At 62.0% G+C, this 112259-nt stretch carries 108 protein-coding genes (2 of these 108 running past the window's edge); 58 read left to right on the plus strand and 50 right to left on the minus strand.

Annotated elements, in window-relative coordinates:
- Positions 1-177, plus strand: the 3' end of a protein-coding gene (locus GSQ73_RS07620; protein ID WP_158882680.1) for an outer membrane protein transport protein. Its footprint begins 1260 nt before the window's first position; the window shows 177 of its 1437 coding nt (coding positions 1261-1437); its start codon lies off the left edge, out of view; the stop codon is at positions 175-177.
- 71 nt (positions 178-248) lie between these two features.
- Here GSQ73_RS07620 and GSQ73_RS07625 read toward each other — a convergent pair whose 3' ends face one another.
- The 6 genes from GSQ73_RS07625 to putA all read right to left on the minus strand — a co-directional run bounded on the left by GSQ73_RS07625 (position 249) and on the right by putA (position 11134).
- Positions 249-1658 carry a coniferyl aldehyde dehydrogenase gene (locus tag GSQ73_RS07625; RefSeq protein ID WP_158882682.1) on the minus strand — a complete coding sequence of 470 codons (1410 nt, stop codon included), beginning with the start codon at positions 1656-1658 and terminating at the stop codon, positions 249-251.
- Between the two features lie 4 nt (positions 1659-1662).
- Complete coding sequence (locus GSQ73_RS07630; RefSeq protein WP_158882684.1) at positions 1663-4140, minus strand: TonB-dependent receptor; 2478 nt, start codon at positions 4138-4140, stop codon at positions 1663-1665.
- 65 nt (positions 4141-4205) lie between these two features.
- Positions 4206-5360 carry an SO2930 family diheme c-type cytochrome gene (locus GSQ73_RS07635; protein ID WP_254063324.1) on the minus strand — a complete coding sequence of 385 codons (1155 nt, stop codon included), beginning with the start codon at positions 5358-5360 and terminating at the stop codon, positions 4206-4208.
- A 2-nt stretch (positions 5361-5362) separates the two neighbouring features.
- A complete protein-coding gene (locus GSQ73_RS07640) occupies positions 5363-6598 on the minus strand; it encodes a parallel beta-helix domain-containing protein (protein WP_158882686.1) in 1236 nt (411 codons plus the stop codon).
- 131 nt (positions 6599-6729) lie between these two features.
- Positions 6730-7809 carry an AraC family transcriptional regulator gene (locus tag GSQ73_RS07645; protein WP_158882688.1) on the minus strand — a complete coding sequence of 360 codons (1080 nt, stop codon included), beginning with the start codon at positions 7807-7809 and terminating at the stop codon, positions 6730-6732.
- Positions 7810-7945: 136 nt separating this feature from the next.
- Positions 7946-11134, minus strand: a complete 3189-nt coding sequence (gene putA / locus GSQ73_RS07650) for a bifunctional proline dehydrogenase/L-glutamate gamma-semialdehyde dehydrogenase PutA (RefSeq protein WP_158882690.1) — start codon at positions 11132-11134, stop codon at positions 7946-7948.
- A 256-nt stretch (positions 11135-11390) separates the two neighbouring features.
- On the opposite strand from putA, the gene GSQ73_RS07655 reads away from it, so the two are divergent.
- The 5 genes from GSQ73_RS07655 (at position 11391) to GSQ73_RS07675 (ending at position 15668) form a co-directional block, all read left to right on the plus strand.
- Complete coding sequence (locus GSQ73_RS07655) at positions 11391-11828, plus strand: DUF2244 domain-containing protein (RefSeq protein ID WP_158882930.1); 438 nt, start codon at positions 11391-11393, stop codon at positions 11826-11828.
- 20 nt (positions 11829-11848) lie between these two features.
- Entirely contained in the window at positions 11849-12802 is a 954-nt protein-coding gene (gene coxB / locus GSQ73_RS07660; RefSeq protein ID WP_158882692.1) for a cytochrome c oxidase subunit II, read from the plus strand.
- 56 nt (positions 12803-12858) lie between these two features.
- A complete protein-coding gene (gene ctaD, locus GSQ73_RS07665) occupies positions 12859-14475 on the plus strand; it encodes a cytochrome c oxidase subunit I (protein WP_158882694.1) in 1617 nt (538 codons plus the stop codon).
- Between the two features lie 19 nt (positions 14476-14494).
- The gene (locus tag GSQ73_RS07670) at positions 14495-14641 is read left to right on the plus strand and encodes a hypothetical protein (RefSeq protein ID WP_158882696.1); all 147 of its coding nucleotides are present in this window, start codon (positions 14495-14497) and stop codon (positions 14639-14641) included.
- A gap of 139 nt (positions 14642-14780) precedes the next feature.
- Positions 14781-15668 carry a cytochrome c oxidase subunit 3 gene (locus GSQ73_RS07675; protein ID WP_158882698.1) on the plus strand — a complete coding sequence of 296 codons (888 nt, stop codon included), beginning with the start codon at positions 14781-14783 and terminating at the stop codon, positions 15666-15668.
- Between the two features lie 149 nt (positions 15669-15817).
- Here GSQ73_RS07675 and GSQ73_RS07680 read toward each other — a convergent pair whose 3' ends face one another.
- Positions 15818-16033: a twin transmembrane helix small protein gene (locus tag GSQ73_RS07680; protein WP_158882932.1), complete on the minus strand. Its 216-nt coding sequence runs from the start codon at positions 16031-16033 to the stop codon at positions 15818-15820.
- A 59-nt stretch (positions 16034-16092) separates the two neighbouring features.
- Between GSQ73_RS07680 and GSQ73_RS07685 the strand changes: the two genes are divergently transcribed.
- Genes GSQ73_RS07685 through cyoE form a run of 4 tightly spaced genes read left to right on the plus strand, consistent with a single transcriptional unit; the run spans position 16093 to position 19495 of the window.
- On the plus strand, positions 16093-16860 hold the full coding sequence (locus tag GSQ73_RS07685; RefSeq protein WP_158882700.1) for an SURF1 family protein: 768 nt from the start codon (positions 16093-16095) through the stop codon (positions 16858-16860).
- Positions 16847-17419, plus strand: a complete 573-nt coding sequence (locus GSQ73_RS07690; RefSeq protein WP_158882702.1) for a hypothetical protein — start codon at positions 16847-16849, stop codon at positions 17417-17419. Before GSQ73_RS07685 ends, GSQ73_RS07690 begins: the two co-directional genes overlap by 14 nt.
- Entirely contained in the window at positions 17419-18591 is a 1173-nt protein-coding gene (locus tag GSQ73_RS07695; protein WP_158882704.1) for a COX15/CtaA family protein, read from the plus strand. The genes GSQ73_RS07690 and GSQ73_RS07695 overlap by 1 nt, the downstream gene beginning before the upstream one ends.
- Before the next feature lies 1 nt (position 18592).
- The gene (cyoE, locus tag GSQ73_RS07700; protein WP_254063325.1) at positions 18593-19495 is read left to right on the plus strand and encodes a heme o synthase; all 903 of its coding nucleotides are present in this window, start codon (positions 18593-18595) and stop codon (positions 19493-19495) included.
- Between the two features lie 7 nt (positions 19496-19502).
- Here cyoE and GSQ73_RS07705 read toward each other — a convergent pair whose 3' ends face one another.
- The gene (locus tag GSQ73_RS07705; protein ID WP_158882708.1) at positions 19503-21080 is read right to left on the minus strand and encodes a sulfotransferase; all 1578 of its coding nucleotides are present in this window, start codon (positions 21078-21080) and stop codon (positions 19503-19505) included.
- A gap of 621 nt (positions 21081-21701) precedes the next feature.
- Between GSQ73_RS07705 and GSQ73_RS07710 the strand changes: the two genes are divergently transcribed.
- A complete protein-coding gene (locus GSQ73_RS07710; RefSeq protein WP_158882710.1) occupies positions 21702-21923 on the plus strand; it encodes a hypothetical protein in 222 nt (73 codons plus the stop codon).
- Positions 21924-22091: 168 nt separating this feature from the next.
- On the plus strand, positions 22092-24728 hold the full coding sequence (mgtA, locus tag GSQ73_RS07715) for a magnesium-translocating P-type ATPase (protein WP_158882712.1): 2637 nt from the start codon (positions 22092-22094) through the stop codon (positions 24726-24728).
- Positions 24729-24740: 12 nt separating this feature from the next.
- On the opposite strand, the gene GSQ73_RS07720 is transcribed toward mgtA, so the two are convergent.
- From GSQ73_RS07720 to GSQ73_RS07730, 3 genes are all read right to left on the minus strand, one after another.
- Complete coding sequence (locus GSQ73_RS07720; protein ID WP_158882714.1) at positions 24741-25367, minus strand: DedA family protein; 627 nt, start codon at positions 25365-25367, stop codon at positions 24741-24743.
- Between the two features lie 100 nt (positions 25368-25467).
- On the minus strand, positions 25468-27204 hold the full coding sequence (gene dnaG / locus GSQ73_RS07725) for a DNA primase (protein ID WP_158882716.1): 1737 nt from the start codon (positions 27202-27204) through the stop codon (positions 25468-25470).
- Positions 27205-27299: 95 nt separating this feature from the next.
- Positions 27300-27470, minus strand: a complete 171-nt coding sequence (locus tag GSQ73_RS07730; RefSeq protein WP_158882718.1) for a DUF1328 domain-containing protein — start codon at positions 27468-27470, stop codon at positions 27300-27302.
- 157 nt (positions 27471-27627) lie between these two features.
- Here GSQ73_RS07730 and GSQ73_RS07735 point away from each other — a divergent pair, with 157 nt between their 5' ends.
- On the plus strand, positions 27628-27927 hold the full coding sequence (locus tag GSQ73_RS07735) for a hypothetical protein (protein WP_158882720.1): 300 nt from the start codon (positions 27628-27630) through the stop codon (positions 27925-27927).
- A 16-nt stretch (positions 27928-27943) separates the two neighbouring features.
- Here the strand turns inward: GSQ73_RS07735 and GSQ73_RS07740 are convergent, their stop codons facing one another.
- Complete coding sequence (locus tag GSQ73_RS07740; protein ID WP_158882722.1) at positions 27944-28390, minus strand: GatB/YqeY domain-containing protein; 447 nt, start codon at positions 28388-28390, stop codon at positions 27944-27946.
- Positions 28391-28586: 196 nt separating this feature from the next.
- Positions 28587-28802: a 30S ribosomal protein S21 gene (rpsU, locus tag GSQ73_RS07745; protein ID WP_007081639.1), complete on the minus strand. Its 216-nt coding sequence runs from the start codon at positions 28800-28802 to the stop codon at positions 28587-28589.
- 68 nt (positions 28803-28870) lie between these two features.
- Between rpsU and tsaD the strand changes: the two genes are divergently transcribed.
- The gene (gene tsaD / locus GSQ73_RS07750; RefSeq protein ID WP_254063326.1) at positions 28871-29920 is read left to right on the plus strand and encodes a tRNA (adenosine(37)-N6)-threonylcarbamoyltransferase complex transferase subunit TsaD; all 1050 of its coding nucleotides are present in this window, start codon (positions 28871-28873) and stop codon (positions 29918-29920) included.
- Between the two features lie 18 nt (positions 29921-29938).
- On the opposite strand, the gene GSQ73_RS07755 is transcribed toward tsaD, so the two are convergent.
- The 3 genes from GSQ73_RS07755 to GSQ73_RS07765 form a co-directional block, all read right to left on the minus strand.
- The gene (locus GSQ73_RS07755; protein WP_158882724.1) at positions 29939-30658 is read right to left on the minus strand and encodes a pseudouridine synthase; all 720 of its coding nucleotides are present in this window, start codon (positions 30656-30658) and stop codon (positions 29939-29941) included.
- A gap of 95 nt (positions 30659-30753) precedes the next feature.
- Positions 30754-31533: an ABC transporter permease gene (locus GSQ73_RS07760; protein WP_158882726.1), complete on the minus strand. Its 780-nt coding sequence runs from the start codon at positions 31531-31533 to the stop codon at positions 30754-30756.
- Entirely contained in the window at positions 31530-32486 is a 957-nt protein-coding gene (locus GSQ73_RS07765) for an ABC transporter ATP-binding protein (protein ID WP_158882728.1), read from the minus strand. Before GSQ73_RS07765 ends, GSQ73_RS07760 begins: the two co-directional genes overlap by 4 nt.
- 193 nt (positions 32487-32679) lie before the next feature.
- Here GSQ73_RS07765 and GSQ73_RS07770 point away from each other — a divergent pair, with 193 nt between their 5' ends.
- A complete protein-coding gene (locus tag GSQ73_RS07770) occupies positions 32680-33426 on the plus strand; it encodes an FAD-binding oxidoreductase (protein ID WP_158882730.1) in 747 nt (248 codons plus the stop codon).
- Between the two features lie 292 nt (positions 33427-33718).
- On the opposite strand, the gene GSQ73_RS07775 is transcribed toward GSQ73_RS07770, so the two are convergent.
- Positions 33719-33931 carry a hypothetical protein gene (locus GSQ73_RS07775; RefSeq protein ID WP_158882732.1) on the minus strand — a complete coding sequence of 71 codons (213 nt, stop codon included), beginning with the start codon at positions 33929-33931 and terminating at the stop codon, positions 33719-33721.
- Here GSQ73_RS07775 and GSQ73_RS07780 point away from each other — a divergent pair.
- The 14 genes from GSQ73_RS07780 to GSQ73_RS07845 all read left to right on the plus strand — a co-directional run bounded on the left by GSQ73_RS07780 (position 33930) and on the right by GSQ73_RS07845 (position 46070).
- Positions 33930-34427, plus strand: a complete 498-nt coding sequence (locus GSQ73_RS07780) for a spore coat protein U domain-containing protein (RefSeq protein ID WP_158882734.1) — start codon at positions 33930-33932, stop codon at positions 34425-34427. The genes GSQ73_RS07775 and GSQ73_RS07780 overlap by 2 nt on opposite strands.
- Positions 34428-34447: 20 nt before the next feature.
- Positions 34448-35185, plus strand: coding sequence for a fimbria/pilus periplasmic chaperone (locus tag GSQ73_RS07785; RefSeq protein WP_158882736.1), 738 nt, complete (start codon positions 34448-34450; stop codon positions 35183-35185).
- Positions 35169-37604, plus strand: coding sequence for a fimbria/pilus outer membrane usher protein (locus GSQ73_RS07790; RefSeq protein ID WP_158882738.1), 2436 nt, complete (start codon positions 35169-35171; stop codon positions 37602-37604). The genes GSQ73_RS07785 and GSQ73_RS07790 overlap by 17 nt, the downstream gene beginning before the upstream one ends.
- Positions 37595-37969: a hypothetical protein gene (locus tag GSQ73_RS07795; protein ID WP_158882740.1), complete on the plus strand. Its 375-nt coding sequence runs from the start codon at positions 37595-37597 to the stop codon at positions 37967-37969. The genes GSQ73_RS07790 and GSQ73_RS07795 overlap by 10 nt, the downstream gene beginning before the upstream one ends.
- Before the next feature lie 104 nt (positions 37970-38073).
- Positions 38074-39036 carry a spore coat protein U domain-containing protein gene (locus GSQ73_RS07800; RefSeq protein ID WP_216844744.1) on the plus strand — a complete coding sequence of 321 codons (963 nt, stop codon included), beginning with the start codon at positions 38074-38076 and terminating at the stop codon, positions 39034-39036.
- A gap of 10 nt (positions 39037-39046) precedes the next feature.
- Positions 39047-39772, plus strand: coding sequence for a spore coat U domain-containing protein (locus GSQ73_RS07805; RefSeq protein WP_158882744.1), 726 nt, complete (start codon positions 39047-39049; stop codon positions 39770-39772).
- Between the two features lie 49 nt (positions 39773-39821).
- Positions 39822-40430 carry a spore coat protein U domain-containing protein gene (locus tag GSQ73_RS07810; RefSeq protein WP_158882747.1) on the plus strand — a complete coding sequence of 203 codons (609 nt, stop codon included), beginning with the start codon at positions 39822-39824 and terminating at the stop codon, positions 40428-40430.
- A gap of 149 nt (positions 40431-40579) precedes the next feature.
- Entirely contained in the window at positions 40580-41479 is a 900-nt protein-coding gene (locus GSQ73_RS07815; protein ID WP_158882749.1) for an alpha/beta hydrolase, read from the plus strand.
- Positions 41480-41489: 10 nt separating this feature from the next.
- Entirely contained in the window at positions 41490-42110 is a 621-nt protein-coding gene (locus GSQ73_RS07820; protein ID WP_158882751.1) for a hypothetical protein, read from the plus strand.
- Between the two features lie 63 nt (positions 42111-42173).
- On the plus strand, positions 42174-42371 hold the full coding sequence (locus GSQ73_RS07825; RefSeq protein ID WP_158882753.1) for a helix-turn-helix transcriptional regulator: 198 nt from the start codon (positions 42174-42176) through the stop codon (positions 42369-42371).
- Positions 42372-42377: 6 nt separating this feature from the next.
- A complete protein-coding gene (locus tag GSQ73_RS07830) occupies positions 42378-43967 on the plus strand; it encodes an alpha/beta hydrolase (RefSeq protein ID WP_158882755.1) in 1590 nt (529 codons plus the stop codon).
- Entirely contained in the window at positions 43964-44137 is a 174-nt protein-coding gene (locus GSQ73_RS07835) for a hypothetical protein (protein WP_158882757.1), read from the plus strand. Before GSQ73_RS07830 ends, GSQ73_RS07835 begins: the two co-directional genes overlap by 4 nt.
- Complete coding sequence (locus GSQ73_RS07840; RefSeq protein ID WP_158882759.1) at positions 44134-44868, plus strand: ATP-binding cassette domain-containing protein; 735 nt, start codon at positions 44134-44136, stop codon at positions 44866-44868. The genes GSQ73_RS07835 and GSQ73_RS07840 overlap by 4 nt, the downstream gene beginning before the upstream one ends.
- Positions 44865-46070, plus strand: a complete 1206-nt coding sequence (locus GSQ73_RS07845; RefSeq protein WP_158882761.1) for an ABC transporter permease — start codon at positions 44865-44867, stop codon at positions 46068-46070. Before GSQ73_RS07840 ends, GSQ73_RS07845 begins: the two co-directional genes overlap by 4 nt.
- A 59-nt stretch (positions 46071-46129) precedes the next feature.
- On the opposite strand, the gene GSQ73_RS07850 is transcribed toward GSQ73_RS07845, so the two are convergent.
- The 9 genes from GSQ73_RS07850 to GSQ73_RS07890 form a co-directional block, all read right to left on the minus strand.
- Positions 46130-46462, minus strand: coding sequence for an EF-hand domain-containing protein (locus GSQ73_RS07850; protein ID WP_158882763.1), 333 nt, complete (start codon positions 46460-46462; stop codon positions 46130-46132).
- A gap of 2 nt (positions 46463-46464) precedes the next feature.
- Entirely contained in the window at positions 46465-47067 is a 603-nt protein-coding gene (folE, locus tag GSQ73_RS07855) for a GTP cyclohydrolase I FolE (RefSeq protein ID WP_158882765.1), read from the minus strand.
- 47 nt (positions 47068-47114) lie between these two features.
- A complete protein-coding gene (locus tag GSQ73_RS07860) occupies positions 47115-47963 on the minus strand; it encodes a hypothetical protein (protein WP_158882767.1) in 849 nt (282 codons plus the stop codon).
- Positions 47964-48249: 286 nt separating this feature from the next.
- Positions 48250-49695: a DNA recombination protein RmuC gene (rmuC, locus tag GSQ73_RS07865; protein WP_158882769.1), complete on the minus strand. Its 1446-nt coding sequence runs from the start codon at positions 49693-49695 to the stop codon at positions 48250-48252.
- Between the two features lie 77 nt (positions 49696-49772).
- On the minus strand, positions 49773-50843 hold the full coding sequence (locus GSQ73_RS07870) for a DNA topoisomerase IB (protein ID WP_158882771.1): 1071 nt from the start codon (positions 50841-50843) through the stop codon (positions 49773-49775).
- 58 nt (positions 50844-50901) lie between these two features.
- A complete protein-coding gene (locus GSQ73_RS07875) occupies positions 50902-52077 on the minus strand; it encodes a class I SAM-dependent rRNA methyltransferase (protein ID WP_158882773.1) in 1176 nt (391 codons plus the stop codon).
- 253 nt (positions 52078-52330) lie between these two features.
- Complete coding sequence (locus tag GSQ73_RS07880; protein WP_158882775.1) at positions 52331-52768, minus strand: hypothetical protein; 438 nt, start codon at positions 52766-52768, stop codon at positions 52331-52333.
- A 174-nt stretch (positions 52769-52942) separates the two neighbouring features.
- Complete coding sequence (locus tag GSQ73_RS07885; protein ID WP_158882936.1) at positions 52943-53887, minus strand: serine/threonine protein kinase; 945 nt, start codon at positions 53885-53887, stop codon at positions 52943-52945.
- Entirely contained in the window at positions 53884-54324 is a 441-nt protein-coding gene (locus tag GSQ73_RS07890) for a hotdog fold thioesterase (protein ID WP_158882777.1), read from the minus strand. Before GSQ73_RS07890 ends, GSQ73_RS07885 begins: the two co-directional genes overlap by 4 nt.
- Positions 54325-54387: 63 nt before the next feature.
- Between GSQ73_RS07890 and GSQ73_RS07895 the strand changes: the two genes are divergently transcribed.
- From GSQ73_RS07895 to GSQ73_RS07925, 7 genes are all read left to right on the plus strand, one after another.
- On the plus strand, positions 54388-55443 hold the full coding sequence (locus GSQ73_RS07895) for a 2Fe-2S iron-sulfur cluster-binding protein (RefSeq protein ID WP_254063327.1): 1056 nt from the start codon (positions 54388-54390) through the stop codon (positions 55441-55443).
- A gap of 341 nt (positions 55444-55784) precedes the next feature.
- Positions 55785-56330 carry a sigma-70 family RNA polymerase sigma factor gene (locus GSQ73_RS07900; RefSeq protein WP_158882779.1) on the plus strand — a complete coding sequence of 182 codons (546 nt, stop codon included), beginning with the start codon at positions 55785-55787 and terminating at the stop codon, positions 56328-56330.
- A complete protein-coding gene (locus GSQ73_RS07905) occupies positions 56327-56686 on the plus strand; it encodes a hypothetical protein (protein ID WP_158882781.1) in 360 nt (119 codons plus the stop codon). Before GSQ73_RS07900 ends, GSQ73_RS07905 begins: the two co-directional genes overlap by 4 nt.
- 21 nt (positions 56687-56707) lie before the next feature.
- Positions 56708-57274: a hypothetical protein gene (locus GSQ73_RS07910; protein ID WP_158882783.1), complete on the plus strand. Its 567-nt coding sequence runs from the start codon at positions 56708-56710 to the stop codon at positions 57272-57274.
- 135 nt (positions 57275-57409) lie between these two features.
- The gene (locus GSQ73_RS07915; RefSeq protein ID WP_158882784.1) at positions 57410-58024 is read left to right on the plus strand and encodes a TraB/GumN family protein; all 615 of its coding nucleotides are present in this window, start codon (positions 57410-57412) and stop codon (positions 58022-58024) included.
- Positions 58025-58037: 13 nt separating this feature from the next.
- Complete coding sequence (locus GSQ73_RS07920) at positions 58038-58484, plus strand: TraB/GumN family protein (protein WP_158882785.1); 447 nt, start codon at positions 58038-58040, stop codon at positions 58482-58484.
- 149 nt (positions 58485-58633) lie between these two features.
- Entirely contained in the window at positions 58634-59533 is a 900-nt protein-coding gene (locus tag GSQ73_RS07925; RefSeq protein WP_158882786.1) for a type II CAAX endopeptidase family protein, read from the plus strand.
- A gap of 36 nt (positions 59534-59569) precedes the next feature.
- On the opposite strand, the gene GSQ73_RS07930 is transcribed toward GSQ73_RS07925, so the two are convergent.
- The 3 genes from GSQ73_RS07930 to GSQ73_RS07940 form a co-directional block, all read right to left on the minus strand.
- Positions 59570-60016 (minus strand): rhodanese-like domain-containing protein, encoded by a 447-nt coding sequence (locus GSQ73_RS07930; RefSeq protein ID WP_158882787.1) that lies wholly within the window; start codon positions 60014-60016, stop codon positions 59570-59572.
- A gap of 92 nt (positions 60017-60108) precedes the next feature.
- Complete coding sequence (locus tag GSQ73_RS07935) at positions 60109-60522, minus strand: hypothetical protein (RefSeq protein ID WP_158882788.1); 414 nt, start codon at positions 60520-60522, stop codon at positions 60109-60111.
- Positions 60523-60579: 57 nt separating this feature from the next.
- The gene (locus GSQ73_RS07940; RefSeq protein WP_158882789.1) at positions 60580-61050 is read right to left on the minus strand and encodes a YiiD C-terminal domain-containing protein; all 471 of its coding nucleotides are present in this window, start codon (positions 61048-61050) and stop codon (positions 60580-60582) included.
- Positions 61051-61107: 57 nt separating this feature from the next.
- Here GSQ73_RS07940 and GSQ73_RS07945 point away from each other — a divergent pair, with 57 nt between their 5' ends.
- Genes GSQ73_RS07945 through GSQ73_RS07955 form a run of 3 tightly spaced genes read left to right on the plus strand, consistent with a single transcriptional unit; the run spans position 61108 to position 64325 of the window.
- The gene (locus tag GSQ73_RS07945) at positions 61108-61869 is read left to right on the plus strand and encodes a uroporphyrinogen-III synthase (RefSeq protein WP_158882940.1); all 762 of its coding nucleotides are present in this window, start codon (positions 61108-61110) and stop codon (positions 61867-61869) included.
- Positions 61870-61926: 57 nt separating this feature from the next.
- Entirely contained in the window at positions 61927-63072 is a 1146-nt protein-coding gene (locus tag GSQ73_RS07950) for a uroporphyrinogen-III C-methyltransferase (RefSeq protein ID WP_158882790.1), read from the plus strand.
- Positions 63069-64325, plus strand: a complete 1257-nt coding sequence (locus GSQ73_RS07955) for a heme biosynthesis HemY N-terminal domain-containing protein (protein WP_158882791.1) — start codon at positions 63069-63071, stop codon at positions 64323-64325. The genes GSQ73_RS07950 and GSQ73_RS07955 overlap by 4 nt, the downstream gene beginning before the upstream one ends.
- 140 nt (positions 64326-64465) lie before the next feature.
- On the opposite strand, the gene GSQ73_RS07960 is transcribed toward GSQ73_RS07955, so the two are convergent.
- Positions 64466-65065 (minus strand): TetR/AcrR family transcriptional regulator, encoded by a 600-nt coding sequence (locus GSQ73_RS07960; protein ID WP_158882792.1) that lies wholly within the window; start codon positions 65063-65065, stop codon positions 64466-64468.
- A gap of 79 nt (positions 65066-65144) precedes the next feature.
- Between GSQ73_RS07960 and GSQ73_RS07965 the strand changes: the two genes are divergently transcribed.
- Both GSQ73_RS07965 and GSQ73_RS07970 read left to right on the plus strand, forming a co-directional pair.
- Complete coding sequence (locus tag GSQ73_RS07965; protein WP_216844745.1) at positions 65145-66017, plus strand: SDR family NAD(P)-dependent oxidoreductase; 873 nt, start codon at positions 65145-65147, stop codon at positions 66015-66017.
- Between the two features lie 103 nt (positions 66018-66120).
- Positions 66121-66753, plus strand: coding sequence for an NAD-dependent dehydratase (locus GSQ73_RS07970; protein WP_158882793.1), 633 nt, complete (start codon positions 66121-66123; stop codon positions 66751-66753).
- Positions 66754-66827: 74 nt separating this feature from the next.
- Here GSQ73_RS07970 and GSQ73_RS07975 read toward each other — a convergent pair whose 3' ends face one another.
- Positions 66828-67412, minus strand: coding sequence for a YceI family protein (locus tag GSQ73_RS07975; protein ID WP_158882794.1), 585 nt, complete (start codon positions 67410-67412; stop codon positions 66828-66830).
- A 159-nt stretch (positions 67413-67571) separates the two neighbouring features.
- Here GSQ73_RS07975 and GSQ73_RS07980 point away from each other — a divergent pair, with 159 nt between their 5' ends.
- Positions 67572-68510 (plus strand): LysR family transcriptional regulator, encoded by a 939-nt coding sequence (locus GSQ73_RS07980; RefSeq protein WP_216844746.1) that lies wholly within the window; start codon positions 67572-67574, stop codon positions 68508-68510.
- Positions 68511-68614: 104 nt separating this feature from the next.
- Positions 68615-69091: a hypothetical protein gene (locus tag GSQ73_RS07985; RefSeq protein WP_158882796.1), complete on the plus strand. Its 477-nt coding sequence runs from the start codon at positions 68615-68617 to the stop codon at positions 69089-69091.
- 221 nt (positions 69092-69312) lie between these two features.
- On the opposite strand, the gene uvrD is transcribed toward GSQ73_RS07985, so the two are convergent.
- From uvrD to polA, 3 genes are all read right to left on the minus strand, one after another.
- A complete protein-coding gene (gene uvrD / locus GSQ73_RS07990) occupies positions 69313-71520 on the minus strand; it encodes a DNA helicase II (RefSeq protein ID WP_158882798.1) in 2208 nt (735 codons plus the stop codon).
- 70 nt (positions 71521-71590) lie between these two features.
- A complete protein-coding gene (locus tag GSQ73_RS07995; protein ID WP_158882800.1) occupies positions 71591-71812 on the minus strand; it encodes a hypothetical protein in 222 nt (73 codons plus the stop codon).
- Positions 71813-72150: 338 nt separating this feature from the next.
- Positions 72151-74901, minus strand: coding sequence for a DNA polymerase I (gene polA / locus GSQ73_RS08000; protein ID WP_158882802.1), 2751 nt, complete (start codon positions 74899-74901; stop codon positions 72151-72153).
- Positions 74902-74994: 93 nt separating this feature from the next.
- On the opposite strand from polA, the gene GSQ73_RS08005 reads away from it, so the two are divergent.
- Entirely contained in the window at positions 74995-75504 is a 510-nt protein-coding gene (locus GSQ73_RS08005; protein WP_158882804.1) for a DUF2782 domain-containing protein, read from the plus strand.
- A 51-nt stretch (positions 75505-75555) separates the two neighbouring features.
- Positions 75556-75987: an EamA family transporter gene (locus GSQ73_RS08010; protein ID WP_158882806.1), complete on the plus strand. Its 432-nt coding sequence runs from the start codon at positions 75556-75558 to the stop codon at positions 75985-75987.
- A gap of 18 nt (positions 75988-76005) precedes the next feature.
- Here GSQ73_RS08010 and GSQ73_RS08015 read toward each other — a convergent pair whose 3' ends face one another.
- The 10 genes from GSQ73_RS08015 to GSQ73_RS08060 form a co-directional block, all read right to left on the minus strand.
- A complete protein-coding gene (locus GSQ73_RS08015) occupies positions 76006-76713 on the minus strand; it encodes a glutathione S-transferase (protein WP_158882808.1) in 708 nt (235 codons plus the stop codon).
- Positions 76714-76852: 139 nt separating this feature from the next.
- The gene (gene purH, locus GSQ73_RS08020) at positions 76853-78463 is read right to left on the minus strand and encodes a bifunctional phosphoribosylaminoimidazolecarboxamide formyltransferase/IMP cyclohydrolase (RefSeq protein ID WP_158882810.1); all 1611 of its coding nucleotides are present in this window, start codon (positions 78461-78463) and stop codon (positions 76853-76855) included.
- A 78-nt stretch (positions 78464-78541) separates the two neighbouring features.
- Complete coding sequence (locus GSQ73_RS08025) at positions 78542-78859, minus strand: helix-turn-helix domain-containing protein (protein WP_254063329.1); 318 nt, start codon at positions 78857-78859, stop codon at positions 78542-78544.
- 143 nt (positions 78860-79002) lie between these two features.
- Positions 79003-79845: a zinc-ribbon and DUF3426 domain-containing protein gene (locus GSQ73_RS08030; protein WP_158882812.1), complete on the minus strand. Its 843-nt coding sequence runs from the start codon at positions 79843-79845 to the stop codon at positions 79003-79005.
- A gap of 112 nt (positions 79846-79957) precedes the next feature.
- The gene (gene prmA / locus GSQ73_RS08035) at positions 79958-80860 is read right to left on the minus strand and encodes a 50S ribosomal protein L11 methyltransferase (protein ID WP_158882814.1); all 903 of its coding nucleotides are present in this window, start codon (positions 80858-80860) and stop codon (positions 79958-79960) included.
- A gap of 79 nt (positions 80861-80939) precedes the next feature.
- A complete protein-coding gene (accC, locus tag GSQ73_RS08040; protein ID WP_158882815.1) occupies positions 80940-82307 on the minus strand; it encodes an acetyl-CoA carboxylase biotin carboxylase subunit in 1368 nt (455 codons plus the stop codon).
- A 121-nt stretch (positions 82308-82428) separates the two neighbouring features.
- A complete protein-coding gene (gene accB, locus GSQ73_RS08045) occupies positions 82429-82890 on the minus strand; it encodes an acetyl-CoA carboxylase biotin carboxyl carrier protein (RefSeq protein WP_158882816.1) in 462 nt (153 codons plus the stop codon).
- Between the two features lie 74 nt (positions 82891-82964).
- Entirely contained in the window at positions 82965-83429 is a 465-nt protein-coding gene (aroQ, locus tag GSQ73_RS08050; RefSeq protein WP_158882817.1) for a type II 3-dehydroquinate dehydratase, read from the minus strand.
- Between the two features lie 140 nt (positions 83430-83569).
- Entirely contained in the window at positions 83570-84118 is a 549-nt protein-coding gene (locus GSQ73_RS08055; protein ID WP_158882818.1) for a TlpA disulfide reductase family protein, read from the minus strand.
- Positions 84118-86304, minus strand: coding sequence for a protein-disulfide reductase DsbD (locus GSQ73_RS08060; protein ID WP_158882819.1), 2187 nt, complete (start codon positions 86302-86304; stop codon positions 84118-84120). Before GSQ73_RS08060 ends, GSQ73_RS08055 begins: the two co-directional genes overlap by 1 nt.
- Positions 86305-86552: 248 nt before the next feature.
- Here GSQ73_RS08060 and GSQ73_RS08065 point away from each other — a divergent pair, with 248 nt between their 5' ends.
- On the plus strand, positions 86553-86846 hold the full coding sequence (locus tag GSQ73_RS08065; RefSeq protein WP_158882820.1) for a co-chaperone GroES: 294 nt from the start codon (positions 86553-86555) through the stop codon (positions 86844-86846).
- Positions 86847-86981: 135 nt separating this feature from the next.
- Positions 86982-88631: a chaperonin GroEL gene (groL, locus tag GSQ73_RS08070; RefSeq protein WP_158882821.1), complete on the plus strand. Its 1650-nt coding sequence runs from the start codon at positions 86982-86984 to the stop codon at positions 88629-88631.
- Between the two features lie 75 nt (positions 88632-88706).
- Here the strand turns inward: groL and GSQ73_RS08075 are convergent, their stop codons facing one another.
- Positions 88707-90599, minus strand: coding sequence for an LTA synthase family protein (locus GSQ73_RS08075; RefSeq protein WP_158882823.1), 1893 nt, complete (start codon positions 90597-90599; stop codon positions 88707-88709).
- 193 nt (positions 90600-90792) lie between these two features.
- Here GSQ73_RS08075 and glnE point away from each other — a divergent pair, with 193 nt between their 5' ends.
- Entirely contained in the window at positions 90793-93636 is a 2844-nt protein-coding gene (gene glnE / locus GSQ73_RS08080; protein WP_158882825.1) for a bifunctional [glutamate--ammonia ligase]-adenylyl-L-tyrosine phosphorylase/[glutamate--ammonia-ligase] adenylyltransferase, read from the plus strand.
- A gap of 60 nt (positions 93637-93696) precedes the next feature.
- Here glnE and GSQ73_RS08085 read toward each other — a convergent pair whose 3' ends face one another.
- Positions 93697-94698, minus strand: a complete 1002-nt coding sequence (locus tag GSQ73_RS08085) for a mitochondrial fission ELM1 family protein (RefSeq protein ID WP_158882827.1) — start codon at positions 94696-94698, stop codon at positions 93697-93699.
- A 133-nt stretch (positions 94699-94831) separates the two neighbouring features.
- Here GSQ73_RS08085 and GSQ73_RS08090 point away from each other — a divergent pair, with 133 nt between their 5' ends.
- On the plus strand, positions 94832-95425 hold the full coding sequence (locus GSQ73_RS08090) for a malonic semialdehyde reductase (protein ID WP_158882829.1): 594 nt from the start codon (positions 94832-94834) through the stop codon (positions 95423-95425).
- 59 nt (positions 95426-95484) lie between these two features.
- The gene (locus GSQ73_RS08095) at positions 95485-96078 is read left to right on the plus strand and encodes a YceI family protein (protein ID WP_158882831.1); all 594 of its coding nucleotides are present in this window, start codon (positions 95485-95487) and stop codon (positions 96076-96078) included.
- A gap of 75 nt (positions 96079-96153) precedes the next feature.
- Here GSQ73_RS08095 and GSQ73_RS08100 read toward each other — a convergent pair whose 3' ends face one another.
- Entirely contained in the window at positions 96154-97377 is a 1224-nt protein-coding gene (locus tag GSQ73_RS08100; RefSeq protein WP_254063330.1) for a Yip1 family protein, read from the minus strand.
- Positions 97378-97608: 231 nt separating this feature from the next.
- Between GSQ73_RS08100 and GSQ73_RS08105 the strand changes: the two genes are divergently transcribed.
- From GSQ73_RS08105 to GSQ73_RS08135, 7 genes are all read left to right on the plus strand, one after another.
- A complete protein-coding gene (locus GSQ73_RS08105) occupies positions 97609-97818 on the plus strand; it encodes a zinc-finger domain-containing protein (RefSeq protein ID WP_158882835.1) in 210 nt (69 codons plus the stop codon).
- A gap of 78 nt (positions 97819-97896) precedes the next feature.
- A complete protein-coding gene (locus tag GSQ73_RS08110) occupies positions 97897-99024 on the plus strand; it encodes a glycosyltransferase (RefSeq protein ID WP_158882837.1) in 1128 nt (375 codons plus the stop codon).
- A gap of 68 nt (positions 99025-99092) precedes the next feature.
- Positions 99093-100391, plus strand: a complete 1299-nt coding sequence (locus tag GSQ73_RS08115) for an O-antigen ligase family protein (RefSeq protein WP_158882839.1) — start codon at positions 99093-99095, stop codon at positions 100389-100391.
- Entirely contained in the window at positions 100381-101163 is a 783-nt protein-coding gene (locus GSQ73_RS08120) for a glycosyltransferase family 2 protein (RefSeq protein ID WP_158882841.1), read from the plus strand. Before GSQ73_RS08115 ends, GSQ73_RS08120 begins: the two co-directional genes overlap by 11 nt.
- Before the next feature lie 481 nt (positions 101164-101644).
- A complete protein-coding gene (locus GSQ73_RS08125; RefSeq protein WP_158882843.1) occupies positions 101645-103999 on the plus strand; it encodes a protease pro-enzyme activation domain-containing protein in 2355 nt (784 codons plus the stop codon).
- Between the two features lie 529 nt (positions 104000-104528).
- The gene (locus GSQ73_RS08130; protein WP_158882845.1) at positions 104529-106889 is read left to right on the plus strand and encodes a S53 family peptidase; all 2361 of its coding nucleotides are present in this window, start codon (positions 104529-104531) and stop codon (positions 106887-106889) included.
- A gap of 369 nt (positions 106890-107258) precedes the next feature.
- Complete coding sequence (locus GSQ73_RS08135) at positions 107259-107993, plus strand: hypothetical protein (protein ID WP_158882847.1); 735 nt, start codon at positions 107259-107261, stop codon at positions 107991-107993.
- On the opposite strand, the gene lpxL is transcribed toward GSQ73_RS08135, so the two are convergent.
- Positions 107990-108937 (minus strand): LpxL/LpxP family Kdo(2)-lipid IV(A) lauroyl/palmitoleoyl acyltransferase, encoded by a 948-nt coding sequence (gene lpxL, locus GSQ73_RS08140; RefSeq protein ID WP_158882849.1) that lies wholly within the window; start codon positions 108935-108937, stop codon positions 107990-107992. The genes GSQ73_RS08135 and lpxL overlap by 4 nt on opposite strands.
- Positions 108938-109017: 80 nt before the next feature.
- Here lpxL and waaA point away from each other — a divergent pair, with 80 nt between their 5' ends.
- Positions 109018-110307 (plus strand): lipid IV(A) 3-deoxy-D-manno-octulosonic acid transferase, encoded by a 1290-nt coding sequence (waaA, locus tag GSQ73_RS08145; RefSeq protein ID WP_174236076.1) that lies wholly within the window; start codon positions 109018-109020, stop codon positions 110305-110307.
- A gap of 47 nt (positions 110308-110354) precedes the next feature.
- Here the strand turns inward: waaA and GSQ73_RS08150 are convergent, their stop codons facing one another.
- Positions 110355-111779, minus strand: a complete 1425-nt coding sequence (locus tag GSQ73_RS08150; protein WP_158882851.1) for a TolC family outer membrane protein — start codon at positions 111777-111779, stop codon at positions 110355-110357.
- 34 nt (positions 111780-111813) lie between these two features.
- A protein-coding gene (locus GSQ73_RS08155; RefSeq protein ID WP_158882853.1) for a protein-L-isoaspartate O-methyltransferase crosses the window boundary here: on the minus strand, positions 111814-112259 show its 3' portion. Its footprint extends 214 nt past the window's final position; the window shows 446 of its 660 coding nt (coding positions 215-660); its start codon lies beyond the right edge, outside the window; it ends in the stop codon at positions 111814-111816.

Consider the following 112259-nt stretch of genomic DNA (forward strand, 5'->3'; position numbering starts at 1 on the left):
ACCATTGGTATCGGCTACAAAGCGAACGATCATTTCGAGATCAACGCTTCATATGCGCACATCTTCGTCAACAAGGCGCACATCGATGGCGCAGTGAGCCCGACCGGCGACGTGCTGACCGGTTCCTCGGACGACTACGGCAACCTGCTGAGCCTGTCGGCGCAGTACAAGTTCTAGTATGCTGCGGTACAAATAGACGTCCAAATGAAAGCCTCCCGCAAGGGAGGCTTTCTTGTATCTGCCATCGATCAGCCGCGTTTGAGCATCAGTTCCAGCATGCGCCGAAAGCGTGCGCCATAAGGCGGGTTCAACAAGCCCACACCGTTGAAACGCGCCTGGCGAAATACCGGTTTCATGTGCGAGAACGTGCGGAACCCGGCCTCGCCGTGATAGCCGCCCATGCCCGACGCACCGACGCCACCAAACGGCAGGCCATGCTGGGCGATGTGATACAGCGTGTCGTTGACGCTGACGCCGCCGGCCACGGTGCGCGACAACACGTCGTCGATGAGCGCGCGGTCTTCCTCGAACAGATACAGCGCCAGCGGATGCGCATGTGCCGCGACATAGGCGACCGCTTCGTCCAGCGTGTCATACGGCACCAGCGGCAGCAGCGGGCCGAAGATTTCCTCGCGCATCACGTTCATGCCGTCGTTGACGTTGCTGAGCAGCTGCGGGGCGAGCAGGCGGCGCGATGGGTCGTCGCCCGCATCGCCGAGCCGGTGCACCTGCGCACCATCGGCCAATGCGGTATCGCGCAGCGCAGCGAGTCGCTGGTACTGGCGATCGGAAACGATGCTGGCGTACTGCGCGCCCGGTGCCATTTGCGGATACAAACGCGACACCACGCGTCCGGCAACATCGATGAATTCGTCGATGCGCGCGCGCGGCAGCAATACGTAATCCGGTGCAATGCAGGTCTGTCCGGCGTTGACGAGCTTGCCGAACACGATGCGTTCCACGGCATGTTCGAAGCGTGCGCCGGGACCGATGATCGCCGGCGATTTGCCGCCCAGTTCCAGCGTCACCGGCGTGAGGTTGGCCGAGGCCGCGCGCATCACGTGATGGCCTATCGCGGTGGATCCGGTAAACAGCAGGTGATCGAACGGAAGTGACGAAAACGCCTGCGCCACGTCAGTGTCGCCGTTGACCACGACGATCTCGTCGGCTTCAAAATGCTTGTCCACGAGTTCGGCGAACAACGCGGAGAAGCGCGGCGTGAATTCGCTCATCTTGACCATCGCGCGATTGCCCGCGACCAGCGCATCGACCAGCGGTCCGACGGCCAGATAGAGCGGATAGTTCCACGGCACGATGATGCCCACGACACCGAGCGGCTGCGGTCGTAGTTCATTTCGGCCGGGCAGAAACAGCAGGCCAGCCAGCGATCGGCGCGGCTTCATCCAGCCTTTGCCTTTGCTCAGCGCGTGACGTATCGCCGAAAGGCTCGGATAGATTTCCAGCAATTCGGTTTCTTCGCGCGGGCGACAACCGAAGTCTGCGTTGATCGCCTCGACGATCGCATCGCGATGATCCCGCAACACTGCTTCCATCGCGCGCAGGCGTTTCGCACGCACCGTCCACGCAGGCGACGGATCGTGTCCGTGCGCGGCACGCAGGCGTTGCAGTGACGAAACAAGTGGGGCGTTGTCGTTCATGGCGTCAGAGCTTGACACGCAATTCCATGCCCCACATGCGCGGCGGCGTGATGTTCGCGTACGGCGTGCCGAAAACGCTTTCGGTGATGTTGTTCACACCCGTCACGTAGCGGCGGTCGGCGAGGTTGGTGACATAAGCCGCCACGCCCCAGCGATCGCCCGGGGCGCGCCAGTCCAGCCGCGCGTCCGCGCGGTTCTGCGACGAGCCGACACTGAAGTTGGGGCTGATCTCGCAGGTGCCCTGCAGCTGAGAATCAAGATTGCAGCGCGACTTGCCGCGATACGCGTAGCTGAGGTCGAACTCGAGTTCGCCGTTCGCCACGTTCTGCCATGTGTAGGCCATCGTGGTGGCGAACGACAGCTTCGGCTCCCCGGTGGGCTGGCCATTCAGGCTCACACCCGACGGCGCAATCGCATCGCGGTAGGTGGCATCGATGTACGCGCCTGTGAGGCCCAGGCGCAGTGCGCTTACCGGCTGCCACTGCATCTCGAGCTCCGCACCACTGGCTTGCTGGTTGCTGCTGCTGACCAGATAGCGCGGCACGCCGGAACCTGCGCTGTTCGGATCGAGCGTCAGCGCCTGACGATTGTCGTAGCGGTAGTAATAGGTCGATGCGTTGAACAGCAGGTTCTGGTCGGGGAATACCGTCTTGATGCCGGCTTCGTAATTCCACACTTTTTCCGGCGCGAAGTGCGAGCCGATCTGCACGCTGTTGTAGCCGCCGGCCTTGTAGCCCTTGGTCACCGACACGTAGCCCATCGTGTCCGGTGTGAACTTGTAGTCGAGTACGGCGCGCGGGCTCAGGTCGTTCCAGCTGTCCTTGCTCTTGACCAGCACGCCGACCGGCGCGCCACTGGCGCCGTTGAAGATCAGGTTCTGGCTGAATGCGTCCAGCGCACCTTGCGCTTCCGGCGGCAGCAGGTCATAGATCGGCACGCCGTCTACCGCATTGCTCTTGAGCGCGGCGATGGTCTGGTCGAACGCGTCCGCCTGACGCGGTGGATTGAACCAGGTGAACTCTTTCTGATCGCGGGTGAAGCGCACGCCAGTGGTCAGGTTGAGGCGGTCGTTCAAATGCCAGATCACGTCGCCGAATGCGGCGAACGCCTTGAAGTGGCCGGTGTTGTTGATCTGTTCGCGCCACGGATCGCCAAGTAGATTGAATGGAAGTCCAAACGACTGCAGTGCCTGGGTGATGTCGGCCAGCGGCGTGCCGGCGCCGAGCACGTTTTGCGCCAGCGTGTCGACGCTGTCGGTGAACACGTTGGTCTGGCTGGTCTGGCGCGCCTGCTCCTGGTAGTAGCTGGTGCCGGCGACCCAGTCGATCAGGTCCGTATTGCCGCTGAGTTTGAATTCCTGATACCAGCTGTTGTTGTGCTCGATGTTGGTGGTGTCGAGGTAGTCGACGATGTGATTGGTGCCGTCGTAATCGCCACGGTTGAACGTGTCGAAGTTGCGCCATGCGGTGGTGGAGGTGAGGCTGCCCCAGCTGAAGGAATGATCGATCGACAGCGTCGAGCCATCGAAGCGCCGCGTTTCGGCCGCGCCCACCGCATCGTTGTAGAGCGGCGCATGCAGCGGGTTGAGATAGGTCGACGGGTCGGCCGGGAACGGCGCGCGTTGCTGCGGATCGTTTGACAGCGGCACCAGACCGAACGCCGGTTGCGGCGGCTGATTGAGTTTTTCGTGATCCCATGACAGCAGAACACGTGTGTCGGGCGTGACGTTCCAGCGGTATGCGACCCGCGTGCCCCAATCGTTGTCCTTGCCGTAGGCCTTGCCGGTGGCGGCGTCTTTCACCCAGCCGTCGCTCTGGTTGTCGAGCACGCTCACGCGCAGTGCCATGTCCTTGTTGATCGGCAGGTTGAGCAGCGCGTCTCCGTACTCGCGGCCGTAGTTGCCGAAACGCACGCGTGCTTTCGCCTCGAACTGGTCGCTCGGTTCGTTGGTGATGATCGAGATCGCGCCCGCCGCGGCGTTGCGGCCGAACAGCGTGCCTTGCGGACCCTTCAGCACTTCGATCCGCTTGATGTCGTTGAAAGCCAGCAGCGCACCGCCGGAGCGAGCGGCGTAGACGCCATCGATGTACACGCCGACGGCCGACTCGGTGCCGACGCCGAAATCATCGGTGCTGATGCCGCGCAATTCGTATCTCGGCTGGGTCGGCTGATCTGCGCTGGCCACAAGGCCCGGCACGAACAGACTCATCTTGCTGAGGTCGGTGGCCGCCAACGTATCGATCTGTTTCGCGGTGACGATTTGCAGCGGAATCGGCACCGACTGCATTTCCTGGCTGCGGCTTTGCGCAGTCACCGTGATGTTGCCCAGCTGGGTGGTTTTTTTCGGTGCGGCATCGGCCGGTTTGGACGCATCCGGCGTCGTCGCGTTCTGCGCCGACAATGGGCTGCAGGACAGCAGTGCGCCGCCACCGATCAGCAGTGCGCGCAGCGCGATGGAAAGTGGACGTTGACGCATGCTCATGCCGTGCTCCCCGTGCATGGAGTGACCGCGATGCCTGATGACATCGCGGCGTTCTTGAATTGCTTTCAGTGAATGGCCACGCAGTCCCCCGACTGCGCCGCGATCCACGCCCTGATCAGTGCCACGCCTTCGCGGTGCACGGTGCTGCGGCCGATCTCGGGCATCATCACGCCCGGTTCCTTCGACGACAGCCGATACGGCAGGATCGAATCGTCGGGCTGGCCCGGCACGATGTCGAAGAAGTGATCGCCGGTGCCGCGACCCGCCGCGGTCGGCGGCTTGCACAGGCCAAGGTGGCGGTCCTCCGGCGTGCCGATGTCCAGTGTCAGGCCGGTGGTATTCGCAGCGCCGTTGCCGTTGTGGCAATGGCCGCAATTGATGTCGAGATAGGCGCGCGCGCGGGCATCCAGTGGCGCGTGCGGATCGGCCCAGTTGGCGTTGCGTGGCGCGCTGGTGGATGCCGGTGCACCGCTGAGATAACCGACTTTCATCAGATGCTCGAGCTGATTTTCGCCGCCTTCGGCGTACGCATAGTTCTTGTTGAGGTGTCGTGCCTTGAGGCCGATCGGATGGATCTTGCGGCTGATCCAGTCCTGCGCGTGACAACTCGCGCACTGGCTTTCGTCCGGCACCACGTAGTTGAAGTTTTCGCGCGTGTCGGCCACATCGACCAGGGTCAACGGAAGCACGGCGCCGGTGCGTGCGAGCGTGGCGTCGGTCTGTTCGTCGTTCCAGACGTAGGGCAATGCAGCCCAGCCATCCTTGCGACGAACCAGGATGCGCGTTTCGACCAGATGCACTTTCGACAGGTCGAGATTCTGACCGACGAAATCATGCGAGTAGTCGTCGGTGCGCGCGACATCGCCGGCGGCGTCCGTCTTCGCTTTCGGGTAATAAAAGGTCTTGCTGATGATGGTGCCGACCGGGAAGTCGAACGTATCGATCGCGTTGTAGGTGGCCGATGTGCCCGCCGGCATCCAGATCGTGCGCAACTTGTGTGCGTAGTCGGTGAACAGCGGCGTGTTGAGATCGTACGGCACCACGTCGGCATTGAGCTGCAACGCGCCGTCGCGCGCTTCGACCACATGCCAGTCGCTGAGCTTCGGCGGCCGACCATCGGCATGGAAATTCACCGCCGGCATCTCGCGATGGCAGGCGGTCAGCAACAGCACGAGCAAGGGCAGCGCGAACCGGATGGAACGAACGAACACTGGGGACACGATCAGACCTTCGGTTCCGGTGCGAGCACGACCGCAGGCAGATTGGGCAGCGTGCACTCGTACGGTTTGGTGTCGGTGGTCGGGCTCTTGTAATCGTGCGGACCGTCGGCGTTCAACACGCCGCTGACGTCCTTGATGCAGATGCGGTCGGCTGCCGGCGGCAATCCATTGACCAGCGCCTTCGGATCGCTGTAGCCGTCCCAGAGCACGTCAGGGAAATGGCCGTTGAATCCGTACACTGCTGTTTTCAGCGTCTTCAGCTTGATGCCGTCGGGCGAATCGCCGCCGCCCTTGAGCCGGTTGCCGTAGATGGAGATGCCTTTCGGATACGGGTTGTAGTCGGCCGCGACGCCGCGCTTGTTGTAGTAGTTGGTAGAGAAATAGCTGGAGACGATGATGTTCGCGGTCTGGTTGTCGGCGATGTCGTTGTCGAAGATCTCCACCTTGTCGTTGGAGTTCACCACCACGCCGGAGCCGGCCGGCACGCTCGCCACGGCCGCACCCTTGGCGGCGAAATTGCCGGTGTTGTTGGCGATCACCTTGTTCTTGAACACGCGGCTGGCGTGCCCGGCCTGCGACAGGTTGGGCATGTTGAAGATCAGGATGCCGCCGGTGTTGTTGGTGGCGGCGTTGTCGTGCACATCGGCGTTGACCGAGTTCTCGATTTCGATGCCGGCCACGTTGCGCTCGGCGCGATTGCGGCGCACGACGATGTTGTTCGACTGGCCGACATAGATGCCGGCGTCGGATGCGCCGATCACCACCGAATCCTCGATCAGCACGTTCTGTGTCTTCACCGGATACAGGCCGTAGGCGCCGTTGGTGGTCTTGGGGCCGTCGGTCCATTCCACGCGCACGCCGTGGATGGTGATGTTCTTGCCCTGGTTGATCTTCAGCGCGTCGCCCTTGGTGTCTTCGAGCGCCAGATTTTCGATGGTGAAGTCGTTGGCGTTGACCAGCAGGCCTTCCGGTCCGCTGATCTGGTCCTTGAACGACAGCACGGTCTTGTCCATGCCGGCGCCGCGGATGGTGACGCCATCGGTGCGCAGGCTGAGTCCGCGCGCGAGGTGATAGTGGCCGGCGGGAATGTCGATCACGCTGCCGGCCTTGGCGTCGAGCAATTGTTCCTGCAGCTTCGATTCGAAGCTGGCATCCCCGGAACTCTGCGGTGCGGCGTCATGCTTGCCGCAGCCGGCGAGAGCCACGCCGATGGCACAGGTGATGAGCAGTTTGCGCATGTTGTCGATCCCCATTCGGCGTGCTGTCGCAGTGCCTTGCACTGTCACCCAAAGCGCCGGATGGGGGGAGGGCAAAACGGCCAGCACATGGGGGGCAAATCGGCCACGCGCGATATCGCGCGACGGATGGCTCAGGCCGCGCTGAGGCGTGCTTCCTGGGGTGCCATGCCGGTCCAGCGTTTGAACGCGCGGCGGAATTCGCGTGGGTCGTTGAAACCCACTTCACCGCCGACCTGCGCCACGCTCAACGAGCCGGCCTGCAACAGTTCCAGCGCGAGCTCGGTGCGCACGCGATCGTGGATTTCGCGGAACACACGCCCGCTGTCGGCAAGGCGGCGGCGCAGCGAACGTTCGCTGAGATTGAGCGTGCGGGCGATCTCGGCCACCGTCGGCGGCTGGCGCAGGCGACTGCGCAACAACCGCTCCACCGCCACCACGATTTCCTGCCGCGCGCCCTCGCCATGATCCTGCTGCACGCACAGCGCGAGAGCCTGTCGTGCGGTCAGCGGATTGTGTCCGGCCAGTTCCTGCTGCAACCAGCGGCTGTCGACGCGCACGCGATTGCATTGCGCACCGAAGCGGATCGGGCACTGGAACACGTTTTCGTAAGCTCGCGCGTACGTTGGCGCCGGGTAGGTCAGGTCGAGGCCGGTCGGCCGGAATGTCGGCCCGAGTAGTTGGCGCGCCATCACCAGCGAACTGGCGAACAGCTCCTCGCAGAGAAACGGCAGCAAGGCGGTTTCGTTGAAGCGCGGCCACACCATCAACGCGACTTCGTGCTCATCGATCGCTTCGAACGTCACATCAAGCAGTGCGCCGCAAACTTTGTGGTGCTCGATACCCACGCGCATCGCATCACCGAAAGTGCGCGCGGTGGTCATCGCCAGGCCAAGCAGGCCAAAGCTCCCGGGGGTTTCGCTGCCGCCGATCTGCAGACCGATGTCGGGTTCGACAAAACTGCGCAGCGCGCGACTTATCACCATGCTGGCCTGGCGATAGGACACGCGCAACGAAGGATCGCTGAGCTGGCCGCGCTGCAGCCCCAATCCGGCAAACCAGCCATCGCACGGCAATCCGCGTCGTACGGCCTGCTGGCTCAGGTAGAGCAGCACGTTCGGTGGAATGTCGGCCACGGTGTAGCGTGCATCGGTTGCGGCCGGATGCTGCACAACGTGCGATGGATTGCCGGGCAATTCGGCAGGACGCGCCATGATCCAGTCCTCCCCAGACTGACCGGCGACAACTAGCCGGCTAGGCGCTTTCTATAGCATGCGGCCGTCGCCCGGCATGGCGCGGCGCACAACGCGAACCCGCTGCTTGCGGGTTCGCATCAAGCAACCGATTCGCTCATTCGCCGATGGTCAGCAGCGAGGCATTGCCGCCCGCAGCCGTGGTGTTGATGGTGAGCGTGCGTTCGTTGGCGAAGCGCAGCAGGTAGTGCGGGCCGCCGGCCTTGGGGCCGGTGCCGGAAAGATTCTCGCCGCCGAACGGCTGCACGCCGACCACCGCGCCGATCTGGTTGCGGTTGACGTAGCAGTTGCCGACGCGTGCGTGGCTGGCAATGTAATCGACGGTGTCGTTGATGCGGCTGTGGATGCCGAGCGTGAGGCCGTAGCCGGTGGCATTGATCTGTTCGACCACCTTGTCCAGCTCGCTGCCTTTCCAGCGGATCACGTGCAGCACCGGGCCGAACACTTCGCGGGTCAATGTGGAGAGGGACGGAATTTCGTAGGCGCGCGGCGCAAAGAAGGTGCCGTGATCGGTGAGCGCAGCATCGAGCGGAACTTCGGCGATTTTTTTCGCTTCCTTGTCCATGCGCGCGGCGTGGTCGACCAGGATTTTTTTCGCGTCCTCGTCGATCACCGGGCCGACGTCGGTGGAGAGCTGGCCCGGATCGCCCACCTTCAATTCAGCCATCGCGCCGGCGAGCATTGCGCAGACCTTGTCGGCGATGTCTTCCTGCACGAACAGCACGCGCGCGGCGGAGCAGCGTTGACCGGCGGACTGGAACGCCGAAGCGATCACGTCCTTGACGATCTGCTCGGGCAGTGCGGAGGAGTCGGCGATCATTGCGTTCTGGCCGCCGGTCTCTGCGATCAGCGCGGCGATCGGCGCGTTACGCGCGGCCAATGCGCGGTTGATCGCCCAGGCCGTGTCGGTGGAACCGGTGAAGGCCACGCCGGAGACGCGCGGATCTTTCGTCAATGCAACACCGACCACGGCGCCGTCGCCGGGCAGATATTGCAGCACGTCCGTCGGCACGCCGGCATCGTGCAGCAGCTTGATCGCGGCGTGTCCGATCAGCGACGTCTGCTCGGCCGGCTTGGCGATCACCGCATTGCCGGCGGCAAGCGCCGCGCTGACCTGGCCCAAGAAAATCGCCAGCGGGAAATTCCATGGGCTGATGCACACGAATACGCCGCGGCCGTTGAGGAACAACTGGTTGCTCTCGCCGGTCGGGCCGGGCAGGTTTTCCGGCTGGCCGAACAGACGCCGGGCCATCGTCGCGTAATAACGCAGGAAGTCCGCGGCCTCGCGGATTTCCGCGATCGCGTCGGGCAGGCCTTTGCCCGCTTCGCGCACGCATAGCGCGATGAATTCACCGCGGCGGGCTTCCAGTTGATCGGCGGCGTGTTCGAGAATCGCGGCGCGGCTGGCGGCCGGCAGACGATCCCAGCCGAACTGCGCGGCAACGGCATTGGCCAGCGCCTTGTCGACCGTCGCGGCGTCGGCGCTGACATAGCTGCCCACCACCTGGCGACGATCGGCGGGATTGGTCACCTGCACAGTCGGGCCGTTGGCGGTTGCGCCCGGCACCAGCGGCGCGGTATTCCACGGGCCAGCATTCGCGTTGACGACTTCGGCCATCGCTTTCAGTTCGTTGTCATTGGAGAAATTGACGCCCATGGAATTCTTCCTGGATACCGGATTTGAATGCAGCGCGGACGCAGCATTGTCAGCGTAGAGATTCACCGGCAACGGAATGCGCGGATGAGGGATCGAAGCGAACGAGCGCACGGTTTCGCACGGGTCGGCCACCAGTTCGCGCACCGGCACGCTCTCGTCGACGACGCGATTGACGAAGCTGGTATTGGCGCCGTTCTCCAGCAGGCGGCGCACGAGATACGGCAGCAGATCTTCATGCGTGCCGACCGGTGCGTAGACGCGGCACGGCACGTTGAGGTTCTGCGGACCGATCACTTCGGCGTACAGATCCGTGCCCATGCCGTGCAGGCGCTGGTATTCGTACGGACGGCCCTGCGCGAGGTGATGCACCGCCGCGATGGTATGTGCGTTGTGCGTGGCGAACTGCGGATAGATCAACTCGTTGCCGGCACTGAACAAACGACGCGCGCAGGCGAGGTAGGACACGTCGGTGTTCGGCTTGCGTGTGTAGACCGGATATCCGCTCAGGCCGGTTTCCTGCGCGCGCTTGATTTCGGCATCCCAGTACGCGCCCTTCACCAGCCGCACGTACCAGCGACGATTCGCCGCACGCGCGGTTTCGATCAGCCAGTCGATCACGAACGGCGTGCGCTTGGCATAGGCCTGCACCACGATCCCCAGGCCGTTCCAGCCTTGCAGCGACGGATGGGCGAACACGTCGCCGATGATGTCCAGCGACAGCTCAAGTCGATCGGCTTCCTCCGCATCGACCGACAGCGCGATGCCGTACTTCATCGCCAGCTGCGAAAGCTCCAGCAGTTTCTCGGTGAGCTCGCGGCGAGCGCGTTCGCGCTTGGCGACTTCGTAGCGCGGATGCAGCGCAGACAATTTCACCGAAATCGACGGCGCGTCGGTGTGGTTGGCGAACGGGCCGCGCGCGCCGATGGCGGCGATCGCATTGCGGTAATCCTGCTGGTAGCGCTCGGCGGTTTCGCTGGTGAGCGCGGACTCGCCGAGCATGTCGTAGGAATAGCGGTACACCGCGTATTCCTTTTTCGCGCAACGGTCCAGCGCCTCGCCAATGGTGCGGCCCATCACGAACTGATGGCCCATGATGCGCATCGCCTGACGCACCGCCAGGCGGATCGCCGGCTCGCCTGCGCGGCCCACCAATCGACGCAGCGCGCCGCTGAAATCGTGACGGGTTTCTTCTGCCAGATTCACCAGATGACCAGTGAGCATCAGGCCCCAGGTAGAGGCGTTGACGAACACGGATTCGCTCTGGCCCAGATGGCGCTTCCAGTCCGCTTCGCCGAGCTTGTCGCGGATCAGCTTGTCGGCGGTGGCCTTGTCCGGGATGCGCAGCAAGGCTTCGGCCACGCACATCAGCAGCACGCCTTCCTCGGAGGAGAGGTCGTATTGGCGCATGAAGGATTCGACCGCGCTCTGGTCCTTGGCGCGGCTGCGCACGCGGCTGACCAGCCCGGCGGCGAGATCGATCACTTGCTCGCGCTCGACCGCGGGCAGCGTGGCCTGAGCGAGCAGGTCGTTGACCGCTTCGGTTTCATCACGCAGCCACGCGGCAGTAATGCGAGCGCGCGCCGGGGTGCTGTCGTGGGGCAGTTCGGGACTGAGGATCGGTTGGGTCACGGCTTTCGTCTGCGTCTCCGCGGGCGCGGAGGAAAGCGTGGAATTGTACGCGGCCGTGCGTATTGCGAGGAGGGCTGGCCGTCGCGATGCGGTCGTGGTGCGGTTTGCGCAAGGACTTGTGCGTGCGAATCGTGCGCGCTTGCCCGCATCATTCTTGCCCGCCGACGCGCCGCGGCCTATCATTCCGCTGTTCCAGGCACGCCGGATCCCCATGATCGTGCTTCGACCCGCTGCCGCCGGCCTGCCGTGCGTGACGATGTGGCTCAAGCCCAATCGCACGCTCAGCCGACGCGGCTTGCGTCGATTGATCATGGTTCTGGTGGCGCTGGCGCTGATAACGGCTGGACTGGGTGCGTGGCAGGGCAACGTGTTTGCGCCGCTGTTTGCACTGGTCGAATCCGCCGCCATGACCATCGCGTTGAGCGTGGCATGGCGGGCCGGCGATCGCAGTGAGCGCATCACCCTCGACGGTTCGTCGCTGGAGGTGCGAGCCCTGCCAGGCCGGCGCTGCACGCGCTTCCAGTCGTACTGGGTGCGCGTGAAGCTGGAGTCGGGTGGCGGACACGATCGTCTGTTGCTGTCGTCGCATGGGCGCAAGCTGGAAATCGGTGCATTCCTGGCGGATCAGGAACGCGTCGAGTTGTCGAAGAAACTCATGGTGCTGCTGGCCGATCTCAACCAGCCGCGCAAGTAGGTTCAACAAAGGTGCAAGACATGACATCTGGCGTCATCAGGCGATCATTCACGGCAGCGGCGATGCTTGCTTCTGCATTGTTCGGCGGCGCGGCCCGGGCCAACCCGACCCCGTACCAGCTGAACATGGAGCGCGGCGCCAGCACCTGGTCGCAGGTGCCCTACCACCTCAACAACATCTCGCTCGGCGTGTGCGTGGTGATCGGCATTCTGGTGTTCGGGGCCATGTTCATCGCCATGTTCCGCTTCCGCAAATCGCGCGGCGCGGTGGCCGAGAAGTGGTCGCACAACACCTTGCTGGAAGTGATCTGGACCACCATCCCGGTGATCATTCTGGTCGTGCTCGCCTATCTCGCCACCGGCGGCCTGACCTCGTGGGCGGACACCACCGGTTCGCAAATGACCGTCAAGGTCACCGGCTACCAGTGGAAGTGGCGCTACGACTACGAGGAATACCTGGGCAAGCCGATCAGCAAGGTCGGTTTCATGTCCAAGCTCGATTCGCAGAGCGACCAGACCCGCCAGCTCGATTCGGGCCTGGATCCGTTCAAGGTCAAGGTCGGCGACGAGAACACCTATCTGCTAAATGTCGACAAGCCGCTCGTCGTGCCGGTCGACACCAAGATCCGCTTCATCATCACCGGCGCCGACGTGATCCATTCGTGGTGGGTGCCGGCGCTGGGCTGGAAGCTCGACGCGATCCCGGGCATCGTCAACGCGGCGTGGACCAACATCCAGACGCCGGGCACGTATCGCGGCCAGTGCGCCGAGTTGTGTGGCCAGGATCACGGCTTCATGCCGATCGTGGTGGTGGCGTTGTCCAAGCCGGACTTCGCCAAGTGGCTGGCCGAACAGCAGGCGAAATCCGCGCCACCGCCGGCAGCTCCGGCTGCTGCGCCTGCCGCCGCTTCCACGGCCGCTGCACCCAAGACAGCTCAGGTCTCCGCCGCGCCGGTCGCCGACGCGCAGGGCTGATCTTCGCTGCTCATCGTTTTTGTTGTTGCATTCACACAGGTTAGAGGTGCAAGGCCATGTCCCACGCAGCCACCCATGATCACCATGATGATCACCACGGCGCGCCGAAGAATTTCTTCCAGCGCTGGTGCATGTCCACCAACCACAAGGACATCGGTACGTTGTACCTGGTCTTCGCGCTGCTGATGTTCTTCATCGGCGGCAGCTTCGCGATGCTGATCCGCGCCGAGTTGTTCAAGCCCGGCCTGCAGTTGATGCAGCCGTACTTTTTCAACCAGCTCACCACCATGCATGCACTGGTGATGATCTTCGGCGCGATCATGCCGGCCTTCGTCGGTCTCGGTAACTGGATGATCCCGTTGATGGTCGGTGCGCCGGACATGGCGTTGCCGCGCATGAACAACCTGTCGTTCTGGATTCTGCCTTTCGCCTTCACGCTGTTGCTGTCGACCCTGTTTTCCGCGGGCGGCGGCCCGGCCGGCGGCTGGACGATGTATCCGCCGCTGTCGCTGCAGAGCGACTCGCTCGCCTACGTGGTGTTCTCGGTCCACTTGATGGGCATCAGCTCGATCATGGGCGCGATCAACATCATCGCGACCATCCTCAACATGCGCGCGCCGGGCATGGAACTGCTGAAGATGCCGGTGTTCGTATGGAGCTGGTTGATTACCGCGTTCCTGCTGATCGCGGTGATGCCGGTGCTCGCCGGCGCGGTGACGATGCTGCTCACCGACAAGTATTTCGGCACCAACTTCTTCAACCCGGGCGGCGGCGGCGATCCCGTTCTGTACCAGCACATCTTCTGGTTCTTCGGGCATCCCGAGGTCTACATCATGATCCTGCCCGCGTTCGGGATCATCTCTGAAATCATCCCGACGTTCTCGCGCAAGCCGATCTTCGGCTACAAGGCGATGGTGTTCGCGATCGCCTCGATCGCGTTCCTTTCGTTCATCGTGTGGGCGCATCACATGTTCGCGGTGGGCCTGCCGCTGGGCGCCGAGATCTTCTTCATGTACGCGACCATGTTGATCGCGGTGCCGACCGGCGTGAAGGTGTTCAACTGGGTGAGCACGATGTGGGGCGGCTCGATGACGTTCGAGACGCCGATGCTGTTTGCCATCGCGTTCGTCATCCTGTTCACCATCGGCGGTTTCTCCGGCCTGATGCTGGCGCTGGTGCCGGCGGATTTTCAGTATCACGACACCTACTTCGTGGTGGCGCATTTCCACTACGTGCTGGTGACCGGTGCGCTATTCGCGATCATCGCTGCCACGTATTACTGGCTGCCGAAGTGGTCCGGCCGGATGTACAGCGAGTTCTGGGGCAAGATGCATTTCTGGAACAGCGTGATCTGGGTCAACGTGCTGTTTTTCCCGCAGCACTTCCTTGGCCTGGCCGGCATGCCGCGCCGCATCCCCGATTACAACGTGGCGTTCGCCAACTTCAACATGGTCAGCTCGATTGGCGGCTTCCTGTTCGGTGCCTCGCAGCTGATCTTCCTGGGCGTGCTGGTTCACGGCGTGTTCTTCTCCAAGAAGAAAGCCACCGACCGCGTGTGGGAAGGCGCCAAGGGCCTGGAGTGGACTGTGCCGTCGCCGGCGCCGTTCCACACGTTCGACGTCCCGCCGGTGATTCACGACGACGAGCTCGCCCACGGCCATGTCAACGATTGATCCATCGAAGCCGATTCGCATGACACAGCAGAACACCAGCTCCGCAACGGTCGATCCGGTCAGCGACAACCGTCGCAAAGGCGTGCGTCGCACGGTGACGATCACCGCCGCGATCGCGTTGGCGTTTTTCCTGGTGTCGTTCGTGCAGATCGTGCTGATGAAATAGCGGCATCGCGTACTGGTTTGCTGCACCGTTCTTGTTTCATTGATTCATTGTTCAACCGATTGGCGACAACGATCGGCATGCAGTTCCCCGGGCGCCACGACGGGGTAAAGTCATCAAGAGAAATCCACGGGGTCTCACCATGGGTCAGCAGCACGACGCTTACTTCGTTCCAACCAAGAGCTACTGGCCGTTCGTGGCCGCGGTGGTCATGTTCACCACGGTGGTCGGTGCCGCGCACTGGTTGAACGCCGAGCCGGGCGATGGCGGCTTCGGCAAAACCGTGCTCACCGTCGGTGTGATCGGCGTGCTGGCCATGTTCTTCGGCTGGTTCCGCTCGGTCATCCACGAGTCGATGGCCGGCAGCTACAACCACCAAGTCGATGTGTCGTTCCGCATGGGCATGATGTGGTTCATCTTTTCCGAGGTGATGTTCTTCGGCGCATTCTTCGGCGCGCTGTTCTATATCCGCATGTTCTCGGTGCCGTGGCTCGGTGGACAGGGTCATGGCGTGCTCACGCATGAATTCCTGTGGAGCGATTACGCCGCTTCGTGGGGCATGAACGGCGGCAATGGTCCGCAGCACGTCGGTGGCAATTTCAGCACGGTGCCGGCGTGGGGTTTGCCGCTGCTCAACACGCTGATCCTGCTGAGCTCCAGCGTCACGGTAACGATCGCGCACCATGCGTTGCGCGCTGGCCATCGCGGCAAGATCCTGGTGTTCCTCGGCATCACGGTGCTGCTCGGCGCGCTGTTCCTGAATTTCCAGGCGCACGAATACATCGAGGCATACAAGGAACTCAACCTGACGATGCACAGCGGCGTCTACGGCTCGACGTTCTTCATGCTTACCGGCTTCCACGGACTGCATGTCACGCTGGGCACGATCATGCTGGCGGTGATCTGGCTGCGCGTGCTGAAGGGTCACTTCAACAAGGAACACCACTTCGGTTTCGAGGCGGTGGCTTGGTACTGGCATTTCGTCGACGTGGTCTGGCTCGGCCTTTTCATGTTCGTCTACATTCTCTAGGGTCGGCTGCGCCGGCTCGGAAAACAAAGGCCCGCCATTGGCGGGCCTTTGCTTTGAAAGGATCAAGAACGAATTCAAAGGAGCTTGCGATCATCCGCTGCGCGATTTGTCGCGCTTTCAGCGCGGTGGCGGGGTGGCAGCTACAATGCTCAACCGCCGATGTCGTGCGGATGCAGCCAGCCCATCCAGTAGCCGAACGCGACCATGGCGATCAGCACCAGCGACAGGCTGATCCGGCGAGTCAATGCCCACACCATCCGCTTGTCGTCGTCCTTGTCGGTCATCATGAAATACAGCGCCTGGCCGAGGCTGAAAACGACGATCAGCAGCATCACCACCAGCGCACATTTGTAGATGGTTTCCACGTGATTGATCCATACCATGACGACCTCCGCAGTATAACGGCCGACGACAGGATCGCCGCGTGAGAGGTTTTCGCCGGCCACCGTGGTGGGCGCTGCTGCTGACAGTGGCCGGAGCCTTGCTGTTCATGCGTTTGGGCGTGTGGCAGCTGCATCGCGCGGACTTCAAGGAAGCACTTCTGCGGCGGTATGCCGCATCGTCGTTCGCGCCCGTGCAGGACTTTTCCCGCGTCGCCATGTCGCCACCGGCAGACGGCTTTCCGCGCGTGCAGGTGCATGGGCGCTACCTCGCCGATCGCGTGTACTTGCTCGACAACCCGCAGCACGACGAGCGCGGCGGCGTGGAAGTTTTCGTGCCGCTGTTTCTGCACGACAGTTCGCGATTGCTGCTGGTCGATCTCGGTTTCCTGCCGGGCGACGGCAGCGGCAAGGCACCGCAGCTGCCTGCGCTGTCGACCGACGACGTCACGTTGCAAGGCCTGTACGTGCCGCCACCTTCCACCGGATTCGAAATGGGCGGCGATGCGCTGACCGCGCAAAAAAGCTGGCCAAAGAAAGCGATCTTCCTCGACCCCGCGCAGGTCGCGCGCGATCTCGGGTACGTGTTGTATCCACGCGTGCTTGCGCTGGATGCGGATCCGGCAGCGATCTACGTGCGCGTGCACACGCTGGATTTTTCCTCGATGCCGCCGGCGCGCCATCGTGCCTACGCGTTCCAGTGGTTCTCGTTCGCGATCGCCGCGGTGGTGATCCTGCTGGTGCTGAATCGCAAACGCGCTCGACGCACATCTTCCACTTCGACAATCGATGATTCCGATGAACAACGTTGATCCATCCAAAGTCCGCCGAAACCGGATTTATCTTCTGCTGATCGCGTTGGTGTTCGCCGCGCCGATGATCGTCGCGGCGCTGCTCACTTCCACGGGCTGGCAGCCGGGCGTCAAAGGCAACGGCCTGCCGATCACGCCGCAACGCAATTTCGCCGATGAACATCTGCAGGTAAAACTTGAGAACGACCAGTCGTGGCCGTGGAAAGATTCCGAGCCGCGACTCACGCTGATCGCGATAGCCGGCCCTGATTGCGCCACACGTTGCTTCGACGCGCTGACCGGATTGGCCAAGGCGCGCGTGATGCTCAACAACAATCAATCGCGCCTGCGCCTGCTCTATCTTGGCGCGCCGCCTGCGGACGCCACGCGGCTCACCGCGATGAAAACATTCTGGGCGCTGGGCAACGATGTCGACAACAAACTCGTCGACTATCGCCCGACCGCACCCGATAGCGTCAGCGTGATCCTGGTGGAATCCGACGGCATTGCGCTGGCGCGTTATCCCGCAGGCTTCGATGGCCCGGGCTTGTTGCGCGACCTGCGGCAGGTGATCAAGTGATGTCTGCGCGCTATCGACGCATCCTGCGCTGGCTCACGTTGCTGGCTGCGGTGTTCGCGTTCGGCTTGGTGATGTTCGGCGCGTTCGTGCGTCTGTCCAATGCAGGGCTGTCGTGCCCTGATTGGCCGACCTGTTACGGCCAAGTGACCTGGCCGCAACACGCGCAGGCCGTGGCGCATGCCGATGCGACGTTTCCCGATCGCCCGTACGAAGCGCACAAGGCATGGCGCGAGCAGGTACACCGGTTTCTCGCCGGCACGCTCGGCGTGCTGGTGCTCGCACTGGCGCTGCTCGCAAGTGCGCGCCGACGCGGCGCAACGCTGGCCGTGATTACCGGTGCGATCTTTGCCGCAATCGGCGTGGGGCTGTATATCCACGGGGAGCGCGAGTGGTCGTCGCTGCTGGCGGCGTTCGCGATCGGCTTGCCGCTGGTTGTGGCGATCACCTTGAAGAGGCCGGCAGCGTGCAAGATCAGCGTGCTCGCGTTGGCGGTGATCATCTTCCAGGCGATGCTCGGCATGTGGACTGTCACCTTGCTGCTGAAGCCCGTCGTGGTGATGGGCCATCTGCTCGGTGGCATCGCGACCTTTGCGCTGCTCGCCTATGCCGCGTTGCGTTTTGCCGGCGTCGGTGCAACGGACGATCGCATGGCCGACCTGCGCAAGTTTGTGGCATTCGGCATCGTGCTGCTGATTTGCCAGATCGCGCTCGGCGGCTGGACATCGTCCAACTACGCGGCGCTTGCCTGCGGTTATGGGCCGGGTTCGTTTCCGCAGTGCCTCGGCCAGTGGACGCCACCGACCGATTTCCACGAAGGCTTCGTGTTGTGGCGTGGCATCGGCGTGAACTACGAAGGCGGCGTGCTGGACATGGCCGCGCGCAGCGCCATCCAGATCGCGCATCGTCTCGGCGCGCTGGTGGTGTTCTGTTACCTCGGCTGGCTTTCGCACAAAATGGCAAAGCGAAGCCTGCGCCGCTACGGCATTGCCATCGGCATCGTGCTTGTATGCCAAGTGCTGTTGGGCGTCAGCAACGTCTATTTCGGCTTGCCGCTGCCGGTCGCGACCGCCCACAATGGTGTGGCTGCGTTGTTGCTGTTCACGCTGCTCGCCACGCTGGCACGCGCGCAACCGCACGATGCGTGGATCTCTTCGCGAACGGAACGACTCTGACATGGCTGTGATTGGCGAATACCTGCAACTGACCAAGCCGCGCGTGGTAGCGCTGCTGGTGTTCTGCGCGGTGATCGGCATGTTCCTGGCGGTGCCGGGCATTCCGCCGTGGCGCGCGCTGGTGTTCGGCACGCTGGGCATCTGGATGGCATCGGGCTCGGCGGCGGCTTTCAATCATCTGATCGACGAACGCATCGACAAGTTGATGGCGCGCACCTCGCGCCGCCCGCTGGCTACCGGAAAACTTTCGCCGCGCCAGGTGCTGGTGTTTGCGGTGTTGCTCGGCATCGCCTCGATGCTGGTGCTGGCGCTGCTGGTCAATCCATTGACCGCATTGCTGACCTTCGGCGGGTTGATCGGTTACGCGCTGGTGTACACCGCGTACCTGAAACGCGCGACGCCGCAGAACATCGTGATCGGCGGACTCGCCGGCGCGATTCCGCCGGTGCTCGGATGGACGTCCGTTACCGATGCGCTGCATCCGTTCGCGCTGCAGTTGTGCCTGATCATCTTCGTGTGGACGCCGCCGCATTTCTGGGCGCTGGCGATCTTTCGTCGCGACGATTACGCACGCGCGCAGGTGCCGATGCTGCCAGTGACGCATGGCGTGGTGTACACGCGCTGGCACGTGCTGTTCTACACCGTGCTGCTGGTGCTTGTGACGCTGCTGCCTGCACTCACCGGCATGAGCGGACTGATCTATCTGGGCGGTGCCGTCGTGCTCGGTGCGGGCTTCATGTATTACGCAGTGCGTCTGCTTAATCCGCCGGATGACATGTTTCCGATGAAGGTATTCAGTTACTCCATCGTATATCTGATGGCACTGTTTGCTTTCCTGCTTGCGGACCACTGGCTGACCGCGCCAGCGTTGCAACAAGGCATGGTGCTCCAGCGCGCGATCTGACCGAGCTTCAATCCTTCAGCGGGATGCCTGCGTCGATCAGCAACTGGCGCAGGCCCACGAGTTGCGATTCGTACTGTTTCCACCGCTGCATGGCGCCGCGGTACATCGGCTCGCGCACCTGCACCGCGCTCGCGGTGGTGGCGGGCGCCTGGTTTTCCTCGAAGCGCAGGCATGCGTCATCCCACGGCAGTTCGCAGAATTCGATCAGCGCTCGCGAGCTGGCTTCCTGCGATTCCACGATGGTCTCGTAGTCGATTTCCAGGATGCGCCCGGGAAACGTCTTCTTCCAGTGCGCCATCATGCGATCGAACAGCACGTAGTAACGCCCGGTTTCGAGCAGGTCATACGAATAGTCGTGGTTCGGCGAATCGAGCGCGAACAGCTGGCGGAAGTTGCTCAGGCACGAGTCCATCGGATCGCGTCGCAGGCAGATGATCTTCGCGTTGGGCAGCGCGTTGGCGATGGCGCCGACATAGAGAAAATTGTGCGGCAGCTTGTCTATGAAATGCGCCGTGTGGCCGGTATCCGGTCGCGTGCTGGCCAGGTAATCCTCGCCGAGTTTCAGCCAGTCCAGTTGCTGCGTGCGTTCGGCTGTTTCCAGGTCGAGCAGGTTTGGCGTGCGGCTGCCGGTGGCGCGCTTGAACGCCAGTGCGAAGTTGGTCAGCTCGCCGGCGGAATGGACGTCTGGATGGCTGGAGATGATGCGTTCGACCAGCGTCGTTCCGGTGCGCGGCATGCCGAGAATGAAAATGGGTTCGCGCGTCTGGCAAGCTTCCGTCCATGCGCGCATGTCCGGCAATATCCGGCTCATAAGATCGAACAACTTCTCGTCGTGCTGCGGCGAATATTTGCGCATGGATCCACCAGCGGCCTTGCCGGCAACGAGATGTTCGAAGGACGTGGCGTACTCGGACATGTCCTCGTATTCCTTGGCCAGCGCGAGATGCAGGTTCATCTGCGCCGCCGGATTTTGTGCGCTCTTCGGCAATAACGACAGCAGACGCGATACGTGATTTTTCGCCGATGTCTGCCTGCGCAGCTGCGACAGCGTCAAGTGCGCCCCCCAGGTTCCCGGGGACAGCGCGAGGCAGGCTTCGAGTTCGCGTTCGGCGTCGTCCATCCGGCCGAGAAACACCAGCGACTTGGCGTAGTTGTAACGATAGTTGGGATGCGTCGGCGCGGCTGCAACAGCCCGCTCGTACAGCGTGGTTGCGCGCTCATGCGCGTTGGCGCGGGTGAAGATCACGCCGAGCGTATCGAGCGTTTGCGCATCCAGCGACGAAAGCGTCAGCGCGTGATCGGCGACGATCATCGCATCGGCCGAGAGGTTGACCATCGACAACGCCTTGGCGAATTGCGTCGCATAGTCGGCGCGCGTCGGATACAGATTCACCGCGCGCTGCAGGAATTCCAGCGCCGGCCCCATCTGCTGCAACTCCAGCGCGGCCAGACCCGCAAGATAATTCAGCTCCGCGTGGTTCGGTGCCTGCGGCAACGCCTGCACCGAATATTCCAGTGCCCGCCGCCAGTCGCGCTGGTTATAGGCCTTGGTCGCCTGGGCGAAGAGCGTATTGATGTCGGACATGGATTGGATACCGCATGAAGGTGGCGAAAAACGCCTGCGATGCAGGGTTTTGCTTCGAGTATCGAGGCATTGTATACGGCCGCGCTGTGGGCTCGATGATCGCGCATAGCGCGTGGTGCCAAGCTTGTTGTCGAGCGAATCAGTCGCCACAGTCCGGTCGCTGCGGGGCGCACATATTTCGCGGTGAATTCGGGCAACGCTCGCATGGCGTCCAGCGGATCGCTTCAGGAACTCTGCGAATGCCTCGCGCACGCACCAGCGTGTGCCGGGGCCTCAGGCAGATGCTGCGACGACGTCGATGAGTCCGGCGATGCCAGCTTCTTCGCGATGCGATTCCCGAAGAAATTTGAACGCCGAGGATTGACACTTCCGCATCGCAGCACGACAATGCGCGCGCCCTCCGGCGCGTCTTGCCGGTGGGCTCCCAGTCCTGACAAACCAAGGCATATGGACGTTTACCCTAGTCGCAACGTCGACACCTGCTCGCTTCAGGTGCCGGCGCCGCAAAACAACCAGTACGCCCCCGGCGACCGCCTGCGGTCGGCTGGTGCTTTCCTCGACTAGGAAAGTCCCGGCCCACCCCTGACGACGCCGCAGGCGTCGTTACGAGGAGATGGGCCCATGAAGCTCCTTCGCGATTTCATCCGTCTGCGCGCCGCCGGCCGCCGACTGCTGTCTGCCCGCCACGATTCGCGTGGTGCGCGCTATGCCGTGACCGTGCCGCAGCCGCTGCATCGTCCGGCTACCGACGTGACCCAAGGTCACGCGTCGATGATCGCTGTGGAACGTGCGGCAATAAAGTCGTCGCCGTCGCACACGCTTTGTCTTGTTTCCAGCCGATGATGGCCTTGCGCGACTTCCGCAAGGGTTGGCCTCCGCCAGCGTGGCGCAGGCAACCAAGGTCGTGTGCGTCGTATAGACGTATAGACCGCCACACGACGCAGTAGCGAACGCGCAGCACGCCGCCACGCTGCCGCGGCCTGGACTTCACAGCATCACCGGTAGCGACTCATGAAAAAGAATTCCAATCCGATGGCAGGCAAGGCACCGGCGGCATCCGCTCGCGTGGCAGCGGCCGAAGAGGCGTTCCGCGCCAACGACGAATTGCTGGCGGCGCTGGAAACCACGACCAACGGCCTCGACGAAGAGCAGATAGACGACCGCCTGCATCGCGACGGTCTCAACGAGGTCACTCACGAGAAACCGCCGCACTGGACGTTGCAGCTGCTGCTGGCCTTCAAGAATCCCTTCATCGTCGTGTTGCTGGTACTGGCAGGCGTGGAGCTGGGTACCGATCGCAGCGATCTCACCGGTCCGATCATCATCGGCGCGATGGTGGCGATCAGTGTGGGGCTGAATTTCTTTCAGGAATTCCGTTCGTCGCAGGCAGCTGAGAAGCTCAAGGCCATGGTGCGCAATACCGCCACCGTGACTCGGAAAGCGTCGGATGGTCACAGCGAGCAGATCGAAGTACCGGTGGTCGAATTGGTGACGGGTGACATCGTGCATCTCGCTGCCGGCGACATGGTGCCCGCGGATCTGCGTCTCCTCAGTGCCAAGGATCTTTTCATCAGCCAGGCGATTCTCACCGGCGAATCACTGCCGGTTGAAAAGGCGGCGCCCACACGCGTGGAGAGCGCCGGCAACCTCGGCAACCCGCTGGATCTGCCGACCGTTTGCTACATGGGTACCAACACGATCAGCGGTACCGCATCCGCTGTAGTGGTGGCGACCGGCAAGCGCACTTATCTTGGCTCGCTGGCGCACAGCATGTCCGGTCAGCGCGTGCAGACGAGCTTCGACCGCGGCGTCAACAGTGTCAGCTGGCTGCTGATCCGCTTCATGCTGGTGATGGTGCCGGTGGTTTTTCTGATCAATGGTTTCGACAAACACAACTGGACCGAGGCGTTTCTGTTCGCCCTGTCAGTTGCGGTGGGCCTCACGCCGGAAATGCTGCCGCTGATCGTCACCGCCAATCTGTCCAAGGGCGCGCTGGCGATGTCCAAGCGCAAAGTGGTGGTGAAGCGGCTCAACGCCATCCAGAACTTCGGCGCGATGGATGTGCTGTGCACCGACAAGACCGGCACGCTGACGCTCGACAAGATCGTGCTCGAGCGTCATCTCGATCTGGATGGCGAGGAGTCGGACGAAGCGCTCGAGTTCGGTTACATCAACAGCCGTTTTCAGACCGGTCTGAAAAATTTGATGGACAAGGCGGTACTGGAACATCGCGACCTCGAAGCGGCCGCGATGCGCTATCGCGTGGTCGACGAAATTCCGTTCGACTTCCAGCGTCGCCGCATGTCGGTGGTGGTCAGCGATGGCCGCGGCGAGCATCTGCTGATCTGCAAGGGCGCGGTCGAGGAAATGCTGTCGATCTGCGCGTACACGAAAGTGGGCGACGTCATCGAACCGCTGACCGACGAGCGCCGCAGCGAGATCAAGGCGATGACGCGCCGGCTCAATGAAGACGGCCTGCGTGTACTCGTGGTCGCCATCCAGCGGCAGCCGCAGCATGACCGTCCGTACAGCGTGGCCGACGAAAACGGGCTGATCGCGGTCGGCTGCCTTGCGTTCCTGGATCCGCCGAAGGATTCCGCCGCCACCGCGATTCGCGCGCTGCATCAGCACGGCGTCGCGGTAAAGGTGATCACCGGCGACAACGAGGCAGTGACGCGCAAGATTTGCCGCGAAGTCGGGCTGGATGTCACGCATTCTGTGCAGGGGCGCGACATCGAACCGCTCGACGACGCGGCACTGGATGCGCTGGTTTCGCGCGTGGTGGTGTTCGCCAAGATGTCGCCGCTGCAGAAGGCGCGCGTGGTGCGTTCGCTACAGCGTCTCGGTCACACAGTCGGGTTTCTCGGTGACGGCATCAACGATGCGCCGGCGCTGCACGATGCCGACGTGGGCATCTCGGTGGACACCGCGACCGACATCGCGAAAGAGTCAGCCGACATCATCCTGCTGGAAAAAAACCTGATGGTGCTGGAGGAGGGCGTACTCGAAGGGCGCGTCACTTTCGGCAACATCATGAAGTACATCAAGATGACCGCGAGCTCCAACTTCGGCAACGTGTTCAGTGTGCTCGTGGCCAGTGCGTTCCTGCCGTTTCTGCCGATGCTGCCGCTGCAGATCCTGGTACAGAATCTGTTGTACGACATCTCGCAGCTGTCGATTCCGTTCGACCGCATGGACGAGGAATACCTGCGCAAGCCGCGCAAATGGGACGCCGGCGACATCGGTCGTTTCATGTTCTGGATCGGTCCGGTCAGCTCGATCTTCGACATCACCACGTTCTGGCTGATGTGGCATTACTTCGGCGCCAACTCGAAAGCGCATCAGTCGCTGTTTCAGTCGGGCTGGTTCATCGAAGGACTGTTGTCGCAGACGCTGATCGTGCACATGATCCGCACGCGTCGCGTGCCGTTCGTGCAGAGCGTGGCGGCCGCACCGGTGCTCGGCTTGACGATCGCCATCATCGTGGCCGGCATGCTGATTCCGTTCAGTGCATTGGGCGCGAAGATCGGCATGGTGCCGCTGCCGCCGATGTACTTCGCTTGGCTGGCGGTGACCCTCGTGAGCTATTGCGTGCTGACGCAACTGATGAAAGTGATCTACATCCGCCGCTACGGAAAGTGGCTGTAACGCAGCGCGGAGTCAGTCGCCGCAGGCCGTATCGTCGGCTTGGCGGCGATGCTTGATCCAGAGCACTAGCAAGGCGATGGCAAGGATGCCGACGAGTATCCAGAGGCTACCCTGGCCGCGGCGAACCCACTTCACCAGCCACTCGTGGTTGTCCGCGCCGAAGTAGCCCAGGTAAACCCAGAACGGCACGCTGATCAACGCAGCCAGCGTGTCGATCACCAGAAAGCGCAGCCACGACACGCGATGTGTCATGCCGGCGGTGAGATAGATCGTCGTGCGCATGCCCGGCAGGAATCGCGCGGTGAAAAGCATGCGGTTGCCGTAGCGGTGAAATTTTTCCTGCACCTTGGCGTAGCGTTCGGGCGTCAGGATGCGCGCCACGAATCGCCACTTCAGGATGCGTGAACCGTAGTGATGGCCGAGCAGGAAAATCGCCGAGTCACCCAGCAGCACGCCGAACATCGCCAGTGCGAACATGGCGTGCACATTGGCGTAGCCGAGGCCCGCAATCACGCCGCCGGCGACGAGGGTGATGTCTTCGGGCAGCGGCAAGCCGGCGCCGCAGATCATCAGCGCGATGAAGACGGCGGTGTAGCCGTTCTCCGTAAAGATGCCGATCAGTCGTTCAAGCAGGTCCATCGAAATCCTCGTGCGTCATGCGCTAAAGCAGCATGGTCAGCGGGGGATGATCCCACAGCCGATGGAGCGGTTTCGGCAAGCGCCGTCGCGTGTGCAGAAGTCACGCCGGCGCGACCGGTGGTCGACCGCGTGCAGCCAGCAGTTCGCGCAGCTCGGCCTTCTCCGCACTGTCCAGCGGACCCGCGCTCATTTTCGCGTGCAGCGCTTCACGGCGCAGCGTGATCGCCTGCTCTTCCATCCGCGCCAGTGCTTCAAAGAATTCCACGCGCTGAATCTCAGGCTCGCCAACAGCAATCGCGGCCATCAGTTTTTGCAATGGCGCGTACTCCGGACGTTCGGCGAAGTGTTCCACCAACATCGCCGGATTGATGCCGGGTCGGGAGCGCGCCAGATCGAGCAGCTCCGCAAGAAGTTCGACACCGGGTTTGTCCAGGCGCAGAAAGCGGTACGGCCGCTCCACTTCATCGGCAATGCCGGGCTGCGCCAGCAGCAACGAGATGGCGCTGCGTACAAGGCTGCGCTGCACCGCGACCGGCCGTTGCACGGCGCGATGCATAGCGGTTTCGACAGGCAGGTTCGCGCGCGCCCCGCTGCGTCGTTCGAGGTCCTGCGCCATCAGGTCGCGGAATGCGCCGTCGGGCAATTTGGCGATCAACGGGCGCGCGCGTTCGGCCAGTCGTGCGCGTCCGTCGAGGCTGCCCATCTCGACATCATGCGAAAGCTCGTTGAAGAAATAGTCCGATAGCGGCATCGCTTCCCTGATGCGTTTTTCGAAGCCCTCCTTTCCTTCCTTGCGCACCAGCGAATCGGGATCCTCGCCATCGGGCAGGAAGAGGAAATACGCCTGCCGCCCGTCGCGCAATCGAGGCAATGCGGATTCCAGCGCTTTCCACGCAGCGGCACGGCCCGCGCGATCGCCGTCGAAACAGAACACCACATCCGGCGCGGCGCGAAACAACACTTCGGTATGTTCCGGCGTGGTCGCGGTACCCAGCGTGGCTACCGCGATCGGCAAACCCGTCTGATGCAGAGCGATCACATCCATATAGCCCTCGACCACCACGATGCGCTGCAGGTTCGCGTTGGCCTGTTTCACCTGCCACATGGCGAACAGTTCGCGGCCCTTGTGGAACAGCGGTGTTTCTGGCGAGTTGAGGTACTTGGGGGATTGCTCCGAACTCAACACGCGACCGCCGAACGCGATCACGCGACCGCGTCGATCAAGGATCGGAAACATCAGCCGTTCGCGGAAACGATCGTACTTGCTGCCGCGTTCGCTGCTGGCGACCATGCCCGCCTCGTTGAGCAATTCCATGCGTCGCGGTGAGTTGCCGAGCGACTTGATCACGCCGTCGTAACCGGCCGGCGCCCAGCCCAGACGAAAGCGCGCGATGGTGTCCGCATCGAGGCCGCGTTTCTTGCAGTACGCCTGTGCGTCGGCGTTGCGCGGAAGCTCGCCCTCGTACCAGCTCGCTGCGGCATCAAGCAGGGCGTAGAGATCGGTCTTGTCTTCGCGCGGCGCCGCTTCGCGGCCACCTTCGCGCGGTACCTTGAGGCCGACCGTCTGCGCCAGTTCCTCGACGGCGTCGGGAAACTCCAGCCGTTCGTAATCCATCAGGAACTTCACCGCGCTGCCGTGCGCGCCGCAGCCGAAGCAATGAAAGAACTGCTTGGCCGGGCTGACGTAGAACGACGGTGTGCGCTCGTTGTGGAACGGACAGCACGCCGTCCATTCGCGTCCGGCTTTCTTCAACGGCACGCGCCGCTCGATCACGTCGACGATGTCGACGCGAGCTAGCAATTCATCGATGAAGCTGTCGGGAATCAGGCCGCGCATGGACTGGCTAGTCTAGCCGCTGACCGTCGCGAAGTCGGCAGCGCGGCGGGTTCGCAGGCCGTTCTTCAGACGCGGGCAAGCAGCGCCCTGCGCGATCAGAACAAATGCAGGATGCCGATGAACGTCAGCAGTGCCAGCAGGAACAGGATAACGAAGCAGGCGAACAGGACCTTGGCGATGGTGGCGGTGGCGCCCGACAGGCCGCCGAAACCCATCCAGCCGGTGATCAGGGAGACGATGGCGAAAATGATGGCCCACTTGAGCATGGCTTTCTCCTGCAGTACTGACGAGTCGCTCGCGTCGGCGGCGCCGTCGAGTCGTGACGCTTTGTACCGATGCCCGCGTGAAAGCCATGCATGGTTTCGCTTGCCGTTGGCGGCGCTGGACGCCAAGCTCACGAGCCGCAAGGTTAGGAACGCGACCATGGTGATCACATCGGCGATCGTGCTGAAACAGAAGCGCATCGCGCAGGCTTTCGAGCGTGCTGCCGCCACCACGCCGGGCACGGCGCAGACGCCGCAGCAGCTGGGTATCAAGCAGGGGCTGGCCTGGGGTCAGTTGGTACGCCATGCCGTGCTGCGTTGTCCCGGCGAAGGACGCTACTTCGTAGACATCTCCAACTGGCAGCGACTGCGCCGGCTGCGTCGGCGCATTGCGATATCGATCATCAGCGCGTTGCTGATCGTGCTGGCCGTGGTGCTGCTGGTAACGCGGCTGCATTGATGCGAATTGGCGGAATTCAGCCCGCCAATCGTGCCTTGATCTGGCCCGAAACCACGGCCATATCCGCGCGGCCGGCAGCTTTTTCCTTCACCGCGGCGACGACCTTTCCCATGTCGCGGGCCGAGCTGGCGCCGGTGTCGCGAATCGCGGCATCGACCAGAACCTCGATTTCCGATTCGCTCAACTTGCTTGGCAGGTAGGTTTCGATTACTACCATTTCGGCGCGTTCGATCGCTGAAAGATCTTCGCGGTTCGCGGCGTCGAACTGGCTGACCGAGTCGCGACGCTGCTTGAGCATTTTTTCCAGCGTGGCGAGTACCTGCACGTCGTCGAGTTCGACGCGCTCATCGACTTCACGCTGCTTGATCGCCGCCAGCATCAACCGGACCACGCCCAGCTTGTGCTTGTCGCCGCCGCGCATGGCGGTTTTCATGTCTTCGGTGAGCTGCTGCTTGAGGGTCATGGCGAAACCTCTGAGGTTGAAACGGCGAATTCGATTCTACGGAAACGACAAAGCCGGCGTTGTCCTCAGGGACAACACCGGCCGGATCGATCCAGACTGCTTGCGGTGGCTGCGAGATCCCGCGCCGACCGTGCTCCCTGAAACGCAGCGCCTGGCGCTGCAGATCCACCGACGAATCGGCGGATCGAAGCAGAACTCAGTACAGGCGGACTTTGCGCGAAACGTCGCGCGACAGACGGCGCAGGTGACGCTTTACGGCGGCGGCGCGCTTGCGCTTGCGCTCCTGGGTCGGCTTTTCGTAGAACTCACGCTTGCGCGTTTCAGCGAGAACACCGGCCTTTTCGCAGGTACGCTTGAAACGACGCAGAGCAATCTCGAACGGCTCGTTCTCGCGAACTTTTACGTTGGGCATGGAAACTCCGAGTGGTAGTCTTCCCGCGGATACGGGACTGATGAATTGGGCGAGCCGCGAAGTATAACGTGGATAACAAAGAATTTTCAAAGCCCGTGCTGGGTATCGAGACCTCCTGCGACGAGACCGGCGTGGCTTTGCTGCGCTGGGAGCCGGATGCGCCGGGCCGCGGCCTGCTGGCGCACACCTTGTACAGCCAGATCAAACTGCACGCGGATTACGGCGGTGTGGTGCCGGAACTGGCCAGTCGCGACCACGTTCGCAAGCTGCTTCCGCTGATCCGCGAGGCTTTGGCCGAAGCGGGCATGACCGTGCAGGACCTTGGTGGCGTCGCGTACACGGCCGGTCCGGGGTTGGTCGGCGCGCTGCTGGTGGGTGCGGCGGCAGGACGCGCGATGGCTTGGGCGCTGGGCGTTCCGGCCATCGGCGTGCATCACATGGAAGGCCACTTACTGGCGCCCCTGCTGGAGGAAAACCCGCCCGAGCCGCCGTTCGTGGCGTTGCTGGTTTCAGGCGGGCATTCGATGCTGGTCGAGGTCAAGGCGATCGGCCAGTACACGATTTTGGGCGACACGTTGGACGACGCGGCAGGCGAGGCCTTCGACAAGACGGCCAAGTTGATGGGACTGCCGTATCCCGGCGGCCCCGCGCTGGCGAAGCTTGCCGAGCAGGGGCGCGCCGGTGCGTTTCGTTTTTCCCGACCGATGACCGATCGGCCCGGACTCGATTTCAGTTTCTCCGGCCTCAAAACCCAGGTGCTGCTGGCGTGGCAGAAATCCGACCAGAGCGAGCAGACCCGCGCGGACGTGGCGCGTGCGTTCGAGGAAGCGATCGTCGATACGTTGATCATCAAATGCCGGCGCGCGCTTCAGGCCAGCGGTGCGCAACGGCTGGTGATTGCCGGCGGTGTCGGCGCCAACCGGAGATTGCGCAGCGAACTCGCAGCGGCCGGCGCCAAGGATGGTTTCCAGGTGTACTTCCCGCGGCTGGATTTCTGCACCGACAACGGCGCGATGATCGCGCTGGCCGGCGCGATCCGTCTGGCCAGCGGCCAGCATCAGGATGCATCGGTGCAGGTCCATCCGCGCTGGGATCTGCAAAGCCTGCCAGCCGCATAGAGGCTCAGGAGTTGCGCGTCACCATTGCGTGCGATCCGGAAGCAGGCCTTTCAACTCGGCTTCTGTGAGGTTGCGCCACTGCCCAACCTTCAGGTGCGCAAGGCGAACGTTGTCGATACGCACGCGACGCAGTTGTGTGACGCGATATCCGAAAGCCGCGGCCATCAGGCGAATCTGCCGATTGAGCCCCTGCGTCAGCACGATCGAGAAACCGAACTTCGCAATACGGCGTGTACGACACGGTTGGGTCATCTGTCCGTGGATGCGCACGCCATTCGCCATGCCGGAAAGGAATTCGTCGGTGACCGACTTGTTCACGCCGACGAGATATTCCTTTTCGTGATGGTTCTCCGACCGCAGGATCTCGTTGACGATGTCGCCGTTGCTCGTCAGCAGGATCAGCCCTTCGGAATCCTTGTCCAGGCGCCCGATCGGAAAGATGCGTTGAGGGTGATCGACGAAGTCGATGATGTTGCCGTCGACGTTTTTTTCGGTGGTGCAGGTGACGCCGACGGGTTTGTTCAAAGCGATGTACACGGCCTTTTTTGCTGAAGGTGTGGCGGCCAGCGCGCGCGGGCGCACGACTTCGCCATCGACACCCACTTCATCACCATCCAGCGCCTTGGCGCCCGTCGTCACTACCTCGCCGTTGATGGTGACGCGGCCGGCGAGCAGCAGGTCATCCGCCTCGCGTCGCGAGCACAGGCCGGATTCGCTGATGTACTTGTTGACGCGCATGTTCGAATCTCGATGTAGGAGCACACCCTGTCTGCGATGGCTCTTGCATGACGTGAGGAAGAGCATCGCGCACAGGGTGCGCTCCTACCATGTTGTCAGGAACGCAGACCGACGCCGCGCTTCAGCAACTGCAGCGCCACGATCGTCAGTCCCGCCACGAAGCCCAGCATCACGATGAAAGCCACGCCTACGTGCACGTCGCTGATGCCGAGCACGCCGAAACGGAACGCGTTGACCATGTACAGGATCGGGTTGATCCGCGAAATTGCCTGCCACGGTTCGCCCAGCATGTTGACCGAATAGAACACGCCGCCCAAGTAGGTCAGCGGAGTCAGGATGAAGGTCGGCACCAGCGCGATGTCATCGAACTTTTTCGCGTAGACCGCATTGACGAAGCCGGCCAGCGAAAAGATCGTCGCGCCGAGCAACACGGATAGGAACGTGATCAGCGGATGCACCACGTGCAGCGAGGTGAAGAACAGCGCGATCACCAGCACCAGCACGCCGACCACCATGCCGCGCGCCACCGCGCCGGTGACGTAACCCAGCAGGATCACCCAGTTCGGCATCGGCGATACCAGCATCTCTTCCACTGCGCGGCTGAACTTGGCGCCGAAGAACGAACTGGAAATGTTGGCGTAGCAGTTGTTGATCACACTCATCATGACCAAGCCGGGCACGATGTACTGCATGTAGCTGAAGCCGCCCTGGATCGTGCCGATGCGACTGCCGATCAGCTTGCCGAAGATCACGAAATACAACGTCATGGTGATCGCGGGCGGAATCAGCGTCTGCGTCCAGATGCGCATGATGCGCGCGATTTCCCGGCGTACGAGTGTGTTGAGAGCAACGAGGTTGGCGGCGGTGTTGCTCATGCGGCCTGCTCCTCGCTGCGGCCCGGTTCCTGCCGGCCATGCTCGACCAGGCGCACGAAAAGCTCTTCGAGCCGGTTGGTCTTGTTGCGCATTGAGGTCACCATGATGCCGTTGGCAGAAAGCTGCGCGAACAGTGAGTTAAGGTCGTGCGAGCGGGCCATCTCCGCTTCCAGCATGTGGTCGTCGCGACGGCGCAGCGTGACGCCGGGAATGCTTGGCAACTCGTCCGGCATCGCGGTGACGTCGAGCACAAAGGTCTCCACGTCCAGCGTCGCCAGCAGGCGTTTCATGCTGGTGTTCTCGACGATGACGCCGTGGTCGATGATCGCGATGTTGCGGCAGAGTGATTCGGCCTCCTCCAGATAATGCGTGGTCAGAATCACTGTGGTGCCGGCTGCATTGATGGCGCTGACGAACTGCCACATCGAACGACGAATCTCGATGTCGACGCCTGCGGTGGGCTCGTCGAGGATCAGCAGCTTCGGCTCGTTCATCATGGCTCGGGCGATCATCAGGCGGCGCTTCATGCCGCCGGACAGGGTGCGCGCCTGCATGTGCGCCTTGTCCCACAGGCGCAGTTCCTTCAGGTATTTCTCCGCGCGCTCCGCGGCGATCTTGCGCGGAATGCCGTAGAAGCCCGCTTCGTTGACGCAGATGTCGAACGGCTTTTCGAACTGGTTGAAGTTGAGTTCCTGCGGCACCAGGCCGATCAACCGCATCGCATCGCTGCGCTGCTTGTTCACCGATACGCCGAACACCTGCGCGTCGCCGCTGGTGGAATTCACCAGCGAAGAAAGGATGCCGATCAAGGTGGATTTGCCAGCGCCGTTGGGGCCAAGCAGGGCGAAGAAATCGCCGGGTTGCACGGTCAGGCTGATGCCTTTGAGAGCTTCGACGCCATTGCTGTAAGTCTTGCGCAGGTTATCGACAACGAGAGCTGGAGGAGTGGTCATGGGTGCGCCGGGTGAGGGAATGCGGCTGCGCGAAATCGGTTGCATCGGCGTGCCACGGGCCGGAAAGCCCGGCGAAGACACGCGTTGCCGTTTGGCTGGCAGCTCGCAGCCACCTATTATAGCGGGCTTGACGCGATCAACCCGGCCTCGCCGGAGCACCCACTGTTTTCGTACGGACGTTGCAGAGAAATCCATGGCCGACCACTTCCAGCTACGCCTCGTCGACAGCCGCATGCTGGTGAGCACGGTGCGCCATCTCGTGTTCGAGCGGGTGGATGGACAGCCGCTGGCGTTCCAGCCCGGCCAGTTTTTGCAGGTGCATTTTCATTACGACGACGGCACCGCGACCAAGCGCAGCTATTCGGTAGCTACGGTGGGCGATGGCGCGTCGCCGGTGCAGCGCATCGAAATTGCCGTGAGTTATGTCGAAGGCGGCGCTGCCACCAAACTGCTGGGCGACTTACCGCACGGCGGCGTCATTGATGCCAGCGGACCGTATGGTCGTTTCTGCCTGCAGGAGGGCGACTCGCATCCGCGCTATCTGCTGCTCGCCACCGGCACCGGTGTCACGCCGTACCGCGCCATGCTGCCGCAGATCGAGAAGCTCCTTGCCGATAACGATCGCAAAGTGGTTTTGCTGTATGGCGCACGCACCGAAAGCGAACTGCTCTACGGCGAAGAATTCGAAGCCTTTGCGCAACGACATCCCGGTTTTCTGTTCCATGGTTGCCTCAGCCGCGAGCCACGAGCCAATCCACGCTCCACCGATCGCAGCGGCCACGTGCAGAACGTGCTCGCCGAACTCGGTCCGCATGCCGACCACGATATCGCCTACCTCTGCGGCAACCCCAACATGGTCGATGCTGCCTTCAGTGCGCTGAAGGAATTCGGCTTGCCTGTGCCGCAGATTCGCCGCGAGAAATACATTTCTTCGAAGTAAGCGGCGTTAGATCGACCGCGTCATTGTCGTGCTTGGCGCGCATGTCTCCGCAACAGGGCTCGAACGTGAATACCGCGTGCCGTGAGGTTTTCCGGCATTCGAGAACGTCGCGAAGCCAGCGCAACACCAGGTCGCGCAAATTGGTTGCCGCAGCAACCATAAACCCTGCAAATTCAAGCTGTTTGCTCACTGAACGTGGCGCCGCGCCGAAGCGAATAACGCCTGCGATAGGAAAATTGTGAATTTTCCGTCAAAGTGTGACGCGTTCCGCAAAACCAGCTGACGAATATGGTCATGCGGTCTGCTGTTCCAGTGGATGATGGGGCTGGGGAATGCCTTCAGACGGTTCAAACGATCGTTTTTCGTGTGGCACGGGAATTGCGATGAGCCATTCAAGATTCTCAAATTCTTCACGTCTGAATATGGCTCTCAGCGGGATCTCCATCGAAACGCGACGTCCTCGCAGCTTTTTGGCATCGTGCGCCGTGGCATGCCTGATCTGCATGGCCGGCCTTTCCGGTTATGTGCATGCGGCCGACAGCGTGACCGGCACTCTCGAAGTGCGGCTACGGCTGCAGTCAAGTTGCGATTTCGCCACGGGAAGCATGGGTAATGCCTTGCTGGATTTCGGCCGCGTGGCTGGAAGTGGCCCGCATGACGCTGTCGATTCCGCCGATTCGGCAAAAAGCTTCGCGCTCATCGAGGTCACCTGCTCGAGTTCCGGAACGGGCGCAAATGCTCCGGTCCTTACTATCGACTACGGCCTTCATGCCAAAGGCGCACAGCGCTATCTGATGAACGCGCACGGCGAACGAATTGCCTACGACCTCTACGCCGATCCGGCACATCACGTTCCGCTGAGTCTCACCCAACCCCTTCCACTGGTCGCGTCGGTTCCGGGCGTGACAACCGCAATACCTGTTTATGGCGGCGTTGCCCACATCGGAGACCCGTATGCCGGGCTCTACACCGATGTCGTGTGGCTGACCCTGTCCTACTGACCGAGACGGAAATACCGATCATGAAAACCTTGCCGCTACTGGTATTCGCCCTGGGACTGGCCTTGGGCCTCACGCAGCCTTCCGAGGCGGCATCGCTGCGAATTTCGCCGATCGGCATCGACATGTCTGCTGCCGAGCGCGCGGCCTCGATGACACTGGTCAATACGGGCGCCGATCCAGTCAATCTGCAACTGCGCGTGTTCAAGTGGACACAGGTTCACGGCGAGGAAGTTCTGGAGCCGGCCACGGACATGCTGATCAGTCCGCCTGCGGCAACGATTCCGGCCGGCGCGTCCTACACGGTGCGCGTTGCCCGCCAGTCTGTCGCTTCCGTACAGAGTGAATTGAGCTACCGCGTTTTCATCGACGAGCTGCCCAAGCCGATTGATCCGCATACGCTGGGTCAGGGCGTTGCCATGGTGCTGCGTACCTCCTTGCCGGTTTTCGTGGTCGATCCCAATGCCTACGCCAAGCTCAGCTGGAAGGTGTGGCAGGACGCCAGCGGCGTGCATGCAGAGGCCATCAACAGCGGGTTGCGCCACGCCAAGATCATCGGCCTGACCGTGCAACCTGAAGGCGGTGCGTCCATGGTCTTCGGAGCCGGACTGAATGGCTACGTGTTGGCCGGCGCGCAGAAGCGCTTTGACCTGCAGCTGGATCCCAAGGCAAAGCCGCTGGTTGCCGGAACAGCCTTGAAACTCACCGCGCATGACGGCGGCGAAATGATCCAGGAAAGTGTGCATGTCGAGAGCCGTTGACCGGCGCACACGCCGATTCCTTTGCGCTGTCGTCACGCTCAACTTCAGCGTCGTCGCGTTTGCCGCGACGGGGAATTCCGCACTCATCCAGTCGACTCCACCGGAGCCGCCGTCGGTCGCCAGCAATCCTGGCGCCGGCCAGGTGATGGTGCTCGAAGTCGTGCTCAACAACACCGACACGCATGAAATCCTTAATGTGGAACGCGCAGCCGATGGCAATTTCAGCGCCAGGGCCGGGGATCTGCGTCACCTGCGTTTGAGGATCGATCTGGCTATCGCGCCGGATGCGATGGTGCGCTTGCGCGACTTGGCCGGCATGGTGGTTCGCTATGACGAAGCTGCCCAGTCGCTGACATTGCAGGCACCGACATCGTTGCTTGAAAGCTATCAAGTCAATCTGGGCGGCGAGTCCCAGCCGACGGATCTCAAGTCCATGCGTCCGTTGTCGTCGGCGATCCTCAACTATGGCCTGTACGACACGTGGCAGAGCGGGCGGAACTATGTGTCCGGCAATTTCGAAGGACTGCTGACCAATCGCGCCGGCGTCTTTTCGACAACAGCGCTGTACAACCAGAACGCCACGCCCGGCTACAGCAAAAGCGTGCGTCTGGACAGCAGTTGGCGTTACATCGACCCGGAGAAAATTCGCTCCTATACCGTCGGTGACTTTGTCAGCAACGCGCTGTCGTGGAACAACAGTGTGCGGCTTGCCGGTTTCCAGATCGCCAGCGCGTTCGACCAGCGCCCCGATGTCGTGACGGCTGCGCTACCGAAGTTCACCGGCTCGGCCGCCCTGCCGTCGACGCTGGATCTTTATGTGAATCAGCAGCAGGTTTTTTCCGGCAACGTGCCATCCGGTCCTTATCAACTCAAGTCGTTGCCCTCCATATCGGGTGGCAACGTGACACTTGTTGCTACGGATGCGACCGGCCGTCAGATCACCACGACACAGGCGTACTACTACAACGGACAACAGTTGAAACAGGGCTTGCTGGAGTACTCGCTGGACGTTGGCGTGCCGCGATTGAACTACGGTGCGAAATCCGCCGACTACGACAACACATTGTTTGCCGCGGGCTCGTTGCGCTACGGCCTCACCAACAGCACGACTTTCGAAGGTCACGCTGAGTCTTCCGCCGATGGTTTAGCCAACCTGGGCGCCGGCATCGTGCAAAGTCTGGGTGGTTACGGCAGCGTCACCACGTCGCTGGCCGGCAGCCACTACAAAAACTGGTCCGGTGGACAAGCCGCGCTTCAGGTCGAAGGTATGGTTGGCGGGGTCCATTTGTATGCCGGCACCCAGCGCATCATAAGCGACTATTACGATCTGGCGCGCGTATCCAGTTACCGCTACCAGCGCCACAATCCGTTGCTCGATTCGGAGGGCGTTTACGACCCTCTCACTACCGCTCAGGCCAGCGCGATTGATCGTGCCGGTTTGAGTTTTCAACCCTGGTTCGACGCGACCACGGTGGACATCAGTTACAACCGGATCAAGTACTCCGGCAGCATGTTGCGCACGGTCAACCTAGCGCTTTCCCGCTCGCTTTCCCGACGGGTCAGCCTGTTTGCCAACGCTTTCACTGACGTGGACAACCACGATGACCGCGGCGCTTACCTTTCGGTAAACATCACGCTTGATCGCAACATCACCGCCCAGGCCACCGTCACGAGTGACGACGGCCACATGGGTCTCAGCCAGCAGGTCAATGGTCTTTCGGGACAACGACAGGGTGATGTCGGCTGGGGAGTTGCCAACGCCACGTATGCCGATGCGCCGGACCAGAGCAGCGCCTATGTCAACTGGCGCACGCCGCAGGCGCAACTGCGCGCGCAGGTTTATCAGTACGGCAACAGCACCAGCAGCAACTTGTCAGTTGAAGGTTCGCTGGTAGCGGCCGGCGGCGGTTTGTTTGCTGCGGACCAGATCGGCAATGCCTACGCGATCGTCACCAACGCCGGGCCAGGCGCGGAGGTGATGCAGGGCGGTGTCCTCATCGGGCAGGCGAACAGTAACGGCCGTGCCCTGCTGCCGAACATCACGCCCTATTACGAGCAGCACGTTTACCTCGACCCTTCGACCATGGCCGATGGCTGGGTGCCTGCGGTCACCGAGCGTGTTGCCGTCGCCGGCTTCCGTCAGGGCACGATCGTCGACTTCGGCGCCAAGCTGGTTCATGCCGCCGTGCTGGTGCTGCGCGGAAAAGACGGCAAGCTGCTCGGCCCTGGCTACACCGCTCATCTGGAAGGCGGCGACAACTTCGTGGTCGGTTATGACGGCGAGGTCTATGTCAGCGGGTTGACCGCCCACAACCGTGTCACCGTCGACTTCGGTTCCGCGGGAAGTTGTGCAGCGAACTTCGACTACGACATGAAGAGTCCGGCACAAGCGAAGATAGGACCACTGACATGCCATTGAAGACGTCCATTCCGATGGCTGTCAGCCTGGCTCTGCTGATACAGGCAGTGCCCGCGTCCGCGCAAAACCTGATACCCGCAAACAACGCCAATCTGTATCCGCTAGGACCGAAGGGACTCGCAACTACCGGTCAGCCGCGCGCGTTTGGACGTCTATTTGTTCAGTTGGAAGTGATGCCTGCCTGCACTGTCGATGCGGGTGGCTCGGTGTCGATTCGCTGCACACGCGGCGTGGTTTATCGCGCGTGGGTCCTCAACGATACCGACGCAGGGTTTGGCCGGTTTCAGGTCGGCGATTCGCGACCCGCTTCCGGTTCCGGTGAACTCGTACGCATCGAAGCGCAACGTCTGGACGTGGAGTTCTGATGATGACGACGTATTTCCCATCACTGTTGCGCCGCTGTTGGAAAGGGATGATGACCCTGCTTGCCTGTGGCGGCATCGTGGGCAACTTGCTGGTGGCAAGCCTGGTGGGCACGCCGTTGATGCTGGTTTCCACACCGGCCATGGCGACATGCAACATGACGGGTCCGACATCGCAGACCTACTCCTACACCGCGGCCAACATCAGCCAAGCAGCGCCTGCGCAGTTTGCCAATACCTGGTCCTGTTATTCGACCAACATTTTCGGCACGAAGACGTTCGGCAACAGCAACAACATTTGCTATCGATCAACGTTCGATGGCACGGCGGTCAACGGCGCCAACTCGATGACTTATACGGTGGGGGTCAACGACAGCCGGAACACCGTCACGAACATGGTCAGCAACACGGTTTACGGCCTCTACACCACGCCAGTGAGTGGTACGACGCCGCTGGCGACCACGTTCACGGTGACAGTTCCGGCCGGGCAGGCGACCGGCAAGGCCGTCGGCACCTATTCCGATACGGCCGTCCAATTCGCATTCGATGAACAGGGAAATGGCGGTGCGTGCGAAGGCAACTTCGTATCCAGCTCGGACAACTGGGATGCCATCAATCCGGTGGCTTACACCGTCAACTACGTTGTCCCTTCCGTGTGCACGCTGGTTTCAACTTCGAAAGTCGACTTCGGCAATCTCGCGAGTGGGGCAACCATTGCGACTGCGGGAGTGGCGACGACCGGGTCAGTGGTCGTGAACTGCAATGCGAACGCGCCATATACCGTTTATCTGAGCGATGGCGGGCAGCGGATTGCTGGCGGATCTCGCCAGATGGCAAACGGAAGTGCCCGACTTCCTTACCAACTCTATAAAAGCACCAGCTATGTGACGAGCCAAATCTGGGATGCCACGGGCGGTACCGGCAGCCTCGGCGGGGCAGGCGGCCAAGGAGGGACGGGCAATGGGCTCAATCAAAGCCTGACGGTATATGCGCTGATTCCCGGCGGCACGATCGTGCCCGCCACCACCGGCGCCTATAACGACACAGTTCTCGTGACCGTGACTTATTGAGGTGATTGCCATGCCGACCATGGATCAGATATCCGAGCTGCCGCATCGCCAGGTCACTTCGACTGGACCGCCTTCCATCGACCGCCTCTCTCGTCCGGATGGGGCCACCGGACGACACCATCTGTGCCCCGACTACCTGCATTCTGCGCAGGCAATTCAAGCTTTACCTGACGCTTCATCACTCATCCAATCAAAGGACATCATCATGCGTAAGACAACTCTCAGCCTGGGCCTCGGCTTGCTCGCCAGCGCGCTCGTCATCCCGGCTTTCGCGGCCACCACCATCAACGGCAACCTGACAGTTCAGGCAACGGTCGTATCCACTTGCACCCTCAATACGGCTGCCGCTGCGGGTGCCGGTAACGGCCTCCTCAACTTCGGTCAGGTGACCTCGACCATTGGTGCTGTCAATGCCGACACCACGACGGCTGGCAACTATGGCCTGTCGGTTGTCTGCAGCAACCTCACGCCTTATACCGTGTTTGCAAACAGCGGTGCGAACGCCTCCGGCGGTCAGAACAACATGAAGGGGCCGGGTGCGGCATTGCTGCCTTACAACCTGTACACATCGTCGGCAAGGACAACCGCGTTCCCGATTACCTCCGGGGCGGCTCTGAGCTTCACGGGTAACGGTACTTCGCAGACCATTCCGTTCTATGGACAGATTCCGGCAGGCACAACATTGCCGGCGGCGGGTGCTTACATCGATACCGTTGTGTTGTCGATCACCTACTAATAGGTCAGGCCGCATGGCTCAAAATCAGTCTGCCTGCGTGGCGTCCGCAATGAACGTCATGCAGGCGGCTGCTGCAGCCACGAAAAACCGTGTCTTGTATCGGAATTGCGTCATGATGCGAACCGCAAATTTGGTTATGTTTGCAAGCGTCCTGAGTATTCAGGGCGCTTTGCTTGAGGGCGTCCATGCCGGCGAGGCGCGCAGCACACTCAGCGTTGCGGCGAACGTGACCAGTTATTGCGATATCGGCGGAAGTTTCTCGATGAAACTTCCAACGGGTCTGCTCGATTTCGGCAGCCATCGCATCGTCGATGCCCTGTCGGGCTTGAACGATCAGGATCTCACCCAGCCGGTCAAGGGCATCATGCCGTTGCTGTGCAGCGACAGCCATGCCACGCCACAGGTTTCCTTCGGTTTCGGGCTGCATGCCCGAGGCAGGCAACGCAATCTGCTGGGGCCAGGAGGTTCTCTTGTCCCTTATGAACTTCTACGCGGAAACAGCCCCAGTCACGGACTGTGGGATGAAAATACTTACCCGGTACCTTCCGTGGCAGGCAAGCCCGGCGACATTCCGGTCTACGGATACATTCCGGCGTTGCCCACGAATGCGAGAGACGGGTCGTACACCGATACCGTGACGGTCAAGATCGATTTCTGAATTTCCGTCGAGATGATTCAACGTGTCTCGACTTCGATGATGTAAAGCACGCTTGACACGAGCGCGCGCCGCTCGTACGCTGGGTATGTCAAGGTTGCTTGACATATCGGGAGGTGATCAGCGTGCGCAAAGTTGAGCGGTTTCGCCAAATGGTTTTTCCGTTGCTGTCCTTGTCGCTGATGCTGGCCGGCAGCCATGCCGTGCTCGCAGATCAGGTGGGCACGACGGTCGTCGGCACGCTGAAAGTGGAGTGCCATGGCGATCATGGTCGCGCAGTCATCCTGATTCCCGGTCTGCAAGGTGGCCCATGGGTCTGGCAACAGACGATCGAGCACCTGGAAAAAGACCACGTCGTCTATGCGGTCACCCTGGCCGGCTTCGACGGCGTGCCGGTGCCCAAGGACGGCGGCAACCTGTTCGATCGCGCGGACGCGTCGCTTCTGCAACTGATTCGGCAACAGAAGATCGACAAACCCGTATTGGTCGGCCACAGCCTCGGCGGCACGCTCTCGCTGCGTTTCGCCGGCGAGCATGCAGCGCTCATTTCCGGCGTGGTCGCGGTAGACGGCTTGCCGCTTTTCCCCGGCATGGATCGGGTCAGCGAGCAACAGCGCCTCGCGATGGCCGCGAACATGCGCGAAAAAATGTCGCAATCATCCGCGGAAGAATTCAAGGCGCAGTCGACGGGCTACATGCAGCACATAGGCGTGATCGATCCACAACTTGCCGCGCGCTACGCACCGATGAATGCACGCAGCGACATCAAGGCCACGGCGGAATACATGTCGGAAGACCTCGCCGCCGATCTGCGTCCCGGCCTGAACAACGCCAACGTGCCGATCCTCGAAATTTCGCCTTACAACGCACCGGATTTCAGCAGGCCGCCGATGGCGATGAGCGAAGCGCAGAAAACCGCCTACTACCAAAGCCTGTTGGCGAATGCGCCACAAGCGAAGGTGGTTTCCATTTCGTCATCACGGCATTTCGTGATGCTCGATCAGCCATCCAAATTCCAGCACACGCTGGACGACTTTCTGAAGTCGCTCTGAGGGTATCGACATGGCGCGTCTGAAAGAAAAGCGTTACGAGCAACACCTGATGGTGGCGATGTCGATCTACGTCGCGGTCATGTTGCTGGTCTGGCCGCTGGTGGCCAAGGTCGGCAGTGTGCCGCTGAAGTGGCTTCTTGCGCTCGCGCCGACGCTGCCCATGCTCTACGTGATCTGGCTGATGGCCCAGCGCATTCGCGACAGCGATGAGCTTGAACAACGCATGCATCTCGTGGCACTTGGCGTTGCCACGGCGGTGGTCGGTGTTCTCAGCCTCATGGGTGGGTTTCTGGCGGCATCGGGTGTGCTCGCGATCGACGGCAGAATCCTGATTTGGGTTTTCCCGGTGATGATGGCTTCGTACGGCATCACCCGCTGGCGCGTCGCGCGTGCATACAACAGCGACATGTCATGCGATGGCGACAGCGGCATTCCGATGCACTGGCGACTGGCATTCGTCGCCGCGGCGTTGGGCGCGGTGGGCATCTTCGCGCTGCTGCGCCGCGATGCATTCGACGCCGGCATGTTTGCCGGCATGGCGGGAGCGTTCATCGCGCTCGCGCTGGCGAAGCTCGTCGCATTTCTTCGTCGTCGCCGTGACGCGGAATCCGGGCGCGGCGATGCGCGTTGAGCGCGCCACCGCGGCGATGTTGCATCAGCGCATGCCGTCGCTTTCGCGCGCCTGGTGCCGCCGATGAAAAACCATGTCCGTGAATTGCGCGCGGAACAAGGCTGGTCGCAGGCGGATCTCGGCGAGCAGCTCGACGTATCGCGGCAGACCGTCAACGCGATCGAAACCGGAAAGTACGATCCCAGCCTGCCGCTGGCGTTCAAGATCGCGACATTGTTTGGTCATTCCATCGAATCGATTTTTGTACCGGGTGAGGAGTAACAACACATGGCACTGAGTGGACGAAACGTCTTTCGAATCTGCCTGGTCGTGGCGGCGGGCGGTTATCTGGCGTGGCACGAATGGCGCCCGGCGCCATCGGCCGCAACAACCAAAGAACCCGAGGCCGCCGTCGTTTCGACAGCGAAACCGCAATTGCCAGCAAAACCGCAAACGTGGTTGCTTGGTTCGTTGGCGCTCACCGCATGCGAACTCGGTCAGCCGAACAGCGGCCTCAGCACGGCTGCGTGGTGCGCCGCGTTTCCGGTGCCGGAAAATCGCGACGATCCGCACAGCCGCAAGATCACTCTCAAGATGGCGCTGCTGCGTTCGAGCGCGCAGATACCCAGCAAGGACATGCTGGTATTTCTCGCCGGCGGCCCGGGGCAGGCGGCCACCGATTCGGCCAGCGCCATCGCGTCGATGCTCGAACCGCTGCGCTCGCATCGCGATGTGTTGCTGATCGATCAACGCGGCACCGGCGGTTCCAATGCGTTGCGTTGCAAGGAACCGGAGGACGAATCAAAGCCGGGTGACGATGAGGATGAAAGCGACAGCCTCGATCTCGTCAAGGTGCGCGCTGCGGCGACGGATTGCCTCAAGCAGATCGGCAATCGCGCCGACCCGCGCTACTACACCACCACCATCGCTGCGCAGGATCTGGAAGACGTGCGCGAGGCGATCGGTTCGCCACAGTTCGATCTGATCGGCGTGTCGTACGGCACGCGGATGGCGCAGCAATACCTGATGCGATATCCCGATGCCGTGCGCAGCGTGGTGCTCGACAGCGTGGTGCCGAATTCGAATGCGCTTGGCGAAGATTTCGCGCGCAACCTCGACGACGCGTTGAAGGCGCAGTTCGCGCGCTGCACGACAGAGCCCGCGTGCAAGCAGCATTTTGGCGACCCGGATCAGACGCTGTACCAACTGCGTGACGCGTTGCGCGCCAATCCGCACGAGGTCAGCTTCCGCGATCCGGAAAGCTACCAGACGGTCAAGCGCACGCTCGACGAAAACTCGCTGGCCAGCGTGGTCCGCATGTTCGCGTACACGCCGGCGACGGCCGCGTTGCTGCCGCTGTCGATCGACGCGGCCGCGCATGGCGACGTTGGACCGTTGCTCGGCCAGGCGAAGATTCTTTCCGGCGATCTCTCCGACCTGCTCGGCAGCGGCATGCAGTATTCGGTGATCTGCAGCGAGGACGCCGACCTGCTCACGCCGCGCCCGCAGGATGCCGGCACCATCCTCGGCACGCACATGATCGATGCGTTGAGTGCCGTGTGCTCCGTATGGCCAAAAGGAACGCGCCCGGCGGATTTCCACGCGCCGCTCAAGTCCGACAAGCCGGTGTTGATCCTGTCCGGCCAATACGACCCGGTCACGCCGCCGCGCTACGCCGACGAAGTGGTGAAAGGCCTTTCCAACGGGCGCGTGCTGGTTTTCAAAGGCCAGGGACATAGCGTGATGTCGACCGGCTGTGCGCCGCAGATCGTGCAGCACTTCGTCGAGCAACTTGAACCGAAGAAGCTCGACGCAAGCTGTCTTGATCGCTTGCAACCCACACCGATATTCATCGACTTCAATGGAGCCACGCCATGAAAAACCACGACGTATGGGCGAATGCCATGCTGTGGGCTGCGGCCATTCTCGCCGCCGCGTTACTCAAGGCGCCGCATTTCCTCACCCTCGTCCTGCTCCCCTTGCTTGCCACGATGTCGTTGCTCGCGCTCGCTCGTCACGCCCACACCAACCGGAGTGATATCTCGTGATCGAAGTCAGGAATTTGCACAAGGCTTTCGGCACGGTGAAAGCCGTCGATGGCGTCAGCTTCAAGGCACGCGATGGCGAGATCACCGGTCTGCTCGGCCCCAACGGCGCCGGCAAGACCACCACGCTGCGCATGCTCTACACGCTGATGTCGCCGGATAGCGGACAGGTGCTGGTCGATGGCATCGATGCAGCGGTCGATCCGCTCGGCGTGCGTCGCGAGCTTGGCGTGCTGCCGGATGCGCGCGGCCTTTACAAGCGCCTCAGCGCGCGCGAGAACATCGATTATTTTGGACGTCTGCACGGCTTGCCTGAAGACGTGCTGGCGACGCGCCGCGAGGCCCTGATCAAGGCGCTGGAGATGGAAGACATCGCCGCGCGCCGTACCGAAGGTTTCTCGCAAGGCCAGCGCGTGAAAACGGCGATCGCGCGTGCGCTCGTGCACGATCCGCGCAACGTGATCCTCGATGAACCAACCAATGGCCTCGACGTGATGGCCACGCGCGCACTGCGCCAGTTCATGACCAGGTTGAAAGCCGAAGGTCGCTGCGTGCTTTTTTCCAGCCACATCATGCAAGAGGTTGCGGCGCTGTGCGATCGCATCGTGGTCATCGCGCATGGCCGCGTGGTCGCCGACGAATCGCCCGATGCGCTGCGCGCACAGACCGGCGAGAGCAACCTGGAAGATGCATTTGTGAAAATCATAGGCACCGATGAAGGACTGGCCGCATGAACAAGGTCGCCACCAGGATCCACCGCAGTCGTGCGGTGCTTACCGTGTACCTGAAAGAGGTGCGCGAAAATCTGCGCGATCGCCGCACGCTGGTCAGTGCATTTCTCACTGGTCCACTGCTCGGGCCGATCATGCTGGTGATGTTGCTCAACATCACGCTCAATCGCGAGCTGGACAAGGCCGAGAAACCGTTGCCGGTGCCGGTGATCGGCGCGCAATACGCACCAAATCTGCTCGATGCGCTGAAGGCCGGCGGCGTGGTTCCGGGCCCTGCGGTGGCGAGTCCGCAGGACAGCGTGCGCAAGCAGGATGCGGATGTCGTGCTGCGCATCGCGCCGGGCTATGGCACCGCGTGGCGCAAGGGCGAGCCGGTGCAGGTGGAGTTGTTCTACGACTCCTCGCAGCGTGATGCGAGCACGTCGGTCGATCGCGTCACCAACCTGCTCGAAGGTTTTGGACGCCAGCAGGGCGCGATGCGCCTCGTTGCGCGCGGCCTGTCGCCGAATGCGGCATGGCCGCTGCTGGTGGCCCGCCGCGATCAGGCCACGCCGCAATCACGCGCTGTGCTGATGTTCGCGATGCTGCCGTACTTTTTCGTCATCACCATTTTCATGGGCGGCATGTATCTGGCGATCGACCTCACCGCTGGTGAACGCGAACGGCAATCGCTGGAACCTTTGTTCGCCAATCCGGTCCCGCGCTGGAAAATCCTCATCGGCAAGCTCGCGGCGATCTGCACGTTTTCAACGGCGAGCCTGCTCACCACCTTGCTCGCGTTTGCCGTGGTCGGCCGCTTCATTCCCGCCGACAAGATCGGCATGGAGCTCGACCTCGGCGTGCACTTCGCCGCGTTTGTGCTGCTGCTGATGCTGCCTCTGGTGCTGTTGATGGCCGTACTTCAATCGATGGTGGCCGCCTTCGCCAAAAGCTACCGCGAAGCCCAGACCTATCTCTCGCTGCTGATGCTGGTGCCGCTGATTCCCAGCGCGCTGCTGTCGTTCTTGCCGGTCAAGGCGCAGGCGTGGATGTACGCCGTGCCGTTGCTCAGCCAGAACCTCGGCATCATGCAACTGCTGCGCGGCGACGTCGTCACGGCACAACAAATCGGACTCAGTTTCGCCGGTACTTTGGCGGCCGCACTGATCGCGATGCTGGCGACCATGCAGCTGTATCGCTCCGAGCGATTGGCGATTTCAGTCTGAGCTTGTCCTGACGAACGTGCAGTGCTCCCTTACTTGCGATCGAGAAAGGGAGCACGCGATCAGCGCGGCGGTGCAGTCAATTCCCGCGCGCTCAGATAACCGTCGCGGTTGCGATCGAGTTTGTGGAATTGCGCGCGCAGGTTGTCCTGATACGCCTGCAGCGTGATCGGCCGGCCACGACCGCCGGGCAATTCGTCAGTTTCGAGAATGCCGTCGCCGTTGCTGTCCATCGCCTGGAAACTGTGGCTCATGTACGCGAGGTATTCGGCTTCGCTGACGCGGCCGTCACCGTTGCTGTCGAACAGCCGCAGGTATTCCGTTCGCGAATCCTGCGCGCGTGCCGCGAGTGGCGAAGCGAGCGCCATCGCGACAAGCACGCAAGCCAGCCGCATGTTCAGCGGTTGCTGCCGTGGATGCCGATGAACTGCAGGAACTCCATGCGCGTGCGCGGATCGTCGCGGAATGCGCCGAGCATCTGGCTGGTGATCATCGACACGCCCCGCTTGTGGACGCCGCGCGTGGTCATGCATTCGTGGCTGGCGTCGATCACCACGGCCACGCCGGCGGGCTTGAGCGTTTCCTCGATGCAGTGCGCGATTTGCGCGGTGAGTTTTTCCTGCACCTGGAACCGCTTGGCGAAACCGTCTACCACGCGCGCCAGCTTGCTGATGCCGACCACGCGATTGGTCGGCAGGTAACCGACGTGCGCGCGGCCGATGATCGGCGCCATGTGATGTTCACAATGGCTTTCGAACTCGATGTCACGCAGCACCACCATCTCGTCATAGCCGTCCACTTCCTTGAAAGTACGGCGCAGGTAATCACCCGGGTCGGACGCATAGCCGCCGAACCAGTCGCGATACGCCTTCACCACGCGCTTGGGCGTATCGATCAAGCCCTCACGCGACGGATCATCGCCGGCCCAACGCAACAGGACTCGAACGGCCTCTTCGGCCTGGTCCTGGGTGACTTCGTTTTCGGAGCGCAGCTCGCTCATGCGAGTTCCTTGGGGAGAAGGCGGAGTTGGCCAGTTTACCGCCCGGCTTAGCGGCTGTCCCCGGATGGCGGATCGGGCACGAAACGGCCGGGAAACGCCTCAGGCTGACGCGGCCAGGTCGACGCTTGCGGCAGAACGCCGCGTGCGATCAGGTGCGCGCGCGTGTCGTAGTACAGCGTGATCACTTCATCGGGTTCGCTCGATGCGCGCTCGAAATCCACGTCGTGCACCTCGTCGCGTTCGCGTTGGCCGAAGCCGGTGCCGAGCGGCGCATCGGTTTTCGCGGCGCGCGCATCCTTGAGGGATCGATCGGCCAGCGCAGGCGCTGCCGACGCGATTTCGGCCAGAGACGGCGCCATCGTCGGCGCAGCCGGTTTGCCGCCTGTCTCGGGATCGGCGTTCGCCACGTCATCGGATTCGATCACCGGCATCACTCTGGAACGGAATACCGCCACGCCGATCACGCCGACATTGTCCGGGCGTCCGGTGCGCGACGCGTAGCTGTCACCCGAATCGGCAAACACGAAACCGGCCACCTGCGCCTGGCTTTTGCGCCAGCCTTTCACTGCATAACTGCTGCCGCCGTCGAGCACGTAGCCATCGTCCTGCGACCAGTTGGCCGTCTGTCCGGAAATCGCATTCACGCCATCCACCGACACGATGCCGAGCACATCGCCAGCGCTGCGATTCTGCAGATTCAACTCATAACGGTGGCCGGGCACGCCGGCGACGTAATAGCGGCCATCATGCCGATACACCGGCAATTGCTGGTGGCTGTCGCGGTCATACACGGACATCTGCAACAGCGAACCACCGACCTGCATGCCGTAGCGTTCCGCATGGATGGCAGGACTGGTAGCCGCCGCTAGCAGCAGGATCATCAACGAAAGTTTCATGGCGCACTCCTCATGCATCGCGATTGATGCGTAAAGAGATAAACGCAGGCGCGCGGCAAAAGGGGTTGATTGGCGACAGCGTGTGGATGAACGGAATAGTGAAGGTTCCGCTTACGTTCCTGCTTGATTGCGTATTTGATCGAGCGAACGGGCATTGACTCGCCAACGAAGTTAGGCCCCCAGCCTTCGCTGGGGTGGCGAACAAAAACCGTGAGGAAATGTCCTTGACGCTGGACTTCAGCGCCAGCTGGACTCGGCAGCCAGTGGCGTTGCGCGCGCGCCCGACTCAGCCGTCGGTTTCGTCTTCCGATTCGTCCGGCAGTTCCAGCACGTCGCCTAGCAAGTCCTGCGCGACATCGCCGGACAGCGACTCCACGCCGCGCAGCTTGCGCTCGATGGTCTTGGTTTTCTTGCCGGCATCGCTGATGCTTTTGCTGACCGTGTTGAGCTGGCGCTCGGCCTTTTCCAGCACCAGCCCGAATTTGCCAAACTCGCTCTTCACCGCGCCGAGAAGCTTCCACACCTCGCTGCTGCGCTTGGCGATCGCCAGTGTGCGAAAGCCCATCTGCAAACTGTTGAGGAGCGCGCTGAGCGTGGTCGGCCCGGCCACCATCACGCGGTGATCGCGCTGAAGGCTTTCGAACAATCCGGGGCGGCGAAGCACTTCGGCGTACAGGCCTTCGGTCGGCAAAAACAGCACAGCGAAATCCGTGGTGTGCGGCGCGGCCACGTATTTCGTCTTGATCCGCTTGGCTTCCTCGCGCACGCGTACTTCGAGTGCGCGCCCGGCTGCCGCAGCCGCATCGACGTCGGCGGCATCCTGCGCTTCCAGCAGGCGTTGGTAGTCCTCGACCGGAAATTTCGAATCGATCGGCAGGTAGACGTTCTCGCCGTCTTCCTGTCCCGGCATGCGGATCGCGTACTCGACGCGCTCGCTGCTGCCGGGCACGGTGGCCACGTTGGATGCGTACTGCTCGCGCGTCAGCAAATCCTCGAGCAACCCGCCCAGCTGCACTTCGCCGAGAATACCGCGACGCTTCACGTTGCTGAGCACGCGCTTGAGATCGCCCACGCCGATCGCGAGGTTCTGCATTTCGCCGAGCCCGCGCTGTACCGCTTCGAGCCGGTCAGATACCAGCTGGAACGACTGGCCCAGCCGCGTCTCCAGCGTGCTTTGCAGTTTCTCGTCGACAGTCGCGCGCATTTGTTCGAGCTTGGCCGCGTTGTCCTGCTGGATCGCGCCGAGCTTGGCTTCCAGCGTGGCGCGCACTTCGCCCATGCGCTTTTCGTGATCCGCACTTAGCGCGGCCAAACGCTGTTGCTGCTGTTCACCGAAGTGACCGAGCGCCTGCGTGGTTTCTTCGCGATTCCTGCGCGCGTCTTCGGCCAACCGTTGCGCCAGCGATTGCAGCCCATTGTCGGTGCGCTCGGTGAGCAGGTTCAGGCGCTGGCCGAAACCGTCGATCCGCTCCGCCTGCTGCTGCGCGATGCCGGTGAGTTGTTCGCCCAGATGGCCGCGGAAGCGGTCAAAGCCCTGCTGCAGTTCATCGCGGCCGGTGCGTTGTTCTTCGCGCACCGTGCGTTCAACTCGTGCGCCATCGTCTTTCAGCGCATCCAGCCGCGCACCCAGCCCGGCATCGCCACGGCTGCGTGCGACAGAAAGGATTTGCAGCACCAGCACGACGCACACGAGAACCAGCAGTGCGAGCAACAGCAGTTCGGTGACAGACATGGCGGATCCCGCGAAAGACAGGCCGCCAGTTTACGCGCTGGCGTATCAGCCGCTGCGACCGGCTGTATTGCGGCCGGCTATTTGCGACGCGCTGCGCGCAGGCTTTTGCGCAGAAAGCGCAGCGTGAGCGTTTCAAGCTGGCGCGGATGGCTGGCTGCCGTGGCGGGAATCGTCCGGTGCAGGCTGCCGTCCTGCCAGCCTTCGAGGATCAGCGGATGGATGTACGACGCGCGGCATACCGCGGGCGTGTTGCCGAGAATCGCCGCTACTTCCTTGATCGCGGTGGCGAGCGTGGCGCGCATGGCGCGGTCGCCACCTTTGTCCGGCAGCGGCGTGCGCGCGAGTACGCCGGCCGCTTGCACGGTGCCGCCCCAGGTGCGGAAATCCTTGGCGGTGAAGTCTTCGTCGCCGCTGGCTTCGCGCAGATACTCGTTGACCTGGCCGGAATCGATCGGCTGTCTCTGTCCGCCGTCATCGAGGTACTGGAACAGCCGCTGCCCCGGCAACTGCTGCACGCTGCGCACGATGCGTGCGAGTCGCTTGTCGCTCAGTTCCACTTCGCTTTCGACGCCGCTCTTGCCGCGAAACGCGAAGCGCAGCCGCCCGCGCTCGGTGCGCACGTGGCGCGTGCGCAAGGTGGTAAGTCCGTAACTGTGGTTGTCGCGCGTATAGCTTTCGTTGCCGATGCGGATCAGCGTTTCGTCGAGCAGGCGCACGATCAGCGCCAACACTTTTTCGCGCGGCAGGCCGGGCAGGGTGAGGTCGCGCCGCACGCGTCGGCGCAGTGCCGGCAGCGCATCGCCGAAGGCCAGCACGCGATCGAATTTGCCGTGATCGCGCAGCTCGCGCCAGTGCGCGTGATACCGATACTGCTTGCGCTGGCGCGCGTCGCGACCGGTGGCCTGCAGGTGGCCGCGCGGATCGACGCAGATCCACACGTCGACATATGCCGGCGGTATCGCCAGTGCGCGGATGCGCTGCAGTTCCTCGCGATCGCTGATGGATTTGCCATCGACATCTCGATAGCCGAATCCCTTGCCGCGACGCAATCGCTGGATACCCGGCTGCGCATCGCTGACATACACAAGGCCGACCGCGCGCACTTCGCGTCGCAGTTCGGGATCGATGTCGCTCGGGTGGCTGGCCATGTCGCGCAGTGTGCGCGACGGCGGTCAATTCGGCGTGAGGTGCGACTAACGCACGCGATCAATCCACGCGACAGAACACCGCTTTGAGGTAACGGCCTTCGGCCACGTCGGTGCGGAACGGATGATCGGCGCCAGCGCCGCGCACTTCGAGCACCTGTATCTCGCGCCCTGCATTGAGTGCCACGCGACGAAGCATCTCCAGGAATTCGCTTTCGCCGACCAGCCCCGTGCATGAGCACGTCAACAACAAACCACCGGGCGGAATGATGTCGAGCGCCATGCGGTTCATCGCGAAATATTTCTTCAGCGCGTCCATCACCTTGCTGCGATCGCGCGTGAGCTTGGCCGGATCGAGCACGACCGCGTCATAGCGTTCGCCGCGTGCTACGGCGGCGCGCACCCAGTCGAAAATGTCGGCCTGCTCGAAAGTTGCCGTGACGTTGTTGGCCGCCGCGTTGGCACGTGCGATTTCGAGGATACCCGCATCGAGATCGACGCCGACCGCTTCGCGCGCGCCGGCGGCCATCGCGTGCACCGCGAAACCTCCGGCGTTGCAGCACAGGTCGAGCACGCGTCGACCCTTCGCCAGTTCGGCGAAGCGCTTGCGGTTGTCGCGCTGGTCGGCGAAGAAACCGGTCTTGTGACCCGAGCCCGGCGCAGCCTGAAAACGCAGGCCGTGCTCGCGTACCTCGACTGCCTCGGGCACGTCGCCGCTGCGGCAGTCGAACGATTCCTGCTTCTGCACATGCGACTCGGCAAACCAGTAAAGCCGCGCGCCGGGAAAATGCGAAAGCAATGCCGCGTGGATCGCCTCGCGGAAACGCCACATGCCGGCAGCGAAATATTCGATCACCAGGATGTCCGCGTAGCGATCCACGATCAGGCCCGACAGGCCATCGCCTTCGCTGTGCACCACGCGCCACGCATCGGTGACCTGATCAAGCTGCAACCATTCACGTCGCAACTGCACGGCGCGCGCGACGCGCGCGGCAATCCACTGCGCATCGATCGCCTGATCCGCATCGTTGCTCAGCAAGCGCAACGCGATGCGCGCATGCCCGTTCCAGAAACCACGCCCGACAAAACGACCATTGCCGTCCTGCACCTCGACCACACTGCCCGGCGGCAACTTCGATTCGGGTTTGTAGATCTGCGCGGACCACACCCACGGGTGACCGGGGTTGCGATCGGACTTCAGGCGGATGACGGGCAGAACGGATGCGGGGGTATTCATCCGCGCATGATAGCGCGCGTCCCGCGGCGGCTTGCTGGATACGCATGACCTTGTCAGCGTGCAGAACGATCAATCATGGCAAGGAGCCTGCGATGTTCGGATCGTTTATAGAAAGAAACTGCTTGATGCTGGCGTTGATGGTGATGAGCACCATGGCAATGGCTCAGGATATTTCGCTGCTGCAATCAGTCCTGAAGTCGCAAGGCATCGACAAGTCCCTTCTCGCAAGCAAAGTTGGGAACGTAAAGCCGGATCAGCGCAACCGCAGCGCAAGCCAAGAAAGCAGGGCCAGCAAATTGATGCCGATTCGCGATGCCGCGGGTCCGGCCAGCGCCAGCACGAAACCTTCCGAGCCGAAGCGCCAGTCGATGCCAAGGCGCGGCGTGGAATGCAGCGCGGCGAACACGTCGACGAAGGCACCGCAGTGAAGCGCGTAACTGAAGACCGGCGTGGCGATCAGCGGCAGTTGCAGCAGTTGCGCCCAACGCGATGCGGAAATGCCGCGCTCGCTGTTTTCCAGCAGCCACACGCCGGCCACCAGCACGAAGCCGTAGACGGCCAAACCGATCAGCGCCACGACGCTTTCGCGGGTGGAACCAAACGGCAGCAGCCGATGCAGCATCGACGCCACGCCGTAGAGACCGCCAGCAATTTCAAGGATGCCGATCAGGCGGAAGAGGATGGTGCGCATGCAGTAGCTCCAGGAAGGGAAAGGTGGATTGTAGGAGCCCACCCGGTACGCGATGCGTTTGCATGGATTCGCAGGGTGCGCCGGTCCAGCTCACGTCTTCGAAAACCGAGGTGGCGGACATGCCTGTCGGTGAGGCAAGGGCATTCGCGCACAGGGTGCGCTCCTACCATATGGCTACTCGAGCTCGTCCGACATCTCGTGCAAATCGGCGATGTGCTGCTCCCACCAGCGCGACTCGGCGGCGAATGGAAATGCGATGGGGAAGGCCGGATCCTGCCAGCGCGCGGCGATCCATCCGGCGTAGTGCAGCTGACGCATCGCGCGTAAAGCCGGCACCAGCGCGAGTTCGCCGTGATCGAAATCGCGGAACTGTTCGTAGCCTTCGAGCACGGCTTTCATCGCGCGTTCGTCGTTCGCCAGCATCCACAAATCCTGCACGGCCGGGCCGGTGCGCGCGTCGTCGAAATCCACGAAGTGCGGGCCGTCGTCGGTCCACAACACATTGCCGGGATGGCAATCGCCATGCAGGCGCAGTTGCCGCACCGGGCCGATCGCCTGCTGTCGTTGCGCGATGGCGGTATCCAGTCGCGTCGCCGCCGCGCGGTAATTCGTCTGCAACGATGTCGGCAGCAACGTGGATTCGAGCACGGTCTGCATCGGTTGCCGAACCATGCTTTCCCGATCGAGCGCGCCGCGATGCATGAACGGCTGCCGCGAGCCGACCACGTGCATGCGCGCGATCAGACGACCGAGCCATTGCAGTTGATCGATCGATTCCAGCGATGGCGCACGACCGCCGCGACGCGGCGACAGTGCGTAGCGAAATCCGTCGTGCACCAACAGCGTCCGCTCGCCGAATGTCAGCGGCGCGACCACCGGCAATTCCGCCGCTGCCAGTTCGTGCGAGAACGTGTGTTCCTCGATGATCGCCGCGTCGCTCCAGCGGCCCGGCCGATAAAACTTCGCGATCACCGGCGACTCATCTTCCAGTCCAACCTGCCACACGCGGTTCTCGTAACTGTTGAGTGCGAGCAGACGGCCATCCGGCCACAACCCGCAAGCACCGACGGCATCAAGCACGAGGTCCGGGCTCAGCCGTGCATACGGCGTGTCGTTCAACGCGGCGCCATCGCGCGCGCGGCGATCACCGCCATGGTGATGCGCGAGATGCACACGAGTGCGCCGTCTTCGCTTTCGATGCGAATTTCCCACACCTGTGTGGTGCGTCCCAAGTGCAAGACTTTCGCGGTACCGGTGACGATGCCGCTGCGTACGCCGCGAATGTGATTCGCGTTGATGTCGAGTCCGACCGCGAGTTCTTTTTCGGGATCGAGCGTGAGCATCGCGGCGGTGCTGCCGAGTGTTTCGGCCAGCACCACCGACGCGCCGCCGTGCAGCAGGCCGTACGGCTGGTGCGTGCGGTGGTCGACCGGCATCGTGCCCTGCAGCCAGTCATCGCCGATGGCGGTGATGCGCATGCCGAGCGTCTCCATCATGGTGTTGGCGCTCCATGCGTTGATGCGGGCGAGGTCGGTCGGTTGTTTCCAGAGGCTCATCGTTGATTCCTTGGCGGCGAGCCCGCATTGTTGTCCGCTCCCATCACCGCGACAATGTGCCTGGTGAAAACCGTTACTCTCAAACCGTCCGGTCACCACTTCGAGGTGGCGCCCGGCGAAACCGTGCTGGAAGCGGCGCAACGCGCGGGCGTGGCGTTGCCGTATTCCTGTCGGGCGGGCGTGTGTGGCAGTTGCAAGGCGACGCTGCTGCAGGGGCGTTGCGACTATCCGTTCAACCCGCCGGTGGCGCTGGACGCGAATGCGCTCGCGCATCACGCGGTGCTGGTGTGCCAGGCGGTCCCGACGACCGACTTGCTACTCGAAGCGCGCGAAGTGCCGTCGGTCGAAGACATCGCGCGTCGCCAGCTCGACGTGCGCGTGGACGACAAGTGGCGACTCGCGCCGGATGTGATCGGCCTTCGCCTGATGCCGCACGACGGCGAGCCGCCGCTCAAGCGATTGCCGGGACAATATCTCGATGTGCTGCTGGACGACGGCAAGCGCCGCTCGTTCTCGATCGCCAACGGTCCGCAGCCCGATGGCGCGATCGAACTGCACGTGCGTCACATCACCGGCGGCGGATTCACTTCGTGGGTCAACGACCGTTTGCGCATCGGCGATCGCCTGCGCGTGGAAGGTCCGCTGGGTACGTTCGTGCCGCGTGAGGACTCCGAACGGCCGATGATTTTCATGGCCGGCGGCACCGGTTTCGCGCCGATCAAGGCGATCGTCGAGCACTTCATCGAGCTCGGCACGCGCCGGTCGATGCAGCTGTACTGGGGCGCGCGCAACGAAGCGGAACTCTACATGCATGCGTTGCCCGAAAGTTGGGCGCGGGATGTGCCGAACCTGCAGTTCCATGCCGTGGTATCCGATGCGCAACCCGCTTCGAATCTGCGCCACGGACTCGTGCACGAAGCGGTGCTGCACGATCACCCGGATCTGTCCGCCCACGATTTCTACATGAGCGGACCGCCGGCGATGATCGGCGCCAGTCACCAGCGTTTCTTCGACGCGGGCCTGCCGGAAGATCGCCTCTACTACGACTCGTTCGAGTACGCGCCGGATGTGCTCGCGCAGATTCTTGCCGGGCGTGCGGGTATTCGACACGTTCGCTGACTGGCGTTGGATGTTCGTCCTGATATGCGGCGAGTATTCTGCGCGACCGTGCTGATCGAGGCTCGGGTAGCCGACGCGGTTTCATTCGGCGATTCCGGATCGCTGGACGCCAGCCCTAGGATGTAATCCGGTTTAACCCCATCGCCGCCATTCTGGCGAATACGTAGTGACGACTAGAGAACGGGATCATGTTCTTCAACCAATCACCAAGCAGAACTTTCTCCTGGCCGCCTGCGCTGGCGATGACTTTCATTTCAGGCATTGAAGTTTGTCGACGCGATCATGTCCAGGCTTCGGTGGCCGCTTTTTCCGAGATGGCCAGTCTGTCCGACGAGGATTGCATGGCTGTGTATCAGCAGGGCGAGCCGGCGGCTTTCCGGATGATCTATTACCGCTATCGCGACAGAGTGCATCGTTACACCTTGCGCCTGGCACCTCGATCGAGCGATGCAGAAGAAGTGTTTCAGGACATATGGATGGCGGTCATTCGCGGACGCCATAGTTACGACCCGAAGTTGTCCTTTTCGGCATGGCTGTTTTCCATCGCCCACCGGCGTGCGGCGGATCGCTGGAGACATCTGGGCAGGCATGCACCGGACTTGCAGCGTTGCACGGATGCCGATGTCGCCGATTCGCTTGAGTCAACTGCACTGGTCGCCCATGAGACGCCCGAGCGGCATGCTCAAAATGATGCGCTCCACAGAGCGCTGCTTGATGCCGTCGATGCTTTGCCACCGCGCCAACGAGAGGCGTTTCTGCTGAAGGCCGAAGGCGACCTGAGTCTCGAAGATATCGCCATCGCGGTTCGCGCGCCACGCGAGACGGTCAAAAGCCGACTTCGCTATGCGCAGCAACGTTTGCGCGATGCGCTGGAGAGCTGGCGATGAACGATGAATCATTCGATGAGTTGATAGCGCTTTATCGCAAGGTGGCGCGCGAAACGTCATCGGTGCACATCGATGATCGCATTCTTGAATTCTCCACGCGCACGAGGCGTCGCGGGGCGCAACTTTCATGGCAATGGTTCGCGGCTGCAGCGGCATCGTTCGCCGCCCTGTGGCTGACGATCCACGCTTTGCAACCGCACCCCGCAAAAGCCTTGGCTGCCACGGCTGAAACGGTTCAGCCGGGTTGGGCGGACGGCGTCGACCGTGCGTATCTGTTGCAAATGGACGTGACGCCGGCCAGTTCGCCAGTTGCGCAGTATCTGATGCATGAAACCGAAGCGCCTCGGAAGCTGTGATTTTCAAACCTGGGAGACGATATGAAAAAGCTTGTTTGCTCGATCGCTTTGCTCGGCTGCGTAGTGGCCGGGAACGGACAGGCGGCTGTTCCCAAAGGCTGGTTTGTTGCGGGAACGACACCTTCCGCCTACGAGATGGGAACGCAACCCGGTATCCGCGGCGCAAACGACAACAACGCCTTCATTCGTTCGAAGAACGAAACCAGGGGCTTTGGCACGCTCATGCAAACGATCAGTGCCAAAGCGTATCGAGGCAGGCGTGTGCGCTTCTCCGGCTTCCTGCATACCAGGGACGCGGACAAGGCCGGCCTGTGGATGCGTATTGACGGGGCCGACAAGCAGATCGTCGGCTTCGACAACATGGAGCAGCGATCACTGCACGGCAACAACGATTGGCAGAACTACAACATCGTTCTGGATGTTCCCGAGGAGGCGGCAGATATCGCCTTCGGCGTGCTTCTCTCCGGCAAGGGCGAGGTGCTGGCTGACGATTTCAAACTGGACGTCGTTGGAAATGATGTGGTCCCCACAGGCATGCCGTTGCGGCAACTTCCAGGCGTACCGACGAACCTTAGTTTTTCTCCGTAGCTGCATGCCGCTTACGCTTCGAAAGGAGTATCGGAAAATGGCTGAGGATGTCAGTCAAAGAGTGATGAATCACGACGTCCCGGGCAATGACACGCCTGAAGAATCGGCACATGCCTGCCCATGGCAAATAGCAGGATGAAACCTTTCAGCTGGTTGATGGGATTCGCGCTGTTGTCTTCGCCCGCGGTCATGCCCCGGCAGGCGCCCAGTGTCGCGCCAGCAAGCCAGGTTGCACCGCAAATGATCAAGGCGCGCAGCCTGCGCCCGGTGACCGTCATCGGCATCGTGCCAGGCCCCGACCTGTGGCGCGTGCGCAAAGGCCGGCATGTGCTGTGGATACTTGGCACGCTGGACGAATGGCCGGAGCAGATGCATTGGCGTGCAGTGGAAGTGCGTCGGGTCATCGCGCAGGCTGGCGAAGTGCTGGATATTCCGCGTGTGCGTATCCACGCCAGCACAGGCTATTTCGATCGACTCGCGCTCAACCCGGATGGGCGCAAGTTGCGCGATGTCGTTCCGCCGCGGGATTACGAAAAGTGGTCGAAGCTCAAGGCGGCGTACATGGGCAAAGACGATGCCGTCGAGAACCGGCGTCCCGTTTATGCAGCCGTCCAGCTTTACCTGACGTCACTGAAGCATGCAGGCCTTGCGCCCGACATGATCGAACCGGTCATCGCGGATCTGCTGAAGCAACGCGGCCTCACGCCATTGCCGGTGATCTACAACCTGGAACCTGCACGGGGGGGGTGATCCCATCGGCGACTTGCACATCACGCCGGCGATGGAGATGCACTGCTTCGAGGCAACGCTTGATCATCTGGAGGGTGATCTTGATGTCATGCGGCAACGCGCGGTGGCGTGGTCGTCAGGTGATCTGGAGGATCTGGCCAGACTGCCCATGAGCGACCAGCTGGATGTTTGCCGCCAGACGTTGATCATGTCCGGCGCCAGCTTCCGGCCCGACATGGCCGATGTAAAAGCTAGGCTGCGTGATGCCTGGACTCAGGCAGCCCGCAGTGCGATCTGGTCGCACCGTGTGAGCTTCGCGATGCTGCCGATGACCGATCTCCTGGGCGCCGATAACTATCCCGATCAGCTTCGCGCCGTGGGTTACAGCGTCGATATGCCGGATAGCCTGGGTGACTCGCCCGACCGGTCACGCGCTAGAACGACGATACGTACCGGAAGGAACATCAAGCACTGCAACTGATTTCCACGTTCGCGTTCGATCCGTAGCCCCATGCAGCTTTCATTCGCTGTGCGGTGATCGAATTCAATTGCACGAAGTGTTCGGCCTGACCGAAGCTTGCGATGGCCAACATCGAAGCACGTGGTCGGGTGCACAAAGAGAGCTATCCCATGACGGCTGGATTCCGACGCAAGGTTTTCTTCGACGGACGCGATTTGCGGATCGGCTGGGGCATCGCGTTGTTCATCGCGATCGTGGTGTCGCTGCGCTTTGTGCAGTACTTCGGATTCACTCGCCAACTGCCGGATCACTGGTTGCAGACGCCGCAAGGTCTGCTGATCGAGGAGGCGATTCGCGCGGCGATCGTGTTGTTCGCGACGTTCGTGCTTGCGCGCATCGAGCGACGTGCGTTTGATAGTTACGGACTGGGCGGAAGCGATCGGTTGCGTCTTCTGTTGAAGGGATCGCTGTGGGGATTCGCGGCGCTCAGCGTCGTGCTGGCGATGCAGTGGCTTGGTGGAAACATCGCGTTGTCGCGGAGCGCCGACGACGCGCTGCGATTGATCGGCAATGGCGCGCTGTGGCTCGCGACGTTCTATGCCGTCGCGGTGTTCGAAGAGTTGCTGCTGCGCGGCTATCTGCAAACCACGTTGGCGCGCGGCATTGGATTCTGGTGGTCGGCGCTGGTGTGGTCGGCGGTGTTTGTGTGGATGCACACGAGCAACCCTGGCGAAAGTTTGCTCGGGCTGGCGCAGACCGGATGGATCGCGTTGTTCTTCTGTCTCGCGTTGCGGCTCACCGGATCGCTGTGGTGGGTGATCGGTTATCACGCGCTGTGGGATTGGGGCGAAAGCTATTTCTACGGCGTGCCGAACAGCGGCCAGCTTTTCGATGGACGGCTGATGACGGCGAACGCAAGCGGCAATCCGCTATGGAGTGGTGGAACCGGCGGACCCGAGGCAAGCCTGTGGTCGCTGTTCGTGCTGGTGCTGCCGATCATCGCGCTGTGCTGGCAGTACCGACATGGCTCGACGAAGGAGCGTGCAGCGCAATCGTTTGATCGGTCCTAGCGAGCGGCAACGCGGCCGCGAGCAAGGGCGGTTTGCTTATTTATTGCCTTTGGCAATCGGCAACTGCGCCTGCTGCCAGGCGTAGACGCCGCCGCCCAGCGTGTGCACCTTGAGGAAGCCGGCTTTTACCAGCCGCTGCGCGGCCTTTGCCGAGTTGCCGTGGCCGTCCTTGTCCATCACGACGACAGGCAGCTCCTTCGCCTTGGCGAGATCCTTGTGTTCCGGATCGAACTGGCTCATCACCACGTGCTTGGCGCCGGGCACGTGCATCTTCTCGAAGTCGCCACGCGCGGAGAGGTCGATCAGCAGCGGGCTCTCGCGATTGATCAACAGCGTGAGACCGGCAGGCGTCAGCGTGCGGGTCTTGCTGAAGAGTTCGGCGATCTGCATGGCGATCAGCGCCAGTAACAGGATGGCGAACAGCGCCACCAGGGCGACGTGGTTGCCGATGAATTGCGGCAGCTTGTGCAAAAAGTCGTTCATGGTGATTCCACTTCGCGCACGCGCGGTGTCAGTCGGGTGAACCGGCGATTATACGGGCTCGCTGCGCGCGAATGCCGCGACAAGGCGACGCGCTATTCCTGCGTGATGTCGGGCAGGCCGCTGGTCAGCCACCAGTGCTTGCTCTTCTCGTCGTAATGCCAGGTCTGGTGATCGATGATGCTGCGCTCGGATTGCGTGTGCACGTTGACCAGGTTGACGTGCACGGTCTGTTTCACCTGGTTTTCCCCGTCGGGTACGGGGCCATCGCCGGCGTCGTACTCGCTGACCTGCACTTGCTGGTAACGCGCCAGGTCCATCTTGCTGACCGGGTGCGCGTTGCGGATCGTTGGGTCGATGAACTGCTCGGCGCTGGCGAAATCACCCCAGCGTACGGTGCTGCCGTAGGCGGTGAGAGTATCGGTGAGAAGGTCGCTGCGCTGGGTGGTGGCGCAACCGGACAGCAGCAGGAACGACGAGGCGGCAAACAGGCTGAGGGTGCGACGCATGGCGAATCTCCGCGATGGATACCCGGCCATTCTGCCGCAAGCGCCGGCGTGCGTCTGTCAAACGCGTCGTTTGGCCACGAAGCGCGCGCTCAGCGTGGCGGCCGGCTTGCCGTCGCCATCGGGAATCACGCAATCCACCTCAATGCGCGCCTTGCCGCGCGCCTCCAGCGTGCGGAAGAAAGTGGCCCAGTCCGCGCCTTCGGCCAGCCGCGCGTCGCTGCGAAAGTCCTGCCACAGAGGCGCCAGGTAACGCACCGTGGATTCGGCCACGAACACGTCGCAGTCCTGGCCCTGTCGGCGTAGCGCCAGCTCCACCAGCGCCCATCCGCACAAGGTCATCAAGCTCACCAGGCTGCCGCCGAACGCGCAGCCCTTGTCGTTGACGTTGGGTTGCAGCGGCGCGAGCAGACTGAAAGTGTCGTTGCTGAAATCGCCGAGTTGCAGATCCATCGCCAGTGCGAGGGGAATTTCATCACGGACAAAACGCACCAGCTGCGTCGCCTGTGTTTCTGCTTCGCTCATGCTCATCGGAGAAGGGGTTCGATCATGGGAAACGCCAAGTGTAGGGCGATTACACTGCCGGCCATGGCGTTGACGACGAACAACGGATTCCTGCACGGCCGCACGGTGGTGATCACACGTCCTGCGGGCACGGCTGTCGCGGCTGTGCGACAGGTTCGCGCGCGTGGCGGCGTACCGTTGTTGTTGCCCGGCCTCGCGTTGCGCGGCATCGCGAATGAAGACGAGGCAGCCATCGCATTGGGCGCAGCACTCGCGGATGAACTGTTGATCTTCAGCAGTCCGGCTGCCGTGCGTTTCGCTGCACGCCTCAGGCCGTTGCGCACAAAGGCGGCCGTTCTGGCAGTGGGCGAGGGTACGGCGCGCGTGCTGCGGCGACATGGCATCGATGCATTGACGCCGTTGCGGCAGGACAGCGAAGGCGTGCTCGATCACGCCGCACTACGCGACATCCGCGATCGTCATGTCGCACTGATTGGCGCACCTGGCGGGCGTGGAGTATTGCGCGAACAGCTGGCGGCGCGCGGTGCGATCCTGCGTGAGCTACATGTCTATCGACGGGGGGCGCCGCGACTCGATCGTCGCCACATGCATGCCATCGAAACACTGCCAGCTTCGGCATGCGTTTTGATTTCCAGCGCCGAAGCCCTGCATAACCTGCGGCAACTGCTGTCGCCTGCGGCACTCGCGAAACTTCGCGCCGCAACGCTTGTGGTGAGCAGCGAACGGCTGATGAATGTGGCAAAGGATGCAGGTTTTCAGCGTCTGATACGCGCCGCGTCCGCACTCACAGCGGATCTGCTCGACGCGGCTGCGCGCACGGATTGAGCCTTGCCTTCACGCGCGTGCTACGAACGCGCGTGCATGGACTGGTAGCATGCGCGGATGAGCGAAACCGACAAAACCAGCGATTCCGGCGCGCCCGCGGGCGCACGTCCCGACCCGTTGCCCGCGACGCGCATAAGCCGTCCGGCGCCGGCACCGCGTCCACGCGGCGGCGGCAGTCTCGCGCTGGCGGTGCTGCTCTCGTTGATCGCTCTTGGCGGTGCCGGGTATATAGGCTGGCGACAGTGGCAGCAGGAACAGAATCGCGTGTCGGACAGCCTGACTGCCGCCACGCTGCAGCAGCGCGTCACCGCGCTCGAAACCAGTCTTGCCGGCGTGAGCAGCGAGCGCAGCAGCATCAATCAGCGGTTGAACGACGCGGCGCAGGTCAATCGTTCGCTGCGTGAAGAACTGCTCGGTCAATCCGATCGCACGCGCAACCTCGAAGATGCCGTGGCCAAGCTCGCCGAGAAAAGCGTTTCCGGTCACGACACGATGCTGCTGGACGAAACCGAATCGCTGCTGCGCATGGGCGGCGAGCGTTACACGTTGTTCCACGATGCGCAGGGCGCGGCCGCTGCGTATGCGTTGGCCGACCAGACTTTGGCAGCCGTGAACGATGCTGCGTTCTCCGGTCTGCGCCAGAGCATCGGTGCCGAACGCGAAGCGCTGGCGAAGAGCCAGCCGGCGAGCCAGGATCAGGCGCTGCAGCAACTCACCGTCTTGCGCGCCACGTTGCCGCAGCTGCCGTTGAAACCGCTGGATACGCCGGACGCCCATCAGCCGACGGACACGTGGTCGCGCATTGGTCATGCGCTCGCGAGCGTCGTCAGCGTGCAGCGCGACAACGGTGCGCCGCTGGCGGTGGCCGATGCGCGTTTCGCACGCGAGCTGGCAGCGCTCGATCTCGCGCAGGCGCAATCTGCACTGCTCGCTTACGACAACGCCGCATATCTCGCAGCGCTGGAGCGCATCGGCGTTACGTTGTCGACGCAATTCGATAGCGATGCGGCGTCGGTGAAACAGGTCCAGTCCAACCTTCATCAACTCGCGGCGACGCCGCCGGCCGGTGGCAAGGTGCAACTCGGCGCGGCACTCACCGAGCTGCACAACCTGCGCGAAGTACACGCGCTGAAACCCGGTGCGGATAGCGCGCCCGCATCATCGAGCAGCGCCGCGAAACCGTCGGGCGGAGCCACGCCATGAAGTTGTGGCGCTGGATTCTGCTGCTGGTGTTCATCGCCGCGCTGGCCGCGTTCGGCTGGCATTGGGTGGCGCAAGATCCCGGATACGTTTATGTGCACATCCATGGTTGGTACGCCGAGCGCACGGTGGTCGGCGCGGTACTGACACTTCTGCTGTTCTGGTTTCTGCTCGTGGTCCTATGGCGCGTGGTGCGCTGGCCGTTCGGCGCGTTCTCGCGTCGGCATCGCCGGCTCAGCCAGCAACGCATGGGCGATGGTCTGATCGCATTGATCGAAGGCCGCCACGGTGATGCGGAGCGTGATCTCAATCGTGCGTCCCGACTCGACAGCCTGCGCGGCCCGGCGTTGCTCGCGTCCGCCGAGGCATCGTCGCGTCGCGGTGAACATGGCCGCGCACTCGAATCATTGAACCAGGCTTCGCAATCCGCACCGCAGGCATCGCGCGTGTTGCGCGCACGCGTGTTACGACGTGATGGCAAGCCTGCCGAAGCACTCGCCTTGCTGGCACCCGAATCCGACAAGGGCACGCTTACGCCCGGCGGCTGGCGCGAACTCGCACTGGCCGCACTCGCCAGCGGCGACACGCGCCGCGCGCGCGACGCACTCGATCCGCTGCAGAAAAGCGGCGCGCTCGGCACACGCGCATACGCCGCGCTCGAAGCGAAAGTGCTGGTCGCATCGATCAATGCCACCGGCGATGGCGCGGTACTCAATACGCTGTGGTCACAACTGCCGAAGAATCAGCGTCGTGTGCCCGCCGCCGTCGAGGCTTATGCGCGCCGCGCTTCCGGCTTCGGCCTTGTGCTGCCGGCGATGGATGAGATGGAATCCGCGTTGCGCCGCGAGTGGTCGCCTCAACTCATCGAAACCTACGGCACCTTGCCCGGCAACGACATCGAAGCGCGCCTGCGCCGTGCCGAAGGCTGGCTCGACGCGCACCCGAACGACGCCAACCTGCTGCTCACCCTCGGCCGCATGTGCGTGCGCCTCAAGCTGTGGGGCAAAGCGCATCAATACCTGCAACGCTCACTCGCACTCACACCCAGCGCCGCCGTGTGGGAAGCCCTCGGCGACACCTACGCCGGCCAAGGCGATTCACTGCAAGCACAACGCTGCTATCGCAACGCCCTCTCCTTCGCCCGCGGCGAACCCGTCATCACGCTCCCGCAAACCGGCACGCCAGGTGATGTGGATACTCGCCCCGTGGCAATCGAAGAACGCGATCAGCACGGAGTGCCGCGGTTGCCGGGGTAGGTTGCTTGACGGTTGATGTTTCGGCTTGCATGTCTGCTTTCGACCCGGGACAGGCACCGACCAGGAACGCGAAAGAATGAATCAGCGGCACCTCATAGGGCATGCTGCTGGAGGTCAATTCGCAAGCCCGCAAACCAGCATCACATTCGATTCAGAAGATCGAAGGCCTTGTTGATGTGATATGTCAACGGATGTGCTGCCTCGTCTTGCCGCCAGTTTTCCTTTGCGATTCGCAGTGCGCCGATAGCTACCATCGCAGCCAGACGCAGGGTCGGTCGACGTCGTTTGTCTGACCACTTCTCGTACATGGCTTCTGCCAACAACTCTTCCATCTGTACAAGTAGTGCTTCCTTGCGCAGACGAAGTGTATCGATGGATCGGAGAATGCGGTCCGCGACGATGGACTCCTTCGTCTCGTAGGTTGACGCAAGCGACAGGAAAGTTTTTCGGGCTGCCTCGATCGGTGCCAGATCGGGAGATTGCTTCAGGAAAGTGGGTCCCAGCGCGAGCGGAAACTTGCCGCTTTCGTGCGCCATCAGCACATCTTCCTTCGACTTAAGGTAGGAGAAGAAAGTACGACGCGAGATGCCCGAGGCCGCTGCGATCGCATCGAGCGTCGTTGCCTCATAACCGTTCTCCACGAAAAGATTCAGACCCGTTTCGGCAATCCGGTCGAGCGTCAGTTGTCGTTTGCGCTCGCGCAGGTCACTGGGGGCTTTTCCCGAGTTGGGCATCGTCATGACTCTGGCAACAGTGAGTTCGCACACAAGATTACATCACTCTTGACAGCGTATGCACTCGGTGCAATAAATGCACTAAGTGCAATATTGTGCATTGAGTGTAATTATTTGGAGAGAATTCATGTCGACACCAAAGGTCTGGTTTATCACTGGGGCATCACAGGGTTTCGGTCGGGTCTGGACAGAGGCCGCGCTGAAGCGTGGCGACAGGGTCGTGGCGACTGCGCGAAATCCCCAAGTGCTCGATGAGGTCATCGGCACTTATGGCGATGCAGCCCTCGTGCTTCCGCTGGACGTGACCGATCGCGACGCGGTCTTCGAAACCATTGAACAGGCGCATCGGCATTTCGGCCGCCTCGACGTTGTTCTGAGCAACGCCGGTTATGGCTACATGGGCGCGATCGAAGAGCTGCAACCGGAGCAAATCAAGGCCAGCTTCGATACCAACGTGTTCGGAACGCTCTCCGTGCTTCAGGCGGCGCTGCCGATCCTGCGTGCGCAGGGAAGTGGTCACATCCTGACGGTATCGAGCATTGGCGGCGTCATAGGTTTTCCAACCGGCGGTACGTACACCGCAACCAAGTTTGCCGTCGAGGCGATGTCCGAAGCGCTTGCGGCTGAAGTGGCGTCATTCGGTATCAAAGTCACCATCATCGAGCCGGGCCACTTCTCCACGGGTTTTCGCGCCGCCGTGCAGAACCCTCCCGCCATCGATGCCTACGACCCGATACGTCAAGCGATTCGCGCATCCTTCAAGCCGGAGGATTTTGGCGATCCTGCCGCGACGTCCGCAGCGATTTTCAAAGCCGTGGACGCCGTCGATCCGCCGCTGCGTCTGGTACTCGGTTCGACCACCATTCCCAAATTCAAGGCGATCTACCAGGCGCGCCTGAGCAATTGGGAAAAGTGGGAAGCCGTATCCAACGCCGCCCAAGGGCATCAGAGTGTGTGAACCAGAAGGGTTGTCATGCATCGATGATCTTTTATCCCAAAGCAAAACCCGGCGCATCTGCTGCTGCCTGCCTCACTGAAATCACGTGATGGAGATTCCGGAAATGAAACTTCTGCTGCTTGGCGCGACGGGTCTCGTGGGAAGCGAAGCACTGAAACTCGCGCTGGCCAGCGACGCGTTTTCCGAGTTGCTGGCGCCAACCCGGCACCCGCTTGAACCGCACCGGAAGCTGAGCAATCCAGTGACGTCGCGGCTGGAGGAGCTGCTGCCGACACTGGCCTCGTCTCAGGTCGACGCCGTCATATGCGCGCTGGGGACGACACGGGCGAAAGCTGGGTCGAAGAAAGCGTTTCGCCATGTCGACTGCGAACTGCCCGTCGCCTTTGGTAAAGCGGCACATGCGGCGGGCGTGGATACGTACGCCATGGTGACGGCCATGGGCGCCTCGATTGATTCCAGAAGTTTCTACTACCGGACCAAGGGAGAGGTCGAGCAAGGGATTGTGGACATCGGATTTCGGTCGCTGACCATCTGCAGGCCCAGCCTCATCGGTGGGGAACGTCAGGAAACAAGGCGTGCGGAAGGCGCGGCGCTGGTCTTGCTCCGATTCCTGGCGCCGGTGCTGCCGAAGAGGATTCGCGTCAATCCCGCGCAGATCATCGCTGCTTCACTGCTTGATGCAGTGATTGCTGCAAGACCCGGATACCACCAGATCCTTGCAGAACAAATGAACTGAGTTGCGAAAGTGGCGGCGCACCAGTCGGGCTGGTTGGTGCTGCGTTCTATCCCGAGCTCGGTGCGCCGCCGGCACTATTGCTTGATGCCTTCGAAGTTGATCGTGACTTTGACATCATCGCTGATGTAAGGGACATATGCCTTCATGCCGAAGTCGGAGCGCTTGATCGTGGTGGTGGCGGTATAGCCCACCTTGAACACGTTGGTACCCGTGGTGTCCTGCGCCATGCGGTTGAAGGTGGTCTTCAGGACGAGCGCCTTGGTGATGCCGAGCAAGGTGAAATCGCCCTTGATGTCGAAGGTCTTGTCGCCCGTCTTCGTGATGCGGGTGCTCTTGAAGGTCATCGTCGGAAACTTCGCAACGTTGAAAAACATGGCACCTTGCAGGTCCTTGTCACGAGCAACAAAGCCTGTGTCGACACTGTCGGAACCCATCGTCACTTCGATGGTGCTTCGTTCCATCTTGGCTGTATCCATGGTCAGTGTGCCCTGCAGGTCGTGCACGGCGCCGGTGATGTTGGAGAAGCCGAGATGGTTGATGGTGAAGATCGTCTGTGTGTGGGCAGGATCGAGCCTGAAGGTATCGGCGGCCGACGCGGGGGACGCCAGCAACATGCCCACCAGGCATGTCGGCACAATGGCAAGCAGTGGATGTTTCATGGATATGTTCCTTGTTGAGTGGCGCGACTCGGGATGTTCGATCATGTTTTTCTGTCGAACCTGATAGCGCCGGTAACATATCGGCTTGGGCCCGTCGGCATAATTCAGCGCGTCGTCAAAACACTGTTGCGAAAAGAGGAATGACCAAGCGACATGAGCTTGTTTGACGACATGAAAGTCTTCGCGCAGGTCATCGAATCCGGAAGCTTTTCGGGTGCGGCGCGACGACTGGATATCGCCAAGTCGGCGGTGACCCGCCACATTGCGGCACTGGAATCACGCCTTCAGGGCTCGGTGATAAACCGCTCCACCCGTCGCCTCAGCCTGACCGAGATGGGACAGGCGTATTACGACCGTGCACGCCGCATCCTCGATGATGTGGCAGAAGCGGACGAGGTCGCACGGAGTCTTCAGGTCGAACTGATCGGGCGGCTTCGCATCGCTGCGCCGATGTCCTTTGCGCACGCGCACCTGTCGCCCGCCGTCGCCGCCTTTCTCACCGAACACCCACGCGTGGAGATCGAGCTCGATCTCGATGACGAGCACGTCGATTTGATCAACGGTGGTTTCGACCTGGCGGTTCGCATCGGAGCCTTGAAGGATTCTTCGATGATCGCTCGCCTGCTTGCGCCTTGCCGCCGCGTTGTCTGCGCAAGCCCTTCGTATCTGGCGATCCATGGTGAACCAACGACACTCGATGATCTTGAAGCTTTCGATCATCGATGCCTTGTCTACAGCAACCGCCCAGTTGCCGATCAATGGCGCTTCAAAGTTGGCGACACGTGGCAGGTTGCACGAGTCACCAGGCAAAGATTGACTTGCAACAACGGGCAAGCACTGTGCGATGCAGCGATCGAAGGACTGGGACTTGCCGTGCTGCCGACCTTCATGGCGAGCGAACCGATCGTACGCGGCCAACTCAAAATGCTGCTGCGTGACTATCCGCTGGCAGAGCCTTCCATTTACGCTGTCTGGCCGCCTGGAAGGCAGCTTTCAACGAAAGCCCGCGCCATGGTCGAAGCCCTGAGCCAGCGATTCGGTCCGACACCTTATTGGGACAAAAACCTCAGTACAGAACATGAATTACGAAGGTCATAATCTACAAACCGGCACGTTCAGCATGAAGTGCTGCGGTTGCCGTGATAAGTGTGGTTTGGGACCCATGCTCCGATAAGCGATGAGACCGCAAAAGGGGTTCGCTTGTGAACAAGAATCTGGATGACCTCATCAGCCAGGCAGACGAGCAATTGCAGGAACTCGAAACCGAGTTTCAAAAAAAAGAGGCTGCCGGCTCGCTCGAGCAGGACGTCAGTCACGACGCCGCACTTCGATTCAATGAGCCGTCCGAAAAGAACTCCTACGCTGCACGTCACCCGAAACTCATGGGATTCGCGTCACTCGCATTCGCTTCGCTTATTGCAATGCAAATCTACATATCGCTTACGTTGCCGCGTGCAACGGGTCCGTACCATCTGGTCAACGGGACTGTGCAGAGCAGTTCCATTATTTGGTCCGGACGCATTCATTACGGAAGCGTGGCCGCGTCGAAAGTGAAATTACCTGACGGCCGAACGGTCATGATTCGTCTGGACTCGGGTCGGCTACTTCCAGTCGGTACGTCGGTGGCATTTCGTGTTTACGATACCGGCGCAGTAAGAACCGATCGTTGGCTGTTGTAGCTGTTACGCCGTTGCATGGCGGTTCGAATGATTCGCAGCTTTGGGAAGCGTGCAAGCCAACGCGGTGACCAGGTTTTAGCTGGGTGCGAGGCTGATCCACTACATCGTCTACGCCGCAGGTGTCTAATGATCCGGACGTTGGCTTTCCTGATCGTTGCCGGAGCAATACAGCTGATTGCGATCGAGTTCGGCCATGTCTGATTACGGACAGGCCTCGCATTTCAAAGCGGCGTCAGATTCGCGTACGCGGCGACCAGCCATTTGCTTCCGGCGCTTTCGAAGTTCACTTGCAGACGCGTGTGCGCACCGCTGCCTTCGGCGCTGATGACGGTGCCTTCGCCGAAGACGGGGTGGCTGACGCGCTGGCCGAGTTTGACCGGCAGGGATTCGTCAAGTGATGGTTCGAAGGTGGAGCGGCCGGCGTACATCGGTCGCGTGATTTGTACGCGTGGACGGACTTCGTCGATGAGTTCGGCGGGTATTTCGCCGAGGAAGCGCGAGGCGCGTGCGAGCATTTCGGTGCCGTGCATGCGACGCGATTCGGCGTGGGTGACGAAGAGTTTTTCGCGCGCGCGGGTGATGCCGACGTAAGCGAGGCGACGCTCTTCCTCAAGCCGGCCTTCGTCGTCGACGGAGCGTTGGCTCGGGAACAGGCCTTCTTCCATGCCGACCAGAAACACCACCGGAAATTCCAGGCCCTTGGCCGAGTGCAATGTCATCAACTGCACGCAGTCGTCCCACGCTTCGCCCTGGTTTTCGCCGGCTTCCAGCGTGGCGTGCGAGAGGAACGCGGACAGCTCGCTCAGGCCTGCTTCGATGTCGTCGGGCGTGAGTTCGAAACGGCTGGCGACGTTGACCAGCTCGTCGAGATTTTCCACGCGCGACTCGGCGTTGCCGCGGCTGTCTTTTTCGTAGAAGTCGCGCAGGCCGGTATGCGTGATCGCGTGGTCGATTTGTTCGGAGAGGGTGAGGCCCTGATCTTTTTCGATCGATTCCGCCGGCGTCAGCGGCTGCGCGCGGCGAGCCATCTCGTCGATCAACACAAGAAATGCCTTCACCGCGTTCTTCGACCGGCCGGCGAGTTCGCTGCCGCCAAGTTCAGCCAGTGCTGATTCCCACATCGATGTGTTCTCGCCGCGAGCGCGACGACGCAGCACGTCGAGCGTGCGGTCGCCGATGCCGCGCGGTGGCGTGTTGACGGCGCGCTCGAATGCGGCGTCGTCGTGACGGTTGGCGGTGAGTCGCAGGTAAGCCAGTGCGTCTTTTACTTCGGCGCGCTCGAAGAAGCGCTGGCCGCCGTAGACACGATACGGGATGTCGCGCTGGATCAGCTGTTCTTCGAAGTTGCGCGACTGCGCGTTGGAGCGATAAAGAATCGCGCAGTCCTTTGCGTCGCCGTGTTCGTCGATGTATTCGCGGATGCGTTCGATGACGAAGCGCGCTTCGTCCTGCTCGTTGTATGCGGCGTACAGCGCGATGCGCTCGCCGTCGTCGCCCGCCGTCCACAACTGTTTTCCGAGCCGGCTGCCGTTGCGCGAGATGACGCTGTTGGCGGCCTTGAGAATGTTGGAGGTGGAGCGGTAGTTCTGTTCGAGCTTGATGGTCCGTGCGCCCGGGAAATCGCGCAGGAACTGCTGCACGTTTTCCACTTTTGCGCCGCGCCAGCCATAGATCGCCTGGTCATCATCGCCGACCACAAACACTTGTCCGCTGGCGCCGGCGAGAACGCGAATCCACGCGTACTGTAACGTGTTGGTGTCCTGGAATTCGTCGATGAGCAGGTAGCGCCAGCGTTGCTGATAGTGATCGAGCACGGCGGGATTCTTCAGCCACAACTCGTGCGCGCGCAGCAGCAATTCGGCGAAGTCCACGAGTCCCGCGCGACGACAAGCATCTTCGTACGCCTGATAAATCTGCACGAAAGTGCGTGCGACCGGATGATTGCCGTGTTCGATCCCGTCGGGCCGCTTGCCTTCGTCTTTCCAGTTGTTGATCTGCCAGCTTGCCTGACGCGGCGGGAATTTCGCATCGTCCAAACCGAGCCCGGCGATCACGCGCTTGACCAGTCGCAGTTGATCGTCGGCGTCGAGAATCTGGAATGTTTCCGGCAGGCCCGCCTCGCGCCAGTGACGGCGCAGCAGGCGATGCGCAATGCCGTGGAAGGTGCCGACAGTGAGGCCCTGGATGCCGCCGGGAATCAGCGCATCGAGTCGCGCGCGCATTTCGCCGGCGGCCTTGTTGGTGAACGTGACAGCGAGAATCGCCCAGGGCGGCACGCGCTCGACCTGGGTCAGCCAGCCGATGCGATGAGTGAGGACACGGGTCTTGCCGGAGCCGGCGCCGGCCAGCACGAGATAGTGGCCGGGCGGCGCGCAGACGGCTTCACGTTGGGCGTCGTTGAGCGGATCGATCAGATAGGAGACATCCATCCGATCCATTGTACCGGGCACCAACAAAAAACCGCCGCGAGGGCGGTTTTTCTTCGTGCTGTTTGCTGGCTCAGCGCTTCTTGCTGACGATGCCGCCGACGAGCAGCAAGCCGCCGACCACGATGCCGGCAATGCCCAGCCACTGCGGCAAGGCCTTGTCGTGCGTGGCTTCGATCTTGGCGGAGCCGAGCTGCGCCACGGTATCGGTTTTGCTGTAGCTGCCGTTGCCGGCGGTGACCCAGATGCCGGCGGCCAGCAAGATGATGCCTGCAATGATCAGACCTGCGCGCATGGTGTTTCCCCTCGTCGAATGTGCGCGGAGTATGCGGCGCGCGCGTGTGTAGAAACGGTACAGGCGCGATCGCGGGCACAAATCGCGGGCAAAAAAAGACCCCGAAGGCTAGGGGGAACCTTCGGGGCCGGGGACGCGAAGACCCAGGGGAGAGGTTCGCGTCCGGTTGGCAGCTCAGGGAGGTGAGTCCGCCGTGGATGCCGTTGCGTGCATCCGAGTAGTTCGAACACGGATTGCAAAGAAAGTTTCAGGGTTCGGAAAAAAATTTAAGGCCGATTCATTCGACGAGGCCATTTCATGAAGACTTAACGCAGTGATCGCGTGCGGCCGGATGAAACTCAGTGCGCCTCGTCCCAGTTGTCGCCCACACCGGCATCGACCAGCAGCGGCACAGCGAGTTCCGCCGCGCCGGACATCCGCTCGATCACCGCCGCGCGCACTTCGTCGACCGAGTCGGCGCGCACTTCGAACACCAGTTCATCGTGCACCTGCATGAGCATGGTGGCGTCGTTGCGATCCTTGAGCCACGCGGCGACCGCGATCATCGCGCGCTTGATGATGTCCGCCGCACTGCCCTGCATCGGCGCGTTCACCGCAGCGCGTTCGGCGCCTTGGCGCAGGCCCTGATTGCGCGAGGTGAGATTTTCCAGGTACAGGCGGCGGCCGAAAATGGTTTCGACGTAGCCATCGCGATGCGCTTGGTCGCGCGTGGAATCCATGTAATTCCGCACGCCGGGATAGCGCGAGAAATAACGCGCCATGTAGTCGCTGGCTTCGCCGCGATCCACGCCGAGTTGCCGCGCAAGACCGAACGCGCTCATGCCGTACATCAAGCCGAAGTTGATCGCCTTGGCCGCGCGACGCTGGTTGGTGCTCACGTCTTCCGGCGCCAGGCCGAATACTTCCGCCGCGGTTGCGCGATGTACATCGCCGCCTTCGCGGAACGCGCGCAGCAGGCCTTCGTCTCCGGAGAGATGCGCCATGATGCGCAGCTCGATCTGCGAGTAATCCGCCGCCAGCACTTTCCAGCCCGGCGGTGCGATGAAGGCTTGGCGGATGCGCCGGCCCTCTTCGGTGCGCACCGGAATGTTCTGCAAATTTGGATCGGACGACGAGATGCGTCCGGTCGCGACCGCGCCCTGGTGATAGCTGGTGTGTACGCGACCGGTGCGCGGATTGACGATGCCGGACAACTTGTCCGTGTACGTGGAACGCAATTTAGCCAAGCCGCGATAGTCGAGGATCAGCCGCGGTAGTTCGTGTGTATCGGCGATCGCTTCCAGCGCTTCCTCATTGGTGGACGGCTGGCCGGTTGGCGTCTTGAGTTTCGCTTGCAGGCCGAGTTCGTCGAACAGCACGGCCTGCAATTGCTTGGGCGAATCGAGATTGAATTCATGCCCGGCCAGCGCGTACGACTGCTGCTGCAACTCCAGCATGCGCTTGCCGAGTTGCTGGCTCTGCGTGCGCAGCACATCGCCGTCGATCAGCACGCCGCGGCGTTCCATCGCGGCCAGCACCGGCACCAGCGGAATCTCGATTTTTTCGTAGACGCCGCGCAGCGCTGGCGCGCTTTCCAGCCGCGGCCACAGCGCGAGATGCAATCGCAGCGTGATGTCGGCGTCTTCGGCGGCGTAACGACACGCCGTTTCGAGATCCACCTGCGAAAACGAAATCTGTTTCGCGCCCTTGCCAGCGACCTGTTCGTACTTGATCGTTTCGTAGCCGAGGTATTTCTTCGCCAGCGAATCCATGTCGTGGCGCGTGGCGGTGGCGTTCCACACATAGGATTCGAGCATGGAATCGTGCAGCAAACCCTGCACGGCGATGTCGTAATGCGACAGGATGTTGATGTCGTACTTCGCGTGCTGGCCAAGCTTGAACTTGTTCGCGTCTTCGAAGATCGGTTTCAGCGCGCGCAATACATCGTCGCGATTCAGTTGTTGCGGCACGCCCGGGTAATCGTGGCCGAGCGGGATGTAGCACGCACGCGCCGCTTCCACCGCGAACGAAATGCCGACGATTTCCGCGCGCATCGCATCGATGCTGGTGGTTTCGGTATCGAACGCGATCAGTTCGGCTGCATGCAATTGTTGCAACCAGATCGCGAACTGCTCCGGCGTGGTGACGAGTTCGTATTCGCCGGGAACAGAGAGCGCCGCGTCGGGCGCTTGTGGGAGCGCACCTTGTGTGCGATCGCTCTCAACGGGAACAGCATCGCGCACTGAGTGCGCTCCTACAGGTTGCCCTTCAGCATCGAGATCTTTCAACGCGGCCTTGAATCCGTAACGCTCGTACATCTCGCGCAACTTCGGAATGTCGCGTTCGCGCAAGGTCAGGTCGCTGGCATGCAGTTGCAGCGGAACGTCGACCTTGATGGTGACCAGTTCGCGCGACAGCGGCAACGACGGCAGTGCTTCGCGCAGGTACTCGCCGATCTTGCCGCCGACCTTGTCTGCGTTGGCCATCACGCCGTCGAGCGAATCGTATTCGGCCAGCCATTTCGCGGCGGTCTTGGGGCCGCACTTGGTGACGCCCGGCACATTGTCGATGCTGTCGCCGGTGAGGCTCAGGAAATCGATGATGCGATTCGGCGGCACGCCGAATTTCTCGATGACGCCGGCGATATCCAGCGTGGTGTTGGTCATTGTGTTGACCAGCGTCACGCGCGGCCCGACCAGTTGCGCGAGATCCTTGTCGCCGGTGGAAATTTCCACTTCCACGCCGAGCGCTTCGGCTTGTCGCGCGATGGTGCCGATGACGTCGTCCGCTTCGACACCCGGCTCACACAGAATCGGAAAACCGAGCGCGCCGACGATGTCCATCATCGGCTGCACCTGCGAACGCAGGTCGTCCGGCATCGGCGGCCGGTGTGCCTTGTATTGATCGTAGAGCGCATCGCGGAAAGTGGGCCCGGGCGCGTCGCAGACGAAAGCAAGAAATTCCGGTTGCGCCTTCAACGTGGCGCGCAGCATGTTGACCACGCCGAACAATGCGCCGGTCGGTTCGCCGCGCGTATTGGTCAGTGGCGGTAACGCATGAAACGCGCGATAGAGATAGGACGAGCCGTCGATGAGGATGAGTTTGGCCATGCCGCATTCTCGCATGCGTCGCCGGGCGCCGCGCTTCACGGAAGCGCTGCGCAGCCGCTGTTATGCTGCGTCACCCCGTACGAGATCGCCGCCATGAAGAATGTCGCCCCGCTGGTATGCGCAAGTTTTCTGCTCACTGCGAGCCTGCTGTCCTCGGGTGCGTTCGCGCAGACCAAGCCATCGTCGGCCAATGTTCCGCCACCGCCAGGCATGAACGATCCGGGCGTACACGCAACGGCACCGGCGACGGCGTCGTCCACCGCCCAACCGCGCACCAGCACGCTGGATTTGAAGCCGCAGGCCTTGCCGTCCATGCAGGACAACGGCGCTGGCATGGGGCGCGACAATTCCGTACCCGAAATCAAGGTGCATCAGCGCGGCGAAGACACCGTGCAGGAATACAGCCGCAGCGGGCAGGTCTACATGATCGTGGTGACGCCCAAGAGCGGCATCCAGCAAACCTATATGGTCGATCCGCAAGGCCGCATCGTTGACGACCACGGCCAGAAGCCGGTGCGTCCGGTGATGTACAAGGTGCTGGAGTGGGGCAAATCCAAGCCAGCCGAAGCGAGCTCGTCGTCGGACGACGACAGCAGCAACTAGGCCACACGTTTCGCACGATCGACGAGTTGAACCCGCGGGTGGAGACGAACGATGCAACTGCGTGAAAGCTGGCTGCTGTTCGCACTCGGCTCCGCATTGTTCGCGGCGCTTACCGCGCTGTTCGGCAAGCTCGGCGTGGTCGGCATCAACTCCAACCTCGCCACCTTCATCCGCACGATCGTGATCCTGTTCGTCACCGCGGGCATTCTGAGCCTGCGCCAGGAATGGTCGAAACCCAGCGGCTTGCCATTGAACAGCTGGGTGTTCCTGATTCTTTCCGGCATCGCGACCGGGCTGTCGTGGCTCTGCTATTACCGCGCGCTGCAGCTCGGGCCGATCAGCAAGGTGGCGCCGATCGACAAACTCAGCGTTGCCCTCGCGATCGTGCTGGGTCTGGTGTTTCTCGGCGAACGTCCGAGCTGGCCGTTGCTGATCGGCGGCTTGCTGATCGTTGCCGGCGCGATGGTGATCGCGTTGTTCTGAGCGGGCGTTTCCGACGCCTTACTGATCATCAAGTTCGGGGTAGTGTCGAAAGATACCGTTCGTGTTGAACCCCAGCCGCCGCGGCGACGCGAGATAACCGGCGATCCCCGGACGCTCGGCCACGCGCTGGTGCAATGCGCGCAACAGCGGCAGCTTGCGACCGAGCCGCTTCATCGCGCGTGGAAACGCATAGTCCAGTCCGGACATCAGCTGGAAGAGCGACAGATCGACATACGAATGTTCACTCAGCGCATGACGGCCGCCACCATGTTCAATCACCTGTTCGAAATAGCCGAGGAATTTCGGCAGGCGCGTCTCGCACAAATCCTTCGAACGCTTTTTCGCTTCGGCTTTTTGATCTTCGTAGTAGAGACCGCTCGCCACCGGATGGTGCGAGTCGTGCACTTCGACGACAAGGTCGGCGATCGTCAACTGGATCTGGTGCGCCCGGATGCGCCGTGACTCGCTGTCCGGAACGAGGCTCAACGGTGGGCCGAGGTATTGCAGGATGTTCGCTACCTGCGCGATGACGAGGCGACCTGTCTTGAGGAACGGCGGCGCGAACGGTATCGCGCCCTGATGTTCGCCACCGAGGTACGGCGTCATGCATGCGTCGCCGTGTTCGCGCGCCATGTCGACGTATTCGGCGCCGGCATCTTCGAGCGCGAGTCGGATGAATTCACCGCGGCCCTGGATGCCCGTCCAGTAATAGAGTTCGTAACGCATGTCGCCTCCGGGTCGAAGACTCAATGCTGGAACGATCGACTTCTACGGAGCGTGTAGGAGCGCACCCTGTGCGCGAATGCTTTTCGTCACGCGCTGAAAAAAACATTCGCGCACAGGGTGCGCTCCTACGGATTCGGCTCTAGTGCCGGAAATGGCGCATGCCGGTGAATACCATCGCCATGTCGTGCTCGTCGGCCGCGGCAATGACTTCGCTGTCGCGCATCGAGCCGCCCGGCTGGATCACCGCGCGAATGCCGGCCGCCGCTGCTGCGTCGATGCCATCGCGGAACGGGAAGAACGCATCGGATGCCATCACCGAGCCGCGCACTTCGAGCTTCTCGTCTGCCGCCTTGATGCCGGCGATGCGCGCGCTATAGATGCGGCTCATCTGGCCGGCGCCGATGCCGATGGTCTGGCGGTCGCGCGCGTAAACGATGGCATTGCTCTTGACGAACTTGGCGACCTTCCACGCGAAGATCAGGTCGTTGATTTCCGCATCGGTCGGCGCGCGCTTGGTCACGATTTTCAGATCGTCCGCGCCGATCATGCCGATGTCGGCGCTCTGCAACAGCAGCCCTGAACCGACGCGCTTGGAATGCACGCCCGGATGCGCGTGAAGGAGATCCCCGTCTGCGGGCAGCGGGATCACCAGCACGCGCACGTTGCCCTTTTTCTTGAACGCTTTCAATGCGTCTTCTGCATAAGCCGGCGCGAGTATCACTTCGACAAACTGACGCTCGACAATTGCGCGTGCCGTCGCGGCGTCCACTTCGCGATTGAACGCGATGATGCCGCCGAAGGCCGAGGTCGGATCGGTTTGATAGGCGAGGCCATACGCGCGTCCGATGCCATCGAGACTCACGGCGACGCCGCACGGGTTGGCGTGCTTGACGATCACGCAAGCCGGCTTGGTGAAGCTGCGTACGCATTCCCACGCGGCATCGGCATCGGCGATGTTGTTGAAGGACAGCTCCTTGCCCTGCAACTGACGGAATGTGGCGAGCGTGCCGGCAGATGGATACATGTCGCGATAAAACGCGGCCTGCTGATGCGGGTTTTCGCCGTAACGCAGATCCATCAGTTTCACGAAGCGGCTGTTGATCTGGCCGGGGAAGTCGGCACGTCCGGCGACGGCGTCCTGCGTTTCGTTGAGTTCGATCGAGGAAAGATAATCGCTGATCGCAGCGTCGTAGTTCGACACGTTATTGAAGGCGGCCACGGAAAGCTTGAAGCGCGTCGCGCGACCGAGGCCGCCATCGCGCTCGATCTCGGCCAGCGCGTCGTCGTATTGATCCGGCGACGTCAGCACCGCGACGTCGTTCCAGTTTTTCGCTGCGGAACGCAACATCGCCGGACCGCCGATATCGATGTTTTCGATCGCCTCGTCGAGCGTGCAATCGGCCTTGGCGACCGTTGCCTCGAACGGGTACAGATTCAGCACCAGCAGGTCGATCGGCGCGATGCCGAGTTCCTTCATCACGGCATCGTCGGTGCCGCGACGACCGAGCAAACCGCCGTGCACTTTGGGGTGCAGCGTCTTGACGCGGCCATCCATGATTTCGGGAAAACCGGTGACGTCGCTCACGTCGGTGACGGCGATGCCGGCGTCGCGCAATGCCTTCGCGCTGCCGCCGGTCGAGAGCAGTTCCACACCGGCAGCGGCCAGGCGTCGCGCCAGTTCGATCAGCCCGGTCTTGTCGGAGACGCTGAGCAGGGCGCGACGAATCGGAATGATCGTGGGCGAAGGCATGAGCGGATTTCCAGAAGGGGAAAGCCGTCGATTATAGCCGTCCGGATGCGTTCGCCGCGGTTGACGACCGCGTGCGGATTACAGCAAGCCGTGTGCAGCCAGCTTCTTGCGCAAGGTGGCGCGGTTGATGCCCAGCGCGCTCGCCGCGCGACTCTGGTTGCCATCGTGAAAAGCCAGCACTTCGCGCAACAACGGAATCTCGACTTCGCGCAGCACCAGCGCGTGAAGACCTTCGGCGCATTCGGTATCGCCGATGTCCGCGAGGTAACGACGAACGGTGCGCGTGACGCATTCACCCAATGCACTCTGCGAAGGTGCGGCATTCGTGGAGGCGCTCGGTGACGAGGTCTGTTTTACGGCCTCGGCAGCAGGCAATCGAACGGCGTTCAAGGACATCTCCCCCTCACGAACAACACGACGGCTACGTGGACCGCTGCATCTGGTTATGGTTGTTGAATCTCTGGATGACGCGTCGAGGCGGCGATAGCCGGCCCGGGCGGGGGATCGAGTCTACCCGTGCCGACGAATAATTTTAAGTGCTATTCGAAACCGAATTCGAAAGCGACCGCCTGATCGCCGGGATCCTGAACCTCCAGCAGCAGCACCGCGTTTTCACCTGGCGCCAATCCGCGTGCGAGCACCGCGCGATCGTCGAGATATTCGTGCGGTTGCAAGCGGCGCATCGAGAGGCGCTGACCTTGCGCGTTCGACAACGTGATGGTGAGCACGGGATATGGCTGCGCGAAGATCGCATCGTTGCGCACGCTCGCGCTGATCATCAGCGCACCGGCGACACTGGGATGCGCCTGCACGTTGCTCGCCACTAATTCGATCTGCTCTGGCGCGGCAATCAGCGGCAATCGGCAACCGAGCGTGCCGCAGGCGCCGCGCAGCCAGCCGCCCGTCGTAGGATCGCGAATCAGCACGTCGCGTTCGGCCCACGCGAGTTGAATGCCGAGCAGCAAGGCCAGCAACACGCCGACCACGACCCACGGCCAGCGACGTTCGCCGGGCTCGCGTGATTTTTTTTCGGCGCGTGCGGATCCGCGTGCAGGCTTCTCGCGCGCGAAACGCGGAGAGAAAACGAGTTGCGAAAAATCTTCGCTGCTTTCGTTTTCGTCCACGACGTGCTCGGGGGCGATGACGACGGCTTGCGGTGCAAGCCTCGGGCGATACACCACCAGGTCGATTTCCGGTGGTTCGAAGGCAGGTTCGTTGACCGCGAGTTCCTGGAACGGCTCGGGCGGCAGTTGATCGGTGAGCGTGGCGATGCTGTCGAAGCTTGCGCCGCAATGACCGCAGAGAACGTGGCCGTGCGCCTGGGCGATGGTGTGCGCGTCCAGCGAAAAAACGGACAGGCATTCAGGGCATTGGGTATACATGCAGGCCGGCGTGATCGGTGTGCAGCGAGTTTAGCAGTCTGCCGGCGACACACCCGGCGACGCGTCGCGTTTCGCGCGATTCATTCGCACGACTCGCGCCATGCTTGCGCGGTCAGGCGCGCCGGCAACCGCTGATGCGCACCCAGTCTTCTCGCGTATCCACGCGCAGGCCATCGAACCATTCGGCGTAACGCAGCAGCAGGTCGTCCTGCTGGCCGACGAGGATGCCGGAGATCGCGAACGGCGCGCCGGGTTTTGCGGCCTTCGCGAAAATTGGTGCGAGCTCGCCGAGCGGCCCGGCGAGAATGTTGGCGATGAACACGTCGGCGGGTTCGACGTCGAGTTCGTCGGGCAGGAACAGCGCGAGGCGATCGGCCACTTCGTTGCGCTCGGCATTGTCGGCTGATGCAATCAGTGCCTGCGGATCGTTGTCCACGCCGATGGCGCTGGCGGCGCCGAGTTTCAGCGCGGCGATGGCGAGGATGCCGGAGCCGCAGCCGAAATCGGTCACCGATTTCCCGGCAAGCTGCAATCCGTCCAGCCATTCCAGACACAGCGCTGTTGTCGGATGCGTGCCGCTGCCGAACGCGAGCCCCGGGTCGAGGCGCACAACCACGAGTCCGGCGTCGTCGCGCGGCGGTTCGATGTTCCAAGGATAGATCCACAACCGGCGACCGAACGGCATCGGCTCGAACTTGTCCATCCACGCGCGCACCCAGTCCTGATCGGCGACGTCGCGAAACAGCAGCTGATCCGGCTCCAGCCACGGCAGCAGTTCGCCCAGCGTTTCGGTGAGACCGCGGCGATCGGTGCCGACGTCGAACAGGGCGTTCAACGTGATCGTCGGCCACAGTGGCAACTCACCCACGCCCGGTTCAAAGATCGCCTGCTCGTCGGGCGTTTCCGCGTCGGCATCCTGCAGCGTGATCGACAGCGCACCGAGATCCTCGAGCGCTTCTTCCACGCGCGGCTGCTGCTCGACGCGAAGGGTGAGGGAAAGTTCTAGCCAGGGCATGCGATGTCCGTGGAGTGTGGCGAAGCAGCGGCATCGGCGACGCGATGGGATCGCGCGCGATGCCGCCATCACGACGCGATCAGTGATCGGTCGGCGGATGACCTTTCTGTTCGGCCATGCGTTTTTCGAGGTAGTGAATGTTCTGGCCGCCGTGCTGGAAACCGGCGTCGGCCATGATCCGTTGCTGCAGCGGAATGTTGCACTTCACGCCTTCGATCACCGTTTCGGCGAGCGCCAAGCGCATGCGCGCGATGGCGGTTTCGCGGTCGGGTCCGTGCACGATCAGCTTGCCGATCATCGAATCGTAGTTCGGCGGAATCTTGTAGCCGTCGTACAGGTGCGTGTCGACGCGCACGCCGGGACCGCCGGGCGCTTCGAAGCGCTTCACGGTGCCGGGGCTCGGCATGAACGTGTCGGGATCTTCGGCATTGATGCGGCATTCGATCGCGTGGCCGCGAATGACGATGTCTTCCTGACGAATCGACAGCTTTTCGCCGCCGGCGATCAGCAACTGCTCGCGCACCAGATCGATGCCGGTGATCAGTTCGGTCACCGGATGCTCGACCTGGATGCGGGTGTTCATCTCGATGAAATAGAAGCGGCCGTTCTCGAACAGAAACTCGAACGTGCCGGCGCCGCGATAGCCGATGCGAACGCACGCATCAACGCAGACCTTGCCGATTTCGGCACGCTGTTCCGGCGTGATGCCGGGCGCGGGCGCTTCTTCCACTACTTTTTGATGGCGACGTTGCATGGAGCAATCACGCTCGCCGAGATGGATCGCGTTGCCCTGGCCGTCGGCCAACACCTGGATTTCGACGTGGCGCGGATTCTCCAAAAATTTTTCCATGTACACCTGTTCGTTGCCGAACGCGGCCTTGGCTTCGGCCTTGGTCATGGTGACCGCGTTGCCGAGATGCGCCTCGGTGCGCACCACACGCATGCCGCGGCCGCCGCCGCCGCCGGCCGCCTTGATGATGACGGGATAGCCGATCTCGCGCGCGATGCGCACGTTCTCGTCGACGTTCTCGCCCAGTGGTCCACCCGAACCAGGCACGCAAGGGACACCGGCGGCTTTCATCGCGCGGATCGCCTGCACCTTGTCGCCCATCAGGCGGATCACTTCGGCGGTCGGGCCGATGAACACGAAGCCGGATTGCTCGACCTGCTCGGCGAAGTCCGCGCGTTCGGATAGAAATCCGTAACCCGGATGAATCGCCTGCGCGTCAGTGATCTCGGCCGCCGCGATGATGCGTGGAATGTTGAGGTAGCTGTCGACCGATGGCCCCGGCCCGATGCACACCGATTCGTCGGCGAGGCCGACGTGCTTCAGGTTGCGATCCACAGTGGAATGCACGGCCACGGTCTTGATACCCAGACTGTGGCAGGCGCGCAGGACGCGCAGCGCGATTTCGCCGCGGTTGGCGATGACGACTTTTTCTAACATGGGAGCTCCAAGGAGCGGAAAACAGGGAATGGGCCACGGGGAACGGAAAGATCAAAAGCGCGGTGTCGCAGCCCCTGTATTTCCCGTTGCCCTTTTCCCTTTCCCCGTTTCCGCTCGATCATCAGGCAATCACGAACATGGGTTCGTCGAATTCCACCGGCTGGCCGTTTTCGACCAGAATGGCTTGCACGGTGCCGGCCACATCGGCCTCGATTTGGTTGAACATTTTCATCGCCTCGATGATGCCGAGCGTCTCGCCGGCCTTCACTTGCTGGCCGACCTTGGCGAATGCCGGCGTGCCAGGCGTGGCCGACGCGTAGAAGGTACCCACCATCGGCGCTTTCACCACATGACCGGCAGGCAATGCGCTGGCGGCTGGCGCGGCTTCTGCGGCCGCTGCCACCGGAGCCGGAGCGGTAGCGATGGCCACTGGCGCTTGCGCGGCTGGAGCCGGTGCGGCAGGCGCGGTGTTCTTGGGCACGCGCGACAGGCGCACGACCTCTTCGCCTTCCTTGATCTCGAGTTCGGCGAGGTTGGATTCCTCGAGCAAGTCGATCAGCTTCTTGATTTTGCGCAAATCCATCGGATCAGCCTTTTGTCGGTCAGGCCACGCATGGCCGGAGGGGATTGAATAGGTGGACCACGTGGTCGTGTCGCTTACGAGCCGGCAGTGGATTCGTTGGGCGAGGGAAGCCGGCGGATGGCCGCGTCGAGCGCCAGCCGGTAGCTGTCTGCGCCAAAGCCGCAGATCACGCCGATCGCGATATCCGACAGATAGGAGTGGCGCCTGAACGACTCGCGCGCATGCACGTTGGACAGATGCACTTCGATGAATGGAATCGCCACCGCGGCCAGTGCGTCGCGCAGCGCAATGCTGGTGTGGGTAAACGCGCCGGCATTGAACAGGATCAGCGCGGTCTGGTCGTCGCGTCCCTGCTGGATGCGGCCGATCAATTCATGTTCGGCATTGGACTGGAACCACGCAAGCTCATGCCCGGCGGCCTGCGCGCGATCGGCAAGTTGCTGGTTGATATCGGCCAACGTGTCGCTGCCGTAGATGTTCGGCTCGCGGGTGCCCAGCAGATTGAGGTTGGGTCCGTGCAGGACCAGGATTTTCGCCACGAAACCATCCCGCTTGCGTCCGGCAGCCCGCCGACCGGGCGAAGTGTGCGCGCAGAGGTGAATGTTGTCCAGTTCAGCGCAGATCGGCGATGTTTGACGTAGAAGCGTCAGATTGCCGTGCGGAAGCGTATGCCTGACGGTTAAGGGCGTGGAGCCCCGATCAGCCAGCTTTCAAGCTCCGATGACGTCAGGGCGCCCACATGGGTCGCCATGATTGTTCCATTGGCGTCGATCAGAACGCTGTAAGGCAGCACGGTTTGCGTATCGCCGAAAAGCGCGGAAGTGCTTGGGTCTGCAAGGTCGCCGAGCAGGATCGGGTAATCGAGCGGATGCGTCGCAAGGAACCGGCGCACGTGTGCCGGATCGTCCATTGCGATGCCGATGATGACCGGACCGTTGTTACCGGTTCTCGCCTGCGCGCGATTCAGCGCTGGCATTTCCGCAAGACACGGCACGCACCAGCTGGCCCAGAAATTCAGCAGCACGCGGCGGCCGTGGTTATCCGCCAGACGATGCGGTTTGCCGTCGAGGTCGGGTAGAAGGAACGCGGGCGCGGGCTGGCCGATCAGCGTGGTATCAGTCAAACCACCGTACGACGTTGAAGGCTGGTTGCGATGCTGCACATAACCGCCGATGACCGAGGCGACCACGGCCAGCGTGAGGATCAGCGTGTTGCTGCGGCTGAGCATCAGCGCGCCGCTTCCGTCAGCGCCTGCTCGACCATCGACGATGTCAGCACGGTCGACAGCTGGTTACCGGCGCCGCCGTTTCGCGGAAACACCACATACAGCGGCACGCCAGGCGAGTGATATTGCTGCAGGAACGCGCTGATGGTCGGGTCGACGTCGGTCCAGTCGCCTTTCATGTAGACCGCGCCGGTCTGCTTGAGCAGGGCGTGGAAAGCGCCGGTATCGAGCACCGTGTGTTCGTTCGCCTTGCAGGTGACGCACCAGTCGGCGGTCATGTCGACGAATACCGGCGTGCCCGCCTTGCGCAATTCGGCCAGTTTGGCCGGGCTGTAGGCCACCACGCCGGTTGCCGTCGCCGCGGCGGTCGTCGGGCGTTGAACCTGCGCGAGCAGATACAGCGGCGCCAGCGTCGCGAGCGCCAGCAGCGCAACCAGGATTTTGCTCAAGCCCCCATGTGAACGGCTGCGCTCGAACCACCACAGTGTCATCGCCAGCAACACCATCGCCACCAGCACCAGTCCGACGGCATCGGCGCCGCGCTGGTTTGCCAAAACCCAGACCAACCACACGGCGGTCAGGTACATCGGGAAGGCCAGCACCTCTTTCAGCGTTTCCATCCAGCGACCCGGCCGCGGCAGCAACCGAGCCAGCGCCGGTACGAAACCGATCAGCAGGAACGGCAACGCAAGGCCGACGCCCAGCGCGAGAAACACCAGCAGCGCAGCGAGCATCGGGGCTGCGAAAGCGTAGGCGAGCGCACTACCCATGAACGGCGCCGTGCACGGGCTGGCCACGACGACTGCGAGCACGCCAGTGAAAAAATCGCCCGCCGGGCCCGAGCGCGAAGCCAGTCCCGCGCCGGTATTGCCCAGCGATGTGCCGAACTGCACCACGCCCGACATCGACAAGCCTACGGCCAGCATCACGCACGCAAGCACGCCGACCAGCAACGGTTGCTGCAACTGCGTGCCCCACCCAAGTGCATGCCCGGCGGAGCGCAAAGCGAGAATGCTCATGCCAAGCGCGGCAAAACTCACCAGTACGCCCGCGCTGTAAAACAGTGCGTGGCGACGGGCAGTAGAACGGCTCTCGCCGCTTTCCAGGACGTTCACCGCCTTGATCGACAGTACCGGCAAGACGCACGGCATCAGGTTCAGCACCAGGCCGCCACCGAGTGCGAGGAGCAATGCGGCAAGCAGGCCGGGCGTCGATGCATTTCCGCCGGTGCTGCCGGGCGGCATTTCCGGCGCGGTCGCCACCGTCTGGCCTGTCGAAGCGAGGCCGTTGCCCAAGTCAACCGTCACCGCGCGTGTCATGAGCGGATAGCAAAGTCCGCCATCCTGACAACCCTGGAAACTCGCCTCGATCTTCAACTGTTTGTAATCGCCGGGATCGCCTGTCACTGCTACCGGCAATTCCACCTGGTCGAAGTAAACGATGACGTCGCCGTAGTGACTGTCGTGGTGCTTGGTGCCGGCGGGCCATGCCGGCTTGAGACCGAGCACCGCGACATCTTTCAATGTCAGCGAGGTCTGGTCGCGATACAGGTAATACCCTTTAGGCATCGTCCAGCGCAGCAGCAACTGGTGCGGATTCTGCGCCAGCGCCTCGAAACGGAACGCCTGCTCTGCCGGCAGCGGCGCCGTATCCGTTCTCGCCATCGAACTCGAACGTCCACCGAGAATGCCGTCCAGCCCATGTCCCGGCGCCGGTATCGCGCTCGTTGCCGAGGCCGGCAGGGGCAGATCCAGCGACTCGGTATGCGGCGGATAGCAGATTTTCGGATCGACTTCGTGGCAGCCCTGATATTGGACGCTCAGCTTCAGCCGCTGCGTTCCGGGCGTCACGCTGTAAGGCAAGGTCGCGTCAATGTTGTGGTGATAGGTCTCCACGTCACCGAGGTATTCGTCGTGATGTTTTTCGCCATCAGGCAGATGGGCTTGGCCCAGCGTGACGCCATCGCCCGCCTTGAATTTCATCCGGCCGCGGTAGAGGTAATAGTCCTGGGCGATCGTCCAGTGCAGTTTGACGACACCGGGCGTCGAGGCATCGGCGCTGAGTTTGTACGCGTCAGTGACATCCAGCAGGCTGGAGACATCCTGGGCGTGCGCCACCGACGCGCCGAGCAGCAGCATCAACCACATCATCAATGGAAAGGCCTTACGGCCGATGAGCAGCGGTCGCATCGTGACTCCGGTGTTGGGCCTGCGGGGACAGGGATCGCACATTATGGACCAGTCCGACCCATCGACCATTTCGATCGCCGCCCTTGAAACGATCGTGCAACCACCCAATTAGCTCTACCCGTAACCGAACCGCTTGCAGCGGCGACCTATACCGCTAAAATTGGCACTCGCCTTATCCGAGTGCTAGCAGCAAGTATGTTTCGGTCTGCGAAGCCTTGTCCCATCTCAATCGTTAGCTGGAGTTGTCCATGAGCACACTGCGTCCGTTGCACGACCGCGTCATCGTCAAGCGCCTGGAAGAGGAGCGCGTCTCCGCCGGCGGCATCGTCATTCCCGACAGTGCCACCGAAAAGCCCACCCGCGGCAAGGTTGTCGCTGCAGGCACTGGCCTGATCATGACCGACGGCAAGGTTCGCCCGATGTCGCTGAAGACCGGCGATACGGTTCTGTTCGGCAAGTACGCCGGCCAGGAAATCAAGATCGACGGCGAGGATCTGGTCTTCCTGAAGGAAGACGACATCGTGGCGGTGATTGAGGGTTGAGTTGTTGGGGCTTGGTATTGGTGTGGCGCGAAGATCAAAGATCACAACCGCGCACCCAGTCGCCTTTGGCTCCTTCTGCAATATCTGCTCGACTACAAACCGTTTCCTATCAATTTTTTTTGAGGCAAAAAAATCATGGCAGCTAAAGAAGTACGTTTCGGCGAAGACGCCCGCGCACGCATGTTGAAAGGCGTGAACACCCTGGCCAACGCGGTCAAGGTCACACTCGGCCCGAAGGGTCGCAATGTCGTGCTCGAGAAGAGTTTCGGCGCGCCGACGATCACCAAGGACGGCGTGTCCGTCGCCAAGGAAATCGAACTGGCCGACAAGTACGAGAACCTCGGCGCGCAGATCGTCAAGGAAGCCGCATCGAAGACCTCCGATGTCGCCGGTGACGGCACCACCACCGCGACGGTGCTCGCGCAGGCGTTCATCCAGGAAGGCCTCAAGGCTGTGGCCGCCGGCATCAATCCGATGGATCTGAAGCGTGGCATCGACAAGGCCGTCGCGGCTGCCGTCGGCGAGCTGAAGAAGCTCTCCAACCCGACCGCGAACGACAAGGAAATCGCCCAGGTCGGCACGATCTCGGCCAACTCCGACACCAACATCGGCGACATCATCGCCACCGCGATGAAGAAAGTCGGCAAGGAAGGCGTGATCACGGTCGAGGAAGGTTCGGGCCTTGAGAATGAACTCGACGTGGTCGAGGGCATGCAGTTCGATCGCGGCTACCTGTCGCCGTACTTCATCAACAACCAGCAGAGCCAGCAGGTCGAGCTGGACGATCCGTACATCCTGATCCACGACAAGAAAGTGTCGAACGTGCGCGAGCTGCTGCCGGTGCTGGAAGCCGTCGCTAAGGCTGGCAAGCCGCTGCTGATCGTCGCCGAGGAAGTGGAAGGCGAGGCGCTCGCCACGTTGGTGGTCAACACCATCCGCGGCATCGTCAAGGTTGCGGCCGTGAAGGCGCCGGGCTTCGGCGATCGTCGCAAGGCGATCCTGGAAGACATCGCCGTGCTGACCAATGGTCAGGTCGTGTCCGAGGAAGTGGGCCTGTCGCTGGAAAAGACCACCATCGGTGATCTGGGCCGTGCCAAGCGCATCGTCATCACCAAGGAAAACACCACGATCATCGATGGTGCGGGTGAGGCTGAAAAGATCCAGTCGCGCATCGGCCAGATCAAGGCGCAGATCGAAGAGACCTCGTCCGATTACGATCGCGAGAAGCTGCAGGAGCGCGTGGCTAAGCTGGCCGGCGGCGTTGCGGTCATCAAGGTCGGTGCCGGCACCGAGATCGAAATGAAAGAGAAGAAGGCTCGCGTCGAAGACGCCCTGCACGCCACGCGCGCAGCCGTCGAAGAGGGTGTGGTGCCCGGTGGTGGCGTTGCGTTGATCCGCGCGCTGAAAGCGGTCGAGAATCTGAAGGGTGACAACACCGATCAGGATCTTGGTATCGCGATCACCCGTCGCGCGCTGGAATCCCCGCTGCGCGCCATCGTCGCCAACGCCGGTGAAGAGCCGTCGGTGGTGGTCCAGCGCGTCAAGGAAGGTACCGGCAACTTCGGCTACAACGCCGCGACTGGCGTGTTCGGCGACATGGTCGAGATGGGCATCCTGGATCCGACCAAGGTGACCCGTTCGGCCCTGCAGCACGCCGCGTCGGTTGCCGGTCTGGCGATCACCACCGAGGCGATCGTTGCCGAAGTTCCCAAGAAGGACGACGGCCATGGTCATGGCGGTGGTCAGGGCGGCGGCATGGGCGGCATGGGCGGTATGGACTTCTAAAAGTCCATTTTCCTGCAAGAAAAAACCCCGCTTCAGCGGGGTTTTTTTTGACATTCGAAACCGAAAGAGAAAGGCCTAGTGCGATAGCGCCGTGGTCGCTGGCGGTTGTGACGGCATGGCGCTGCTGCTGTGGGCGATGCCGCCGGTGGGCATGTCTAGCGCGGGCAGCAGCTTGTCCAGTTTGCCGTCCATGCGCAGTTGGTCGACGCTGTCCATCGCCGTATCGATACGTTGTTCGTCGCTACCTTCTGCAGGCGGCGGTGCGCCGGGCGCTTCAGTCAACTCGGCGAGTTGCGGACCCACCAATTTGGTAAGCGTGTAGTACGGGTCGTCGTGAATGCCGGCCTGTTCGAGCAACTTGCCCGGCAGCAACCAAGCGGCCGTATCCAGCGACGTGGCCGCGCCCTGATAACGCGGATCGACCAGCAACCAGGTACCTGCCTGACTCAGCATGTTGCCACCATCGACGAAGCCGGTGGCGTCGTAGCTGTTGCTGAGCGCGGGAAGGTGATCGCCATAGAAAAGAATCAGGCTCGGGCGCTTGCGCTGCGCCAGCCACTGCGCCAGTCGTCCGAGCTGCTTGTCGGCATGCTGAATGTGATACAGGTAAGTTTGCAGCTCCTGCTTGTCTTTCCCGGCGATGCCGTCAGGAACCGGAATAGCGTCGCGCTCGGCGGTGTTTGCCGGCTGCACGTCGTAAGGACCGTGTGCCTCGATGCTGATCGCGAAGATGAATTGCGGCGGCCCGTTGTCCTTCAGCTGCGTCATGATCTCGTCGGTCATCGCGCTGTCGGTCATGTACATGCCGTCTTTCGCCGCATTCGGCGGGAACGACGACTGCGAAACAAACTTGTCGAAGCCCAGCGCCTTGAACGCGGCGGTGCGATTCCAGAAAGCGGGATCGTTGCCGTGCAACGCCATCGTGTCGTAACCATGCGCCTTCAGCGCGCGCACCAGGCTCGGCACTGCCTTGTGGCTCATCTGCAGATACGGAAACTGCAGGTTGTCGAAGTAGCGCAACGACAAGCCGGTGAGAACTTCGAATTCGGTGCGGATGGTGCCGCCGCCGAACGTCGGCACGTGCAACCGGCCGCTGATGCCGTGCGCCGCAAGGCGACGGAGGTTTGGCGTGAAGTGGCTCTGCTCATAGCCGTGCACGATCGTCGGATCGAAAAACGATTCGCTCTGGATCACCACAATGTCCGGCAGTTCAGCATTGGCCGGCGACATCATCGACTGGCGCAGCGCATCCGACGACTGGCTGATCAGCTGCGTCGCCGCGTTGCGATCGGGCTTGCGCTTGCCGTTGCCGTATTGCAGGTGAAACATCATCAGCGAACTGACCACGCCGGAGTGCGCAGCGGTCGACGAGGCCGACCACGGCTCCAGCCACAGCACCTGGCCGTTGTAGATTTTCGCCCACGCGGCGACGCCGACCAGCATGCTGATCATCACGGCAGCGAGCGCGCCTCCGGCGACCAAACGTTTGCCGCTGGTGCGGCGCGCAAACAGTGGCGGCTCGAACCGCCACATCGCGACGATCAGCGCGATACCCACAAGTAGTCCGAGATACGGCCACGGACTGTGTGGCAGATAACTGCCCAGCAGATGTGCACCGCCCTTGCGCAACTGGCCGACCATCCGGAAATCGTCTGGCAACAGCGGCGTGCCGAGATTGGCGACCTTCAACGCGTTCACGCCGTAGATCAAACCCTGCAACAAAAACGCCAGGCCGAACGAGAGCAGCACGCGGCGGCTGATCACCAGCAGGATGCCCGCCAGCAACAAGCCCGGCCACGCATTGGCGAACAGGAATCGCGGTTGATCGAGGAATCGCGCGGGCCTCACGCCTACACCGCCGTCGATCAGGCCGGTCAGCAGCACAAACGCGATCGTCAGCAACAGCACCAGCACGACGCGTGGGGCCAGGCTGCGCCAGCCAGATGAACCTTCGGGGGTGAAAAGCATGGCGGTCCTGCGGGTGTTGTCATGGTTCGGAGGCAGAAATGTAATCTGGCCCAGATGAACCCAGCGTAGGCGGAAACAGGCCGTTACAGCCTGCGCGAAACTTGTTCAACGCACCGGCGCCGCATCCGTGCACCTGCCTTGTGGCCATCCGCCTCAGGTCCGCAGCGGCATCGCACTGCGGCACAATGGCTCGATGGCTGCTCCTGAATCCGCCGCGCTGCGTGCGCTGATCGATGACCGCTACGCCGACCTCGCCGCGCGTTGTCGCGCGGCCGGCGTGCCGCTGCACGACGATGCTGGCGTGGCGGAACGGATTCGTCGCACCTTGCTGGCCAGCGATTTCGCATTCGATGTCTGGAGCAGGCAACCGCAGTTGCTGTCGCCGCAAGGGCTCGAGCGCTTGCGTTCCGGCAGCGATGCCTCCGCACGCATCGAAGCGCTCAAACTGCCGGACGACGAAATCGCCTGCATGGCGATGCTGCGCCGGTTTCGCCACGCCGAGGCGCTGCGGCTGGTGTTTCGCGACGTCAACGGGCTGGACGAATTGCCCGAAACACTTTCCGCCACCAGCGTGCTCTACGAAGCGCTGCTCGATGTCTCTTTGCGCTGGTCCGAAGGCGCCATGGCCGCGCGCTACGGCCACAGTCGCAGCATGGAAGGGGAGCTTCAGCGGTTGTTGGTGATCGGCTTTGGAAAACTCGGCGGCAGCGAACTGAATTTTTCGTCCGACATCGACCTGGTGCTGGCATATCCGCAGGCCGGGCAGAGCGATGGCGCACGGTCGCTCGACAACAGCGAGTATTTTATCCGCCTCGGCCGCCAGCTTGTGCGTTTGCTCAACGAACCGACAGTGGACGGCATCTGCGCTCGCGTCGACCTGCGCCTGCGTCCCTTTGGCAACTCGGGTCGGCTGGCGCTGTCGTTCGCGGCGATGGAGCAGTACTACCAGAGTGAAGGTCGCGACTGGGAGCGTTATGCGTGGATCAAGGCGCGGCCCGTGGCTGGCGATCGCGTCGCCGGCAAGCAGTTGCAGGAGATGCTGCGGCCGTTCGTCTTCAGAAAATATCTCGACTACACCGCGTTCGCCGGCCTGCGCGAAATGAAGGCGCTGATCGACGCGGAAGTCGCGCGCAAGGATCTTGCCGACAACCTCAAGCTTGGCCCTGGCGGCATCCGCGAAATCGAATTCATCGTGCAGCTCACGCAGTTGATTCGTGGTGGTCGCGAACCGAGCCTGCGCGTGCGCGGCCTGTTGCCGGCATTGACCGCTTGCGAAGCGCGCGGTCATATCGCCGCGAAACCCGCGCGCATGTTGCGCGAGGCATACATTCTCCTGCGCAAGGTCGAGAACCGCGTGCAGATGCTGCGCGATGCGCAAACGCATGACATCCCCGACGACGCGCTGAGTCGCGAGCGCATCGCCTGCGGTCTGGACTACGCCGATTGGGAATCGTTGAACCAGGCGCTGGCAAAACATCGCGCGATCGTCAGCGAGGAATTCGCCGCTGTTCTGATGCCGCAAGGCGGACGCGCCGCCAGCGTGCCTGCGGCGGACATGGTGCTGTGGCAACGCGCGTGCGACGAATCGCTCGATGCATCCACGCTCGAGGCCTGCGGCTTTGTGCCGGGCGGCGAGCTGGCCGATGCATTGCTCAAGCTTCCGATGGCTGCGCAGGTGCGCGCGATGTCCGTGCGATCGCGCGAGCGCCTCGATCACCTGATGCCGCAATTGCTCGGTGCCGCGCGCGAAAGCGCCGCGCCGGTGCACGCCCTCTTGAGGTTGTGCCGGCTGATGCAGACGGTGGCCCGGCGTTCGTCTTATCTCGCATTGCTTGAGGAGCAGCCGCTCGCGCGCAAGCGATTGGTGCGCCTGTTCGGTGACAGCGCGTTCCTCGCCGAGCGAGTCATCGCGCAGCCGTTGTTGCTGGACGACGTGCTCGATCCACGCATCGACCAGCTGCCGTTCAAGCGCGCGGATATCGCCGAGGAAATTGCACGCGTGCTCGGTACGCTGGACGAACGCGAAGCGGAGGCCGAACTCGAACGCATCAACGAGTTCAAGGCATCGACTGCGTTTCGGTTGGGGCTCGCGTTCAACGATGGTCGCGCCGATGCGGTCGCCACGTCGCGCCGACTTGCTGCACTGGCCGAGTCGGTGGTCGCCGCGGTGTTGTCGATGGCCGAGCGCGAGTTGATCGCCCAGCACGGTCGGTTGCCGGGAGAAAGCTCGGGTTTTTCGGTGCTCGGTTACGGCAGCCTCGGTGGCGAGGAACTGGGCTTCGCGTCGGATCTCGACCTGGTGTTCGTCTACGACGGCCGGCGCGCGCAGATGATGAGCGATGGCGCGCGCCCGCTTGAAGGCGCGCGTTGGTACCAGCGACTCGCGCAGCGCGTCATGAACTGGCTGACCGTGCTGACCCGCGGTGGTCGGCTCTATGAAGTGGATGCGCGCCTGCGTCCGGATGGTTCGAAAGGCCTGCTGGTCAGCAGCCTCGATTCCTTCGCCGCTTATCAGCGCGGACGCGCGTGGACGTGGGAACACCAGGCGCTGTTGCGCGCACGCACGGTGGCGGGCGATGCCACGCTCAACCTCCTGTTGGCCGATGTGCGTCGCGGCATCCTGGCGGTGCCGCGCGAACGCAACGCCGTGCTGGACGAAGTAAGCAGCATGCGGCAACGCTGGCGCGCGGAACGCGATCGCTCCGATGCGCGTCAACTGGATCTGAAGCAGGGTCGCGGCGGCCTTCTCGATATCGAATTTGCCTTGCAGGGACTGGTGCTGGCGAACGCGGCCGAACACGCCGGCCTGCTGCATGTCACCGCCAATGCGCAGTTGATCGAAGCGTGCCGCGCGGCCGGATTGCTCGACACGAATCAGGCGGCCATTCTCGGCGCGGCGCACGACAATCTGTTGCAACGCGCACTCGCCTGCACGCTGGATTTGCGCTCGCGCATCGCGCCGCGTGATGGGGCGCTCGAACAGATTTGCGCAGGCGTGCGCGAGGTCACCGGCGCCTTGGGATTCGGCTTCGGCTGAGCTCGTAACGCAGTTCGATGGTCGCGAAAATCCTTTCTCGTTACGTGGACTCTCCGGCTATCAGCGTGAATTCGAAAGAGCACTTCCATCGAACTGCCGTGCCCCGATGCGTCCGCGCAAGGTCATGGCGATTTGCGCGGTTTCGCGCAGCGGCTTGCGCGACATCGATGGCGCGTCATCGTGCAGGTCACTCAACAGGCCGGCCGCGCGAAGGCTCATGTGGAAGCGCTGGATTTTCCCCGGGAGCGGTGCCGTAACGAATGTCTGCACCGGACAACCGACGGCACACGCTTCACTGAGCATGTTCACCGAATCGGGCGTGACCACCAATCGATCAGCCCAGCCCAGCACGCCGGGATACGGATTGCGGCCATCGTCCCGCCCGGCCCATATCAAACCCGGCACGCCCTTGAACGCATGTCGCAGGGTTTCGACCAGTGCGTTCGAGGTGCGGCGCGAGGCGATGACCAGCAGGCTGCCGCCTTCGCGACGTTGACGTTCGAGCAGGCGTGCGGCGAGCGATCTTGCGTAGCCGGCATCGAGAACAACGCCCTTGCGTGGGCCACCCAGCAGCACGCCGACGCGTGGTTGTGGCAGGTCGACGAAATCGGGGCAGGCATCGCGGCCGTCAGCGAGCCATTCGTCGTCCACTGAATTGAGCGAACCCAGGGGCTGCAGAACGTTCGCACCCTGGACGCGATCATGCTGTGGTGCGATCACCATGTCCCAATGCGCCGGATCGATGCGTGGATCGAGAATCTGCACGGTGTAGCAGCCGCCATCGGACAAGCCACGCAACATGCGCGTGAACAAGGCGGCCATGCGACCGCACCCGATCGCGACGCTCGGCCACGGCGGCGCGAACACGGCGCGTCCGCTCACCGGCAATGCGAGCCGCTCGCCGGCGACCAGGCGCGGCGCCAACCACGACCACGGCGCGCGCGCGTGCAGCACCAGATGCCACACCGGCATGCCGAGTTGCTCGGACAGCGCCAGGGCTTGGCGCTGGTTGCCCATCGCGTCGTCGGTGATCGCCCAGCATTCGCCGTGCAGCTTCAACATGATGCTGGGGAGGTTCGCATTGTTTCCGATATCAGCACAGTACGTTCCTCTCGCCGTCATCTGTTGCCATGCAGACGCCTATACACTGACGCGCTAGCGCCATCGTCGGCGCGTCTTTCGACAGAGGATACCCATGAGCGAGTTGCTTTCCGAGACCAGCCTCGATGTGTTGTTCCGCAACGCCCGCACCTTCAACGCCTGGTTGCCCAAGGATGTGAGCGACGAGCAGCTGCGGCAGCTGTACGAACTGGCCAAGTTCGGACCGACCAGCGCGAATGCATCGCCCATGCGCGTGGTGTTCGTGAAGTCGAAAGAGGCGAAGGAGAAACTTGCCCCGCATCTTTCCGAAACGAACCGCGCCAAGACCATGGAAGCGCCGGTGACGGCGATCATTGCGACCGATGGCGAGTTCTACGAGCAGTTGCCCAAGCTCTTTCCGCACGCCGATGCGCGCAGCTGGTTCGTCGGCAACCAGCCGTTGATCGACACCACCGGTTTTCGCAATTCGACTTTGCAGGGCGCTTACGTTTTGCTGGCGGCGCGTGCGCTCGGGCTGGATTGCGGACCGATGTCCGGCTTCGACAATGCCGGCGTGGACGCGGCGTTCTTTGCCGGCACGGCAGTCAAATCCAATTTCCTGATCAGCATCGGCTACGGCGACGCCAGTCGCAATTTGTTCCCGCGCAGTCCGCGCCTCGCGTTCGACGAGGCGTGCACGATTGCCTGATTCGCCCTGATATAACGCGTCATCCCGTTCGAATTCCACCATCTCCGAGGAGCCACCCCATGCGCGTATTCAAGTATCTCGTTCTCGCCGGCCTGATCGGCACCGCCGTTTCGGCGCAGGCTGCACCGGTCACCTATCAGCTCGATCCCGGCCACACGATGGTTCTGTTTACCTGGAACCATTTTGGCTACTCCAACCCGACCGCCAACCTCGGTCTGGGTGAAGGAACGCTGGTATTCGACGAGCAGCACCCGAACAATTCCAGCGTGCAGGTCACGCTGCCGCTGGCCAACCTCGACACGCATGTGCCGGCGCTGGACAAGCACCTCAAGGAAGCCGATTTCTTCGACGCCGACAAGTTTTCGACGGTGACTTTCAAGAGCACGAAAGTGCAGTCGCTTGGCGGGCACAAGTTCAAGGTGACAGGCGATCTCTCGGTCCACGGCGTGACCAAGTCGGTCGTGCTGGACGCCACGCTGAACAAGGTCGGTCCGCACCCGATGATGAAGGTGCAGGCAATCGGTTTTGATGCCACCGCAACCATCAATCGCAAGGACTTCGGCGTCGGTGCCTATGTGCCCGCCGTGAGCAACGAGATCAAGATCCGCATCACCACCGAAGGCTCGGTGCCGAAGGCCGGCGCCGCCAAGTAAGCGGGCAAAGTTCTGGCGAATAAAAAAGCCGCGCTGAAAGGTGCGGCTTTTTCGTGCGTGTCGAAGTGCGGCGGCTCAGTCGGATTTCACGCCGGCATTCTTCATCGACTCGAGCTTCGCCAGATCGACGACTGCGACTGCACGCTTCAGTTGATCGATGCTGTCCGAATTGCCGTTGGCCTTGACCGTGAAGCGCTTGCCGAGCACCACGCTGTACTCGCCGGATTTGGATTGCGAATCCCATTCCTCGTGCACCATATGGCCATCGGCGGTATACGTCTTCTCATACCCGTGGTCGGTTTCTTTTTCTTCTTCCGGCGCCATGGCCGCAGCCATGGCCATCAAGCCCTTGGCGCCGCCCGTGTCGGTGACTTCCAGCGTGATGTGCTGGCTGCCGTTGCTGTATTCGGCGGTGGCATCGGCCACCTGCATGCCCATGGCGCCATTGCGCTGGGCGGAAATGCTGGTGCGCTTCAGGTCGCCCAAACTGTCGGGCAGAAACGTCTTGATCTGGTCCGGAGCGAGCGCCTCGACGGCTCCATTGCTGCCGGCGAGCGCGCCCATCATCTTGCCCATCGCCGCGGACTGCGCGCTGCTGTCACCGGACTTTTGCGCTGCATCCATCTCCTTGCCGGCCTGCTCCGCGCGCTGGCCCATCGCCGCGAGTTTTCCGAGTGCGCTGTCGCCATCGACGGTCACGGCATCGCCATCGCTGCCGGTGATGTGCATGCCACCGCCCATCGCCGCGCCGCTCAACGCAGCGGTACCGATCACGCCGGCGACGATGAACCCGATGATCCACATCAGCACGAAAGCGATGAGGATGCTGACGGCCGTATAGCCGGCCGCTTTCTCCGGCGGACATTTCATCGTGTGTGGCAGGCCGACATAGAGCAGGTAGATGGCGTAGATATTGCCGGCGAGCGCGATCATCCAGCCCAGCCAGGGAATGATCACGAAGATGCCGGCGACCCAGCTGGCCGTCCATGCATAGGCAATGGTTTTCAGCGCCTGCACGCTGTCCTTTTGTCCGTTGAACGTGGGCGCCAGTGCGTTGACGATCAAGGCCATCACATAGACGAGCACCAGCCCGAGCGCGTAGCTCATCAGCATGCCGACGACGCCCATCGCCATGGGTGTACGCACGGTGATGCCAAACACCGTGGTGCCGATCAGGCTGCTCTTGATGAAGCCGGCGATGGCTGGCAAGGCGGCGAGGATCACGATGTATCCCGCGTAGAGGCTGCTGGTAGTGGCCGGCTCTGCGGCGACCAACGGCCATTCGGTTCGTGGTGTCATCAGGATGGCTTTTGCGCGTTCGACTATTTTTCCGAAATCCATGACATTCCCCCGGCGAAGTCGCATGACTAGAAGTTCCGGCACACGACCGGACACGCGGATTCTGTGCCCTCGTCTGCACGATCTGAATTGACCGCACGAACTATGTCGTTCGTTGGGGCCGGGCACTCTCGATAAGCCGGCACCGCCTGCTACCATTCCGTGCTGATGTTTCATGTCTGGAGTCTGTCGATGTCGTCCCTTCATTCCGCAGCCACGCCGCTGGTGCCGGCAAATGCCGAAAATCGTTACGAAGTGACGCGGTCGGACCTGCCACTGTCCTGCCCGATGCCCGGCATGGAACTGTGGAATTCGCATCCGAAGGTCTACTTGCCGATCGTCGACGATGGCGGCGAATCAACCTGTGCCTACTGCGGCGCGCGCTACGTGCTGCGCGACTGATCCTCAGCGTGTTGCGAGAGGATCTCGCGGCACCTTTTTTGCTTGACTCCACGGATGAAGGTTTCCAGTTCAGAACTCATGTCGAGCACCGCTGCCCCCGCCAAATTGCTGACCGTCGTCCAGTTGATTCCGGCGATGCTTGCCGGTGGCGCGGAACGCTCGGCGCTGGAGATCGCGCGCGCGCTGGTGAAAGCTGGCCATCGCTCCATCGTGGTATCGGCCGGGGGCCGCCTCGTGCAGCAACTCGAGGCGGAAGGGAGCGAGCACGTCACGCTCGACATCGGCAGCAAATCGCTACTGACACTTTCGCGCATTGGCGCACTGCGACGCCTGCTGCGCCAGCTCCAGCCCGATATCGTGCACGCCCGCTCGCGGTTGCCAGGCTGGATGGGATGGTGGGCAATGAAAGGCATGTCACCGCCACCGCATTTCGTCACCACGGTGCACGGACTCAATTCGCCGGGGCGCTACAGCAGCATTCTGCTGAGAGGCGAGCGCGTCATCGTCGTTTCGCAGACCCTGCGCGATTTCGTGATGAGCCATTACCGATGGCTGGAGCCATCGCGGGTAAGGGTGATTCCACGCGGCATCGACCCCGACGCTTTCCCGTACGGGCATCGACCGGACGACGCCTGGCAGCGTGCGTTCTACGCGGAATACCCCGCGCTCTCAGGTGCGCCCTTGCTCACCTTGCCCGCGCGCGGTACGCGCCTGAAGGGTCATCACGACGCCATCGAGCTGCTCGCCGACCTCAAGCGTCGCGGCATCGAGGCACGCTTGTTGTTGCTGGGTGTGGCGGAGCCCGGTCGCGAAGCGTATCTGAGCGAACTCAAGGAGCTGATTCGCGTGCGCGGCGTGACATCGCAGGTCGTGCTGACACCGCCGCGTGACGACGTGCGCGACATCTACGCCATTTCGGCGTTGATCCTGCAATTGTCGAACAAGCCCGAATCGTTCGGGCGCACCGTGATCGAAGCCTTGTCGCTATGCCGACCGGTGCTCGGATACGCACATGGCGGCGTCGGTGAACTGCTTGCCGAACTCTATCCCGCCGGTCGCGTGCCTCCGAGCGATCGCGAACGGCTGGTGGAACGTGCGGCCGAACTCTTGCGCGTGGCTCCGCCCATTTCGCCGTTGCAAAGCTATCGCCTGATCGACATGCAGCAATCGACGCTGGCGCTCTACGACGAAGTCGCGGCCAGCTGACCAAGCACGCCTGCGTTCGCGCGCGCTTGCCGCCTACAATGGGTGACCGTCTTCGTTCCGGTTCACGCATGATTCCTTTCCGCAGCAAGCTCAAGGCCGCATTGCATTCGCCGTTGCTGCCGTTCTGGCTGGTGATCACCTTGCTGCCGTTCGGCCGCAGCTCCGAGCTCGGAACGTTTCTCTGCCTGGTCGGTGTGATCCTGCTGTTCGTACGCGAGCCACGCGTGCTGGAAGAACATGGCGGTGCGCGGTTGCTGCTTTGGCTGCTGGCGGCTTACGTCGGCGCGGCGCTGATTTCATCGATCGATTCGGTGGTGCCGGGCAAAAGTTGGGGCACGGTTGCCGCGCTGTTGCGTTACGCGCCTCTCGGACTTTATGCGTGCTTCGCCATTCGTCGCGAGAGCAAATTGCAGATGCTGTATGTCGCCGTGGCCGGCGTGCTTGCCTTGTGGACGCTGGATGCATGGGTGCAGACAGTGACGGGCTGGAGCGTTGCCGGGCGCGCCAACGCGGAACATCTGTCCGGCATTTTCGGCGCCGAAAATCTGAAGCTCGGGCCGACGCTCGCGGTGCTGTCGCCCTTCGCACTGTGGACCGCGCGCAAGTACGGCGGTTTGCCGGGCTTGCTCCTGTCGTTCGTGCTGATGCTCGGGCCGGTATTGCTTGCCGGCTCGCGCGCGGCTTGGCTCTGCTATGCGCTGGTGGCGATCGGGTTTGCGTGGCGCGAGTCTCGATCAGCGTGGCGGTTCGCGGCATTCTGCGCGGGCGCAGTGTTGTTGCTGGCGATTGCCGGAGGCATCGCGTGGAAAACTTCCGAGCGCTTCCAGCAGCGAATCGACCGCACGATGCTTGCGTTGCATGGCTCGAGCCAGTCCATTGATACGGCGATGACCGGCCGGCTCGATATCTGGCAGGCGAGCTTGAAAATGATCGCGGCCCATCCGGTCAATGGCGTGGGCGTGCGTGGATTTCGTGATGCCTATCCGCGGTACGTGGCGCGTGACGACCACTTTCTTGTCGCCGAACCGTGCGGCGTCGGCGAGGGTGCGTGTCACGCGCACCAACTCGTTCTGGAAGTCCTCACCGAGACCGGCGTGATTGGACTGTTGTTGTGGCTTGCAGCGGCGGCATTTGCGTTGCGCGCATGGTCGAAAGCGGGTGCACAGACACGCTCACGCGTGTTTCCGGTGACACTGGCGCTTGGCGTCATGCTGTTTCCAGTCAATACTCATTTGGCCTTCTATTCGGCGTGGTGGGGTTTGCTGTTCGGCTGGCTTCTCGGGCTGTGGTGCGCGGCGCTTTACGTGCAGCCGGACGCAGAACTCCCACCGGTGCATCGCACGCGCGGAGTAGTAAATGCCGCGTGATCCGCTATCGGTCGTGGTCACTACGTTCAACAACGCCGACACGCTCGACGCCTGTCTGCGCAGCGTGACATGGGCCGACGAGATCGTGGTGCTGGACTCGGGCTCGACCGATGCGACACAGGCCATCGCACTCCATTACAAGGCGCGCTTCCATGTGCAGCCGTTCGCCGGTTACAGCGCGCAGAAACAGGCTGCGATCGACCTCGCGACTCACGCGTGGGTGCTTCTACTCGACTCGGACGAGTCACTGGGGCCTGCGGCCCAAGCCGAACTGGATGCGGCGCTCACGTCTCCGCAAATGCAGGGCTATCAACTCTGGCGGCGCGAATGGCTGTTCTGGCGGTGGCAGTCTCCACGCAGCCGGCTCAATCACTACGTGCGATTGTTCGACAAACAACATGCGCGCATGAGCGGTCACGAAGTTCACGAGTCGGTCGTTGTCACCGGGTCCATCGGTGTACTTGATGTAGTCATCGATCACTACGGCGAGCGTGACATCGCAGGGCGTGTCGACAAAGCCAATCGCTATTCGACGCTGCAACAGCAAGATCTTGCGTATCGCGATGTGTCGTGGCTCGGCTTGCGCATGGTGGCGTACCCGACGGTCGCCTTTCTCCGCTACTACCTGTTGCGCGGCCACTATCGTTCGGGCTGGGCAGGCTTCATCGCTGCTCGCGTGCATGCGTTCTACGCGCTTCTCAAGTATGCCAAATTGCACGAGCACCGTGAGGCGATCAAGCGTGCCCAGGCGGACGAAAAGCCGCAGCCCTAGTCATCGGCGCGTCACTATTTTTCGTTCTACTCGCAGGAAAGGCGATAGAAAAACGCAAGTCGTTGACGGGTCACTGACGCAGTGCGTTCGACGGCGGCCCTTCACAACCAAACCATTGCGGATGTGTTCTCAGCGTTGCACACTCCGTAGACATGTTGAAGGCTTTCACGGACAGCGCCGCTACATGTCTTTCGAGTCACAGAAGGGGGGTTCGGTTACGTCATTCGCCCGCCATGGCACGCCGCCATGGCAACTACCCATGTGTGCCCGGGTTTGTTCGGCTGTGGGCGAACGACAGCAGATGACGACGTGGTATGTCGCGATGACTCATTAGTCCACAGCGACGTATCCGTTAGGCCAGTTGGAAGGCGGGCAACTGGTGGTATTCGAACGGCAGCCAAGGATGCAGCGCCGTTCGCGAAGTGGATCAGGCAAGTGCGCCATCAACTTTTGACCAACTTACATTCAAGGGGTTTCATCCATGAAGCAAAGCTATTTCATTCTCTCCGCATCCATTGCCGCCGCGCTTGCCAGTACATCTGTGATGGCGCAGCCGGTTGCGGCGAGTGGCCAGGCGCTGGCGGGCGTCAACACCGCCGAATCGGCGCGCGTCACGCAGGCCGTGAATGCCAACGTCGTATCTGCCGTCGCGCAGAGCCACCTGAAGTTCGTCAACAAGGCAAAGCCGGTCAGCCAGTTGGCTGATGCGACGCAGATGAATCACTTGCAGCTGATCCTCAAGCGCAGTGCACTGCGTGAAGCGGCCCTGACACAGTTCATGGCGGACCAGCACAATCCGAAGTCCGCCAAATTCCAGCAGTGGCTCACGCCGCAGCAGTTCGGTGATGCGTTCGGTGTTGCCGATAGCGACATCCAGGCGACCAAGGCCTGGCTGGTGTCGCAGGGCTTCACTGTCCACGGCGTTTACCCGAACAAGATGCAGATCGATTTCAGCGGTACCGCCGGTCAGGTGAATCGCTCGTTCCATACGCAGGAAAACAATTACAAGCTGGCGAACGGCACCAGTCATGTGGCGAATGCGCGCGACATCAGCATTCCGAGTGCGCTGTCGGCCGTCGTCGTCGGCGTGGCTGGCCTGAATGACTTTCATCCGAAAGCGCTGTTGAAACAGCAGAAGGCCATGAAACTGGATCCGTCCGGCAAAGGCCTCGCCCTGAAACCGCTGAACGCACCGGTTGCGGTGGCGAAGACGGGCAAGAAAGGTCAGGCGATCAGCTTCACTAACGGCGCTCGCGGTCTGGTGCCGAATGACATCGCCACGATGTACAACTTCAAGAGCCTGCGCACGAATGGCGTGGTCGGCACCGGCATCACGATTGCGGTGATTGAAGATGCAGACATGGTTGAAGCGGACTGGCCTAACTTTGTCACACAGTTCAATCTCGTTCAGTACGGCGGTACCTTTGCCCAGACCCATCCGGTCGGACCGAGCCAGTGCGATGCGCCAGCGACGGCGACGGCGACTACTGAAAGTGGCGAAACGGTGCTCGACGCTGAGTGGGCTGCCGCGGTTGCTCCGGGTGCGGCCATCGTGGTCGCCACCTGTGCCGATACCGGCATCGACAACTTCTTCGGCGGCGTGTTCGCTGCCGGTACCAACATCATCAACGCGGATGTGCGTCCGAACGTCATCAGCGCGAGCTACGGCTTTGGTGAGTTCTTCACCGATACCGCGAGCAAGACCGCGATCGACTTGATGTGGGCGCAGGCCGATGCCGAAGGTATTTCGGTCTTTGTGTCGACCGGCGATTCCGGCTCCAACCCGAGCTTCAACGGCCGCCTCATCAACAGCTATTACGGCGGCACGGCAGTGGATGCCAACTCGTTCGCCACTTCCACCAACGTCACCAGCGTGGGCGGTACCGACACCGCCGACGTCCTTGATGGCACCACCAGCAAGTATTTCGCCCCGACTCACAGCGTGGTCGGTGGATCGGCGTTGTCCTACGTGCCGGAAATTCCGTGGAACCAGTCGTGCGGCAACGGCGTGGCAGCCAAGTCTCTGGGCTACAGCAGCGCTGTCGATTTCTGCAATGCGGATGTGGCCGGTGACATCGATCCTTCACGCAGCCCGGGCTTCCAGTCCGAGGCTGGCAGTGGTGGTCCATCGTCGGTGGTGCGCAAGCCGGTTTGGCAGCGTCAGATTTTCAATGCCGCCAGGGATCAGTCGCGCGATCTGCCCGACGTATCGTTGTTCGCGGGCTCATTCGCTGGATTGACCTGGGCCATCGATTGCACGGCGAAGTATCCGTGCTCGCCCGATTTCTCGGGAGAGATTTCGATCACGGGCGGTACTTCGTTGGCCTCGCCGATGTTCGCCGGTATCCAGGCACTGATCGATCAAGGCCTGGTCATGCGCGGGTTGCAGGCGAACCAGGGTAATGCGGCCCCAACGCTGTATGCACTGGCTGCCAATGAGTACGGTGGTTCCACCGGCATTGCACCTGCAAGCCTGGCTGCCTGCAACTCGGACAATGGCGCTACGGGCACGTCCGCCTGCGTGTTTCACAACATCACGCGTGGTTCGATTTCAAGCAATTGTTACGATGCGCAGCCGTTGTTCACCACACCTAATTGCTACTTCTACACTTCCATACCGGAAAATGGTGGGGTAACGGTCCGGGTTGGTCTCACCACGACGGATGCGAGTCCGACGACCTACTCGAATACCAACAAGGCGTTTATTGCGCAGCCTGGCTGGAGCTTTGCCAGCGGCCTCGGCTCGGTGGATACACGTAACCTGCTGATCGCGTGGCGCGCCTTTGTCAACGCACCAGCTGCAGCTCCGGCAGCGACCGCGGCGCTTTCGAAGTAACGACTACAAGTTTGCCTTCACGCAAAAACACATTGATGTGTAAGAGCGTCCAAGCGGCAACAGCTTGGGCGCTTATCGAAATGGAATATGCCTTCACAAATGTGAATATTCATATTTGTGAAGGCTGTTTGTGCTGCATGAATTGATAGCTGGAGCACTGGCTCGCTAAATACGGGAACATTACGTCTACATAATCTTCACGTTCGATTTCAATCCTTCTTGGAAGTTATTCGGTGATTTCAGCGGGTCGATTTTTTTTCGTTGCGGATTGCGCCAACAGGTCGCAAACTCGGTGGAGCCGCTTCTATCAATTTGCTTAAACGGGAGTCGATAGTTTTATAGGGATAGCAGGCAAGACGACAAGATTGCAGGTGCAATGCCTTCATCGTGTCGCACAAATCGACGGGGTCCAACGGCGGCGATTTGAAACAGGGGATGTGCAGAAGTAGGGATGTCGTGAGTGCTAATCGCAAGTGGATAAGGCAAGTACGCCATCAACTTTTGATCAACTTACACAAGGGAACTCATCATGAAACAGAAGTACCTGACCCTGAGCTTGTCCATTGCCGCCGCGCTGGCCTGTACGCCAGCGGCATTGATGGCCCAGCCAAGTGCTGCCGGAAATGCAGCGTCCACTGGCGAAGCCGGACGGATAACCCAAGTCGTCAACAGCACCTCACTCGTCACGCTTCCCAAAACCCATCTCGGATTCGTCGGCAAAAAATCTGCCGTCAATGTGGCCGATTCGACCAAAATGAATCACCTGCAGTTGATCCTCAAGCCCAGCGCGCTGAGGCAGGCTCAGATGGAGACGCTGATTGCCAATCAGCACAATCCCAAGTCGGCCCAATTCCAGAAGTGGCTGACGCCGGCGCAATTCGGTAATGCGTACGGCGCTGTCGATAGCGATATTGCTGCGGTGACCGCCTGGCTTACATCGCAGGGTTTCACCGTCAACAGCGTTTATCCCAACAAGACACAGATCGACTTCAGCGGCACCGCGGCACAAGTACGCGCGGCGTTCCACACGCAGGAAGGCATCTACACGATCGGCAAGCAGAAGCACCTTGCCAACAGCAGCGACATCAGCATTCCGGCTGCATTGAAGTCGGTCGTCGCAGGCGTGATGGGCTTGAATGACTTCCATCCGAAGTCGTTGCACAAGAAGTCCGAAATCGCGCAGTGGAATACTTCGAAGAAAGGGTTTGTTTCAAAGGCCAAGAATGCCGCAGACGCGAAGTCCGGCGCCAAGGTCATCAATCAGGCGATTTCCTTCAACGGTGGCGCGTTGCGCGGCTTGGTGCCCGACGATGTGGCCACGATGTATAACGTCGCTCCGCTGCGCGCCAATGGCGTGACCGGCGCAGGTGTCACCATTGCGGTGGTGGAAGACGAAAACATGGTGCCGGCTGACTGGGACAACTTCCGTACTCAGTTCAACCTCGCTCAGTATGGCGGCACGTTTGCCCAGGTGGCTCCGCCTGCCGCAAGTGGCCCCAACAACTGCATCGATCCGGGCACGCAGTTCGGTACCGAAGACGGTGGCGAAACGTTGCTCGACGCCGAATGGTCAACGGCCATCGCTCCGGGCGCCAACATCGTGGTCGCCAGCTGCTCTGACTACGACGCCGACTTCGACCCTGCCACCGACAATTTCTTCGGCGGTACATTCATCGCGGCTACCAATCTGATCAACCAGACAAGTGGACGTCCGAACATCATCAGCGCCAGCTATGGCTACGGCGAATATTTCACCGATACGGCCAGCAAGACGGCTATTGACCTGATGTGGGCACAGGCGGATGCGGAAGGCATCTCCGTCTTCGTGTCGACGGGCGACTCCGGTTCCAACCCGAGCTTCAACGGCGGGTTGATCAACGGCTATTACGGCAACTCCGCCGTGGACGCCAACTCGTTCGCAACCTCGCCGCACGTCACGGGCGTTGGCGGCCTGGATACGGCTGACGTTCTCGATGGGACGACCAGCAAATATTTCGCGCCGACCACCAACCCGAATGGCGGTTCGGCACTGTCGTACGTGCCCGAGATTCCGTGGAACCAGTCTTGCGGTAATGGCGTTGCAGCCAAGTCGGTCGGCGGCTTCAGCAGCGCTCTGGACTTCTGCAAGGAATACCTCAAGTACGATCCCAACGGCGCCTACGCCACGTCCGAGGCCGGTAGCGGTGGCCCATCGTCCGTGGATGCCAAACCGGCATGGCAGCGGCAGATCTTCAACGCGGCGAAGGATCAGTCACGCGACCTTCCCGACGTTTCGTTGTTTGCCGGTTCCTACGGTGGCTACACCTATGTAGTTACTTGCACGTCCTACTACCCGTGTACTCCGGACTACTCCGGATCGACGGCTCTCAGCGGTGGCACATCGCTGGCGTCACCGATGTTTGCAGGCATCCAGGCGCTGATGGATCAAGGTCTGGCCGCTCGTGGACTGCCCATCAACCAGGGCAATGCGGCGCCGACGCTCTATGCGCTGGCGGCGAACGAGTACGGCGGTGCCACCGGCACGTCACCCGCCAGTCTGGCTGCGTGCAGCGCAGACAACGGCGCCACCGGAACGGATAGCTGCGTGTTCCATAACGTCACTCGCGGATCCATTTCGACGCAGTGTTATCAGCCTAACCCGGCGCTCTTCACGGATCCGTTCACAACCGCCAACTGCTACTTCTACGGAACAGTGGGGCAAGGGGCGGATCAACTTGGTTTGACCACGACGGATGCCGCTCCTACGGCATACGGCGTTGCCAACAAGGCGTACGGTGCGCAGCCGGGTTGGAGCTTCGCTGCGGGCCTGGGCTCAGTCAATGCAAGAAACCTGCTCATCGCGTGGCGCGCCTTCGTCAATGCACCGCCCGCACCACCGCCGGCACCGTAAGTTCTGAGGCATAACGATCCCTGGCGGTGTAATACCGCCAGGGATTTTTGAAAAAATAGAATGACGCACTGACGCCATATGGTTACGCCCCGCCGGAGCGCAGGCCGTTGCTTGAAACATGGATGCCAAACGCGACCCGACGTCGAAAGCGACGCAGCGGCCGCAGCAGTAAAATATTTGTGGCGTTTTCTGCAGAGTTTCACAGCGGGATTTCCGTTGCGAGTCAGAGATTTTCGGGATGGGTCGACACGCGGATATTCGTATCTGAGTGACGCGGCAACAAGGAAGCACAACTCGATGGAGATTCATCTACTTCTTATATAAATGACCCGTAGGGATAGCGGGGTCAACTGCCTTGGGGGAGGCTGCATGACCATTATCTCGGTACACCTGCCTAAAACCGCGGGAACAAGTTTTGGCGTTTCGCTAGCCATGCATTTCGGTGATCGGCTCAAGTATGACAACGGTGATCAGGCGATCTGCAAATCTCCGGTGGAGCGATGGCAGCAGACCATTGCTGCAGGGCTTGCCATGGCAGAGCAGGATCTCGAAAAGATCGAGTGTGTTCATGGGCATTTTCTGCCCGCGAAGTATTTGCCCCTTGGACAAAACCGCGCACTGACATTCGTGACGTGGATGCGGGAGCCGGTAGCGCGAATGTTTTCGCACTATCACTATTGGCGGCACAGTTACGATGAAGCGACCGCCGCGCCGCATCATCGGCAGATGATCGAGGAAGACTGGAGCCTGGAACGGTTTTGTTTCAGTGGGGAATTCAGGAATATTTACACGCAGTACCTGTGGAGATTTCCGATCGAAAAATTCTCCTTCGTGGGTATCTGCGAATATTTTCAGCAAGAGCTCGACGAATTTTCGAGTCGATACCTCTCGACCAAGTTGCCGCATCAACACCACAACGCCACACCACGCACTGCATCGATCGCCGAACTGGACGAAGGATTCCTGAAAGCCGTGCGCGATTTTCATGCCGCTGATGTGGCGCTCTACGCAAAAGCTTTGCGTCTGCGTCGGATTCGTCTCGACATGGCGAAGGATCGGATGCGTTTTGGTACCGGTGCGGAGTTACGGCACGCCGTCGGCTAGACGGAACGTTCTTGAGATGCTTTGCGCTCGTAGACATCCGGTTGGCCAAGCGGACGCGTCTTGAACCGCTTGTGTACCCACAGATATTGCTCGGGCGCCTCCCGTACCATCTGCTCGATGGAGGCGTTGACGCGTGCCGTATCGACACGCGCATCCGCACCGGGGAAATTTTCCAGCGGCGCGCCAAGCCGCAGTGCGTAGCCGCGACCATTCGGCAGTCGCCTGTGGAAGAACGGAATCACCATGGCGCCCGACATCCGCGCAAGGTGATGGGTCGCGGTGATTGTCGCGGCGGGGACGTCGAAAAACGGCGCGAACACGCTGTCCTTGCTGCGCATGTCCTGATCAGGTGCGTACCAGAGTGTGCCGCCGTTGCGCAGATGTTTGACGGTGCCGCGTATGTCGTCCTTGTCGAACATCGCTTCGGCGTAGTGCAGGCGAGCACGAAGCACGGTCCACTCGAACACGGTGGAATCCATTTTCCGGTACATGCCAGCGATGCGGATGCGTTCGGACACGAGGCGAGCGCATAGCTCGAGATGGGAAAAGTGTCCGCCGACCAACAGCACGCCCTTGCCTTGTGCGCGTGCCGATTCGAGATGCTCGAGTCCTTCGATCGACAGCGGGATGCGTGCCATCGCACGATCGCTGGCCATCCAGCCCAGCGCGAATTCGACCAGCATCAAACCGATGTCGCGCAGATTGCGATCGACCAGCGCCGCTTGTGCCGCTGCATCGAGCTCGGGAAAACACAGGCCGATATTGACCTGCGCGATATGCCGACGCGCCGAAGGAATGCGCAGCACGATCGCGCCCAGTCGTCGGCCGACAAACATCAGCAGCGAGTACGGCATGTGCGCGATCACCCAGATCACGCCCACGCCCAGCCATGCCGGCCAGTGACGTGGCGCTAGCAATGATCGGGAGAAAATGGGGCGAGGCATGCCGGGCATCCACGAATTGTAGCGGTCCGCATCCGGCGCGGCTCGCATGCGGCGCTGTCGCTATACTCCGGCGTCCATTGATGGATCGACCCTTGCGCTATCTCTATACCCTCGCGATGTTTCTGGCGACGCCGTTGCTGGTTCTGCGGCTACTCGCGCGCGGCGTGCGCTCGCGTCCCTATCATCGACGCTGGCCGGAGCGCTTCGGTTTCTTCGACGCGCCGGGGTTCAAGGACAGTTTCTGGATTCATGCGGTATCCGTTGGCGAAGTCAACGCCGCCGAACCACTGATCAAGGCGCTGCGCAGGGATTATCCCGGTGCGCCATTCGTCGTCACCACGATCACACCCACCGGCACCGCCCGAGTGCATCAACTTTTCGGCGACAGCGTTTTCCACGTGTATCTGCCGTACGACCTGCCGTTTGCCGTGAGCCGCTTCATGCGCCGTATCCAGCCGCGTTTGGCGCTGATTATCGAAACCGAAATCTGGCCGAACCTCTACTTTGCGTGTCGCCGCCGCGGCATTCCGCTCATGATCGTCAACGCGCGATTGTCCGAGCGGTCTTTGCGTGGATACAAACCGTTTCGCGGACTTGCGCGCTCGGCGTTGCGATGCGTGCGCCAGATCGCTGCGCAGTCGAGGACCGATGCGGCACGTTATCGATTGCTCGGGGCAGACCCGCAGCGGATCGTGGTGACGGGCAACATGAAGTTCGACATGCTCATTCCGGATGGCGCCGTGGCGAACGGCGATGCGATGCGCGAACACTGGGGCGCGCGTCGTCCGGTCTGGATGGCTGCGAGTACGCACGAGGGCGAGGAGCAGGCCGTGCTGGAAGCGCACCTGCAGGTGCTGCAGCGACTGCCGGACGCATTGCTGCTGCTGGCACCGCGCCATCCCGAACGATTCCGGCTGGTCGAGCATTCGGTGCGCAGTCTCGGCTTCACCGTGGGCACGCGAAGTGCCAATGCCATGCCGCTGCCGACGCATCAGGTTTTCGTGATCGATGCGATGGGGCAGTTGATGCCATTTTTCGCTGCGGCGGATGTGGCTTTCGTGGGCGGCAGCCTGGTGCCGATTGGCGGCCACAATGTGTTGGAACCGGCCGCGTTATCGACCCCCGTGCTGGTCGGCCCACACACGTTCAACTTCGAGGAGATCACCCTCAGCCTGATTCAGCAGGGCGGTGCCGAACGTGTGGGCAGCAGCGATCAACTCGGGCATGACGTGCTGCAGCTTTTGCGCGACAAGGACAAGCGTGAGCGCATGGGCCTGGCGGCGCAGAAGGTTTTCGACCGCGAACGCGGCGCAGTGCAGCGGATCATGAAATTGATCGACGTGGCGCTTCGGGAAAAAAATCATCCATGAAAAAAGCCGGCTGTATGCCGGCTTTTTTCTAAACCTTTCGCTTGCGCTTACTGCAGCAAGGTATTGATCGATTCGAGATCCTTCACGTCCGCCGTGCCCGCGCTCTGCTGCAGCAGCAGCTTGTTGAGGATGAACTGGTGGCGCGCCTGCGAGTAGCTGCCTTCGGACTGGGTCAGCGTCTGAATGGCGAGCAACACATCGGTCATGGTCTGCGTGCCGACTTCGTAGCCTGCCTTGGTCGCTTCCAGTGCTTTCTGCGCCGAGTCCACCGAGGCCTTGGCCGAGTCCACCTGCGAGATGCCTGCGATCACGGAGCGGAAATAATTGAGCGTGTCCTGCACCACCTGACGGCGCTGCAGTTCCATGGCATCGCTGGCGGCGTCGCGTTCGTCAATCGACTGCCGCACGCGTGACTGCGTGAGGCCGCCGGAGAAGATCGGTACGTTCAAGGTCAGCCCGATGGTGGTCGATGCCGGCGACCGCTGGCCGCTGGCATTGTCGTTCTGAAACCAAGTGGCACCCTTGCCGTAATTGACGCTCGCCGTGATCGTCGGCAGATGGCCGGCGCGCGCCGCGCTGATGTTGTGTTCGGCGGTCTGCACGTTGTACTGCTGCGTCAACAGATTCGGGTTGAGTTCCAGTGCCTGCTTGACCCAGGTGTCCGGATCGTTCGGCGAAGGCGGCTGCATTGGCAGGTCGTCGCGCAACTTTTTCAGCTCGCCGGTCGGCGTGCCGGTGATGACGCGCAACGCTTCCTTGTCGTTGTTGAGCGTGTTCTGCGCGTTCACGGTGGTGGTCTTGGCGTTGTCGTAGAACGCCTTCGCCTGATACACGCCGGTGATCGCGGCCAAGCCCACCTTGAACTGCTGATCGGCCTGCTCGTACTGCCGCTTGAACGCGTCTTCGTTGGCCTGCGCGAAGGTCAGCTGGTCTTCGTCGGTCAATATGGCGAAGTAGGCGGTGGCGACGCGCACGTAGAGATTCTGCACCGCTGCCTGATAGGTCTCGTCCTGCGCGCTCGATGCCGAATGCGCAGCCTTGAGGTTCGCGTACTGGCTGAAGTCGAGCACGGTCTGGGTCAGCGTGGCCGACGCATCGCGTGTGCGCGAGTGGCCACCCGATCCATCCGTTCCCGCACCGTTGCCCAAACCCGTGCATGCATACGTGCCGGTGCCTTCTGAAAGACCACTGCACAGATAGTCGTTGCCGTTTGTCCCCAGGCCGCTCAGGCCGCTTTCGTTGTCGGAATTACCGTTGGTCTGACTGAGCGTCAAACCTGCGCTGATCTGGGGAAGCAGCAGGGCACGGGCCTGGTCCACACCTTCACCCGTTGCGAGGCGGTTGGCATCGGCCTGCGACAGCACGGGGTCGTTGGCGCGCGCCTGACGATACGCATCAAGCAGATCCTCGCCATGGCTCGGCAGCGAAACGACGGCCATTGCCAGGGCCAGGGTGAGCATCTTCAAACGCATGGGTTGCCTCGTGGGGATCATTCGGGGATGCCAGTCAAAAAACGAAACGCTGCAGCGGTTCGGCATGGGTAAGGTAGGGCAGGTCGGTTTCGAACAAGGTCTCTTCGCGATAACGACCCGCACCTTCGTGCGTCAGTAACGTGGCTTGCTGCACCGGCGACTGGCCACGTACCACCAGCATGCGTGCGTCCGGCTTGAGCCACGACAGCCAGCGTTGCGGAATCTCGGCTACTGCGCCGGTGACCACGAGCGCATCGAACAGGCCGTCTGGCTGCCAACCGATGACCGCATCGCCCGTGACCAGGGCGACATTTCGCACGCCGGTGGATTCCAGCCGCTGCGCTGCGGCGCTGGTGAAATCGGCATGGATGTCCACGCTCGTCACGTGCGCCGAAAGGCCCGCGAGGCATGCTGTGAGAAACCCGGAACCCGTGCCGATCTCCAGCACATGATCGGTGGACTGAAGCTCCAGCGCCTGCA

This window comes from Rhodanobacter sp. L36 (assembly GCF_009765755.1).
Lineage (GTDB): Bacteria > Pseudomonadota > Gammaproteobacteria > Xanthomonadales > Rhodanobacteraceae > Rhodanobacter.

What these genes read in the sequence shown, in the direction of transcription:
- folE (WP_158882765.1), bottom strand. Translation starts at nt 47,067, where the DNA reads ATGAGCGAGCTGCGCTCCGAAAACGAAGTCACCCAGGACCAGGCCGAA.
- GSQ73_RS07625 (WP_158882682.1), bottom strand. Translation starts at nt 1,658, where the DNA reads ATGAACGACAACGCCCCACTTGTTTCGTCACTGCAACGCCTGCGTGCC.
- GSQ73_RS07780 (WP_158882734.1), top strand. Translation starts at nt 33,930, where the DNA reads ATGGCCGGCCTTTCCGGTTATGTGCATGCGGCCGACAGCGTGACCGGC.
- GSQ73_RS07870 (WP_158882771.1), bottom strand. Translation starts at nt 50,843, where the DNA reads ATGGCCAGCCACCCGAGCGACATCGATCCCGAACTGCGACGCGAAGTG.
- GSQ73_RS07900 (WP_158882779.1), top strand. Translation starts at nt 55,785, where the DNA reads ATGGCTGTGTATCAGCAGGGCGAGCCGGCGGCTTTCCGGATGATCTAT.
- coxB (WP_158882692.1), top strand. Translation starts at nt 11,849, where the DNA reads ATGACATCTGGCGTCATCAGGCGATCATTCACGGCAGCGGCGATGCTT.
- GSQ73_RS07710 (WP_158882710.1), top strand. Translation starts at nt 21,702, where the DNA reads ATGAAGCTCCTTCGCGATTTCATCCGTCTGCGCGCCGCCGGCCGCCGA.
- GSQ73_RS07905 (WP_158882781.1), top strand. Translation starts at nt 56,327, where the DNA reads ATGAACGATGAATCATTCGATGAGTTGATAGCGCTTTATCGCAAGGTG.
- GSQ73_RS07690 (WP_158882702.1), top strand. Translation starts at nt 16,847, where the DNA reads ATGAACAACGTTGATCCATCCAAAGTCCGCCGAAACCGGATTTATCTT.
- GSQ73_RS07630 (WP_158882684.1), bottom strand. Translation starts at nt 4,140, where the DNA reads ATGAGCATGCGTCAACGTCCACTTTCCATCGCGCTGCGCGCACTGCTG.
- GSQ73_RS07890 (WP_158882777.1), bottom strand. Translation starts at nt 54,324, where the DNA reads ATGAGCCTCTGGAAACAACCGACCGACCTCGCCCGCATCAACGCATGG.
- ctaD (WP_158882694.1), top strand. Translation starts at nt 12,859, where the DNA reads ATGTCCCACGCAGCCACCCATGATCACCATGATGATCACCACGGCGCG.
- GSQ73_RS07670 (WP_158882696.1), top strand. Translation starts at nt 14,495, where the DNA reads ATGACACAGCAGAACACCAGCTCCGCAACGGTCGATCCGGTCAGCGAC.
- GSQ73_RS07760 (WP_158882726.1), bottom strand. Translation starts at nt 31,533, where the DNA reads ATGAGCAACACCGCCGCCAACCTCGTTGCTCTCAACACACTCGTACGC.
- GSQ73_RS07810 (WP_158882747.1), top strand. Translation starts at nt 39,822, where the DNA reads ATGAACGTCATGCAGGCGGCTGCTGCAGCCACGAAAAACCGTGTCTTG.
- GSQ73_RS07785 (WP_158882736.1), top strand. Translation starts at nt 34,448, where the DNA reads ATGAAAACCTTGCCGCTACTGGTATTCGCCCTGGGACTGGCCTTGGGC.
- GSQ73_RS07655 (WP_158882930.1), top strand. Translation starts at nt 11,391, where the DNA reads ATGTGGCTCAAGCCCAATCGCACGCTCAGCCGACGCGGCTTGCGTCGA.
- GSQ73_RS08105 (WP_158882835.1), top strand. Translation starts at nt 97,609, where the DNA reads ATGTCGTCCCTTCATTCCGCAGCCACGCCGCTGGTGCCGGCAAATGCC.
- GSQ73_RS08015 (WP_158882808.1), bottom strand. Translation starts at nt 76,713, where the DNA reads ATGCGTTACGAACTCTATTACTGGACGGGCATCCAGGGCCGCGGTGAA.
- uvrD (WP_158882798.1), bottom strand. Translation starts at nt 71,520, where the DNA reads ATGGATGTCTCCTATCTGATCGATCCGCTCAACGACGCCCAACGTGAA.
- GSQ73_RS08095 (WP_158882831.1), top strand. Translation starts at nt 95,485, where the DNA reads ATGCGCGTATTCAAGTATCTCGTTCTCGCCGGCCTGATCGGCACCGCC.
- GSQ73_RS07940 (WP_158882789.1), bottom strand. Translation starts at nt 61,050, where the DNA reads ATGAGCATGAGCGAAGCAGAAACACAGGCGACGCAGCTGGTGCGTTTT.
- GSQ73_RS08100 (WP_254063330.1), bottom strand. Translation starts at nt 97,377, where the DNA reads ATGACACCACGAACCGAATGGCCGTTGGTCGCCGCAGAGCCGGCCACT.
- prmA (WP_158882814.1), bottom strand. Translation starts at nt 80,860, where the DNA reads ATGCCCTGGCTAGAACTTTCCCTCACCCTTCGCGTCGAGCAGCAGCCG.
- GSQ73_RS07645 (WP_158882688.1), bottom strand. Translation starts at nt 7,809, where the DNA reads ATGGCGCGTCCTGCCGAATTGCCCGGCAATCCATCGCACGTTGTGCAG.
- GSQ73_RS07935 (WP_158882788.1), bottom strand. Translation starts at nt 60,522, where the DNA reads ATGCGTCGCACCCTCAGCCTGTTTGCCGCCTCGTCGTTCCTGCTGCTG.
- GSQ73_RS07950 (WP_158882790.1), top strand. Translation starts at nt 61,927, where the DNA reads ATGAGCGAAACCGACAAAACCAGCGATTCCGGCGCGCCCGCGGGCGCA.
- GSQ73_RS07805 (WP_158882744.1), top strand. Translation starts at nt 39,047, where the DNA reads ATGCCGACCATGGATCAGATATCCGAGCTGCCGCATCGCCAGGTCACT.
- GSQ73_RS08005 (WP_158882804.1), top strand. Translation starts at nt 74,995, where the DNA reads ATGAAGAATGTCGCCCCGCTGGTATGCGCAAGTTTTCTGCTCACTGCG.
- rpsU (WP_007081639.1), bottom strand. Translation starts at nt 28,802, where the DNA reads ATGCCCAACGTAAAAGTTCGCGAGAACGAGCCGTTCGAGATTGCTCTG.
- accB (WP_158882816.1), bottom strand. Translation starts at nt 82,890, where the DNA reads ATGGATTTGCGCAAAATCAAGAAGCTGATCGACTTGCTCGAGGAATCC.
- GSQ73_RS08115 (WP_158882839.1), top strand. Translation starts at nt 99,093, where the DNA reads ATGATTCCTTTCCGCAGCAAGCTCAAGGCCGCATTGCATTCGCCGTTG.
- GSQ73_RS07845 (WP_158882761.1), top strand. Translation starts at nt 44,865, where the DNA reads ATGAACAAGGTCGCCACCAGGATCCACCGCAGTCGTGCGGTGCTTACC.
- groL (WP_158882821.1), top strand. Translation starts at nt 86,982, where the DNA reads ATGGCAGCTAAAGAAGTACGTTTCGGCGAAGACGCCCGCGCACGCATG.
- GSQ73_RS07720 (WP_158882714.1), bottom strand. Translation starts at nt 25,367, where the DNA reads ATGGACCTGCTTGAACGACTGATCGGCATCTTTACGGAGAACGGCTAC.
- GSQ73_RS07830 (WP_158882755.1), top strand. Translation starts at nt 42,378, where the DNA reads ATGGCACTGAGTGGACGAAACGTCTTTCGAATCTGCCTGGTCGTGGCG.
- GSQ73_RS07875 (WP_158882773.1), bottom strand. Translation starts at nt 52,077, where the DNA reads ATGAATACCCCCGCATCCGTTCTGCCCGTCATCCGCCTGAAGTCCGAT.
- GSQ73_RS07825 (WP_158882753.1), top strand. Translation starts at nt 42,174, where the DNA reads ATGAAAAACCATGTCCGTGAATTGCGCGCGGAACAAGGCTGGTCGCAG.
- GSQ73_RS07765 (WP_158882728.1), bottom strand. Translation starts at nt 32,486, where the DNA reads ATGACCACTCCTCCAGCTCTCGTTGTCGATAACCTGCGCAAGACTTAC.
- GSQ73_RS07675 (WP_158882698.1), top strand. Translation starts at nt 14,781, where the DNA reads ATGGGTCAGCAGCACGACGCTTACTTCGTTCCAACCAAGAGCTACTGG.
- GSQ73_RS08120 (WP_158882841.1), top strand. Translation starts at nt 100,381, where the DNA reads ATGCCGCGTGATCCGCTATCGGTCGTGGTCACTACGTTCAACAACGCC.
- GSQ73_RS08130 (WP_158882845.1), top strand. Translation starts at nt 104,529, where the DNA reads ATGAAACAGAAGTACCTGACCCTGAGCTTGTCCATTGCCGCCGCGCTG.
- GSQ73_RS08150 (WP_158882851.1), bottom strand. Translation starts at nt 111,779, where the DNA reads ATGCGTTTGAAGATGCTCACCCTGGCCCTGGCAATGGCCGTCGTTTCG.
- GSQ73_RS07860 (WP_158882767.1), bottom strand. Translation starts at nt 47,963, where the DNA reads ATGAAACTTTCGTTGATGATCCTGCTGCTAGCGGCGGCTACCAGTCCT.
- GSQ73_RS07850 (WP_158882763.1), bottom strand. Translation starts at nt 46,462, where the DNA reads ATGCGGCTGGCTTGCGTGCTTGTCGCGATGGCGCTCGCTTCGCCACTC.
- GSQ73_RS07730 (WP_158882718.1), bottom strand. Translation starts at nt 27,470, where the DNA reads ATGCTCAAGTGGGCCATCATTTTCGCCATCGTCTCCCTGATCACCGGC.
- GSQ73_RS07815 (WP_158882749.1), top strand. Translation starts at nt 40,580, where the DNA reads ATGGTTTTTCCGTTGCTGTCCTTGTCGCTGATGCTGGCCGGCAGCCAT.
- GSQ73_RS07925 (WP_158882786.1), top strand. Translation starts at nt 58,634, where the DNA reads ATGACGGCTGGATTCCGACGCAAGGTTTTCTTCGACGGACGCGATTTG.
- GSQ73_RS07705 (WP_158882708.1), bottom strand. Translation starts at nt 21,080, where the DNA reads ATGTCCGACATCAATACGCTCTTCGCCCAGGCGACCAAGGCCTATAAC.
- GSQ73_RS08030 (WP_158882812.1), bottom strand. Translation starts at nt 79,845, where the DNA reads ATGTATACCCAATGCCCTGAATGCCTGTCCGTTTTTTCGCTGGACGCG.
- GSQ73_RS07960 (WP_158882792.1), bottom strand. Translation starts at nt 65,065, where the DNA reads ATGACGATGCCCAACTCGGGAAAAGCCCCCAGTGACCTGCGCGAGCGC.
- GSQ73_RS08085 (WP_158882827.1), bottom strand. Translation starts at nt 94,698, where the DNA reads ATGTTGAAGCTGCACGGCGAATGCTGGGCGATCACCGACGACGCGATG.
- GSQ73_RS07755 (WP_158882724.1), bottom strand. Translation starts at nt 30,658, where the DNA reads ATGCGCGTCAACAAGTACATCAGCGAATCCGGCCTGTGCTCGCGACGC.
- GSQ73_RS08025 (WP_254063329.1), bottom strand. Translation starts at nt 78,859, where the DNA reads ATGTCCTTGAACGCCGTTCGATTGCCTGCTGCCGAGGCCGTAAAACAG.
- GSQ73_RS08075 (WP_158882823.1), bottom strand. Translation starts at nt 90,599, where the DNA reads ATGCTTTTCACCCCCGAAGGTTCATCTGGCTGGCGCAGCCTGGCCCCA.
- GSQ73_RS07695 (WP_158882704.1), top strand. Translation starts at nt 17,419, where the DNA reads ATGTCTGCGCGCTATCGACGCATCCTGCGCTGGCTCACGTTGCTGGCT.
- mgtA (WP_158882712.1), top strand. Translation starts at nt 22,092, where the DNA reads ATGAAAAAGAATTCCAATCCGATGGCAGGCAAGGCACCGGCGGCATCC.
- polA (WP_158882802.1), bottom strand. Translation starts at nt 74,901, where the DNA reads ATGGCCAAACTCATCCTCATCGACGGCTCGTCCTATCTCTATCGCGCG.
- accC (WP_158882815.1), bottom strand. Translation starts at nt 82,307, where the DNA reads ATGTTAGAAAAAGTCGTCATCGCCAACCGCGGCGAAATCGCGCTGCGC.
- GSQ73_RS08055 (WP_158882818.1), bottom strand. Translation starts at nt 84,118, where the DNA reads ATGCTCAGCCGCAGCAACACGCTGATCCTCACGCTGGCCGTGGTCGCC.
- GSQ73_RS07970 (WP_158882793.1), top strand. Translation starts at nt 66,121, where the DNA reads ATGAAACTTCTGCTGCTTGGCGCGACGGGTCTCGTGGGAAGCGAAGCA.
- waaA (WP_174236076.1), top strand. Translation starts at nt 109,018, where the DNA reads ATGGATCGACCCTTGCGCTATCTCTATACCCTCGCGATGTTTCTGGCG.
- glnE (WP_158882825.1), top strand. Translation starts at nt 90,793, where the DNA reads ATGGCTGCTCCTGAATCCGCCGCGCTGCGTGCGCTGATCGATGACCGC.
- GSQ73_RS08110 (WP_158882837.1), top strand. Translation starts at nt 97,897, where the DNA reads ATGTCGAGCACCGCTGCCCCCGCCAAATTGCTGACCGTCGTCCAGTTG.
- GSQ73_RS07820 (WP_158882751.1), top strand. Translation starts at nt 41,490, where the DNA reads ATGGCGCGTCTGAAAGAAAAGCGTTACGAGCAACACCTGATGGTGGCG.
- GSQ73_RS07910 (WP_158882783.1), top strand. Translation starts at nt 56,708, where the DNA reads ATGAAAAAGCTTGTTTGCTCGATCGCTTTGCTCGGCTGCGTAGTGGCC.
- lpxL (WP_158882849.1), bottom strand. Translation starts at nt 108,937, where the DNA reads ATGCCTCGCCCCATTTTCTCCCGATCATTGCTAGCGCCACGTCACTGG.
- GSQ73_RS07930 (WP_158882787.1), bottom strand. Translation starts at nt 60,016, where the DNA reads ATGAACGACTTTTTGCACAAGCTGCCGCAATTCATCGGCAACCACGTC.
- GSQ73_RS07795 (WP_158882740.1), top strand. Translation starts at nt 37,595, where the DNA reads ATGCCATTGAAGACGTCCATTCCGATGGCTGTCAGCCTGGCTCTGCTG.
- GSQ73_RS07740 (WP_158882722.1), bottom strand. Translation starts at nt 28,390, where the DNA reads ATGACCCTCAAGCAGCAGCTCACCGAAGACATGAAAACCGCCATGCGC.
- GSQ73_RS07995 (WP_158882800.1), bottom strand. Translation starts at nt 71,812, where the DNA reads ATGCGCGCAGGTCTGATCATTGCAGGCATCATCTTGCTGGCCGCCGGC.
- GSQ73_RS07735 (WP_158882720.1), top strand. Translation starts at nt 27,628, where the DNA reads ATGGTGATCACATCGGCGATCGTGCTGAAACAGAAGCGCATCGCGCAG.
- GSQ73_RS07880 (WP_158882775.1), bottom strand. Translation starts at nt 52,768, where the DNA reads ATGCGCACCATCCTCTTCCGCCTGATCGGCATCCTTGAAATTGCTGGC.
- GSQ73_RS07775 (WP_158882732.1), bottom strand. Translation starts at nt 33,931, where the DNA reads ATGCAGATCAGGCATGCCACGGCGCACGATGCCAAAAAGCTGCGAGGA.
- GSQ73_RS08065 (WP_158882820.1), top strand. Translation starts at nt 86,553, where the DNA reads ATGAGCACACTGCGTCCGTTGCACGACCGCGTCATCGTCAAGCGCCTG.
- rmuC (WP_158882769.1), bottom strand. Translation starts at nt 49,695, where the DNA reads ATGTCTGTCACCGAACTGCTGTTGCTCGCACTGCTGGTTCTCGTGTGC.
- GSQ73_RS08135 (WP_158882847.1), top strand. Translation starts at nt 107,259, where the DNA reads ATGACCATTATCTCGGTACACCTGCCTAAAACCGCGGGAACAAGTTTT.
- GSQ73_RS07640 (WP_158882686.1), bottom strand. Translation starts at nt 6,598, where the DNA reads ATGCGCAAACTGCTCATCACCTGTGCCATCGGCGTGGCTCTCGCCGGC.
- purH (WP_158882810.1), bottom strand. Translation starts at nt 78,463, where the DNA reads ATGCCTTCGCCCACGATCATTCCGATTCGTCGCGCCCTGCTCAGCGTC.
- GSQ73_RS07790 (WP_158882738.1), top strand. Translation starts at nt 35,169, where the DNA reads ATGTCGAGAGCCGTTGACCGGCGCACACGCCGATTCCTTTGCGCTGTC.
- GSQ73_RS08010 (WP_158882806.1), top strand. Translation starts at nt 75,556, where the DNA reads ATGCAACTGCGTGAAAGCTGGCTGCTGTTCGCACTCGGCTCCGCATTG.
- GSQ73_RS07955 (WP_158882791.1), top strand. Translation starts at nt 63,069, where the DNA reads ATGAAGTTGTGGCGCTGGATTCTGCTGCTGGTGTTCATCGCCGCGCTG.
- GSQ73_RS07835 (WP_158882757.1), top strand. Translation starts at nt 43,964, where the DNA reads ATGAAAAACCACGACGTATGGGCGAATGCCATGCTGTGGGCTGCGGCC.
- GSQ73_RS07915 (WP_158882784.1), top strand. Translation starts at nt 57,410, where the DNA reads ATGAAACCTTTCAGCTGGTTGATGGGATTCGCGCTGTTGTCTTCGCCC.
- cyoE (WP_254063325.1), top strand. Translation starts at nt 18,593, where the DNA reads ATGGCTGTGATTGGCGAATACCTGCAACTGACCAAGCCGCGCGTGGTA.
- GSQ73_RS07975 (WP_158882794.1), bottom strand. Translation starts at nt 67,412, where the DNA reads ATGAAACATCCACTGCTTGCCATTGTGCCGACATGCCTGGTGGGCATG.
- GSQ73_RS08090 (WP_158882829.1), top strand. Translation starts at nt 94,832, where the DNA reads ATGAGCGAGTTGCTTTCCGAGACCAGCCTCGATGTGTTGTTCCGCAAC.
- GSQ73_RS07945 (WP_158882940.1), top strand. Translation starts at nt 61,108, where the DNA reads ATGGCGTTGACGACGAACAACGGATTCCTGCACGGCCGCACGGTGGTG.
- GSQ73_RS07770 (WP_158882730.1), top strand. Translation starts at nt 32,680, where the DNA reads ATGGCCGACCACTTCCAGCTACGCCTCGTCGACAGCCGCATGCTGGTG.
- GSQ73_RS08060 (WP_158882819.1), bottom strand. Translation starts at nt 86,304, where the DNA reads ATGCGACCGCTGCTCATCGGCCGTAAGGCCTTTCCATTGATGATGTGG.
- dnaG (WP_158882716.1), bottom strand. Translation starts at nt 27,204, where the DNA reads ATGCGCGGCCTGATTCCCGACAGCTTCATCGATGAATTGCTAGCTCGC.
- GSQ73_RS08125 (WP_158882843.1), top strand. Translation starts at nt 101,645, where the DNA reads ATGAAGCAAAGCTATTTCATTCTCTCCGCATCCATTGCCGCCGCGCTT.